This is a genomic window from Parapedobacter tibetensis (genome assembly GCF_024704835.1).
Taxonomy (GTDB): domain Bacteria; phylum Bacteroidota; class Bacteroidia; order Sphingobacteriales; family Sphingobacteriaceae; genus Parapedobacter; species Parapedobacter tibetensis.
On sequence record NZ_JAMXBE010000005.1, the window covers coordinates 229,923 to 345,265 of the forward strand.

Below are 115,343 nucleotides of genomic sequence, written 5' to 3' on the forward strand. Positions count from 1 at the left end.
ACATGGCTAGATGGTTGCTCACCCAGCTTGATTCGGGCCGGGTGGCGGGCGGTAAACGGTTGTTTTCACCGGCATCGGCTGAGAATCTTTGGCGTGGGGTTACCCCCATGCCGGTTTACAAAGTTCCGGAATGGATTGCTCCGGCGCAATCGGATTTCAATAGCTACGCCCTTGGTTTCCGGACGTACACCTACCGGAACAGGAAGGCTGTCGCCCATGGAGGTAAATTGGATGGCTTTGTCTCCCAATTGGTTTTCTTTCCCGATTTGGATTTCGGAATGGTCGTGCTGACCAATCAAGAATGCAGCAATGCCTGTTATGCGGTAATCAACCATATCGTAGACCATGTAATGGGAGTGGAACCGTTCGATTGGATAGCGGGATATCGGAAACAGGAGGATCGAAAATTTGCCAATATCAACAAACAGGAACAAGAGGCGGTGGTTGAGCGGAATGAAAAATCCGAACCATCCCTAGCCTTGGCAAACTATGCAGGCAAATACCGTGATGCATGGTATGGGGGCATCAGTATCGTACAGGAACAAGGAAAGCTGATTATGCGCTTCGAACATTCACCCCAGCTGGTGGGCGAAATGGAACATTGGCAGTATGATACATTTATCGTTAGGTGGTATAACAAAGAACTAAGAGCCGATGCTTATGTGATTTTTTCATTGGATCATGACGGAAGTATCGAGCGTGTTAAAATGAAAGCAGTATCGCCCATCACGGATGTAAGCTACGATTTCCATGATTTGAATATATTTCCGATACGGTCCCGGTGATAACCCAAGTCTGCTTCTCATAAAGTTTTCCCAGCTAGTATCAGGTAAATACAGCCTATGGTAAGCTTTTTAGCGATTGGCCCTGCTACAATAGATAAGATTTCTTTGGCAAAGGGAACTATTTCCTATCTTAGCCCTTTCAACAAAACGAATGTCGACACTTAAAAACCATAAACCCACCATCCGTGGTTGGGCCATGTTTGACTGGGCAAATTCAGCCTATAATTTAGTCATTACCTCCACGATTTTTCCAGCCTATTACACGGCAATTACGTTTACCGAAGAATTTGGCGACCGGATCAATTTTTTCGGTTTTAACGTCGTCAATACCGCGTTGTCTAATTTTGCCTTGTCATTTGCCTACCTGCTTATGGCCCTGGTATTGCCTATATTGTCATCAGTAGCCGATTTCAAAGGCAACAAAAAAGCGTTTATGATGGGCTTTACCTACTTGGGCGGCTTCGCCTGCATGGGGTTGTTCTTTTTCAAACTGGAAACACTTGAATGGGGCATCATTTGCTTTACCTTGGCGGCTATGGGCTATGTGGGGGGAGTGCTGTTCAACAACTCATATCTGCCCCAGATTGCTACCGTAGACCAACAAGACCGTGTGAGTGCACAGGGATTTGCGTATGGATATGTCGGTTGCGTGATGCTTCAGATCATTTGTTTCGTTTTCGTGCTCAAGCCGGAATGGTTCGGGATTACGGACCCGAGTCTACCGGCGCGGTTGTCTTTTTTATTGGTGGGCATCTGGTGGATAGCCTTTGCGCAGATTCCGTTTAGGAAACTGCCCGCGGACACTAAAAATGGGCAGCGCGTTACCAAACATGTGTTAAAAAAGGGATTTTCGGAACTGAGAGGTGTATGGAAAAGATTGAAGGACATACCAGAAATCAACCTTTTTTTACCAGCCTTTTTCTTTTATGCGATGGGCGTACAAACCGTCATGATTGTGGCGGCGGCCTTTGGCGAGAAGGTACTCCATCTGGGCGCGCCGAAGTTGATTGCCACCATTTTGATTATCCAGGTGGTCGCGATAGCGGGTGCTTACCTCATGTCATTATTGGCACGCTACATAGGCAACGTGAGGGTACTCATGCTGGTGGTTTGCATATGGATTGGTATCTGTGTTTCCGCGTTTTATATCAATCATGAAACCCAGTTTTATATCCTGGCCGCATTGGTTGGCCTCGTGATGGGAGGTATCCAATCACTCTCCCGGTCTACCTATTCCAAGCTACTGCCTGTTGACGAAGAAGATACCGCCTCTTTTTTCAGCTTTTATGATGTCACGGAAAAGGTTGCTATCGTGATTGGGTTGTTTTTATTTGCGCTTATTGAACAAATAACAAACAACATCCGCTATTCGGCATTGTGTTTAGGCCTGTTTTTTGTAGTGGGGTTGCTATTGCTGTTTAGGATGTCGAAGTTTAAAAAACATAGTGAATGACCGTAGAATTATTCATCCCCTGCTTTGTTGATCAATTGTTCCCAGAAACGGCATTCAATACCGTTCGTATCTTGGAAAAAGCGGGATGCAACGTAGTATATAACCCACAGCAGACCTGTTGCGGGCAACCTGCATACAATGCCGGCTTTTGGGATGAGGCCAAAAAAATCGGGCATAAATTCCTCCATGATTTCACGGAAGACCATTTGATTGTTTCCCCCTCCGCTTCCTGCACCGGAATGATTAAAAACGCATACAACGATCTATTTACCAATACGATGGTGCACAATCGATGCCGCACCATCCAAGGGCATGCCCACGAACTGTCTGATTTTCTCGTGAATATTCTCAAAAAGGACTATTTTGGAGCTGAATTGGAAGGGAGGGCCGTTTACCACGATGCTTGTTCAGCATTGCGCGAATGCCATATCAGGGATGAACCCAGGCAATTGCTAGGTAAAGTGGCTGGGTTGGAGCTGGTTGAAATGAGGCATACAGATACCTGCTGCGGTTTCGGGGGTACATTTGCCGTGAAGTTTGAGGCCATATCCAGTGCCATGGCCGAACAGAAAGTACACAATGCGTTGGAAATGGAAGCGGATTACATCATTTCTACTGACTCTTCGTGTCTATTACATCTTCAAAGTTATATCGATAAGCACCAACTACCCATTAAAACCATGCATTTGGCCGATGTGCTGGCCCATGGTTGGGCGAATATTTGAAGTGAGCGAACCAACTAATTTATATAATACACCATGACAAACAGAAGATCATTTTTAAAACATTTGGGAATAGGCGCTTTAGGCCTTTCCGTATTGCCAGTTATGGCCACACCAGCGTATTTCAATCGAAGAAAAGAACTGTTCTTTTCCATTTCATTGGCGCAATGGTCCTTGCATAAAACGATTTTCGGTGGTAAACTGGACAATCTAGATTTTCCCGAAACCGCTAGAAAAACGTTTGGCATTGATGCCGTGGAGTATGTCAACCAGTTTTTCAAGGATAAGGCAACGGACAAATCTTACCTGGGCAATCTGCTCCAACGTGCGAACGATAATGGGGTGAAGAATATCCTGATCATGATAGATGGCGAAGGGGATCTAGGGGCGACATCAGACAAGGCAAGGCTTAAAGCAGTTGAAAACCACTATAAATGGGTGGAAGCCGCCAAATTTCTGGGTTGTCATGCCATCCGGGTGAACGCTGCCGGAAAAGGTACGCCGGAAGCCGTGAAAACCGCCGCTATCGATGGACTGGGACGGCTGAGTGAGTTTGCCGCACAGCACAGCATCAACGTCATTGTAGAAAACCATGGCGGTATTTCGTCCCATGGCGACTGGTTAAGCGCGGTATTACAGGGCGTTGGCAAAGCCAATTGCGGCAGCCTGCCTGATTTCGGGAATTTCTATGAGTACGACCGTTACCAAGGTGTTAAAGATTTGATGCCGTTTGCCAAGGGGGTTAGTGCCAAAGCCAATGTATTTGACGAAAATGGAGATGAGGCCGACATCGATTACGTAAGGATGTTGCAGATTGTGAAGGATGCGGGGTATAATGGGTATATCGGTATTGAATACGAAGGCGATGAACTCAGCGAAGAAGAAGGCATCAAAGCAACCAAGCGCTTGTTGGAAAGGGTAGGAGCAGCATTGAGTTGAATCTACCCATTACTTTTTGTGATAAATTTTTTACGCCAATGTTAATTTTTCCTTAAATTTGCATAAACCAGCCAACCAGATGGCAGATTATGGTAAATATACGGACCAGGAGCTTTTCCCTTTATTAAAGGCAGGGGACGACCTTGCTTTCAAGGCCCTATATCTCCGTTATTGGAAGAAACTCCTCTATTTCGCGGCGCAGAAGACCGGCGATTTTGCCGATGCCGAAAACATCGTGCAGGATATTTTTGTGTCGCTGTGGGAAAAGCGGGAAACCTTGCGGCTCACGTCTACCTTGGATCATTACCTGTTTGTATCGGTCAAGTACCGGGTCATCAAGCTGTTGGATAGGAAACGGTCGCAGCGCCTCCATGCCGACCGCAATGCAGCAACACACGACATCCTCGATGACTCCACCCAACAGTACCTCGATTTCGAGGAGCTCCGCCACAGGCTGGAGGAACTCATCGGCACATTGCCTGAGAAGAGCGAGCTGATTTACCGCATGAACAAAGAAGAAGGCATGAGCCACAAGGAGATCGGCAGCGAGTTGGGCATGTCAGAAAAAGCGGTCAACGCCCGGCTGGTACGGATCAAGAAAACCTTGCGAACCGGATTAAATTCCTTCCTCGGCGGCTTCCTGCTTTAATTTTTTCCTACTCATTATCAAATCATTACATTTTTATTAATTTTTCTGCGTGTCATTTGCATCATTCAGGGTACTTGTAGATATAAGCCCTTAGAAAAGATGGCAAAGACAACGGACAACATCAGGTTACAGGAATTGGCTCACAAGTGGCTCACCGGCACGCTCGACAAGGATGAGCAGCGCGAGTTTGACGAGTGGTTCATGCGGGTCAGCGATACGCCCTTGGAGGTGCCGTCTTCCGGTTCCGCCAATGAGTATGACCATGAACTGTTCCGCAAGATTCAGCGGCAGATTAATGTCGGGCGGAAAAGGAAGTCCGTTTCCATCTGGCGCCGTGTCGCCGCCGCAGCCGTGCTGATCATGGCGTTAGCCGGTGCATGGATTTTTTTCGGCGATCAAATCGTCGATCAAAAATCTAACATCTCAAATCTCCAATCAGAAGATATCGCCCCCGGCACCAACCGCGCTACACTTACCTTGGCCGATGGCCGTACCGTCGACTTAAGTTCGGAGCAATCCGGCATTGTCGTCGGAGACGAAGATATTACTTATCAAGACGGAACCTCGTTAGCACTGTCCCCCGCTGGAGAGCCTGTCCCGCCCGGCACGGAGAAAGGAAGTCTAATTACTAACTACTATGTACTAACTACCCCTAAAGGCGGCACCTACCAACTCACCCTATCCGACGGCACGAAAGTATGGCTCAATGCCGGCAGTACCTTGAAATACCCGAGTCGCTTCAGCGGCGAGGAAAGGGTGGTGGAGCTGATCGGGGAAGCATTTTTCGAGGTTGAATCCATTAACATCCTCGGCGATAGGCAAGGAAACCATGCAGGAAAAAAAGATATGCGAGAATCAGTGAAATCAGCGTCATCTGTGTTCCATAAACTACCTTTCAAAGTCATCACTAACGGCCAAACCGTCGAAGTCCTCGGCACCCAATTTAATATTTCCGCCTACCCGGATGATCCCGAAACGAAAACGACCTTAGTCGAAGGAAAAGTTCAGGTAGCACTGTCCCCCGCTGGAGAGCCTGTCCCGAACTCGCTTCGGGAGGGTAGGGGGAGGTCTGTTGTCCTTCAGCCAGGTACCCAAAGTAGCACCGGCGGAGCGGATATCAACATAAGCAAAGTCGACGTCTCCCCCTACATCGCTTGGAAAGACGGCCTTTTCCACTTTGATGGCACCGTTCCCCAAGATGCATTTGGCCAATTGAGCCGTTGGTATGATTTGGAGGTGGCGTATGAGGGCAAGCGGCCTACCGTCCGTTTCTATGGGATGATCGGTCGGGATAAAAGCTTGGCATCGGTGTTGGGAATTTTGCAGGAGAGTGGGCTAGGGTTCCGAATCGAAAAAGCAAGCGATAAAAACAAGCTGATTGTTGTGACTGAATAAGGGGCGGCATCGTTCCACTTAAAGATAAACCAATTTTTACAAATGATAAACCAATTAAAAACGAAGGGAATTATGCGCATACAAACATAGACTACAAGCCCCATTGCATCCACCCAACAAAAATCCGAACGGTGCTGACACACCATCCGGATGGGTTGCTTGGATGAGCCATACCGGAGTCTGCTGACTTCGGCAAATAACTGATTATTTAAACTATCCAAACAGGACAAATATATGATTTTTAAATCATTTGTTAAAGGCATACGTTGGCCTTTAGCCTACCGAATATTATTCGTTATGAAATTGACGATTTTCTTGACTATGGTGTTTGCGTTGCAAGCATTTGCGGATACCCACGCACAAAACATCACGCTGAAAGCTGAAAACACCAGGTTGGGGGATGTGATGAAGGAAATCCAAAAGCAGCAAGGTTACTTGTTTTTCTTCCGGGGCACACAGATCGCCTCCATGCCCGTCACCGCAGAAATCAACGATGCAGATCTAAAGCAGGCAATGGCCGCTATTTTGGCAGGGCGTGGGTTGGAGTGGTCGCTCAAGGATGGTACGATTGTCATTAAGCGGGTTACTGATAGACCGGATCTTGCTGAAGCTAGACAACAACGAGTAGTCACTGGAAAAGTTACCGATGAACATGGAAATCCGCTGGAGGGGGTGACGGTACGGGTGAAGGAGACTAAAACGCTGGCCGTAACGGATGCAAATGGTGAATACGAAATCCATATTGAAAGTCGAGGAAAAATTCTGATTTACAATATGATGGGATTTGATTCGGTTGAGTCTCCGATTAACAACAAAAGTATTGTCAATATTTCACTTGTAACGGCGGTTAGTGCTTTGGACGAAGTTGTGGTAATAGGCTATGGAACTGTTAAGCGAGAAGATCTGACTGGATCTGTCGCACAGGTAAATATCGGAGATATGGCTAAAGCCCCCGTGTCTTCTATCGAACAAGCATTGGCTGGCCGTGTAGCTGGTTTAAGTGTCTCGTCTAGTCAAGGGCAACCTGGAGAAGAAGGAATGAACATACGTATCAGAGGAGTAGGATCTTTGACCCAAGACGCTTCTCCATTATTTGTTATAGATGGATTTGCGACAGAGAACTTTGATCTTTCTTTGCTGAACCCTGACGATATAGAATCCATAAACGTGCTCAAAGATGCTTCCGGAACCTCTATCTACGGATCCAGAGGTGCAAACGGTGTTATTGTTGTAGAAACAAAAAAGGGGAAAGTGGGCAAACCCAATTTGACTTATTCAGGCTCCTACGGTTTCCAGGATGTGACTAAAAGAGTTGAGGTGTTAAGTCCTTATGAATTTGTTAAATTAGAATATGAGCGTGATTCGGTAACTGCTAACACGCGGTATCTCTCAAACGGTGTAACCAATGATTCCTATAAAAATATAGAAGGGATCAACTGGCAAGATCAGTTCTTCAGGCAAGGCGTAACCAATATTCACAATTTATCATTGCGGGGTGGAAGTAAAGATACCAAATACGCCATTTCAGGATCCTTGTTTGAAACCGGCTCTGTGGTGGTGAATACGGGTTTGAAGAAGCAGCAGGGACGTGTAACTGTAGATCAGAACGTCAGCAACAAATTGAGAGCTGGCGTTAGTGCAAATTATACACATACGCAGACGTATGGCCAAATTGCTTCTTCTATACGAGATGGCTATGCATCGAGTGCGCTTCTTTATTCAGTATGGGGATACAGACCAGTTAACGCTAGATATTTAACAGGCGACATAGACCTGGAAGAAGAACTTTTTGATGAAGATGTAGACAGCCCTACAGATTATCGCTTCAACCCAGTGGAGTCTGCAAAGAATCTTTACAGAAATAGAGATAACAATAACTTGGTTGCTAATGGGTATTTTACTTATAATATCACTAAAGACCTGGTCTTCAAATCTACCGGCGCCATTAACCTTAATACCATTCAGTTGGGTACGTTCTATAATTCCGGTACGAGCCAAGGAAGCCCCCTAAGCCCTAGAAATAACAATGGACAGTGGGGTTCAATGAACTATAACAGTCGCACCACTTGGTCTAACGACAATACCATTACCTATAGTAAGGCGAACAAAAGCCATTCGCTTACAGTATTGGGTGGGTTTGGTTTCCAGCAGGAAAACAGAAAGGGAAATAACTATACAGCAATTAAAGTTCCCAATGAGACTCTAGGCATAGATGGATTAGGACAAGGTACTCCACTATCGGTAGGTTCTTTCGGTACATACAATACTTTGCAATCTTATTTCAGCAGAGTGAATTATGGATATAGATCCAAATACCTGTTCACAGCAACATTCAGGGCAGATGGGTCCTCTAAATTTCCGAATAGCAAATGGGGGTACTTTCCATCGGGGGCTTTAGCTTGGAAAATGAAGGAAGAATCCTTTCTTAAGGGAATTGAAACCATCACAGAAGCCAAATTACGTTTGAGTTACGGCTTAACTGGCAACAACAGAGTAGGGGATTTTTCTGCGCTTTCACCAATCAGCGTAGAAAACTCTACTGGCTATTCTTTCGGGAATGAGGCGCCAACACCGGCAGCCATCCCTACGATAGGCAATCCCAAATTAAGATGGGAAACTACTGCGATGCTCAATTTAGGATACGATTTATCTTTATTCAAGAATAGAATTGAGTTGGTGGTTGATGTGTACCAAAAGAAAACAGACAATTTGTTGCTCTTAGCCAATATGTCGCCCAGTACAGGTTATGCCCGTGCCTACAAAAACGTAGGTAAGTTAAAGAATGAGGGATTGGAATTTACCTTGAATACGGTGAATATCGATAAACGGGATTTTTCCTGGCGGAGTAATTTCAATATCAGCTTCAACCGAAATACCATTTTGCAGTTGGCTGATGGAGAGGAACGTTTGTTAAATGCTATCACACCCAGATGGCAGTCTGGATATGCTGACCCGGTATTGTATAGTGCCGCTATAGGCCATCCAGTAGGTAATTTCGTTGGGTACATATTTGATGGGATCTATCAGTATGAAGATTTTTATCAATTGCCAAATGGCGGTTATAGCCTCAAAAATTCTGTGCCGACAAACGGCATGGCCAGAGAGACCATCAAACCAGGATATATCCGCTATAAAGATCTGAACAATGACGGAATTGTCACAGCGGCAGATCAAACCATTATCGGCAGGGGTTTACCTATTCATACTGGTGGTTTTTCTAACAATTTTACATATAAAAACTTAAGTCTGAATGTGTTCTTGCAATGGTCTTATGGCAATGATGTGTACAACGCAAACAAACTCATTTTTGAAGCAAAAGCATACACCATGCTGAATCAATACGCAAGTTATGCGAATCGTTGGTCGCCTACAAATCCGAGTACGACCATACCCGTTGTTGGAGGGGTTCCGGAGGGGTATTATTCGACCAGGGAATTGGAAGATGCTTCCTATTTAAGGTTGAAAACAGTGGAATTAGCTTACAGCATACCAACGAATTACTTGAAAAAATTAGGACTTAAAGAGATCGTGTTGACAGCTTCCGCACAGAATATGGTTACATGGACCAACTATTCAGGTATGGATCCAGAAGTGTCCACGCGCAACTCCATCTTAACTCCAGGATTTGACTATTCCGCATTCCCTATTGCGAAAACATTAGTTTTTGGACTAAAGGCTTCATTATAAACCAAAATATATTATGAAAAAGAAATTATATATCTGTATTGTTGTAGCCCTGGTTTGTATGGTTACATCTTGCTCTAAATTTTTAGATACCGTACCTAAGGATACGATCACCAATTTAAATTATTACGAGACAGAACAACAGCTCAATTCAGCATTGGCTGGAGTGTTTCATACATTAACCAAAATTTATGCGCACAGCTTTCAGGGGGTGATGTCATTGGATGGAGATGAAGGTTTTTATAACCGTTCTAGACAGAGTACGGGCATCGCTGTCAACTTAGTTACCACTTCCGAAAATAACGTTACTAACGTATGGACCGCACTTTATAGTGGAGTAGAAAGGGCAAACTTATTGCTCGCTAACATCGATAAACCGGCAATGGATGAGTCAAAAAGAGCAGTCATTAAAGGAGAAACTTTGTTTTTAAGATCTTACTTTTACTTTTTACTGGTCAGTTACTGGGGAGATGTGCCTTTGCTGCTGGAGCCTATCTCTTCTGTTGCACAAACCAATAATCCCAGAACACCTTCAAAAGAAGTATACGAGCAGATCATCAAAGATATGACCGAAGCGGAAAGTTTGGTCCCTGACGTAAGGGAGGTCACCAACGCAGGTCACATCAATAAATCTGCAGTACGTGGTTTATTAGCCAGAGTATGTTTATATATGGCAGGACATCCTGTAAAGGATGTATCTAAATACGAAATGGCCAAAATTTGGGCGAAAAAGGTGATTGATGACGGATTTCATAGCCTTAACCCGGATTATAGGCAAGTATTCATCAATATGAGCCAGGATAAATATGACCTTAAAGAAAGTATTTGGGAGGTTGAGTTTTACGGTTATAAAACAGATGGTTTGAATGCTACCGGGAAAGTTGGCATTCATTATGGCATTTCTCACGGTGGTCAAGATCCAAATCATGGTTACAGCTACGGATATGTAGCGATCACACCAAAGTTGTATTTTTCCTATACAAAAGGTGATCTGAGAAGGGACTGGACCATCTCTACCTACACTTTGTCGTCGACCAATCCCGCCCGAAAAACGTATCTACCAATCTATCCTACAGCCGCGCAGGCAAGTTCACGACACGTAGCCAAATGGAAAAGGGAGTATGAAACCGTTTATCCAAAGGAGCAAGGAGGTAATTCGGTCAATTATCCGCTGCTGCGATATTCAGATGTGTTGCTGATGTATGCAGAAGCAGTAGCAAGCCAAAATGAAACCGTACCAGATCAAGATGTACTGGACCAGACTGTGAATCAAGTGAGAAGAAGAGCTTTTGGAAACCTATTGCCAAATAGAGAACTGATTGATACCATTACCATTTCGACTGCGGGTTCTGGGTATACATCAGCGCCGGCGGTTACAATTTCTGGTGGTGGCGGTGCAGGTGGCGCTGCTGTAGCAACAGTTGCAACGAGCGGAACCAGAGCACTAACCGCGATTTACTTGGAAAATAAGGGTGGTAATTATAATTCAACACCAACCATTACTATTGGCGAGTCCTGGATGCCAAATGTATTATACACCGTAGGCAACCAAGTTTATAATGATAATAAGCTGTATACAGTCACTACAGCAGGTACAACCACCACCACGCCACCTACACAATCCTCTGGTGCATCTTCAGCAGCGACTACCGGTGCTGTGTTTACCTATGCTGGTGTGCAGGCAAAAGCTACTATAACCCTGACCAATTTGTCTGAACTTAAGGGTGACGTAAAAACTATCGGCTTTGCTGACTATGCCAAATTTATGGAGTTCCTGAAAGCGGAGCGTTCAAGAGAATTGGCATTTGAGGCCATGAGAAAGAGAGATTTGGTGCGCTGGGGTGATTACTACAGTGTGATGAAACAAATCGCTCTGGATTTTGCTCCTCTGGGATCAAGGTCCTTCGGTGGAAAAGCAGGACAAAACACTACAGAGAGAGATGTTTTATGGCCTATCCCGGATGCCGAAACTACAGTCAATAAGGCAATCGGTCAGAATCCAGGTTGGTAATTGTTATTCATTTTTTACTATTAATTTGATAATCTAATGAACACATATTTCAAATATTATTTAATGCTGATATCGGTTGTTTTATTTTCTTGTGAGAAAAATCAGCTTGATGATCCAGCATTAGAAGTTACGGCTGACAAAACCACTATTACGGCTGGCGAGTCTGTTACATTCAAATTTGAAGGGAGCCCTCAAATGCTGTCCTTTTATTCAGGAGAATTCCTGAAGGACTATAACTATGGCACAAGTTCCAGAGAATTAAAAAATTGTTATTTGTCTTTCTCAAGTGCTACGGTAGCCTCTATAAAACAGGCCAATCAATTGGCTGTGCTGGTATCTTCTGATTTTGATGGTATATATGCGATTGCCAACATCAAGGCTGCTACCTGGGTGGACGTTACCGACCGATTTGCGCTTGCAACGAATGCCACAGTAAAGGCCTCGACGGAAGTTGATATCATGGATCTTGCCGTTGCAGGAAAACCACTATATCTGGCCTTTAGATATATTACCAAGCCTCAGACAGAATTTTTAGCCGCCAATGATTGGAATATCACTGATGTATTGGTGAAAAGTAAATTTGACGATGGAGAGGTCACGCTAATGGACTATGGTTCAGGTAGTAATTTTTCTGTATTTTCTTACGGAAACAAACAAGCAGGCAGATCACTTGTAAACTCGACCACGATTCAGTTCAAAGGAAATGCAACTCCGGAAACTATGGAAGAATATACAGAAGATTGGGGAATTAGCAGGGCTATCTATATCAACCCTAACGACCTGGGGAATGATAAAGCAACAGCGCTTAAATTGTTTAGAGAAGCAAAAAAGGAAAGTTACAGTTATACCTATAGTGAAGCCGGCACCTATACTGCTACTTTCATAGGGGAAACAAATAATGTCTATGGAAATAAAAAGGTAGCTAGGCAAATAGAAATTACTGTTACCGATTAGGATGCCATCACCCCCTGACAAAAAAAAACATGAAAGCTATTTTTTTAACTATCAACTGTTTACTGACCACACTAAGTCTACAGGCACAACCCAAAGTAGATGTTCAAAAAGAAATGGAATTTGCCAAAGCACAATACGAATTGATGCTCGAAGCGAATACGGACCTCAGCAGGTTCCCCCAATCTGTAAAGAAAGAGGGAACCTTAGATACCCGAACATCAGATTGGTGGTGCAGTGGTTTCTTCGGGGGATCCTTGTGGTATCTCTATGAGTATACCAAGGACGATAAATGGAAGGAAGCTGCGGATAAATGGACAATGGCAGTAGAAAAAGAAAAGTACAATACAACTACCCATGATTTAGGGTTTATGCTGTATTGCTCTTTCGGAAATGGTTATCGTTTAATCAAAAATGAGAAATATAAGGACATTATGCTTGTTGGGGCAGAATCGCTGGCTACGCGTTTCAATCCTAAAATTGGGTTGATTAAGTCCTGGGAGGAGTTTAAGAGGTTTGACTATCCTGTTATTATAGACAATATGATGAATCTCGAGTTCTTATTATGGGCAGCGAAAGCATCAGGAAACAGCAAATTTTACGATCTAAGTATTACACATGCTGACAATACACTGAAAAACCATTTTAGAAAAGATTATAGCAGTTATCATGTAGTTTGTTATGATCGTACGGGAAATGTACTTGCAAAGAAAACCAATCAAGGAGCTGCCGATGAGTCTGCATGGGCGAGAGGGCAGGCGTGGGCTCTTTACGGTTATACCATGATGTATCGAGCAACCGGGGATAAAAAATATCTTAACCAGGCTAAAAATATAGCTAAGTTTATTGCTAATCATCCGAATCTCCCATCAGATAAAATCCCGTATTGGGATTTTAATGCTCCTAATATACCGAATGAAGAAAGAGACGCGTCAGCGGCGGCTATTACTGCTTCTGCTTTATTGGAAATGTATAGCTATACGAATGACAACGCACACTATAGATTGGCAGAGGAAATGTTGGTAAGCCTTTCTAGCAAGGCATATACTGCAAATTTAGGTGAAAACAATTATTTCTTGCTAAAACATTCAGTGGGTTCAAAACCTTATAAATCAGAGGTAAATACGCCAATTATTTACGCAGATTATTATTACCTAGAGGCATTACTGAGGTATAGCAAAATAAGACTATAATAAATTTGCCTCTTGGCCAATACTTGATAGTCCATGTCAAAAGATGTTTTTGACCTATTAAAGGTTTTAGAGCGACCAGCAACTTCCGTAAAAATTTCAAACTGGATTATTCCGGTGTTTTAAAAACTAATAGAAATACAGATATATGAATCATATAAATCGCAAAGACTTCCTTAAACACTCACTTGTTTTTGCCGCTTACCTCGCTGCCATTCCGGCTTTAGCCAGTTGTAATAACAAGAGAAATAAAACTATCCTTTTACGTTCTTCATGGCAAGTTGAAAACATAGGTGATATTGCTCACACACCAGGAGTGCTGGCCTTAATCGAGAAATACCTGCCCCATGTAGATGTTCGCTTGTGGCCAATGGACGTAGGAGCTGGCGTAGAAGAAATGCTCATGGCAAGGTTTCCTAAATTAGAGATCTTAAAATCTGAAAAAGATCAACAAAAAGCCATAACCGAATGCGATTTTTTTCTTCATGGATCGGGCCCTTCTTTGGTAGGTAGACATGAAATGAAGCGATGGAAAGAGGAAACGGGAAAACCTTATGGAATATATGGGATTACTTTTCCAGGTAATTACGGATTTCAGGCACAGGATGGTAATTACAATCCTCTGGATATGGAGCTGTTCAATGATGCCGCTTTTACCTATTTCAGGGATTCGGTATCGCTTGAATTTGCCAAACAAAAAGGAATAAAATGTCCGATAGTGGGTTTTTGTCCCGATGGTGCCTTCGCAGTAGATATAAGAAATGATAAAGCCGCTGATTTATTTCTGAAGGAGCATAAGCTGGAAACCGGAAAATTTGTTTGCGTAATTCCACAGCTTCGTTTTTCACCCTGGTGGGAACTGCCTTCGAAAGACCCTACAGTGAATGAGGAAAAACATGTATGGAACGAGAAGATGAAAGAACATGATAACCTACCAATTCGAAATGCAATTATCGAAGTGGTCAGACAAACAGACCTTAACGTGTTAATTGTTCCTGAAAATGAAACACAGATTCGTATTGGCAAGGAAATGCTGTATGATCCCTTGCCGGATGACGTGAAACCCCGCGTTATCTGGCGTGACCGATACTGGCTTACGGATGAAGCGGTTAGCACCTACGATCGTTCTGCAGGGCTATTTGGACTCGAAATGCACTCACCAATTATGTGTATAGCCCTCGGTGTACCGGCTATCGTTTGTCGCTTTAAAGAGCAAACATCTAAAGGGTTTATGTGGCAGGACATTGGGTTAAAAGAGTGGCTGTTCGATATGGATACAAAAGAAGATGTAGAGAGAATTGTCCCTACTGTGCTTGACATGGTCAAAAATCCTACCGCCTCAAAAGAAAAAGTAAAGAAAGCCCAGAAACTGGTAGCGAAATATCAAAAGGATACAATGAATATTTTAGGAGAATATTTAAATGGTTAACCTAAAAAAAATGATAAACACATATTTTAAATCAGCTTATTACACGCACTTGTTGCTAACGGCTAAAAGTCTTATTATTACCGGTCTTTTTATTTCCAAGATTTCGGTTTCAATTGCGCAATCGGCTCCTTTTCCTCTCAAACCTATTGATGAACAACGCGTTCAGGAGATTGAAAAAATGCTGTCAGATAAACCATCAGGTTTCGGCGAGCCTTATAATAAACGTGAAGTTTGGGACAAGCTCTTAAAATCAGGTAATTACGACCGATTTTTAAGGGGGATGAGAAATTATAGCTTCCCCTCTTTTAGTAAAGATGATTATTTCTCTCTCTCAAACGGTAGTGCATCTTCCTCAAAACCAGGTTTGACGATGATGCGCAAAAGAGCGGAAGGATTGGCAAAAGCAACTTGGGCCGAATGTCTGCAAAACGAAGGTAGATATACCCGGATGGTGGAAGATGGCTTGCGTGATATTCTTAAACAGAAATCGTGGGTTTCACCCCGCAGTGATTATGATTTTAAGAATTATAATGGAGTAGCGTATTCAGTAGAACTGACTTCCTCATTATATGCTCATACCATTACCCAAACGCTTTATATGATGGGAGATAAGATAAGTCCCAAATTAAGAAAAGAGGCTTTGGATGCTTTATATACAAGGATATTCAATCCAATACATCACAAATTTAAAACACAGAATGATAATAAAGAAAACCATTTTCTAATCGCAGACAACAACTGGAACCATGTTTGTTTGGCCGGATTGGTGGGCGCAGCGCTAACGGTAATCGAAGATAAACATGAGCGAGCTGTATTTACCTACATTGGGGAATATTATTCCAAGAATGGATTAGTAGGATTTGAAGATGATGGATATTGCGTGGAAGGCGTAACTTATTACAACTACGGATTTGGACATTATATTTTATTGCGGGAAAGTATTTGGCAGGCTACGGGTGGAAAAATTGATCTTTTTGACGACCCAAAAGTTCAGAAGATTTCCCGTTATGCGCCGAATATTGAGATTATAAACGGAGTATATCCGGCTATTTCAGATGGTCGGGAAGGAGCAAAGCCTGATGAGGCGGTGATGATTTATCTCAATAGGACTTTAGGGCTAGGGATAGCCCGATATGACACGCTTACAAACAAAAGCGGAACTAGTGATAACCGCAAAAATGTGATGATGGCCTTTCCGAATTCATCATATAAGTCACAGCCTGAAAAAAATATCAAGAAAGATGAGGCAAACACCCGCTCATTTTTTGAGCAAACAGGGGTGTTGGTTAGCAGGCCGCTACCAACTTCTTCGGCTAAGATAGGTGTGGCACTTAAAGGTGGCAATAACGGCGAATCTCATAACCATAATGATATCGGATCTTATACAATTGTACAGGGAAAACAGATAATGGTTGGTGATCCTGGGGTAATACCTTATACGAACAATATTTTTGACGCTAAGTATCGTTATACTTATAAAACAATTGGATCGTACGGTCATCCTGTTCCCTTGGTTGCGGGTACTCAGCAGCAGGCAGGTGCTCAAGCCAGATCAAGAATTGTCCATACGGATTTTACGAAGGAAAAAGATAATATCACATTGGATATTGCTTCGGCATATGATGTGCCGGAACTAAAGAGGCTTGAGCGTATTATGGATTACGATAGATCACATGCCGGCAGTATAACATTTACGGATTCTTTTGCATACGCTAATCCTCAGGAGTTTGAAACTGCTATTTCTACTCGTTCCGAATGGAAACAGACTTCTGATAGCACCCTGTTGTTGACAAGAGAAAGTGAAAAAATGTTAGTTACCTTTTTTTCTCCGGGTAACAAACTATTGCTAAAATCAGAGGAAATAGCAGAAGGTGGTACGCCTTATACACGTATTGGTATTTCTATTGCTGAACCGGTAATCGCAGGTCAGATCATTATTACCTATAAACCGCAAAACTAACTTTATGAAACCGAGATGTAACTCATATTGACACACAGGGCAATAATTATTGACAAACATTTAAGAAATCTTAAGTGTCAATGAGCTCGCTGTCGCTTCGGTTATTTACATCGAGCTCTCATCAGCCATTGAAAACTTAGCGAAGCGATCTCATTGATACCGTTAAAGACAAACAATAGGTCAATAAAAATAAATAGATGAAACCTGCATAAATTGCCATAAATAAAAGTATATGAATAATTTATGCAAGCTTCATTGCCATTAAAAAACAAATTTATTCTAATGAAAAAACGATAGAAAAATTTTACCAAACTTTGCTATTGCCTACAGATTTTACGGGATTTTTCTGGCCAATAAAGTATTAAAGCTCAATGCCGCAAACGTAACCCCAGCAATAGAATTTTCAGATGGAAAAGATTATGTGGCCACCAACAGGAATGTACTGTTTGGCCATCATTTTGCAGCCATAGCAGCCGCCGGACCTTTGGTAGGCCCGGTGCTGGCAGCCCAGTTTGGTTACCTGCCGGGAACACTATGGATTTTGATAGGATGCGTATTGGGCGGCGGGGTGCATGATATGGTGCTGATGTTCATCGTGTTTGTGGACACTTTCAGGAGATGGTACTAATTGTCAAAAATGAAAGCAGATAAGGTGGATTATTATGGTGATACGGTTAAAGAGTTAGTGGAGAGATGAGATCAATTAATATCTGCTATGTCAAATAGAAACCCTAATATATAGAAAAGTGGTCTTAATATTCAATTAACAATAGATAATATCTAAGTAGACTATAAACCAAATTATAACCATTATGAGATTAACAATTACTAAGCAACTAAAATTGCCATTGTTGGCGATTATTTTTTTATTGATGGGCGTTTTACATGCTCAAGCGCAACTTGTACATCCGGGGATACTGTTCAACGCTGATGGCTTGGACAGGTTAAAGACATATGCAAATACGGAACGACAGCCATGGGCAGCGACATATGCTAAATTGCTTGCCTATAACGATATAAACTATGTTCAGGAACCTGTTTATGCCATTGTTAATAGAGAATTTGGAGGTGCAACCACTCCGGCGTCAAGGGCAATGTCTGCCCAAAGTCAGAGAGCTTATAGGTGTGCAATTTTGTGGGTAATTACAGGGAACATTACCTATGCAAATAAGGCTAAAACAATATTGAACTCTTGGTCGAGTACCTTGGATAGTATTACTGGAGGCGCTAAAAAGTTATGTGCGGCGTGGTATGGTTTTGGTTTTGTTAATGCTGCGGAAATTCTGCGATATACAAACTCAGGTTGGTCTCAGGCAGATATACTGCAAGCGGAATCTATGTTCAGGAATAAATTTTATCCGGTAATTGAACCTTTCCAGGGGGGATGGGCTGGGAATTGGGATACGGCCATTTGCAAAACTATGATGGGAATAGGAGTTTTTATAAATGACTCTGCCATTTACTCCAGAGGGCGCAATTATTTGTGGTCAACCACGGAAACTTCTCCTGGAACAATGAAAAATTACATTTACCCTACTACCGGCCAGTGTTTTGAAAGCGGCCGCGATCAGGAGCATACCCAAATGGGCATAGGGGGCTTAGCGGAAGCTTGCGAAATAGGGTATAACCAAAATACAGATCTTTATGGTTTGTTTTCAAACAGGTTATTGTTAGGAACCGAATATACCGCTAAATATAATTTAGGTTATAGCGTACCCTATACAACAAATCATTATGGATCTGTGATTTCTCCTTTAGATAGGGGAGAGTTTCTTCCATTTTATGAATTGGTTTACAATCATTATGTAAACAGACTGGGGATGTCCGGAGATCCGGTTAAATATACCAAAATGGTTGTTGAGAAAATAAGGCAAGACAATGGAGGAGAAAGTGGTACTGCGATATTATTAGGCTACGGATCATTGTTATTTAATGAATATGCATTTAAATATGTTCCTGCTGCGGGTGATTATCGGACAACACAATTGAGTAGCAGTATGGGAAGCCCATCACAATTTGAAGTTTTTACAAACGGAAATTGGGTAACAGCAACAACTGCCCTTGGATTAACCACTAATCTATTAGTAAGAGATGGACAAAGCGCATTGGTAGCAGGTAATAGAAATTTAAAGAACCTGATAGTTGGAGAAGGGAATGGGGCTGTTTTAAGGGCACAGATTAATGCCGGTACAGTAACAGCATTAACCATTGTAGAGCCAGGTAACTTAAGCAGTATTCCTGCTCTGTCTTTTGTTAACGGCGGACAAGCTGCAGGCTCTACCAGTGCTATTGCAACTATCACAAGAGTAAAAGTAACAGGTGCGGATATAAAAAATCGGGGTTCTGGCTATACTTCTGCCAGTGTTACTTTTAGCGGCGGTGGCGGAAGCGGAGCAGCGGCCACAGCAGTAGTGAGTGGTGGTAAAATTATGGATATTGTTATAACCAATTCAGGATCTAACTATACTTCCATACCAACTATGTCTGTTACAGGAAATGGTACAGGAGCAGCTGTTTCGGCCAAAGTTGGTATTACACAGGTGAGCATTAATAGCGGAGGGACCGGCTATACCATAGCACCAACAGTTATAGCAGGGACCTTTCTGAGAGTGAGTAACGGAGTTGCTTTAGGTGTAGCAAATGATGTGTTTTTTCAAAGAGGATCATCTGTGTATATCGGGGGAGTTTCTCCAGCCGTTACAGGTATATTGAATATCAGTGGCAACCTGCTAGCAGAAGATACCGTTAATTGTATCTCTGTAGCTCATGATAATACCATTTCATCACTTACAGTAAATTTTAACAAAGGTCCTGATAATATCGGTTTCATAGGCGGAAATGTTACTTTTAACGCACTGGGTGTTGCAGCTGGGAATACCCATAAACTGAAGCTAGGTGCCGTAATGAATATTGCGGGCGCTATTACTCTAAACAGTACCGGCATAATTGATGCAACTAATGGCACTATAGGTTTTGTAAATGCCTCTCCTTCTACATCGATAGCAAGAACCGTTGCAGCCAATACTTTTAAAAATGCAACTCTCAATAAAATGGTAGTCAATTCAACCGCTGGAGTTACACTGAACCAGGTGCTGACGATAGCAAAACTGGATATGCAGAAGGGATTGCTGAATATTCCGGAAACTTCAGAGCTTACTGTTTCAAGTGTTTCAGGCGGAAGCAACATTTCCTATATCAACACCAAGTCGTCAGCAAGTTCCGGTGCAATTGCGAAAGTTAAAGTAACAGGATTAACAACTGCTCAGGGAGATATTCCTTTAGGAAACGGCGGAAATTATCTGCCTATACGCATTATCCCACCCTCAGGAACTGCATTCAACTTTACAATGAGTGTACTTACGGGCCTTACAGGTAATGGTTTGCCAAATGGTGGTGTAGTTGCAGACAAGAGCCAGTTTGTAGATGCGTCATACCATGTTATCCGTACAAGCGGAACAGGAGATTATACGTTTCGTGTCGGCTTTCCTGCAAGTCTGAAAGGCAGTGGCTTTACCCCGTCATCTCCTTTCGGTATTTCAAAATATAATGGAAGCAGTTGGTTACCTGTAATAGGCAGTGGTGATTATGTGCTAAATACCGCTACCGCAATTTTTGATACCAATGGCTTACGCCACCGGGTACAGATCGGTGGGGCTCAGCCATTGAATTTTGCAAACGTAGAAATAACGGCAAAAGACAATTTCACAAAAGCAGAAGTGCCATGGGCAGTTTCCATCAGCAGTGATAAGGGAACAGAAATCAGTAAAGGGGAAACCGTGCTGCTTACCGCAACAGGTGGCAGCAGCTATGTATGGGCAGACGCAAATGGTATTGTAAGCGGAAAGACTACGGCCGCACTTGAGGTAAGGCCAAGTCAGACGACAACCTATTCCGTAACAGCTACCAATGCCAGCGGCTATACAGAAAGCAAGGCTATTAACATAATCGTGCTGGAAGATTTTGTGAAGATCAAGGCAACCAATATCATGTCGCCAAACGGTGATGGGGTGAATGACAAATGGGTGATCGATAATATTGACTTTTATCCAAACAATGAGGTGAGGGTATTTGACAAAACCGGCCGTTTCATTTATGGTAAAAAAGGTTATGACAACAGTTGGGAAGGTACCTTAAATGGAGCGCCACTGGCTGAAGGCACCTATTACTATATCATAGATTTTGGAACGAGCAGGCCACGTTTCAGAGGTTTCATTACCATTATCAGGCCAGAGTAAAACAGCATAAAACAGAGATGAAAACGATATATAAACCCTTAGTACTGATTACGATTAGCATAATCATTACCACCTCGGTAAAAGCACAGCTGAATCCTTTATCCTCCCAGTACTATACCAATCAATACCTGATCAACCCGGCCTTTGCCGGGGCAGGTGAGGGTTTAAAGCTGAATTGTGCTTACCGTAAGCTATGGAGCAATGTACTGGGGTCGCCTTTAACCCAAAACCTGACGGCCGATTATGGCTTTAACAAAGTTGGACTGGGTTTAACGGTAAACAACGAAAGTGCGGGTTTGCAAAGACAGACCAGAGTAGTGGGCAGTTATGCCTATCACCTGAAGCTGAATGACAACAACCATCAGTTGCACTTTGGGGTATCACTGAGTTTTATGAGCCAGCGCTTAGAAAATGCCGATATTTATGGCAATCCCAATGATCCGACAATAGGGCAGTACAACGACCGTGAAACTTACCTAGACGGAGATTTTGGAGTAGCTTATACTTTAGATAAGCTGAACATCCAGGCGGCCATCCCCAACCTGAAAAGTGTATTGAAAAAGGATGTGATCAAACTGGCCGATGTGGCTACCTTTTATACTGCAGTAAGTTATAAAATCGGGATCAGCGAAGGTGCCGAAGGCATGGATGTAGAGCCAAAGGTAGCCTATAGGGGTGTGAAAGGTTTTGACAACATCTGGGATGCGGGTGCGCAGTTTGGCATTGCCAACAAGCAGGTGTTTTTGCTAGCGATGTACCATAGTACCAGGAATGCGACTTTTGGTTTGGGTATAGACTTTAGAAAGAAATACCTGATCAGCGGAACCTATACCATACAGACCTCTGCTTTAAGCAGCTATACCAATGGCAGTTTTGAACTCAACCTGAGGCTGAATCTGAGTAAATAAATGGATAAATTGAATAGCGCATATCATGTTGTTTAATTACATTCACAGCGACACAGCAGATCTCGGAGAACATGTACATGCAGTACTTCCTGGGGTATTCGAGTTTCACGGCGGGGGTTCCGTTTGACGCTTCGTTGTTCGTCGATCTGCGCGAGCGCATCGGGCAAGACCTTCTTAACGCCATAAACGAGCGCATCGTCACACTTCACCGGCAGGCTGTGGAACGGCAGGCGGGCGAAGGGGATGATGACATATCCGATGACGGCGGGCTTGCACAGCCGGGGAACGGCCACGGTCCGGAGGTTGTGGAGCCAGTACCCCAACCAGCCGATCCGACGCCCCGTGGGCGGGTGCTGTTCGATGCGACGGTGTGCCCGCAGGACATCGCCTATCCCACGGATCTGGGATTGCTGAACGAGTCGCGGGAAAAGACCGAGGGGTTGATCGATGCTATACCTTAACCGGAGCTTAAGACTTGGGATACCCCAGTACGATACCCTTACAAATAAAAGCTCAACGAGACATAACCGCAAAAATGTGATGATGGCCTTTCCGAATTCATCATATAAGTCACAGCCTGAAAAAAATATCAAGAAAGATGAGGCAAACACCCGCTCATTTTTTGAGCAAACAGGTGTATTGGTTAGCAGGCCTCTACCAAGTTCTTCGGCTAAGATAGATGTGGCACTTAAAGGTGGCAATAACGGCGAATTTCATAACCATAATGATATCGGATCTTATACAATTGTGCAGGGAAAACAGATAGTGGCTGGCGATCCTGGGGTAATACCTTATACGAACAATATTTTTGACGCTAAGTATCGTTATACTTATAAAACAATTGGATCGTACGGTCATCCTGTTCCCTTGGTTGCGGGTACCCAGCAGCAGGCAGGTGCTCAAGCCAGATCAGATACTATTAGTACGGACTTTAACCCTGAAAAAGATAACATTACATTGGATATTGCTTCGGCATATTATGATGCGCCGGGGCTAAAGAAACTTGAACGTACCATGGATTACGACAGATCTCATGCAGGTAGTGTTACATTTATTGATGATTTTGAGTTTGCAGAGCCAAAAGTTTTCGAAACTGCAATTTCTACCCGCTCCCAATGGGAGCAGACTGCTGAAAATACGCTGTTGCTAACAAGGGAGGATGAAAAAATGCTGGTAACTTTTACTTCTCCTGGTAATAAGCTATTGCTAAAATCAGAGGAAATAGCAGAAGGTGGTACGCCTTATACACGTATTGGTATTTCTATTGCTGAACCGGTAATCGCAGGTCAGATCATTATTACCTATAAACCACTGAATTAATCTTATGTTAAAGAAAATTGAAACGTGATGTTTAGAGTTGTCGAGGGGATGACTTTGGAAAAAGAAGAAGGGCAGATTTCTTTTGTGGATACTCAAAAAAAACCCGAAATGATGTTTGTTATAGGCGCAAAAGAAGAATTCCAAAGAAATTCGGTTTGTTACAATAGTATTTTAGAATAGGTTCTTGACATTTCAGCTCATTTCAAAAAAATCTAAAATAGGGGGAGACATGCCCATTGGGGAGGCTCTTCAACTAATGGCAATGCGCAAGTATAAGTTCCCGGCCACAGTCGAATTGGAATACGCCATACCTGAGGGTTCGAATGCGGTGAAGGAAGTGGCAAAGTGCGTGGAGTTTGCGCGGAAAGCGCTGAGGGCATAAAAGAATACGTTAAACTATGGAATTTTTAAACGGCATCAACGCCCTCACCCTTGTATTTTCCTCCCTACTGATCTTCGCCATCGCCTACCGTTTTTATGGCATCTTCATCGTCCACCGGGTACTACGGCTAAACGGAGATAACGTCACACCCGCGGTGTCGATGGCCGACGGCCGCGACTATGTAGCGACCAACAAAAACGTGCTCTTCGGCCACCACTTCGCGGCCATCGCGGCGGCGCGATTACGGCAAGACCGAGAAGGAGACCGAAACGCGTTGGCAGGAAGGCAGCGTCGATGTGGTGCCTGATCCGGAAAAGGCGAAAACGTGGCTGGCCCTGTTGGAGCCTTATCGTAAGGGAAATGGTACGGCCGGAGGCCATCGTCAATCGGGCTGCCATCCGCGAGGTGGACGAGGATGGCCCCGATGCCATCATCGTGCTGGGCAAAGGGCGGCCGGGTGAGCGGATCAAGGTGAGTGATCGGCGGAAAGAGGAGTTTTTGGAGTGGTGGGGATGTAGTTTTGATGAGGTATGGAGAAAGGGATTAAAAAGTTGATTAAAGGGCTGCTGCCAAATCCCAGGCCCGGATATGCCTGATGCCCCGATTCGGAGGCAAGGCAATATCATCAAGCGAAACCACAAATTTTTCGTAGCTATCCCGTATGGTCTCGAGAGGAGCATATTCGCGTTGTGCTGTCTGCTCGTCCGATAAAAGATAAGCGCTTTGCACATAAATAAGACGGTCATTTTTGGTAGCCACAAAATCGACTTCCTTACTGCCTAAAGTGCCTACATATACTTGATATCCCGCCCTGCGCAGTTCCAGATAAACGATGTTTTCTAGCCTATAGCCTATTCCATAACCAAAGCCCGGATAAAGGAAATTCTTGAACGAAAGGTCGTTGATGTAATACTTTGCGTTACCGGAAATGGTTTCCTTCCCTTTAATGTTATAGCGATCAACCTTATGTACCAGAAAAGTATCCGTTATATAACCAATGTAGTTTGAAATGGTGTCGTAAGATGTATTCCGTTTGTTGCTTTTAAAGAAGTTGACAATATTGGTTATCGAAATCAGATTGGACGCATTATTGACCAAATAGACAAAGATATCCTCCAATAGCCTAGGATCTTTAATGCTGTGTCGCTGGATGATGTCGCGTAGCAGCACCGTATCCTTTATGGCCGCGGTGTAATTGCGTTTGGTTTCTTCATTGGGCAATACAAATAACTCGGGTAAAGCCCCGCCTTCCATATATTGGATGTAGCTTTCCTTTGAAATCTCAAGGGAAGTTACCTCGGTATATTCAACAAAACTAAACGGAAATATTTCAAAATTCACATAGCGACCGGATAGCAACGTGGCCAGCTCACCAGACAGCATCTTTGAATTGGAACCACTGATAAATATTTCATAAGGTTCCACAAAATCCTGTGAATGCGAATTCACAAAATGCTCCCATCCTGTAATGTTTTGTATCTCGTCTATGAAAAGATATTTTTTTCCGGTAGGTTTCAGTTTGCTGTTGTAAGTTTTCAGCAAAGCCCCCAGATCTTTGTAATCGACGATAAAGTCAAAATCGGTAAACTCCTTATTGATATAGAAAATGTTTTGAGGGTTTATCCCACTGTCAATCAGCCGTTGGGCTAGCTGTCGAAGGATATAGCTTTTCCCCGCGCGCCGTTGGCCCACAAGTACCTTGACTAACTTATTTCCGACGTAACTAAAAATACGGTCAGTATAATTTTTCCGCGCGAAGCCCAATGCCGGAACATTCCCATCCCAGAAATTATATTTGGCTAAGAAATTAAATTTTTCGTCCATGCTCGAAAATATTATACAAATGTATGTATTTTCGTCTACACTCGAAAATTTATAGCTATTTATTGAAGTACCATTGACAGGAAATACATCCAGCAAGCGGGCACATCAACCCGAAGCGATAGCTAAACAACCATCGCTACGGCCACCAAAGGATTCGTTGATTTAGCTTTATTAACCATGTAAATTTAATACTTTATGTTATATCTGCATGGTTATGATAAGGGCGCAATTAACTTCGTTGAGGGCTCCGCCGTTCAAAATGTCGCACTTATCACCTCACCCTACGGCTGCGTGTTTTCACCAACCACTCCTGTGTTCAAATGCGGTATGGTGACAACACCGACCACGTGTATCAGTATGTAGCGGCAATTTGAATTGCGCTCTCACCTAAATCACCTGTCATTCGCCGGTTTCATCTATCACTATGTTAGGTGGTAAGTGATTTTATACCAGTATTTTACATATATACTTTTGTTGCCGTTGGCGGGGCGAGGTGCCCGGCCGTATGGTTAACTATCAAAACAAAAGTAGTATGAAAAAGCAATTTCTGAAGTATCCGTTTACGACCGCAGGTGTGGTGCTGTGGCAAGCTTGGCTGGCCGGATTATCCCCGGTACAGCATAATGAGGAGGCCGTGTGTGTGGAGCGAGGGCTCTACGCCTATGTGCCGAGCCGTTTTGACCTCGCCCCCGAACAGGTGGCTTTTTTGGACAGTTTGCCACCGATGCTTTGCGCACTTTGGGCTACGCAGATTGCATACGCCATCCGCGAACAGATCCCCATCACGCTCACCAAACCCGAAAACAAGGGCGATGCGCAAGTGCTGGGCGTCAAGTTCATCGAGTCGGAGGCAAGCAGCGGCAGCAACCCCAGCCAGCCCTTTGCAGGAGAAGAGGAAGATGACGGGTATTTTCTTCACTTCACCATCGGATATTAAGGGGTATCCAAGCCGTCCCGCTGCATGCGGGACGTGCTTGTTGGTATAACATGAACAACAAAGGCGCAATGACTACCATAGGCAGACAAGCATTGCGCCTCAACGGAAAAACAGAAACAAATGAATATAGAACGAAATGAAATCGAATGGGGTGATAGCGGCAAGGTCCGCCGGATCCATTCGCGCCCTTGGTTGTGGCTACGCAGCCTGTGGAATAGCTGGTCGGTGCGGGGCATGTGGCAGGTTTACGCAAACGCGTTTTGGTTGTTGACCGCGCTGAGCCTTTTCCTATGGAGCGGCCCGCTGCTGTGCCTTTGGGACCCTACAGCGGGGGTATTGGATATCGGTATCCTGAGTGTATTGCCGCTGGCGCTGCTGCTGGTCGTTTTAGCGCGGCTGTCAGCTGCCGGAGTTTACAAACTGATGGTTGAATCGTTTAATGAATTGACGTTATGGCAACGGGCATTGTGTTATGGCTGCCTCTATCTGTCTTATTTCTGGGCAGTGGTATGGGTGGTGATGAAGTTGGTGTAGGTGGGGATGGAACACGGATTAAGCAGATCAAACGGATTGACATGGATTTTTTATCTTTTGAAAGCCTGCATGGGGCCACAGTATATAGTGGCAAATATAGTCAGCGATTATCGGTAAGATCAGCGTCATCAGCGTTCCATCCATTGCGGGAAATCTACACTGCCGAGGTCGGTGTGCGCGAAGCCACCGGCAATAACGATGGCCCCCGCATAGCGGAATACCTGCGCTATTGCGGATTGGGTGAAGGGTATGAATGGTGCGCCGCATTCGTGTCGTGGTGCCATGGACAGGCGGGCTATCCCGAGCCGCGGAACGCCTGGGCGGCGGCGCTGTTTCCGGCCGGCCATATGGTCTGGACCAGGGCATCGGAAGGCACGGGTGATGCTGCGCGTAACACGCGCGCCAGTTCCAATGCCATTCCGCGGCAAGGAGACGTTTTCAGCATCTACAGTACCTCCAAAGAACGCATCGCCCACTGCGGATTCGTAGACGGTTGGGACGGCAAATTCTGCCTCACGGTAGAGGGAAACGTCGACAACGCCGTGGTAGGCAAACGCCGGCCCATAAAGACCATTTATGCTGTCTCGCGGTGGCATTGAAGGGCAAATTCGCCATTCGCCTATACGCGGTGCGCCGATTCGCAAAAAGCAAATCAGCGAATCAGTAAAGAGCGAATCAACAAAGAGCGAATCAGCAAATTAACAAATCAGCAAAAAAAATAAAATAAAATAAAATGAAACCTCTAAAAGTAAGAACATATTATGCCGGCATGTCGGAGCACGAGCTGGTGACGCAGGCGGGGAAAGTCCTGCAATTCATGACGGCCAATGCCAATTTCCCGACGCCCGTGCCGGATCTGGCAGTCTTCGAAGCCGGGTATATCGATTACAAAACCAAGCTGGAGAAGGCTAACCGGGGTGGCAGCCGACTGGATTTCCGGGAGAAGAAGGAGGCGCGGATCGTGCTGCTCGACCTAATGCGCGAGCTGGCCACGCATGTGAACCTGACAGCCAAGGGCGTGGGCTCCATGCTGGAAAGTTCGGGCTTCCGCATGGGTAACCTCGACCGTAACATCGGGATACCGGGTATCCCGCAGCGCGGCCGATTGGCCGACGGCGACAAAAGCGGTACCTTCCGGTGGGCTGTGGATACGGTGGCCGACGCGACGGAGTACGACTACTGCGTGGGCACGCGTGCGGGTGAGGGCATGCCCATCGAGTGGGACGAGCCGAAAACCGTGACCCAGTCCTTCGGTACGGAACTCACGGGGCTCACACCGGGGGTGACCTACTATGTGCGGGTGCGCGCCCACAACGGCAAGGGCGACAGCGATTGGTGTGAACCTTTTTCAAGGATGGCACGATGAGGGGGTGGTTATTGATGCCGCTCGTGGTTATCGGTTTTGCCTGCGCTTCCCACCGGGAGCGCAGGCAATCGTTTTTACAGACGAGCGAAGCGGATGTGCGCATACACCGTGACAGCCTGTGGTCGCTGGCGCAGGAGGGGTCATGGCTGGTGGAGGTCGTGGAGTTGTCGGCATGGAATTGGTCTGCCGATCCGCCTATCGGGTCTACCGATTCGTCCATCACGAAGACTATCCCGACCGAAGGGAAGACCGCGCCGACCAACAGCAGTTACATCAGGTTGAGCCGGTTCACCATCCGTACCGACAGCAAGACCGTCTCGACCGGTCGGTTCACCGATTCGACCAACCGGTACACGGGATGGATTGAAAGTAAGACCGAATCGACCAAACGCGAGACCAATCGGTTTACCGGATACATCGTTTTGTTCGGCTTGGGGCTTTTGGTGTTGCTTTTGGTTTACCGTTTGGTCCGGAAGGTCGTGCGTTAGCAGCAGACGGTGAACCGTGTGATGCGGATGGTTTACCAGTTGGGCCTTGAAGGTTTACCATTTGCTGCAGAAGGTAAACCGGATGAGCCGATAGGTTCACCGGAAAGGCGAAGTAGGGAGAGGGGATACGGGTGAGCAATAGGAAGAAAGCCGCTATTTTGGCCGCATTATCTTTTGACGAAACCAAGAAATTTCAATAGGCGATGATTGAGAACAAATTACTGTAAACCGTGTCTGTATATTCGACTTTTTCGAATCGGTTTCCTTTGCGTATGGCTTCGCACCGGTGGTGGAAGACTTCGACGGATAGCAAGGGATAAGTCCGGTATTTGCTGATGCAGTACAATGCCTGCGATCGTACCACCGCATTGTACAGTGCGGTGTCGCGCGTGGCGATGGACTGGAGATGGCTTACCCGAGCCTGATTGCACGCTGTAACCATGGTTTTCAGTGATCCGTCACGGGTTAGTACTTTTTGATCGACATGGTCCTTTTCCACCTGGTAAAGCACCAGCTCATTTGACGTATAGCTGTATGATCCGGTTTTATCCGGATCCGTAAAAAAGTTATAGAGATGATTGACCTTGGTGATGGAACACAACACACTGGTTGCTATTTCCGCAAAATAAGACCTGAAATTGACTTGGCTCGGCACCGCTTTGAGCACCACTAAAAGCTGGAGGGCCAGAAAAAGGATCGTGAAGGTTTTATATACGACAGTCATGACTTGAATGTAAGGTTTATCGCGCGGCGTATGCCGCGGTAGTCTTGTAAAAGCAGCGGATACCAGATCACCACGTTGACCAAGATGAGCAACGTGCCGAACGGAACCAATCCCATAAATATGGCGATCACCGCATGCATACCAATAATACTGAGTAGCAAGAAGATCCGGACGTATGGGATGAAGATGAGCAACGGATACAGCAACTCGATGCACACCACTAGGCATCCGGACAGTACGTACCAGAGGTAATGCAAATCAGTGGGTAGTTTCACGAATTGGTATGTGGGGTCAGACAGGCTGAGGAACAGGAACTCGCCGTTCAGCCAAGATGGCATCTGCACCTTGCCGAAACCGGCAGAGAAATACGTGATCATCAGATAAATCTGTACCGTCCGAAGGGCAATCTGCTGATGACCCAGTAGGGCTGCGCTGTGCTGACGGCGCGGAAGCGCCAACGAATGCCCACTGGGGAAAATGCACAGAAAAAACAGGAAAACACTCTGATAGAGATCAACACCATATAGGTAAGGATTCAGATGAACGGAAAAGAGCAGAAAGCAGCCGAAGGCGAGCATGGCCATCAACCGGGTTCGGAAACCCAGCCCCAGCGAGATGAGTGATGCGATATAGCAAAAAATGGCGCCGTACAGCAGGATGTTCGCTGTCGCTCCGGTGCCCAGTTTGTACAAATGGGGCTCGAACCAGAATGCGTTTGCACGGGTTACTTCCCAATTGATCATTCCGTTTGCCGCCAGCAATACGTCAAAGTCCACTAAAAATAAGCAGAAATTGAAAATTGAAAATGCAGCAATGGCAATCCTAAAATATTCGAACTGGTGCTGGGCATAACCATAGTTGAGGTTTGCGAAAATATGTGCCCGCCAGGGGTATGGGATTTGAGCGCTCATGATAATAGACCGAATTATCGAAAGTTAAAAATGGGCCACCCACAGGAATGGATAGCAGGTAGCCCAACCCACTGATCTATGTTACTTAGAGACGATAGCTTCCAGTTGCTGGAATCGCTGTGCCCCAAGTTGGGATTTCATGGCTTCCAGCACATCCTTGGACGTGGCCAATACCCAACCTTTATGGATCAGGATATTGGAGGCAACACTGCCCGGGTTTTTGGAAAAGCCTCCACCTAGGGCTTTGACATGCCGCACGGATTGTTGCGTGGCGATGGACAGCTCACCTTTTTCATTGAAAACCGGAACGAAGTCCCTGCCAAGGATTTTCGCGATTTGCGCCTGCTCTGACCTGGAAAAGGTCGGCGCGTCTGTTTCAGCGGCTTTCAACAGGTCTGCGTTGACCACACTGCGGTCAACTTCTTTTTTAGCGCGGATTTGCGCCGTTGATGATAAAAAGCATGCCGTCAATAATACGGCGACTAATACAATTGATTTCATGATAAAATTGAATTAAAATCAACATCCTACTCTTTACAGGATTTTCGGAAACTCCTTTTTCTTTCAACAGAAAGACCAATGCGCTTGCAAGCATTTAATTGATCAAGTCAAAGTTCCAGAAAGGGCCATGGCCTCGCAATACCTAAAATGGGGTAAAATTTTTTGATGTAATTTCCGAACTCCGATCGGTTTCCTTAACTTTGGGTTAACAACTATCCCAATGGTATGAAACCTTCACCTTCCATCGAGGAAAAAGAACTGCTGATTCGGCTGCCGGAAGTAAAGTAATTTTTACATAGCTAATAGGTGCATATACGAATTAAGATTGCTAAATTTATAAAATCAAAATATGTGATTTCTATGGAAAACCTAAAAAAAGAAGACATAAGTCAGGAAGTTTTCGATCTATATGATGACTATGCACATAACCGTGTAACACGGCGTGACTTTATGCAACGCCTTTCAGCCTATGCGGTCGGCGGGTTTACCGTTACTTCATTGATGAGCTTTTTACTTCCGGATTATCAAGATGCGATTCAGGTAAAGGCCGATGACCCACGAGTCACTTCAAGCTATATCAGCTACCCTTCTCCAAAGGGAGGAGGTACCATCAAAGCGCTTTTATGTATGCCTAAGGGCAATCAGAAGAAACTGGGAGGCATTGTAGTGGTGCACGAGAATAGAGGGCTCAACCCACATATAGAAGATGTAGCTAGAAGAGCTGCTTTGGCGGGCTTTGTCAGTCTGGCTCCTGATGCCTTAAGTCCTTTGGGCGGTTATCCTGGCAATGACGACGACGGGCGAACCCTACAAAGTAAACGGGATAGGAATGAAATGCTCGAAGATTTTATAGCCGGGTTTGAATACCTGAGGAAAAATGAGTTCTGTAGTGGTAAGGTAGGTGTAGTGGGCTTTTGCTTCGGTGGATGGATTGCCAATATGATGGCTGTACGGATTCCTGACTTAGCAGCAGCAGTACCCTTTTATGGCGGTCAGCCTCCACTCGAAGACGTGCCTCGGATAAAAGCTCCGCTGTTATTGCAGTACGCGGAACTCGATACCCGCGTAAACGAAGGTTGGCCGGCTTATGAAAAAGCCCTAAAGGAAAATCGTAAAGAATATACTGTGTTTATGTATGCCAATGCAAACCATGGTTTTCATAATGATACGACGCCACGGTATGATAAGGAGGCGGCACAATTAGCTTGGCAACGGACCATAGATTTTTTTTCGCAAAATCTAAAGTAAAGTAAAAAGAGTGATTTATCTGGTGAATTATGGATGTATTCAAACATTTATCCAAATTGTTTGAAAATTCGCGAAAGCCCACAAAAAAAGCCGTCTCTCAAGAGAAGGCTTTTTGTACCCGGCCCGGAGCCGTCTACTCGATTAGGCACTGGCTTTAAGCGCTTTTCAATATCTTTTTAAATCCTATCAACTGGCGCATTGCAAAAACCTCTAGAAGCAAAACTTGTGGCACCAAAACCAAAGGAATAAGGGTCAAGGGAATTTGCCCCAATTCCTCTGGTATGTTTCCATTTAATATGCTTACGGCTGTTGAAGCAGGCGCAAGAATAAAATCTAAAATTCCAAAAGCAACAAATGCTATTGCAACGTTCAGATTCTTATTCAATTTTGATTGGTTTTCAAAAAATGACTTGGTATTATTTTTTTTAAAATCTGAAATTGACCAATGATTGGCTTTTATGCCTGCCACTTGTTTGAAGATATCGAGTTGGCTGACCGCATAAAATGTAATAAATCCAGCTATCCAATCGCCTGGCCCGGAAATCAAAGCAAAAACTCCAGGTAATCTGCCTGCGAAAAACCAAAACAGGAATATTATTCCAACAATCATTCGAGCTGGACCTGCAACACTTTGTATCGACCATTTTAAAGATATTTTGTCAACAAACCCTCGAAATTGTTTTGACGTTGCCAGCAATAGCATTGCTAAAACGGAGGGTAGATAAAGCCCGCATAATATATAGGGTATCGAATTTACGTAAGAATTTATATTAGTAACTGTTAAAACAAAAAAGAGGCCATAGCAAATCCAGAATAAACCTATTCCAATTGTCCTTGCCATTCGCCATTTACTTCCTTTCCAAAGTGTCCAACTTCCAATTATGAAGTGTATTAGTTGGAATATAACAAGACCCCCCAAAACAGTAATGGACAAATATTCCAATGTTAATTGTATGTTTTCTGGATTGTTCATTTTCTTCAGCTTGTACCTAACGGTCCGCAGCTAAGAAACGTGCGGAGTTTGGAACACACCTCTGTCAACTGAGAGCCAAGTTTTATTTTATGTAGTAAATTTCATTTTACAGTCTTAGTCCGCATGTTTTCTTAGGCGTTGTTATGTGCTGGCTTTTCCATATTCCAATAATTCTGCAAACTGTTTAACAAACTCAATCGTATATTTTCCATCTTCATCCAAATTTGGGTCAAGAATTGTAATTTCAATCCCGATTGCTTTTTTACTTGCCAATAATGGTTTTAATAATTCGGACAATTCATTGTAAAAAAGTCCATCAATTTCCCTGCTATCAACTGCGGGCATAATATTGTCGTTCAAAACATCAACATCCAAATGAACCAGGAATCCATCCAGATTCTGCTCTTCAACCAATTTCAGAAATTGATATGCTGTTTTTCTTAAACCATTTTTACGAAGGCTTTTCAAATCAAAATATTCAATCTCCGATTTTAAAATCGGCCTTACATAGTCTTCGTCATATTCCCTGTTGCCTACGCAAAACACATTTTTTTCTTGGAAATATGGTTTGAGATTAAAAATGTTCGTCAATTTGTTGTGGCCGTATCCGGTCACAATTGCCAAATCCATTCCTGCGGCACCAGCTGTCCCGGAAAGTTCAGGTGTTATAAAATCGGTGTGCCCATCAAGAAAAAATAACCCGTAATTGCCTTTTTGTTTTAGGGCAATGGAATTACCAATTAAAATGCTACAGTCTCCTCCTATAATTATTTGAAAAAAGTCATCTTTAAGTTTTTCTGATAGTAATTCGCTTTGCTTTTTAGCGTATTCAATGATCTTGTTCGTATTTCTAACTCCCGATTCTTCGTCAAAATCCATTGAATATGCAGGAGTTTCGAGTCGAAAAATCTGCTCAGGTTTGATTTTGCTATGCAATCCGTGTTTCTCGAACCATTCTGGTAGATTAATTACACCCGGTTCAGTCTCAGATGCAGTTTTTTTCAAACCCAGGTTTGATGGAAATTCTAATATGTTGATTTTCTTGCTGTTCATTTTTAGCTTGCATATAACGTTTTCGGGGCTTGGCGATGTGGCGGATTTTTAGCACTAAAGTTCATTAGAATTTCTAAAATTGAATTTAGCACAAATGTTTCATAGAAGCATTTCAGCCACCATATTGCCAAACCGATGTTAGCAGCTGGGCATTCTCCATTGTCTATATATGTGTCGCTGTCCACGCTAATAATTTTGCACTTGGTAAAAATAATAATTGAGCTAAAATAGTCCCTAAAAGTCGGGCAATGGTCATATACACAATGTATTTTCTAAAAGTTGTCTCTGAACATTTGCCCAATGTTACATCGTCTGTCATTGCCGATAAATGTGGGTCAATAAATGCAAACATTAATATTGTCGCAAAACCATTTATAAAAGCAGATAAATTACTGGCTGTTGTCCTATAGTCGGGATTTAGATATGAAGCGTAAACGGCAGATAAAACGCCAATTGTCAAGATAGCAACTGCAAAAATGTTCAGAATAAATATTCTCCAAGGAAATTCGCTGTCAAGTTTTATTTGAGAGATGTTGTCTTTATGCGGAATGGTCAAATTGTCTTTGAAGTAAAGAATACCTGCTTTAGAGAAACTATGGAGAATGAGTTTTCCCATTGATTTATGAATACTGAAATTGACAACAGCTTTTGACAAAACTCTTTGAAATGTTGGGATGAGAAATGCACCAATAATTGTCGCAATGGAACAAGAAAAGATGATAAGTCGAAACGTTCCAACATTGTCAAATACACCAACTTTTATGTCGTTCTCAACTGTCTTTGCTAATAATGGTGCTTGAAAACCGTTTGCTGTTCTTGAAACTAAAACAAGAATGTTAAACAAGGCAAATGAAATAGCAACTCGTCCTGTCCGAATACCAACAATTCTTACCGAATAAGAAAGTGTCGTAATTAGGTTAATTACAAATGTCAGGATTAAAACTATTATTATTTGTGTCGTCATTATTGTCGTCTGTTTGCCTTGCTGCTAACGGTTTGCGTGTATGCCCAGTGGCGGATTTTATGTTCTTGCTTTTCGGTTTAGCCATAAAGGTAGCTAAAATCTCAAAGCCTTCGGGCTGGCATTTTCCCCGCCATTGGGCATACACGCTGTTGTGCGTTCGTACCTTTATTCCATCACTTCTTTATGTTGTTCGCCCCAATCTTTCAATTGTTTTAAGATAGGCGTGAGCTTAAGTGCACTTGGCGTGAGTTCGTATTCCACACGGGGTGGCACTTCCGCATAAACAGTGCGTTTTACCAATCCGTTAGATTCTAACTTACGTAGTTGAAGGGTAAGCATACGTTCTGTTATTTCGGGAATGCGCTTTCTTAACTCTCCATAACGTAGCTTTCCTCCTACTAATCCGTAGAGGATGGACAAAATCCATTGACCGCTTATCATTTCTATGGCATATACTTCTGAGCAGCATTGTATTAACAACTGCTTGTTTTCAAAATTGGTCGATGTTTCTTTGGTTTTACTCATTACTTACATTTTTGTATGTACCATACATTTAGCTGTAAATATACAAAAAGAATCATAACACACTATCTTTGCGTTATCAAATTCACTTAACTTAAAACATTCGAATACTATGGAGTTAATAGAAAACTTAAAATGGCGTTATGCCACCAAGAAAATGAACGGACAAACCGTTCCACAAGAAAAACTCGATTATATTTTGGAAGCCGCAAGGTTGGCGCCTTCATCATCGGGATTGCAACCCTACAAAATATTTGTCATCAGCGACAAAGAATTGTTGGCCAAAATTAAAGATGTGGCATATAATCAAGACCAAATAACAGATTGTTCTCACTTACTGGTATTTGCTTCTTGGGATGGTTATTCATTTGACAGGATGGGGGAAGTGTTTCATAAAACTGCGAAAGAACGTGAGTTGCCTTATTCCATTCTTGAAGATTTCCATAAAACCATTTGGGGCATATTTGAACCATTGCCTGCCGCCTATCACCAAGCGCATACGGCAAGACAAGCCTATATTTCCTTTGGGATGGCTATTGCGGCGGCAGCGGAACAACGGGTAGATGCCTGCCCAATGGACGGTTTTTTGCCCGATAAAGTAGACGAACTGCTTGAATTGGATAAATACGGGTTAAAAAGTGTAGCTTTTCTGGCACTTGGTTACCGAGCAGCAGAAGGGGACTGGCTGGTAAACCTGAAAAAAGTGCGCACCCCGAAAGAGGAGTTTATCATTGAAAAAGTTTAAACTGAAATGAAAACATTGGTAATCATAACCCATCCAAATTTAGACAAATCCGTTGTAAACAAATATTGGATGGAAGAATTAAAGAACTATCCTGAAAGCTACAACGTACACGACCTATACGGTGTTTACCCCGATGAGAAAATTGACGTAGAGAAAGAAAAGCAATTGGTGGAAGCACACGACAAGATTGTTTTTCAGTTTCCTATCTACTGGTGGAACAGTCCACCACTTTTGAAAAAATGGTTAGACGAGGTAATGATTTACGGTTGGGCGTATGGTAGTACGAGTGGGTATAAAATGGGAAATAAAAAAATTGCACTTGCTATTTCTGCAGGTGGAAGTGGAAAAGAGTATAGTTCGGATGGCAGTTTTGGATATACGCTTGAGCAATATTTGCTCCCGTTTGAAATTTCCTTTAAATATGTAAAAGCCGATTACAAATCGTTTTTTCCGTACTATGGTGCAGAAGGAAAAGTTACACAACGCTTGGAAGAAAATACGAGGAAATATCTGTCGTTTATAGAGGCCTTGTAAAAGCATACTAAATTTTGTTGACGAGTTCGATTAGTATGACGCAAAACCGCTGTTAGTGGCAAGTGGCTTTTGTTGTCTGTCGCTGTCGCGTTGTGTGTCGCTGAAAAAATTATTTTATTCTTGTTATTTCCGTTGGTGCATAACCAAATTGCTTTTTAAAAGCGTAAGAAAAATGAGATAAACTTTCAAAGCCAAGTTCTAAATAGATTGAAGACGGCTTTTTATTGTTTTTTTCTATTTGATAGTGTGCTTCTGAAAGTCGTTTGTTCTGCAACCATTGTCGGGGTGGTATATCAAATGTTTTTTGAAAATCACGTTTGAACCCCGCAAGACTTCGTCCCGTCAATTTTGCAAAGTTTTCAATCGGGACGTTAAATTTGAAGTTTGTCTGCATAAACTTTTCCAAATCAATCTTATGTGGTTCAGAAAAGTCAAAAAGAAAATTTTTAAGTTCAGGTTTTGCAAGCAACAAAAGTTCAATCGCTTCTTTTACCTTTAATTCACTTAGCGGATGGTTAATATGTTTCGGATTTAGTGTATAAGGAATCAACGAGTTGAAAAAACCTTTCAAATAGGCACTTTCGGGCAGAAGGATATTTGATTTACCGTGATATTTCGCTGTTGTTTCCAACTGTTTTTCCATGGCATATCTCCGCAGAATATCTTCTTTCAGAATAAACATTAAAGCCTTATAATATTCGTTATTTTTTGGAGTTTTGGTAGTCTTCACGAATTGGTGCTTTCTTACCAGATATACTTCGCCAGACCTCGCGGTAATTCTATCGCTCGAGGTCTCAAAAGTCATTTCACCCGAAAGTTGCAATAATAAAACACTTTCGACAAGCAGGTTATCATATTCTGTTTCCTTTTCAGTATCCAAAGAATAGACTATGGCGTTCGAAAATACGTTCGCTGTATACTTTTTCATCCTTTATTAGTTATTTCTACTCAGGCAGCCCTACCATTTTAGCACTCTCTTTCCATAATAAATCCCTTGTGTTGTTGTCTTGTGCAAGTTGGGAAGGATTGGGAAATGTAAGTTTTCCCCTTACAAGTGATGCATAAATTTTGTCCGTTGGTAGAGTAACTTTACCCAATGCAAGTTCTGCCAACGCTTCGCCCGAACGTTTTGCTGTACCCATAAAGAAAGCAGGTTTAAACATACTGATTACATAGAATAATGGTAGAATGATGACAGGTAGCAATATCTTTATAAATACTGATTGTTTGCCCATTAAAGATGTATCTCCTGTTAGCCCGGGATTGTACGCAATCACACCGACACTTCTATTTTCTTCCACATTTATAGATGCAAGGGAACGTGCGGTAAGAAGATTACAGAGTTTTGTGGCAGCATAAAACCGCATACCTTTGGGACTATCTTCATTGGGATACGCTAATTCCTTTGTGGCTAATGTCTTCGGTCCGAAAAAAATGATTGCGGGGTCGTGCGAATCACTTGTCGTGATAACGATTTTACCGCCTTTTGCCAAATTCGGCAAGAATAGTCTTGCTAATAAATAATGAGCAAGGTGATTAGTGGCAAACGTCAGTTCAAAGCCGTCTTCACTTCGTTTTTTGTTGTCGGTTGCTTGAACACCTGCATTTAACACCAAAATGTCAATTTTAGTATTTCCCAAACGTTGTTTTATGTTGTCGGCAAAAGAATGAACACTTTTTAAAGAAGAAAGGTCAAGCGGAAGAACTTCTGTTCCTTTTGGCACAATACGTCCGCTTCCACGTACACCAACATATACTTTTGTGTCGGGCAATTTTGCAAAATGCTTTAAGGCTTCTGCACCAATGCCTGAGGTCGCTCCTGTCATTACAATTATCATCTCAATCTAATTTTTGTTCAGATGCAAAAGTGCGAGTAAAAAACTTAATATACTTTCCTGTATGGCTCAGTTTTCTTTCTTGTATGGCTCATTTAGAAAATTGGGTGGTGGGCGGGATTGGTAAATTTTTCCTTGTTCGGTCGGCTTTTATATTTTTTCTGTGTCGTCTGGTCGGGTGTCCGCCTGTCGCTTCGGGTCGTCCTGCCATTACCGCCAACGTTCCGCGGCTATGCGCCGGGCGGGGTTTTTACTGGTATCGTTCTTTTGGAAACGAACATTTCCCGTATCCGTCAATTGTCAACCGAAGAAGTATGCCCGCCTGGCGCATAGCCGCTGTTAGGCACAGTTTTCATTATTTTTCTATTATATTTTTTAATTTTTCAAGTTGATAATCTTCCTTAAAAAATACTTGGTCTAAATTCCTTTCAATGGTAATGTCAGGTTCCGTACCGATGCCATCCAATATTTTTCCGTCTTTTTGAAAGGAAACCATTGTACTTATTTTTCCTTTTAATTCCGAATTTGGCAATTCAAACCTTTCACTATTTCCACTTGAACCATCCGTATTTACCCCAACAATTTTAATGTTCGGCAATCCTTTGAATACGGAAACAAATACTGATGCCGCACTAAAAGTCCTTTCATTGGCTAATATATAGATAGGTTTGTTGTAATGGTATTTGTTCTTAGTAATCTTCTGACCATTGAGAATATAAAAATAATATTCGCTAAATTTTTTGTTGTCCAAATCATACATCGGTTTAAAGGTTTTGAAAAAGTTCTTTACACTTTTTTGCGCTCTGTTGTCCAATTCTGAAAAAGAAAATAAATACCTACCGTGCAATCTTTCTATGTATTCTTCCGGTAAAGGAATCGGCGCCCTTTGTTTCGTAGCATTTACGACATAAACAGAATCAGGATGAACAAAATAACCAGCCAATTCTTGAATTAAATCACGGGTTCCGCCACCATTATCCCGAACATCAATAACTAGGGCATCACTTTGCTTTGCCTTTTTCATAAAATCATTGAGCAGTTCAAAAAAAACAGGACTGTCCTCTTTTTCTACCATTGAAGGAATTTGAATGTATCCAATGTTGTTTTCTATAGTGAAAAACTGTTCGATAATCGTTTTATCATTCCGTTGCTCTTCATAATAATCAAAGAAAAAATCATTTTTATGAAACCGCTCATCCCATAATTTTGGTCTTTCTGCTCTTGAAACCAATTTAACACGTACATCTTTCTCAATTCCTTTATCATTTGTGAGTGTGATGGAAAGAGGATTGGAAAAGTCAAGATTTAGGCTGCTAAAAATGGTCTCAATATCTCTTAACTCCCTAACGGCACGGGTAAAGTATGAACTTTGCGGGGCAAGAATTTCTCCGGGAAGGATTTGTGGCATTATTTCTTCGGCAGGGATGCTGTTTATTGATTTTAGATAAGGGAATTCCGAATTCCAATAGCTATATTTCTTTTGAACTGTATTATAATCGAGCACCAAAATTTTGTTTTGAAATGGCGCGAACGCAACAGGGAAATAAAGCGATTCCGGCAAATCATAATCTGTTATATTGGAATGTCTATCTCCGATTTTTCCAATAGTTTTGGATAGGAACAATCCAAAATCTGATTTGGTTATTGGTCCTTCTTCTATGGTCTCTAAAAACGTATTAAAATCTTCTTTGTAATCATACCCATTTAATCCTTGGTAGGAAGATTTGCTTTGAAGGATTTCGTCAAGAAATGCCAAATCATTTTCGATGTCGCTTTTCGTTAAATATTCAGTTTCATTTTGTGCAAAAGAAGAAAATGAGAAGATTGTCAATAGAATTAATATGTGATTTTTCATTCGGGGTTTGTTGTTTTTAAATTGTGCCTAACGGTTTGCAGCTTTGCGTTGTGGCGGTTTTGGAACACTAAACTATCTTTACCCACCAAAGTTTATTAGTTGCACAACTGTTTATATTAGCACTTCCCCCGCCGTAACGCAAAGCTGCTGTTAGGCGTATGTGCTTTTTTCGGTTTGTCAGTTTATTTTAAGTGTATATTTATTGGGATTCACTCAATTCTTTTACTTTTAAAAGCCACCTGTCCCAAACCACAAGCTGCTCTTCATAGTCGTTTGGATAGGGGCCTGAATTAATTGTCAAAATTATTTTGCCGTTATTTTCAGTCAAAGTGTAGCTGTCCGAATAATTTATTTCCTTGTAATCAACAAAGATGTGCGAATGGAGTTTGTATTCTGTAACTATTCCTGTGGCTACAATTTTGTCTGGTTCGTATTTAAAGTAAACAGAAGATCCGAGTTTCCAATCGGATTGTAAGTAAGCATTTTTGTCTAATACATTTCCTAATGTCTTGGCAAATTTAGGATTAGTCAGTACGTCCCAAGCCTTTGTCAAGCTGGTGTTAAGTTCAATACTCTTCTCAATTTTATTTATTTGCTCCATTTATTTTATCTGCTCGTTGATGGTTATTGTGTCGCATAGCATTACGCCTAACTCGTTTATATATGTGATAAAAGTACACAAAACATTCCAAAATGGCTGGCTTGGTGTAGTTTTTGGCTACAAACCATCAAATGGACTTTTGATATTTTGCAGACTTTTGGTGCTTACATGGGTATAAATTTCGGTTGTTTTGCTGCTGTTATGTCCCAAAAGTTCTTGTATGTAACGCAAGTCCGTTCCGTTTTCCAAAAGATTCGTGGCATAGCTGTGTCGCAGCCAATGCAAAGTCACAGGTTTTTGAATATTGGCTTTTTGTAACGCCTGTTTCAGTACGCTTTGTAATATTGTCGCAACAATTCTACCATTTTTTCCGAAATCGGGGCTATGCGGTCTTTCTTTCCTTTGGCTTGTTTTATCAATAAGACACCTCGTTTGCTGTCAATGTCGGCAGGTTTCAGGTTCAGGAGTTCACTTCTTCGCAATCCGCAGGCATAAATCAGGCTTAACATTGCCCTGTGTTTTTATGTTGCCGTGCACCTCCAAAATGGCCTTTATTTCCTCTTTGCTTAATACATTGGGCAATATTTTGGGCTTTTTAGGCCGGTGTATTTGCTCAATGTTCAATTTTCTGCTTTGCACAGTTTGAAAAAACAGTTTTACCGCATTGACCATTTGGTTTTGATAGGATGCCGAGAGTCTGTTCTTTAAAATATATTCATTATTGAAATGAATAATGTCGTTGTTTCCGATTTCGCTCAATGCCTTTGACCTCTCCCTGACCTCTCCCCTAAAAACTGGAGTATTTAAAATTAGCGAAATGGGGATTAAATTACTAATTTTAAATAGGAGGAAAAGCGATGAAAAGATCCAAGTTCACCGAGGCGCAGATCGTCTTTGCAATCAAACAATCCGAGACGGGTACTCGCATAGAAGAAATCTGTCGCAAGATGGGTATCAGCGATGAACAAGTAGACAGGATCATTCAAAAGATGGAGAAAAATATAAAGGAAACCGTCGGGAATGCGAATTTGCTGTTGACTTCAAAAAAGCGTGCATTGGCTGAAATTCAGTTAAAAATCAATAGACTTGAAGAGCGGCTGATGAATGAGGTGATCGAGGAAGACACTTTCAAAAAGTGGATGCTGAAGTACAAGCAGGATAGATCGCTGCTGGAAGAGGATATTAAGTATGCCAATGTGACATCGGAAAATCATCCGTTAAACACGCTAAAAGAGGTGCTACCGATGCTAAAAAACCTGCGTGGTATTTTCCAAATCGCTACACTCCCCGAAAAGCACGCTTTAATAAAAGAGGTGTTCAAAGGTAAATTGGCATATGAGAACGGCACATTTAGAACCGCTTTTATCAATCCGGTCTTTGAAAGTAACATCATGAAAATCAACGAAAAAGGGCTTCTCGTAATTGAGAAGCCCCCACAAATTTTCGGCGGAGTCCCGCCATGTACTCGGGGCGGGAATCGAACCCGCACTCGCTTTAAGGCGAACAAGATTTTAAGTCTTGCGTGTCTACCAATTTCACCACCCGAGCAGACAAAAGTGTTATTTAACAATAAATCCCTTCTTTCTAGTGCAAGAAGAAGGGATTTGGAGCGAAAGACGAGGTTCGAACTCGCGACCTCAACCTTGGCAAGGTTGCGCTCTACCAACTGAGCTACTTTCGCTTGTTTGTGGATGCAAATATAGATAGATTTACATGCATGTCAAATATTTTTTTCAAAAAAGTCATGGTTATTTATAATTCATTGGCATTCAATAATTCCATGATGAGTTCGCTTTCATAACCTTTGCCAATTGCATACCGAGCCAGCTTGCTTTTGCGCTTATAGGGGTGTTTTTCACGCTCAGAAGCCGCCTTTTTTTGCAAGAGGTGCAGCAGTTTTTCTTCATAGGCTGCTTGGGTAATGTGGTTGAGCGCAATGGTGATTAGCGGGGCCGACACCGATTTGCTCATCAGCCCTTGCCTGATCTTGTATTTCCCCCAGTCTTTCATCCTGAATTTGCCCAGTGCATATGCGATGGCAAAACGTTCTTCATTGAGGAAATTATCAGCGATGAGATCGGAAATCACCGTCTCCACATCGGTTTTGTGCAGCCCCCAAGCGTAAAGTTTATCACGAACTTCTTGTTGCGAGCGTTCCTGGTAAGCGCAATAACTTTTGGCCTTTGCTCGGGCCTGCTGGGGAGTATAATGCACTTTTTTACGTTCCCTGAAATCATCCATGCCTCCAAAATGGTAAAAAATTCTTGCAGTATGTAAAAAATGTTGAAATTCGTGGCATTACTATGCACAAGCACTTATACACCATCCTTGAGGTAGCTGGGGTAATGCCCGCATTAAGGGTTTCCATGGCTGATGAAACAGCGTTGATCGGTACATTGCTGTACGATAGCCGAAAACTGGCCGATAATGCCAATGGATTGTTCTTTGCCCTTGAAGGAAGACGCGATGGACACCGCTACATCAGTGACGTGTATGCCAACGGTGTGCGGAATTTTGTGGTGACTGAGGGCAAAATCGATATCGCTCAGTTCACCGGTGCCAATTTTATCGTGGTGGAAAACACGCTGGATGCCATGCAGGAACTCGCGGCTTACCACCGAAGCCGGTTTACCTATCCCATTATCGGTATCACAGGCAGTAATGGCAAGACCATCGTAAAGGAGTGGCTCTGGCAGTTGCTTTCACCGGAATACAGGGTTATGCGCAGCCCTAAAAGCTATAACTCGCAAATAGGCGTAGCCCTATCGCTCTGGCAGTTGGATAATATGCATGATCTGGCCATCATTGAAGCGGGTATCAGCCAATCGGGTGAAATGGAGGCGTTACACCGTATGATTAGACCGGATATCGCGGTGTTGACCACCATAGGTCCTGCACATGACGAAGGATTTGCCTCACGTGAGGAGAAAATCCAGGAAAAGCTAAAACTGTTTGATGGAGCGGAGCAGGCCGTTTATTCCCCAGACCATACACAAGGTGCTGATGTGTCCGCTACTGGTGAGCATGTTACATGGGGCAAAGAAGGGGCGACTTTGCAGGTGATGCACCATGAGCTGCTTGACGATGGCCGTTGCAGCGTATATGTGCGGTACAAGGGCGAGGAAGTATACATCACCATCCCGTTTACCGATGGTGCCGCAATGGAAAATGCCACCTGTTGTTGGGCGGTATTATTAGCCATGGGATATGATCAGGCCGTCATTGCAGAAAGAATGACCCAGTTGCAAGCCGTTGAAATGCGGCTGGAAATGAAGAAAGGAATCAACAATTGCACAATCATTGATGATTCGTACAGCAATGACCTTTCATCCCTTGCCATCGCATTGGATTTCCTTAAGCAACAGCACCAGCACCCCACCCATACCTTGGTGTTATCGGATATGCCGGGCGGCGCTAGTCATGAAGAACAAGTTTATAATGATGTTTCTAAATTATTGAATAATAAAGGTATATATAAGCTCATTTCAATAGGTCCCGATTTCATTAAACATCGTGCGAAGTTTGATTTCTTGGAGCACCGCGTTTTCCCGGATATGGCATCATTCCTAACGGCATTGCCAACTTTGGATTTCCATGATGAACTAATTTTACTGAAAGGGGCAAGGAAATATGCGTTCGAGCACATCAGCCGGTTGCTCACTGCCAAATCACATGATACGGTACTCCAAATCAACCTGAATGCACTGGAGCACAACCTCAATCAATATAAATCATTGGTGATGCCACAGGTGAAGCTGATGGCCATGGTCAAGGCTTTTTCATATGGGAGTGGCAGTTTTGAGGTGGCCAATTTACTACAATTTAATAAGGTGGATTACCTAGCCGTAGCGTATGTGGATGAAGGGGTGGAATTGCGGAAAGCAGGAATCCGGTTGCCCATCATGGTAATGAGCCCAAACCCTACCTCCCTGGAAGCTTTACTGGCACATGAATTGGAACCGGAAATCTATAGCTTCTCCGTGCTCGACAATTTTGTACGCTTGCTTACGGAGAAAGGGATAGAGGATTACCCCATCCACATCAAAGTGGATACGGGAATGCACCGCTTAGGATTTTCAGTTGATGATATAGGTCTATTGATAAACTATTTACGGCAGATATATGCAGTAAAAGTACGATCGGTGTTTTCCCACTTAGCGGCAGCGGGGGATGCTAAGCACGACAAGTTTACCGAAGAACAACTTGCTCGATTCAATCGGTTTACCGATGAGTTGGGTGAAGCATTGGGGTATCCATTTGTCCGACACATCGCCAATACCGCGGGTATCCAGCGATGGCCGCAAGCACATTGGGATATGGTACGTTTAGGGATTGGGCTATATGGCATTGGGAATGGAAAAAACAGCAAGCTACAATTGCAACAGGTCAGCACCTTGAAAACCACCGTCACACAAATCAGACAGGTGCCTGCGGGCGAAACTGTAGGATATGGCCGGAAAGGGGTATTGGCAAAGGACAGCACAATAGCCACCGTGAATATCGGCTATGCAGATGGTTATGATCGACGCTTTGGAAACGGGGTGGGATTCATGGCCGTAAATGGAAGGGCTATACCTACGGTAGGCGATATTTGTATGGACATGACCATGTTGGATGCCAGTGGAGTGGATGTGCATGAGGGGGATGAGGTTGTGGTGTTCGGTGATATTGAACTGCTTGCTCAGGCTATCGGAACCATTCCTTATGAATTGTTGGCGGGCATATCCCAGCGGGTCAAGCGGGTATATTATTATGGTTGATGGCTAATAGCTAGTATATTGATGCCGGTTATCTGAATATAATATGTATATAGAAAGTTATGAAGAATAAAACGATACGCTTATTTTTTAATTATTTAGTAAAAGGCACCTTGGTTGTTTTGCCACTTGCAGGGGCCTTGTTTCTGATTGTTTGGATTGTTGCGAGCGTCGATGCCGCGCTTAACTTAAGCAGTTGGTTCTGGGAAGACGATGCTGGCAGACCCCTTTATGTTCCCGGTTTGGGAATACTTACGGTCATCATTGTATTGGTTATCGTGGGGATGGTATTCACGAATGTGGTCATGGAGCCGATACACAATTGGTTCAACAGCCTGATCAACCGCATTCCATTGTTCAATACGTTATATTCCTCCATCAAGGATTTTACGGAGGCATTTGTGGGTGATGCCAAGAAGTTCAATGAGCCGGTATTAGTCGAAGTAAATGAAACCGGGCTAAAGAAAATTGGATTTCTTACCCAACGTGACCTGAGTAAAATCGGCCTAGAAGGGGAGGTGGTGGTTTACTTCCCGTATTCCTATTCCTTTGCAGGCCAGGTGGTCATCGTTAGAACCGAGCGGGTGAAACCGCTCAATATGAGTGCCACGGATGCGATGAAACTGGTTGTATCCGGTGGAGTGAGTGGATTGGAGTAAAGACGTGAGGTTTTTTGTCTACCTTTGTTTCTTCATAAACTCAAGTACATGGATATGAAGAAAATCAAAACCTCCAATATTATTGCCATCATTGTAGCCTCATTTCTCATATTACTCCTCGTTAGCCCGGATACCAAGGCATGGGTAAGCCGTGGATTGATGAAAATAGGATTATTCAAGCCGGATTTGGAGAGCAACCCCACTTCGCCGGAGGAAGTTGCGCTAGATACAGGGGTAAGCCCATCTGTGTTTTTTACAGATGGCGACGGGAACCGTATCGATGCGGCCAATCAGGCTGGGAAAGTGGTGTTTATCAACTTCTGGGCAACATGGTGTCCACCATGCATTGCGGAAATGCCTTCCATTGACAAGTTATACCAGCAATTCAAAGACAATGAAAACGTAGTTTTTGTTATAGCCGACGTAGATAAGCAATACGAAAAGTCGAAGAAATTCATGGAAAGCAAGAAGCTTAATCTCCCGGTACATATCCCATCAGGCGATATTCCGGGACATTGGTTGGGCGGTGCCATTCCTACCACCATTATCCTCGATAAGCAAGGCCAGATTGCCACACGACATGAAGGAATGGCAGATTATAGCCGCCCAGAGATAGCCGAGTTTATCCAGAAGTTGATAGCGGATTGAGTTCGTTTGTCCACACGGCACTCGTATGGCCCATTACCGTTCGTAAACCGTTGGGTTAACACAGTGTGGTAATCGATTTCCATGGAGCCCTGCAATCAAATTTTGCACAGTCAGTTGCATCATTTTCATCCGGGTTTCAATGGTTGCTGAGCCGATATGCGGCAAGATGGCTACGTTAGGCATATAAAGTAGCGGGTTGTCTGCCTCCATGGGTTCGGGATCCGTCACATCAAGGCCAGCTCCCCATATCACATTGTTTTCAAGGGCATTCGTGAGATCCACTTCATGGTGCATTGACCCTCTCGCGGTATTGATGAAGATGGCAGATTTTTTCATCTTCGAAAATGTATCGCGGTTGAATATCCCCTGTGTTTCCTTGCTGAGGTTAGCATGCACGCTTAGAACATCACTTTGCCGCAGCAAATCATCGAACGAAACCCATCGGGCGCCTAATTCGTTTTCTGCGGTTTCATTTTTACTTCTATTATGGTAGATAATAGGCATGTCAAAAGCATGCCGGCAGCTTTTGGCCAGCTCTAGACCAATCCGCCCCAAACCATATATTCCCAAGATTTTGCCGTGGAGCTCCACGCCAAGGTCGGCCATGGGATCAAAAAAGCCCCAATTGCCCCGGAGGATTTCCTTGTGTTTGTGGATGGCTTTTCGAGCTACGGTTTGCATCAGGAGAAAAGCGGTATCTGCTGTGGTTTTGCTAAGCACACCCGGTGTATTGCCTATGGGGATGCCCAATTTGGTAGCTGCCGCTATATCTACACGATCGTAGCCCACGCTGCACAGCGCAATGACTTTGAGGTGGCTGCATGTTTTCAGGAAATGCCTGTCGAGCTGGTTGCCACCCACACTGAATAAGGCATCGCTTGATTTGGTATGGTGGATAAGCTCATGCGCAGTTAGGTCGCGCTTTTCCGTCCACTCGACCAGTTGGAAGCCGTTATCGACCAATGATTGCTTGATTGTTGCAGGGACTTCGCGTGTTATGAAGATCTTCATCGTTACTGGTGCGTAAATATAAGGTTTTTATTTTTTACCACCGATTTTTCCCTTAGGTTTGCGGGAACAAAATGACCAACAGAAGTAGCCCAAAGATGACTCGATTCGAACTTATACGGCAAATTAAAACCAAACATTCATTTCTTTGTGTGGGCCTTGATACCGATATCAACAAAATCCCCCAACATTTGTTGGAACATGAAGATCCGATTTTTGAGTTTAACCGACAAATCATAGAAGCGACAACTGATTTATGTGTTGCTTATAAACCCAACATCGCTTTTTATGAGAGCAGGGGTGTGGATGGGTGGAAAAGCCTACGAAAAACCTGGGCGGTGTTGCCCAAAGACTGTCTTAGTATTGCAGACGCCAAGCGGGGCGATATCGGCAATACTTCCAAGATGTATGCGACCGCTTTTTTTGACGAAGGCATATCGGGACTTGGCTTTGATGCCATCACCATCGCACCCTACATGGGAAAGGACTCGGTGCAACCTTTCCTTGAATTTGAAGGCAAATGGGCCATTGTATTGGCGCTTACCTCCAATGTAGGGGGCTTGGATTTCCAGACCATCCGTGATGGCGACAACGTGCAGTTTTTTGAGCGCGTCATCCAGAAAACCAATACATGGGGAGATACGGGTAACCTGATGTATGTAGTAGGCGCTACGCGCGGTGAGGCCTTTACTACCATCCGTAAACATGCGCCCGATCATTTTCTCTTGGTGCCTGGAGTGGGGGCACAGGGAGGAAGTCTCAACGATGTATGCAAGTATGGCATGAACAAGGATTGCGGATTGCTGGTAAACGCCACCCGGTCTATCATCTATGCATCCCAAGGTAAGGATTTTGCCGAACAGGCACGGAAAGAGGCATTGGCGTTGCAACAGGAGATGGAAAAAGAACTGCTGGTCGCCGGCATTGTCTAATTGCCGATATGGATATCAACTTGGTATCGCTGATCAAAATAGGAGAAATCAACATGGATATATCCATAATTATTCCGGTTTTCAATAGGCCTACAGAAGTTTCAGCATTGCTGGAAAGTCTTTACCTGCAGAGTGACCAAGCTTTTGAAGTTGTGATTGTAGAGGACGGATCTACAATCAGGTGTGAGACCGAAGTAAATGCATATGGCGGAAAATTGAATCTGAACTATATCTATAAGGAAAACTCGGGTCCGGGCCATAGCCGAAATGTGGGTTGTGAAAATGCCAGTGGTGATTATTTCCTGTTTTTGGATTCAGATTGTGTGTTGCCAACGCAATATGTGGCAGTGGTTAAAAAAAAGCTGGCTGAAGAATATACCGATGCCTTTGGGGGGCCTGACCAAGCAAGGGAAGATTTCTCACCTATTCAACGAGCGATCAATTATTCCATGACTTCATTTCTTACTACCGGGGGAATAAGAGGCGGGAGCGAAAAACTGGATAAATTCCATCCAAGGAGTTTTAATATGGGATATTCGAGCGAAGTATTTGAAAAGACAGGCGGTTTTTCGCTAATGCGGTTTGGCGAAGATATCGATATGAGCATACGAATTATCAACTCCGGTTTTCGCACCCAGTTGATAAAGGAGGCTTACGTTTATCATAAACGGCGCACAAACCTTCGCCGCTTTTTCAAGCAAGTATATAATTCTGGTGTAGCACGGATAAATCTTTATATAAGACATCCCCATTCATTGAAATTGGTGCATCTGGCCCCAGCAGTCTTTACCATAGGCGTATTCCTCCTGTTGGTTTTGTTTTTTATTGCATCCCCATACTTTTTCCTGCCTCTTCTATTCCATATGTCGTTTATCCTTATTGATGCAACAATGAAGAGCAAGAGCTTATTTGTTGGGATATTGTCAGTCATAACAAGTTATGTCCAATTACTTGGGTATGGCATCGGTTTTCTTTATGCCTTTATATGGAGGATTGTGCTTAGGAAGGCAGAATTTGCCGCATTTCAGAAATCTTTTTATAAATAGCGTTTCATGGTGCATAAAAGATAGTGACACATGAATAGTTTGCTGGTGTTGATAAAACACTTTTGCGATTTCGATGGATGAATTGTATTTTGGCACATCAAAAAAATAGAACCCCGTGCTTCCAAATACGCAACATAGCCTTGATAAACTGGAGTCCTTGCTGAAAGACTTAGGGTATAAAGTGCGGTATGAGAAAGGGAATTTCAAGACCGGTGCTTGTATGCTGCAAAGCAGCAAGGTGGTCGTGGTTAATCGATTTTCCAATTTGGAGATGAAAATCAGCGCTTTAGTAATCTTACTACGTGATATGCAAACCGATAGTGGGATGCTTGATGAAAAACAGAAACAATTTTTACGAAATATCAAACAAACGAAACTAACGATTTGACCATAAGATTTTTAGGAACAGGCACTTCCCAAGGTGTCCCAGTAATCGCATGTAATTGCGCGGTATGTACTTCCCCAAATGCGAAAGACAAACGCTTGCGGTCAGCCATATTAGTGCAGTTGGGCGATAAGAACATCGTGATAGATACCGGGCCTGATTTCCGGTACCAAATGCTCCGCGAACATATCACCCACATGGACGCTATCCTGTTTACACATTCGCATAAAGACCACCTGGCCGGATTGGATGATGTGCGTGCATTCAATAGGCAAAAGGGTGGAGCCATTGATGTCTATGGCACGGTGGATGTACATGAGGCGTTGAAACGTGAATTTTATTATGCCTTCGCGGTAAAGAAATACCCTGGGGTTCCCCAGCTGGAACTTCATGAAATCACGTCGACTCCCTTTTCATTATTCGGTATAGCGGTGACCCCCATTGAGGTGATGCATTACATGATGCCTGTTTTGGGCTTCCGAATTGGCGAATTTACTTATATAACGGATGCCAAGACGGTGGTGGAAGCGGAAGTCGGAAAAATCATGGGTACTAAGGTTTTAGTGGTCAATGCCTTGCAACGGGATCCGCATATTTCACACTTCACCTTGGATGAGGCTGTGGCCTTTGCGCAGCGCATAGGTGCCGAACGAACTTATTTTACGCACATCAGCCATAAACTGGGATTGCATGATGAGGTGCAACGGGAATTGCCGGATGGAATCTTCCTGGCCTACGATGGTCTAGTGTTGGATGGTTTGAATCCTGAGTCTTAAAAACATTTTTACCCTGACGGTTGTTGTCATTGGAAACTATTAATCATTAACCTTATATTATTATGGGAAATTTATTGTATCTTATTGCTGTAATTTTAGTTATTGTCTGGGCAATCAGTTATTTTGGTGGCTATTACACTGGAGGGATTATCCATGTTTTATTGGTAATAGCGGTTATTGCGATTCTATTGCGAATTATCCGAAGTGCCACCTGAATGTCTTGCTTCCAAGAGCAACTCGGCAATCGCTAGGTCATCCCTAAAGGTGATTTTGATATTACGGGTATCCCCATCCACCAATGTGATGGGATACCCCTTTTTTTCTACTACCGCGGCGTCATCCGTACACATTTTATCTTCGGGCTGTTCATAAGCCTCAAACAGGATGGAACCTTTAAATATTTGGGGTGTTTGCATAAGGTAGACATTCTCCCGTGGATAGGCATTGTTACTCGAACCATCCCCGCTTATAAGTCGGATCGAATTAGTGCTTTGTATGGCCAAGGCAGCAGCGCCTGTGAGGGCAGCTTGTTCATAGGTAAGATCTATTTGATGTGGATTTACCAAAGGCCTTACGGCATCATGGATGGCGATAAGGGACTGCGATTGATTCTTGTCTAGCAGTCGTATTACTTCCAATCCATTTTTTACGCTTCCAAACCTACTATCAGCCCCATCGGCTATGGTGTGTTGTACATGGAAATGGTATGTCTCACAAAGCTCCAACCAATAAGCTTGCATATCTGGATGAATAACCGCAATGATATGGGGAGCATGCTTACTCTCATAGAAAGCATTGATTGCATGCATCATCACCGGTATGCCGTTCAGCAATAAGAACTGCTTGGGAGTAGTTGATCCCATGCGGCTACCTGTTCCTCCGGCGACAATGATAGCGTAATTCATTTGAGGAATCTAAAATCTAAAATCGTAAATCTAAAACCTTAAATTATAAGCATCGCATCGCCATAACTGTAGAATCGGTATTTTTCCTTGACGGCTTCTTCATATGCACGCATAACGTTTTCATATCCCCCAAACGCGGCAATCATCACCAAAAGAGTCGATTCAGGTGTATGGAAATTGGTGATCATACTGTTGGCGATACTGAAGTCATAGGGTGGGTAGATAAATTTGCTGGTCCACTCATTTGCGGGTTTCAGGTGCTTATCAGCGGATACGGCAGATTCAATGGCGCGCATGGAGGTGGTTCCTACAGCACATACCCGTTTTTTTGTGTCGATGGCTTTATTAACCAATTTGGCAGCATGATCAGGGATGATATACTGTTCTGAATCCATTTTATGCTTAGTGAGGTCTTCCACCTCCACCTGCCTGAATGTGCCTAGACCAACATGTAGGGTAACTTCCGCGAATTCCACCCCTTTCAGTTCTAGGCGTTTCATCAGCTCACGGCTGAAATGCAAACCCGCAGTAGGTGCGGCCACGGCACCTTCATGCTTGGCAAATATGGTTTGATAGCGGAATTTGTCTTCCGGGGTTGCCCTGCGCTTGATGTACTTGGGAAGTGGTGTTTCGCCAAGTATTTCGATGTTACGGCGGAACTCTTCGTCCGTGCCGTCAAACAAAAAACGGATGGTGCGGCCACGCGAAGTCGTATTGTCCACAACTTCGGCCACGAGTAGGTCGTCTTCACCGAAATACAATTTGTTGCCCACGCGGATTTTCCGTGCGGGGTCTACCAACACATCCCATAACCGAAGATCTTTATTCAATTCGCGCAAAAGAAACACTTCGATGGTGGCTCCGGTTTTCTCTTTGTTGCCATATAAACGGGCCGGGAACACCTTGGTGTTGTTGAGGATCATCACATCCTTGTCATCGAAATAATTCAGGATGTCCTTAAATATCTTGTGTTCGATTTTGCCAGTTTTACGGTCGAGCACCATCAACCGAGATTCGTCGCGGTTTTCGGTTGGGTCATATGCAATCAAGGATTCTGGTAAATTGAACTTAAATTGTGATAGCTTCATTGTTGATGCGGAATTTAATGCGTGGAAACACGGCTTTATCGTGACCACTAATGGATAAAATTAGCGCGCAAAGTTACGAAATTATTTAATATTATAACTAGCATTTTCCTTGCTTTATATCTAGAAATTAGTTTATTTTAGCCTGTAACTTATAAGACGTTTTATCGTCTTACTTGACGTATGATGTTATTCCTGAGATTAATTGGCGAGAGTTTTGGCTTTGCGTTTTCGGCTTTGCGTGAAAACCGAACAAGAACATTGTTGTCTTTACTTGGTGTTACCATTGGTATCTTGATTATTATTGGTGTGTTTTCGGCAGTAGACACGTTGCGGGCGAATCTGGAAAGCAGCGTTGAGAAACTCGGTAGCAAAACAATCTATGTGATGAAATGGCCGTGGGATGGGGGGCCTGATTTCCCTTGGTGGCAATACGTAAACCGTCCGGAACCAGATATTCGCGATTATGAAGCGCTCAAAACCAGGATGACTACGGCTAATGGAATATCGTTTTCAATTGATATAGGTAATAGGACGGCACAACACCTCAACAATAATGTTTCGGGTATAACGGTTACAGCCACCTCGCATGAACTGTATGACATCAGGAATCTTGAGATACAGCACGGACGATATTTTACAGAAGCAGAATCCAATAGGGGAACTACCGTGGCGGTGATTGGCGCAACCGTGGCAGAGGGACTGTTTCCCAATACAGATCCCGTAGGTCAAGCAATTTCCGTATTAGGGCGAAAGATTACCGTAATAGGTGTTTTCAAAGAAGAAGGGGAGGGGATGATTTTTGATGTGTCTATGGATAATGTGGTGATGATTCCGCTAAATCTAGGACGCAACCTAGTGAATATCCGGCGTTATAGCCCTGCAATCATGGTTAGTGCCGCCCCAAACATTTCGTTGGATGAAGCTGAAAGTGAATTACGCGGTGTAATGCGATCCATCCACCGGTTGAGTCCGCAACAGGAGGATGATTTCTCACTCAATAAAACCACCATCATTACGGCCCAATTAGATGCCATGTTTAAAGTAATCAATACGGCAGGTGGTTTTATCGGTATATTCTCCATATTGGTGGGCGGTTTCGGCATTGCCAATATCATGTTTGTATCAGTCAAAGAACGCACGCACATCATTGGTATCCAAAAATCCTTGGGTGCCAAGAATTATTTCATCCTCTCGCAGTTCCTTATAGAGGCCATTGCCTTGTGCATTATCGGTGGGCTGATGGGATTGGGCATCGTTTTCCTCCTTACTTTTCTGGTAAAACTGATTTTCGGACTTGGCATTGTTGTCAATATGGGGATGGTGATGCTTACAATTGGACTTTCTACCTTTATTGGACTTCTTTCAGGGATAATTCCCGCCATTATGGCCGCACGATTAGATCCAGTGGAAGCCATTAGAAGCAAATGATTAATCCCTGATTGCCATCAGGCGGATGCGTCATCCGCCAGTAGTCAGACACCATACGCGTTCCATCAAGCCAGCTTACCCAGTGATTCCTTTATCCGTCGGAGCGCTTCTTTGAGGCTTTCATCGGATGCGGCATATGACAGGCGGATATAATTGTTGTTGCCAAACGAATCGCCACCTACAGTAGCCACATGTGCTTCATTCAGCAAATACAACGCGAGGTCGGCCGAATCCTTGATCATGTTGCCTTGAGTATCTTTTTTACCGAAGAAAGCACTGATATCCGGAAAGAAATAAAATGCACCTTCGGGCAGATTTGTTTTTACACCCGGTATATCTTTCAAAAGATTATATACCAGTTCCCTCCTTCGGGCGAATGCTTCTTTCATTTCCATGACGGTTTCCAGCCCTTGCTCATAAGCAATTATGCCAGCACGCTGGGCGATGGAACAAGTGCCTGAGGTAGTCTGTCCTTGTAGCTTGTCATTGGCTGCAGCAATTTCTTTGTTTGCGGCTAAATAGCCCAAACGCCACCCGGTCATGGCAAATGCCTTGGAAAAGCCATTGATGAGGATAACGCGGTCCTTGATACTATCGAATTGGGCGATAGACTCATGTTTGCCAATAAAATTGATATGTTCGTAGATTTCGTCTGAAATGATATAGATATTGGGATGCTTTTCGAACACCTTTGCCAAGGCCTCAAGCTCCGCTTTGCTGTATACGGTGCCGGTAGGGTTGCATGGTGAGGAAAACATAAACAGCCTGCTTTTTGGGGTAATTGCAGCTTCCAGTTCCGCAGGTGTGATTTTGAAATCACTCTCAATCGTTGCATTGATGAATACGGATTTGCCTTCGGCCAGCGTAACCATTTCCGAATAAGACACCCAGTAAGGCGTGGGAATAATCACCTCATCGCCAGGATTAATCAAGGTGAGTATGGTATTAGAAAGTGATTGTTTGGCGCCAGTGGAAACCACGATTTGCGAAACATCATAATCCAATCCATTTTCCGCTTTCAATTTATTCACGATAGCCTTTCGTAATTCTGGATAGCCCGGTACGGGCGAATAGCGGGTGTAATTCTCATCCAACGCCTGTTTTGCAGATTCTTTTACGTGCGATGGTGTGTCAAAATCCGGTTCGCCCACGCTTAAGCTTATCACATTGATGCCTTTTGCGGCTAATTCACGGCCAAGTTTGGTCATTTTCAAGGTGGCCGATTCGGACAGGTTATTTATCCTGTCGGAAAGAATAGATGCTGTACTCATGGTGGGCAAACTTAGATAAAATTGTCGATAGAATCAACTGATAATGGATCTGACATGTATTCTGTATCTTTACCCGCTCATTTCGATGGTTAGGTTTTGAATAAGCAGAAAAACATCATTTTATTGGCATTGGCAACAGGCATCGTGTTGATGCTGGTTAAGTTTACAGCTTATCTGTTGACTAATTCCAATGCGATACTGACCGATGCAATGGAAAGTATCGTGAATGTAGTGGCTTCAGGATTTGCTTTTTACAGCATACACCTTGCGGCACGCCCCAAAGACCAAAACCATCCTTATGGACATGGAAAGGTGGAGTTCTTCTCCGTATTTTTGGAAGGGGGGCTGATTTTCATTGCGGGACTGCTTATTTTGGGGAAGGCATGTTATAATATTTTTTTTCCTGAGCAAGTCGGCAACCTTGTTGAAGGTATGGGGCTACTCGCGTTTACAGGTGTAGTCAATTTTGTATTGGGCACCTATATGGTTGCGCAAAGCAAACAGTTGAATTCGCTTACCTTGCTGGCTGATGGAAAACACCTCCAAACAGATGCATACAGTACGGTGGGTTTGCTGGTCGGACTCTTACTGATGCACCTGACTGGACTTTGGTGGATCGATATTGTGTTATCCATCGGACTTGGGACCTATATTTTATTCAATGGATATAAGCTGCTCCGTAAGTCTATTGCGGGTTTAATGGATGAATCAGATACAAAATTGGTTGGGCAAGTAGCAGGTATTTTGCAAACGTATCGGAAAGATGACTGGATTGATGTACACAACTTACGGGTGCAACGATATGGGCACGAATTGCACATCGATTGCCATGTTACGCTACCCAACTATTACGACCTCAACAGGGTGCATGATGAGGTGTCGGCTGTGGATGCCTTAATCAACAAGCATTTGCATGCCGACACGGAGTTGTTCATCCATGCCGATCCCTGTGTGCCGGCGTGTTGCCAATATTGCAGGGTAAAAGGCTGCCCAATCCGTAGTGAGGCGCAGCATAAGGACATCATGTGGGATAAAAAAATCATCAGTAAAAACGAAAAACACTTTTGAAGAAAAATGTCTGTATGACGAATTCACTCGCGCTCGAGTTTCTCCCTATATTCCCCCAACTTGGCGCGCTGGCTTTCGGGGAGTATTGGAAACTCCGGTTCTATTTTTGCCAATGAGTCGGTTATGATTTTCCCCACAGCAAACCGCGCAAACCATTTTTTATCAGCGGGTATGATAAACCAAGGAGATGCCGCAGTGGCAGTGGCTGCGATCGCTTCTTCATAGATGCTCATGTAAGTGTCCCAATGGGCGCGCTCTTCGATATCTGTAGAGGAAAACTTCCAATTTTTGTATTTATCTCCTATGCGGTCAAGGAAACGTTCCTTCTGCTCGTCTTTGGATACATGAAGGAAAAATTTCAATATTTTCGTGCCGTTTCGGCTGAGGTGTGCCTCAAATTGCCGGATACTTTCATAGCGGTCGTTCCAAAACTTCTTGTCAAAATCTTCTACCTTTCGATAACCCGGTATCCGTTCGGATAAATTGTATTCGGGATGTACTTTGCATACGAGCACATACTCGTAGTGCGAGCGGTTATGTATGCCAATACGGCCCCGCTCTGGCAACGCTTTATAATGCCGCCAAAGGAAATCATGTTCATAGTCGTTGCTTGTAGGTTGCTTGAAACTGAACACTTGACAACCTTGTGGATTGACGCCGCTCATCACATGCTCGATAGCACCATCTTTGCCTGCGGCATCCATGGCTTGGAAAATGATAAGTAAACTATGGGAATCCTCGGCATATAATCGTTCTTGGTATTCTTGCATTTGGATCTTGAAGTCAGATAGATCCTTCAAAGCCTCTTTTTTCTCATAACCATCTGAATCATCCGTTTGGTAGTCTTTCAGTTTGAAGGTTTTACCGGAAAGTACACAGTATTTTTCAATGATGCTTGTCATAGTGCTTTTGTTTTTCCAAAAAAATATAAGTGCGTTGAGAACCTAAGTGGTTATCGAGAGGCAAAATAGTGTTTTATGGTCAAAAAACAACAAAATTGTAGCGTTAATTGTTTTCCTAACGTATATAGAGGGAATGTTTTCCACAATGGCATGCGGTGTTAATTTAACAGTTTTGATTTTAATATTACGAAAACAATTCATCATCTTTACCCGATGTTTAACGAGATAAAAAACAGAATTCTGCGATATATCCTTATAATCGTTTACTGGGTTATTATCTCTATTTGTGCGGTTGAGGTGAATTTTCTATGGCTATTTGGCTATTCCCCTACGTCCAAAGACATCAATATGCCTATTCAGAGCGTGGCATCGGAAGTATATACAGCAGACAGTGTGCTTATTGCCCGTTACTTCAAGGAAGACCGTTCTCCAGTACCCTACGATAGCATTTCGTCAAATGTGGTCAATGCGCTTGTTGCCACCGAAGACGTCCGTTTTTTCCAGCACCATGGTGTTGATTTCTGGGCTATTTTTTCAAGCATTGTATCCACAGCCCAAGGCGACAGAAGGGGGGGCAGCACCATTACCCAACAACTTGCCAAGAACCTGTATAGAACCCGGTATAACCAATCAACTGGGCTGTTGGGCAGGATACCGGGCATACGGCTCGCTGTCATTAAATTTAAGGAATGGATGACAGCGTATAAGCTCGAAAGCAAATACGACAAGGAAGACATCATAACCATGTACCTAAACACGGTGTCGTTCAGCAACAATGCGTATGGAATCAAAACAGTGGCCAAACGCTACTTCAATAAGGAAACACCGGATATAACGGCGGCCGAGGCCGCTGTATTGATAGGAATGCTGAAAGGCACCACATTATACAACCCCTTACGGAACCCTGAACGATCGTTGGAACGGCGGAATGTGGTATTGGGACAAATGTATAAAACGGGTTTTTTGTCCGATATGGAATTTGGATCGGCTAAGGCGTCCGAATTGGTGCTGAGTCTGGGGGAAACCGAGGAGGGGGGAAGGGGCGACTCGTATTTGCGTGCGGCAGTGGAAAGATGGCTAGCCTCGTGGTGTGAAGAAAATGGATACGATATTTATATTGATGGGTTGACGATATATACCACCATCGACTCCCGCGTGCAACGCCATGCGGAAGAGGCGGTAGCCGAACAGATGAAACCGCTCCAACAGCGATTGGAAAATGCGTGGAGTGGAGAAATCCCTTGGCGCGATTCCGAAGGGAAAGTCATCGATGGGTTTCTGGAAAATTTAGCTGCACGGACAGCATATTATCAGCAATTGGATGAGCAATATCAAGGCAATATGGATAGTATCTTCCATTACCTTAATCTCCCCAAGACCATGGAGGTGTTTACTTGGGATGGTCCTAAGGAAGTGGAATATTCTAGTATGGATTCCTTGGCGCACTATGCCATGATGCTCAATGTTGGGCTGATGTCCATGGATCCATATAACGGCAAGATAAAGGCTTGGGTTGGAGGAATTGACCACGACTATTACAAGTATGACCATGTATTTCAAGCAAAGCGACAGGCAGGTTCCACATTTAAGCCTTTTGCCTACCTTGCCGCGCTGGAAGCAGGTATGTCGCCCTGTGACAAGTACACCGATAAATTTGTCCGCATCACATATACTGAAAAGGGAGAAGAAAAAGTGTGGGAACCCAAGAATGCCGATTGGGTGTTCAGCGGTCGGGAAATGTCCTTAAGGTGGGCCATGGGAAGATCCGTCAATTCCATTACCGCTCAAATCACGGAAGAAGTGGGATGGGACAAGGTGGTGGATGTCGCCCATCGCTGTGGCATTACAAGCCCTTTGGCCGCTGTACCTTCGGTAAGCCTTGGCTCAAATGATGTCAGTGTACTTGAGATGGTCAATGCCTATGGCACGTTCATGAACAAGGGTAAACGAGTGCAACCAGTTCTGGTCTCAAGAATTATGGATTACAACGGGAAAACCATCGCTGAATTCAAATCATCGGCTACCCATGCCATTAGTGAAGAGGTGGCCTGGTTGATGGGTTATATGTTAAGAGGTAGCATGGAAGAACCTGAAGGCACCTCACAAGGTCTTTGGGAATGGGATTTATGGAAGGGGAAAAATCAGATTGGTGGGAAGACCGGCACCTCGTCTGACTATGTAGACGGATGGTATATGGGAGTAACCAAAGATTTGGTGACAGGAGTATGGGTAGGCTGTGATGAACGTAGTATCCATTTCAAGAATTCGCAAACAGGTGAAGGATCTCGGACGGCATTACCCGTTTTTGGAAGGTTCATGGAAAAAATTTACCGAGATGATTCCCTTGCTTATGACTATGGCCCCTTCTCCGATCCGGGTGTAGAGATAAACCGCAAATATAATTGCCCAAGTCCACGCATAATTATACAGGATAGTATACTTACAGATAGTATTTCGCCACTCAGGTTTCCAGATGTACCGCTACTGGGCGATTCGATAAACGTGGAGGAGCTAAGAAGGCAATTGGAGGCCCCAACCCAATCAAATAGTGAAGAAGATATAGAAAATGAGAGTCATAATGCGCAGCGTGAAAAGCAGCCGAACAATAGGATTCGGATTAGGTATCCACAAAACAAATAATATTGTAGATAATTAAACTTTTTCACCGATATTCGTTCTAAATTATAGTACTATACCTTAAAATCTTAAATATCTTATGATACATCCAATACGTATAAAGCGATTTACTTTTTTAACCCTCTTTTTTGCTTGTATATTGTGCCTTTTCGTAGTTGATGTGCAGGCTCAGTATTTCGGGCGAAACAAGATGCGGTATAAGAAACTGGATTTCAAGGTATATGAAACCCCGCATTTCAATCTGCACTATTACCTAGGAAACGACACGCTTGTCAGATGGCTTGCCAAAGAAAGTGAGATATGGTATGAGTTGCATCAACAAGTATTCCGCGACACATTCCTGCGAAAAAACCCAATTATCCTATACAGCAATCACCCAGAGTTCCAGCAAACCACTACCATACAAGGCGAGATAGGGGTTGGGACTGGAGGTGTCACCGAAGCATTCAAGACCCGTGTGATCATGCCCGTTATGCAAATCAATCACCAAACACGGCACGTACTTGGCCACGAGTTGGTGCATGCGTTCCAGTACAGGATATTGATGGAAGGAGGTGATTCCACACGGCTGGAAAATATTGGCAATATCCCCTTATGGATGGTTGAAGGTATGGCAGAATATTTTTCCATAGGAAAAAAGGATGCATTTACGGCTATGTGGATGCGTGATGCCTACCTGAATAACGATATCCCGTCATTGCGGGCCATGACAGAAAACCAGGGAAAATATTTCCCATACAGGTTTGGGCAAGCATTCTGGTCGTATATCGGTTCTACGTATGGTGATACGGTTATCATGCCGCTCTTCAAGGCCACAGCAATGTATGGATATGAAATGGGCATCAGGAGGGTATTCGGTTATGATGCACAGACTTTATCCAACCTGTGGAAGAATAGCATGGAAAACGCATACCGCAGTCTCCCAATAGACACTTCAAAGGCTCCCATAGGCCGCTCCATTATAAACAGCAAAAATTCGGGCCGACTGAATGTCTCACCGGCGATATCGCCCGATGGCCAATACGTGGCATTTATGTCTGAGAAAGATTTGTTTAGCATTGACCTGTTCTTGGCCAATGCGAAAACCGGTGACATTATCCGTAAGCTGACCAGCCGATTGACCAATCCCGATTTGGACGAGTTTAGTTTCTTGGAGTCAGCAGGTGCTTTCTCTCCTGACAGTAAGAAATTTGCATTCAGTGTTTTCAGCAAAGGGAAAAGTAAACTGATGATAATTGACGTCTCAAATGGGAAAACCCTATCTGTTGAAGCAATGGGGGATATTTCCGAATTTGCCAACATTGCATGGTCGCCCGATGGCGAAACCGTGGCATTTTCGGGATTGAAAAACGGGCATAGCGATATCTATATATACAACCTATCCACCAAAGTGCTGACCCAGCTCACGGATGATTGGTATTCGGATTTCCAGCCGAGTTTTTCACGGGATGGAAAGAAAATTGTATTCAGTACAGACCGAGTGGCGTTGCAAAGCGGTTCCAGGAGTGTGGATATCCCAATGAATATAGCGGTGATTGACGTAGCGACCCGTGGAATCACCAACCTGGATGTATTTCAAGGTGCCAACAACCTCAACCCTCAATTTTCTTCAGACGACAGCCAAGTTTACTTCCTTTCTAATAGCGACGGTTTCCGTAATATGTACCGTTATACGCTGGCAAGTAACAAAGTGGAGCGCATGACAGAATATTTTACAGGTATCAGCGGCATTACCGAGTATTCCCCAGCACTGAGCCTTTCGGCTAATGACGATGTGGTATATTCATATTATAGGCGGAATGAATACAGCGTATATAACGCAAAAATAGATGAATTCGAGCCGCTAGAAGTCAATCCACATGTGGTCAATTTTGATGCAGCGATGCTTCCACCTCCTGAAAACCTTGGCGTGGATGTGGTCAATGCAAACCTGAGCAATTTCAACCTGTTCCAACGAATCGGCGATGATAAGGTCAATACCGTGGCTTACCGGCCCAATTTCAAATTGGATTATTTGGCCAATAGTGGAATGGGACTGGCAGTGGGTAGCCGTTATGGGGCCGGAATTGCCGGGGGCATTCAGGGTATGTTTTCGGATATACTCGGGCACAACCAGATTTTTGCGGCGTTATCCATCAATGGCGAAATCTATGATTTCGGTGGACAAGTGGCGTATATCAATCAAAAAAGCCGTATCAATTGGGGCGGAGCCATTTCACATATTCCATACATGTCAGGTTTTTCTGCGTACGGAAATAGGGAAGCTACAGATAACCAAGGAAATCCAATTTCAATTCCAACATTTGATACGTATATTATTCGGACGTTCCAAACACAAGCCGAAGGGTTTGGTGCCTATCCGTTCTCAAGACATCATCGATTTGAATTGGGTGGAGCGATTGCACGTTATAGTTATCGGGTAGACCGGTGGTGGCAAGACTATTATGGTTATGGCGGTCGCGATAAACTGTCAAACAAGGAGGCGGGTCAGTTAATCGGCGGAAATTTTGATGCATTCACGATCCAACAGGTTAATACCTCATTTGTTGGAGACAATGCGGTGTTCGGTATTGCAGCCCCTTTACAAGGGTACCGTTATCGAATAGGTGCTGAACAATACTTCGGTGATTTCAATTTTAGAGCCTATACATTAGATCTGCGGAAATACAACCGTTATCAACCGTTTACATTGGCCGTAAGGGCTTATACTTACATGCGTGCAGGGAACGATGAAAACGCATTGTATCCGTTGTTCTTGGGCTATCCACATTTAATAAGAGGCTATGAGAGTGCTTCATTTAGGAATAATTCGAGCGCTTTCAACTTTAATAGCATGATGGGAACACGTATTGCGGTGTTCAATTTTGAAATAAGACTTCCGTTTACCGGGCCCGAGAGGTTGGCCGTGTTGAGGTCGGGGATGTTGTTTTCGGATTTAAATGTATTCTTCGACGCCGGACTGGCATGGAACAGTGACTCAAAGGTCGCCTTCCGTAGTACCCCGCGCTTTGTCGGTACAGTGCCTAACCCATCTGATCCAAGCCAACCCATTGATGTGTATGAACGCATACCCGCATTGAGCGCAGGGATATCCCTGCGTGTCAACCTTTTTGGAGCTATGATTCTCGAACCCTATTATGCGTTTCCATTCCAGCGTAATGACGTGAGCTTTGGCACTTTTGGGTTAAATTTTGCCCCAGGTTGGTAATAACTTGAGCTCGATTTAATAGCGCAGAAAACTACCTAGGGGCTTTTTGGGTCTGAGGATATTTAGTGGCCTTACAGGCCCAAGGTCTATCCAATTGGGGTTGTGCCTGCGTATTAGCCGTTCCTTTTGCATACGGGTGTACCCGCTCAATTCCTTGAAGCGCCTAAAGGCGGCTTCTTCTGAAGGATAAGCCTCATGGTACACCAATCGGGAAACTTTTGAACAGGCATCAAAGAATAGCCCAGTCAATTCGCTATACGTATTTATGGCTTTATTAAGGTCGTTTGCCATACCTACATGTAAGCAGGTACGGTTGCTGTCTGTTAGGATATAAATGTAATTGCTCATGTTGTTGAAAACTATTTGACACTTATTTTTTGTTCATTCAAAATTAATTACTAATTTTATTGGCACAATATTACTAATTAATTTAGTTTAATCAAATTTATTTTTATTTTTTATGCCAAATATTGCTAATAATCTTAAATACCTTCGCAAGAAAAAGGGCCTTACCCAACAGCAGTTTGCAGATGAAATTGGGATTAAGCGAGCTTCTGTGGGGGCGTATGAAGAAGATCGTGCGGAGCCCAAATATGAATTGCTAAAGAAAATTGCGATGTTCTATGGGCTCACGATGGATGAATTGGCCAACGATACGATCAATGACAAATGGAAACCCACACCACGTGGAAATGCAGCCAATGTACGGGTGCTGAGTATTACGGTAGACGAGGACGATCGTGAAAATATCGAACTGGTACCTGTAAAGGCCAGCGCGGGTTATCTCAATGGTTATGCCGACCCTGAATACATCGCCGAATTACCGAAGTTTAGCCTACCGATGTTCAGGCAGGGAACATACCGAGCTTTCGAGATCAAGGGAGACTCCATGCTGCCTTTACAACCCGGGAGCATTGTCATTGCAGAATATGTAGAAAATTGGAACGACGTGAAATCTGGGCAAACCTACGTGGTAATCTCCCAGTCTGATGGGGTTGTTTATAAACGTGTGGCTTTCAAGTATAAGGAAGACAAGGGGCTGAAATTGCTTTCAGATAATAAAAGCTATGAGCCTTATTGGGTAGCGGCAACGGATATACTTGAACTATGGAAGGCAAAGGCGTATATCAGTACAGCTTTGCCTGAGCCAAATCCTGAACCCACCATGGAAACACTGACTGCCATGATGGCGCAGATGCAGAAGACAATCAGTACCGTGGTGGATAAAAAATAAGATAGTCCAGTTGTTGGTTTTGGCATAGGCATAACAACCAACCCTTTTTATGTAAAAAGTGGCCGGAGCATATTTGTTAATTATCAAAGATTTTACTTATCTTTGCATAATCTTGAGAGAGAGGGGACAGAAATAGTCCCCTTTTTTAATTGATTGAGGTTTTCTGTGGCCGATAGCGTTGATAAATCGTTATTAATTCGATATGCCAATAGTGGATAGAGTTATAGCATTAGTGGAAGAAAAGATCGCCGATAGGGAAGACCTATTTTTGGTAGGTGTAAAGATGCATTCCAGTGGCAAGTTGGAAGTACTCATCGATGGAGACAATGGAGTAAGCATCCAAGACTGTGCGGGAATCAGTCGCTATGTTGGCTTTCGTCTGGAAGAAGAAGAAGCGATTGACCATGCTTATCGGTTGGAGGTTTCATCGCCCGGAATTGATACGCCAATTACCTCCATCAGGCAATACCGCAAAAACATTGGAAGGAATGTACAGGTAACGCTTCAGGATGGGCTGGTCAAGGAAGGTAAGTTACTTGAAGCGGCAGAAGAACACATTACAATTGAAGAAACAGTAAAAGAAAAAGGGAAAAAAGCTATGAAACAGCAAAACAATATCCCGTTTGAACACATCATAACAACAAAGGTGTTAATTTCATTTAGGTAAAATGAGCAATAGTATTAATTTGATTGACTCTTTTCAAGAATTCAAAGAGTTCAAGAACATCGACCGCCCTACGGTCATTAGTGTATTGGAAGAAGTTTTCCGTAGTATGATCCGTAGGAAGTACGGTACGGATGAAAACTGTGACGTCATTGTCAATCCAGACAATGGTGACTTGGAGATTTGGCGTACAAGGGTAGTGGTGGAAGATGAGTTTTCTGAAGATGACGATTTAGAAATCGAATTGTCCGATGCTCGAAAATACGACCCAGATTTAGAAGTAGGCGATGATTATATCGAAGAGATTACCTTGGAGAGTTTTGGCCGTCGCGCTATTTTGGCTGCACGTCAAACACTTGTTTCCAAGATTTTGGAACTGGAGAAGGATGAGGTATTTAAAAAATACAAAGACCGTGAAGGCGAGTTGATTACAGGCGAAGTCTACCAGATATGGAAGAAGGAAACCTTGGTGCTCGACGACGATGGGAATGAATTGATACTGCCCAAAACAGAGCAAATCCCCGCAGATTATTTCAAAAAGGGCGATACCATCCGGGCAGTAGTGCATAAAGTGGAGATGGTAAATAGTAACCCCAGAATTATTATTTCGCGCACAGCCCCCGAATTTTTGCAGCGTCTATTTGAATTGGAGGTACCTGAGATATTCGATGGGTTGATTACCATAAGGAAGATCGTACGTGAACCAGGTGAGCGCGCCAAGGTGGCTGTAGAGTCATACGATGACCGTATCGATCCGGTAGGGGCATGTGTGGGCATGAAAGGATCGCGTATCCATGGCATCGTCCGGGAATTACGAAACGAAAACATCGACGTAATTAATTATACAAACAATAACTCGCTATATATACAGCGGGCGCTAAGTCCAGCGCGCATCGGCTCGATAAAGCTGGATGATGAAGACAAAACTGCGGCGGTGTACCTCAAATCCGATCAGGTCTCTTTGGCAATTGGACGTGGTGGACACAACATTAAGTTGGCCGGTAAGCTTACGGGATATGAGATCGATGTATATCGCGAAGCAGAGGAAGTAGAGGAAGATGTGGATATTGAAGAATTTTCAGATGAGATCGATGGCTGGATCATTGATGAGTTGAAACGTGTCGGTTTGGATACTGCGAAGTCGGTATTGGCACTTACAGTAGATGAATTGGTGAGACGTACAGATTTGGAAGAAAATACCATCCATGAAATCATCCAAGTGTTGCAAGCTGAATTTGAATAAAGTCATTGATTAGGCGTTTGTCAGCAAAGTCACTCACGCTTTTTTATTTCTTTACCAATAAACACTTAAAAAAGTATATTTTTGTATCAGCACAAAAAGGAAGATAAATAAATTAAATGTCAGAAGGTAAAAGTATAACATTGCTGAAAGCAGCAAAGGAATTGAACATTGGTATAAGCACCGCTGTTGATTTTCTGGTTAAACAGGGCTACGAAGTTGAGCCAAAACCAGGAACCAAATTGGACAGTGATACATACGATGTTCTTTTACGGGAATTCCAAGGGGATAAGATTGTGAAGGAGGAAGCCAACCAGATTATTATTGGCAAGATCCGTCGTGAAGAATCTCCTTCGGAAACTGTTATGCAAAAACCACAAAAAGATGGTGATGCTGAAGAGATTCTGATCAAGAACACGAATGTATTTATGCCGGAGGTACGTGAAGTGCCTTCTCCTGATACGAATCATCAAGAAAAGGAGAAGGAACCAAGTAAAGCTAGCGAAAAACCGCAAGCATCTGGTGGTATGAAGATCGTTGGCAAGATCGATTTGGATAGCCTTAAAAGCGGGAAACCCCAAAAGGAAAACCAGAAGGAAGAAAAAGAAGAAAAGGAAGTTGCCCCAGCGGTAGAAGAGGACAAGAAAAAGGATCAAGATAAGGCGGATGAAGAGGTGCTTGTGCAAGAAGAGGTGCCTGTACAAGAAGAGGTGCCCGAGCAAAAAGCTGAGGAAGAACCGGCTCCTGAGACAAAGCCTACCACATCTGAAACAGAGCAACCCCCTACACCTACAGTTATACCAGAGGTAGTGGAGCCAAATAAACCTGAATCCAAAGAAAGTGCACCTGAACCACAAGGAGTGATAAGGGCACGGGCACAGCGATTGACAGGCCCAAATGTGGTAGGTCGTATCGATTTGACTCCCCACAAACCAAAGGAAAAACCCGTAGCCTCCTCGTCCAGTGCATCAGGTGTGCAACCACATGACCACAAACGTAAACGCAAGCGGAAAGATAAACCTGTAACTCCGCGTCCGGGAACCAGTGCACCAGCAACCCCGCAAACAGGTGCAAAGGGACGCCCTGATTTCAAAGGGAAACCAAGGCATGGTGCCGTAAGTAAGGAGGAACCGTCTGAAAAGGAGATTCAGGATCAGATTAAGGCTACGCTTGCACGCCTCAGTGGCGCGGGTAAGTCAGGGAAATTCGCGCAACGGGCCAAGCTCCGTCGCCAAAAACGGGACGATATAGCCCATTCCGCTGAGGAAGCAGCTTTGGAGCAGGAGATGATGTCCAAGGTGCTGAAAGTTACAGAATTTGTAACCGCAAACGACCTAGCTAATATGATGGGTGTGCCGGTGACGCAAATTATTGCTACTTGCATGAGCTTAGGGCTCTTCGTCTCTATAAACCAACGCTTAGACGCTGAAACCATTGCCATTGTGGCTGATGAATTTGGTTATGAAATCGAATTCGTGAAGGCTGATGATGAAGAAAATACAGAACTTGAAGAACCGGATACCGCTGGAAACCTTGTTCCTAGGGCTCCTATCGTGACCGTTATGGGACACGTAGACCACGGGAAAACTTCCCTGCTTGACTATGTACGAAAATCCAATGTGATAGCCGGTGAAGCCGGGGGAATAACGCAGCATATCGGCGCCTATGAGGTAACCCTTGATAATGAACGGAAAATAACATTTTTGGATACACCTGGTCACGAAGCATTTACCGCTATGCGTGCTCGTGGTGCAAAAGTAACCGATATCGCCATCGTGGTGATTGCTGCCGATGATAGCGTGATGCCACAAACAAAGGAGGCCATAAACCATGCCCAAGCAGCAGGGGTACCCATTGTATTTGCATTCACAAAAATTGACAAACCGGGAGCCAATTCGGACAAAATCCGAGAGCAGTTGGCGGCCATGAATATCTTGGTGGAAGACTGGGGCGGGAAGTACCAATGTCAGGAAATATCAGGAAAGACAGGTGAAAACGTGGATTTACTGTTAGACAAGGTACTCCTTGAAGCTGAACTGCTTGAACTCCAGGCTGACCCGAAAAAGCGGGCGGTAGGCTCCGTGATTGAGGCAAGCTTAGATAAAGGAAGGGGAATTGTCACTACCGTACTGATCCAATCCGGAACTTTGCGAGTGGGAGCACCCATCTTGGCTGGCTCGTACAGTGGAAAAGTAAAAGCGTTACACAACGAACGAGGTCAGAAAGTGTCGGAAGCAGGCCCCGCCACTCCGGTGCAGATATTGGGCATGTCTGGTGCGCCTACTGCAGGTGATAAGTTTTATGAAATGGAGAGCGAAACCGAAGCTCGGCAGGTGGCCAATAAGAGGCTGCAATTGCAACGTGAGCAAGGGCTGCGGACACAAAAGCATATCACGCTCGACGAAATCGGCAGACGCTTGGCCATTGGTAACTTCAAAGAACTCAATATCATTGTTAAAGGTGATGTGGATGGCTCTATAGAGGCATTGTCAGATTCCTTGCTTAAATTGTCGACCGAGGAAATCCAAGTCAACATTATCCATAAATCCGTAGGTCAGATATCTGAATCAGATGTCCTCCTTGCTTCGGCATCCGATGCCATTATTATTGGATTCCAGGTAAGGCCATCTACAGGTGCTCGCAAATTGGCCGAACAAGAACAGATTGATATCAGGTTATATTCAATCATTTACGATGCCATCGAGGAAGTAGAAGCAGCCATGGAAGGCATGCTGGCACCTAAGCTCGAAGAGAAAATCGTAGCCAATGTGGAAATCCGAGAAACCTTTAAGATAACCAAAGTAGGTACTATCGCCGGTTGTATGGTGCTGGATGGCAAAATTAACCGTAACCACGATATACGAGTCATTCGCGATGGGGTGGTGGTCCATACAGGGAAACTAGCCTCCCTCAAAAGGTTTAAGGATGATGTGAAAGAAGTCGCTGCTGGCTATGAATGTGGATTAAACATCCAGAATTTCAATGACATCCAGGAAAGCGATATCATAGAAGCCTACGAACAAGTAGAGGTAAAAAGGAAGCTGTAAACACATCGCATATGTGGAAAAATATCATCAAACGACCATCTTAGTCGGGGATTGATTAACCGGAAGTTTGCTTGTCAAAAGTAAACTTTCCGGATGTTGATAATCAATTCTGAATAGTTGATGATATGTTGACCATGAACACAATAATAGAACCTTTTAGGATTAAATCGGTTGAACCGATTTATTTCACTACACGCGAAGAGCGCGTACATATCTTAAAAAAAGCCCATTACAATCCATTCCTAATCAATGCACGCGATGTCATCATTGATTTGCTGACCGATAGCGGTACTAGTGCCATGAGCAGCGAACAATGGGCAGGGGTGATGCGGGGTGATGAAAGTTATGCGGGAAGCGACAGTTTTTTTCGATTTGAAGAAACGGTACGCGAGATTACCAATATGCCTTATATCATCCCCACGCATCAAGGTAGGGCGTCGGAGAAGATTTTATTCACCATAATGGGTGGAAAAGGCAAATACGTCCTTAGTAACACCCTGTTTGATACTACCCGGGCCAATGTGGAGTTTTCCGGTGCCGAAGGGATCGATTTTCGTTGCCCAGAAAGCAAGGATCCGGATTTGGAAGCCCCATTCAAAGGCAACATGGATGCGGATGCCCTACAGTCGTTCATTGCTGAGAAGGGGCCTGCTGATATTTCACTGGTCATGCTCACGATAACGAACAATTCCGGTGGTGGGCAGCCTGTGAGTATGGCTAATATCAAGGAAGTGAGTAGGATATGTCGTTCGTATGGTGTACCCATATTTATCGACGCATGCAGATTTGCCGAAAATGCTTATTTCATAAAGCAACGGGAAAAGGGCTATGGCAGCAAAAGCATCCCAGAAATCGCCCAAGAAATGTTTTCATATGCAGATGGCTGTACAATGAGCGCAAAAAAAGACGCTTTTGCGAATATTGGAGGATTCATTGCAATTGTTGATGAACTGCTTGCGGAAAAATGCAGGAACCTATTGATTATCACAGAGGGGTTTCCCACCTATGGGGGGCTTGCCGGCCGCGATTTAGAAGCCATCGCCATCGGATTGCGGGAAGTGATGGACGAAGACTACCTGAAGTATCGGATACGGAGTATCGAGTATATTGGTGAAAAGCTTGATAAAGTAGGCATACCTTATATTAAACCTACTGGAGGGCACGCCGTGTATTTAGATGCGGAGCGATTCATGAATCACATCCCTGTGCATGAATACCCCGGACAAGCCCTGTGCAGCGCGCTGTATTTAGAAGGAGGGATAAGGGGAGTAGAAATCGGTTCGGTGATGTTCGGAAAGTACGCCGCTGATGGTAGCTTGGTTTCACCTCCAATGGAATTGGTAAGGCTTGCAATTCCCAGAAGGGTTTACACCCAAAGCCACATCGATTATGTGGCTGAGGTCATCGTGGATGTTTACCGAAAGAAACAACGTTATCAGGGATATAGAATCACCCATGAGTCTCCATTGCTCAGGCATTTCACTGCTAAATTTGAACCTGTTGAGTAATTGATATTTCTTTTCGTAAAGAAAACTTTACATATTGAGGCGTTGCCCGTATAGTGTACCATATACACTGTATGGGCAATTTTATTTGCCATGCCACCATGTTTTGATGAGGACACATTTTTTATAAATGAGTTAAAATAACGAACTGCATTTTGTATTTAAACAAAAAGACACTAAATTCAGCCACCAATTTTGATTGATTATAACTGAAATCTGCACGAAACGAGCTTAAAATAAAAGAGCGCTAACGTGGTTTGTAGGTTCCATGAGACCAAAAGGAAATAAATTACTTCACAGATAAAATGACGGTAAGATCTTTATTTTTTATTAGTTTACTATTGATAAATGTTGCCTTAGCTCAAGGAAATTTTGAACCATATACGCAAGAAATTGTGGGCACCAATCTTAGTTTTAAGATGCAACCCATCCAGGGTGGTGAATACCAGATGGGGAGCACGAAAGGGAATGCGGATGAGCGTCCAGTACACCAAGTAAAAGTCGATGCTTTTTGGATGGGTATGCATGAAGTGACCTGGGATTTATATGAGCCATTTGTATATAAGGATTTTGAGTTGTCGAAGAGCGGTGGCAGTATACCTCCTGAGGTGGATGCGATAACCCGGCCTACAAAGCCATACCTTGATATGACGTTCGGTATGGGCAAGGAAAATCATCCAGCGCTGGCCATGACACATTACAATGCCATACAGTTTTGCAAATGGCTTTATGTTCGGACGGGCGTATTTTATCGTCTGCCCACAGAAGCCGAGTGGGAGTATGCCTGCCGTGCGGGCAGCGATACAGAGTACAATTACGGAGATGATGCTTCGGAGCTAGACGGGTATGCATGGTACCGGAGCAATCGCGGCAATAAAACCCATGAGGTGGGTCAGAAAAAGCCTAATGCTTGGGGGGTGCATGATATGCATGGCAATGTGGCCGAATGGACATATGACCAGTATATTGCGGATTATTACCAGCAATTCGCAGAAGCTATTGCCGATAATCCTGTGGCAACCCCCAATAAGCTTTATCCGCACACCATCCGGGGAGGCTCATTCGAAGATGACGCTAACGCGTTGCGGTCAGCGTCACGCGTGCCTTCTGACCCGGTTTGGAAGCAACTGGATCCCCAGATTCCCAAAAGTAACTGGTGGTTTCCTGAGGCACCCTTCATCGGTATCCGGTTGGTTAGGCCGTTGCATCCACCAACCGAAGCGGAGATCATGGCATATTACGATAAAGCGCCGATACAAGATTATTGAGATGGATAAGGCGAACTTCGACCCCCTATCAATAACTAGCAAGAAAATAATAAATCAATAACCAATAAGATAGACTAAAACAAATGAACAGTAAACATGCAGGCGAACAACGCCGGGAATTCTTGAAGACATCAGCCTTATTGGCAGGTGGAGCAATGTTAAGCGGTGTACCTTTTGTGGGTGCATATGCAGGTGGTGATGATGTTATCAAGGTGGCGGTCATTGGATGCGGTGGCAGGGGAACTGGGGCCGCATTCAATGCGTTGGCGACGGATGCCAATATCAAGATTGTTGCATTGGCCGACGCTTTCCGTGATCGGTTGGATGAAGCCTACACAAAATTGGCGGAACGCCATGCAGACAAATTAGACGTATCCGAGGAACGTAAATTCGTAGGGTTTGATGCTTATCAAAAGGCCATCCCTTTGGCCGACGTGGTTATCTTGGCGACATCGCCCGGTTTCAGACCCACCCATTTTGAGGAAGCTGTGCGTCAGGGAAAACATGTTTTCATGGAGAAACCAGTTGCCGTGGATGTGCCGGGTGTGCGTAAGGTGCTGGCTGCTGCTAAAGAGGCTAAGCGAAAGAAACTCAATGTGGTGGTAGGACTACAACGCCATTATCAAGCCAGCTACCGTGAAGGTATTAAGCGCATCCAAGATGGTGCCGTCGGCGACATTGTATCTGGTCAGGTTTATTGGAACAGTGGCGGTGTGTGGGTCCGCCCACGTAAGCCCGAGCAGACTGAAATGGAATATCAGATGCGTAACTGGTTTTATTTCAATTGGCTTTGTGGCGACCACATCGTAGAACAGCATGTGCACAACATCGATATTGCCAATTGGGTGAAGGGAAGCTACCCGGTATCCATACAGGGCACAGGAAGTAGGGCATGGCGCAACGGTAAGGACTATGGAGAGATTTATGACAACCATGCGGTTGAGTTAACCTACGCTGATGGTTCGGTCATATACAGCCAATGCCGGCATTTCGAAGGAACAGCAAACCGTGTGGATGAGACATTCCAAGGTACCAAGGGGCGCGTTTACCTTTCTGCCGGCAATGATGCCATCCTATGGGATACCAAAGGTAATGAACTTTACAGTCACCCCAAACGGGGCAATGCTAATCCCTATCAGCATGAGCATGTGGAACTATTTGATGCCATCAGCAAGGGTGAATACAAATTTGCCGATGCTGATAACGGCGCTTACAGTACATTGACAGGGATTATCGGTAGGTTGGCTACCTATTCTGGGCAGGTTATCAAATGGGACGATGCATTGAAATCCAACATTGATCTAATGCCCGAACGATTGGCTTGGGATGCGTTGCCAAAAGTGTTGCCAAATGAAGATGGACTATATCCGTATGCTATCCCTGGTAAAACTGTGGTGCTATAGCAAATCAGCAGCATGGCATTCTTCAAGGATGAAAGAAAGGGGTTTCATGCATAAACCAAATTGATGATTGGATGATTAGGCTATATTTGGCGGTGCTGGGTGTGTGTTTTTTGCTATGGGCAGGAATAGCAGATACGGATATAAGAAAATATTCCATCAATGGATATGCGCAAGGCACGGACTATGCGATTACATATTATGCAGCAGATAGTTTGCTCTCGAAAGCGTCGATTGATAGCATATTAAGTGTGATCGACAGTTCCATGTCATTATATAGTCCTTATTCACTGATTAACAAAATCAACAATGGTGGGCACGGTCCGTTTGTGATTGATGAGCATTTCCATAAGGTAGTTAAGAGGTCGCTTGAAATATACAAGGACAGTAAAGGAGTTTTTGACATTACGGTAGCTCCATTGGTACAGCTTTGGGGCTTTGGCGTGACTGCGATAGACCAGTTTCCGGATAGTGCAGAAGTGCATGCTACGCTTGCCTGTATAGGGATGGATAAGATACGGCTGAAAGGCCGCCGATTGAGAAAAAAAGCTCCGTGCTTGCAATTGGATATGAACGGCGTAGCCCAAGGATATAGCGTAGATGTGTTGGCAGATTATTTAGAAAGCAAGAAAATAACCCGTTATGTGGTGGAGCTGGGTGGAGAATTACGGGTAAAGGGACCAAAACCCGATGGGACACCTATACGTATCGGGATAGAACGGCCAGCTGATTCTGGAAACCAATCAGTAGTGATAAATGATGTAATGGAAGTACAAGAAGGAGCAATAACGACGGCGGGAAATTATCGCAAATTCTTGCAAGATGGGGAACGGAAGATATCCCATCACATTAACCCCAAAACAGGATATCCTTTAGATACCGAAATTATCAGCGCCACTATTTATGCAAAGGATGCAATAACAGCAGATGGATATGACAATGTGTTTATGGCTTTGAAAGCAGATGAGGCAATTCGGTTTGCAAATCAACGTAAGGACATCGACGTGTTCCTGATTTATAAGGATGCATCTGGTGTGGTAAGAGATACCATGAGTACGGGGTTTAAACAGTTGGTAACTAAATATTAGAACATTATAATCTAAGTGAAAAATGAAAAGAAGTCAATTTATTCGGAATTCCCTTATGGCAACCGGAGCGGTGGTTGGTAGTGGATCATTACAAGCCATTGCGGATGAAACCGGGGAAAAACAGGAAAACAAACCGTTCAATCTTAACTATGGTCCTCACCAAGGGCATTTTGAAAGCCATGTAGGGAAAGACATCACGGACCAGATTCAATTTGCATACGACCATGGGTTCCGTAGCATCGAAGACAACGGTTATTCGGGACGTTCAGTTGACGAGCAAGAACGTATTGGTAAACTACTGGCCAAGTTGGGTATGACCATGGGTGTTTTTGTATTAGACAAAGGTGGAAATGGGGCCAATACATTGGCGGCTGGAAAACAGGAGCATGTGGATGTCCTTTTGAAAGGTTGCAGGCAAGCAGTTGAGCTGGCGAAGCGGTGTGGCGGCAAGTTTACTACGGTAGTCCCGGGTGACTTCGCGAGGAGACTACCCATGGATATCCAAACTGCAAATGTCATCGAGGCATTACGCCGAGGCGCCGAGATATTAGAGCCACATGGTATCATAATGGTGCTGGAGCCGTTGAGTGATACCCCCGATCTATTCCTGAGGACATCCAGCCAAACATACCTCATCTGCAAGGGTGTGAACAGCCCATCCTGTAAGATCCTGTATGATGTATACCATATGCAGCGCAATGAGGGTGATCTGATAGCCAACATTGACCGGTGCTGGGATGAAATTGCCTATTTCCAAACAGGAGATAACCCCGGGAGGAAGGAGCCCACAACGGGAGAAATCAATTATAAGAACCTGTTTAAGCATATTTATGATAAAGGATACCGCAGCGTAGTAGGAATGGAACATGGAAAATCTGTCGGAGGAAAGGAAGGCGAGGAGAAACTAATAGCCGCCTATCGGGAAGTCGATAACTTTTTAGATTAATGGCCTTTCTGTCATAATATAGAAATAAGACACTAAAATGATTTATTAACACCTATTTGATGATTATTTATGCGGACTTGCTCGTAAAAATCTTTGTTAAATGTTTTGTACTATTCGTAAATATATCCCATATTCGTTGCCGGAATTATGAATTTTCCACCGTATCATTCTTAATCAATTATGAGCGCAAGCACAAGAATTAAATTGTCTTTCATGATGTTCCTTGAGTTTTTTATTTGGGGAGCATGGTTCGTTACGTTGGGTACGTTTTTGAGCCAAAACCTTAACGCCACTGGCTTAGAAACGGCCAATGTCTTTTCCACCCAATCATGGGGCGCAATCATTGCACCATTTATCATCGGATTGATTGCAGACAAGTACTTCAATGCAGAACGCATATTAGGTGTCCTGCATTTGGTCGGAGCAGTTTTGATGTACCAGATGTACAGTGCACCAAATGTCGGGGTGTTCTATCCGTATGTATTGGCCTATATGATATTATACATGCCTACGTTAGCATTAGTCAATTCGGTTTCGTTTAGGCAAATGGTCAATCCCGAAAAGGAATTTTCCACAATAAGGGTTTGGGGTACCATTGGCTGGATTGTGGCTGGGTTGACGATCAGCTATGTCTTTAAATGGGATGCGGGCGAGCTTGTGTTGCAAAATACATTCTTAATGGCAGCCATCGCTTCCTTGGTACTTGGTTTGTTTAGCTTTACCCTGCCCAAAACCCCGCCCATAAAAAAAGTGAGTGTTGAAAAAAGCAGCCTTTCTGAAATTCTTGGGTTGGATGCCATTAAATTGCTTAACAATAGAAATTTTTTGGTGTTTTTCATTTCTTCCATTCTCATCTGTATCCCATTGGCTTTCTATTATCAAAATGCCAATTTGTTCCTTACGGAAGTCGGTATGGCAAATCCTACCGGAAAAATGACCATTGGGCAAATCTCGGAAGTGTTTTTCTTATTGCTATTACCCGTTTTTTTTTCCCGGTTTGGAATTAAAAAAACCATCATGGTAGGTATGCTCGCATGGGCGGTACGCTATCTGCTTTTTGCTTATGGAAATGCTGGCGAACTCGCCTATATGCTCATTATTGGCATTGCCCTGCATGGAATATGTTATGATTTCTTCTTTGTTTCCGGGCAGATCTATACGGATGCAAGAGCAGGTGAGAAATACAAAAGTTCAGCCCAAGGACTGATTACGTTGGCAACTTATGGGGTAGGGCAATTGATTGGTTTTTGGGTGGCAGGATTCGTAAGTGAATATTACAAAGCAAACCCTACGAATGATCCTTTTTGGCAGAATATATGGCTTGTCCCTGCAGGTATCGCCGCCGTCGTGCTGGTCTTGTTCATGTTGTTCTTCAAGAATGAGAAAATGGAAAAGGTGGCCGTAGAATGAGATCATATCACCGGGAAAGACAGCATTCGTATTTGCGACAAGCAATAAAGGACTTCATAATACGTAATTATAGTAACTTGAAATTTCAAGGGAATAAACTAACACGGTAACTAAAACAACAACTTAATAAAATAAACTATGGCAGATAACGTATATGATGCGATTGTAATCGGATCGGGGATTAGTGGTGGCTGGGCTGCAAAAGAATTAACACAAAAGGGATTGAAAACCATTATGCTGGAGCGTGGGCGCAATGTCAAACATGTGGAAGACTACCATGCGGCAACCAAACACCCCTGGGATTTTCCGCACCGCGGGGGGCGTACCCAGCAGATGATTGAAGACTATCCCGTATTAAAGAGGGATTACCCACTGAATGAAAAGAATCTTGATTTCTGGGTAAACGAGAAGGAGAGCCCGTATGTGGAGATTAAGCGGTTTGATTGGTACCGTGGCTACCATGTGGGGGGGCGTTCTTTGATGTGGGGTAGGCAAAGCTACAGATTGGGTGACCTCGATTTCGAGGCAAACCTTAAAGATGGATATGGTGTGGATTGGCCCATCCGATATAAAGATATTGATCCTTGGTACAGCTATGCAGAGAAATGGGCAGGCATCAGTGGCAATCGCGATGGACTTGATGTATTGCCCGACGGTGATTTCCTTCCCCCAATGGCCATGAACGTCGTAGAGAAAGATATGGTTGAGCGTGTCAAAAAGCACTATAATGACCGGCGGCATTTTATCATAGGGCGTGTAGCCAACCTTTCGGTACCGCATGAGGGGCGTGTAAACTGTCAATTCCAAAACCAATGCTGGTTGGGCTGTAATTTCGGTGCATATTTCAGTACACAGTCGTCCACCTTGCCTGCTGCTGTAGCTACCGGCAACCTAACCCTTCGTCCATTTTCAATCGTTACCCGTATACTGTATGACAAAGACACGAAAAAGGCGACGGGAGTGGAAATTATCGATGCGGAGACAAACCAAACATACGAATATTTCGCAAAGGTAATCTTTGTCTGTGCTTCGGCATTCAACTCCACCTGGGTGTTGATGAACTCGGCCACGGATGTATGGGAAGGTGGGTTAGGCAGCAGCAGCGGTGAACTTGGCCACAACGCGATGGACCATCATTTCCGTTGCGGTGCAAGTGGACGGATCGAAGGCTATGAAGATAAATATTTCTATGGCCGTCGGCCTACAGGACTCTATATCCCGCGTTTCCGTAACGTAGGCGATGATAAGCGCGATTATATTCGTGGATTTGGGTATCAAGGCGCCGCGAGCAGAGGCCGGTGGAGTGGCGAAATCGCCGAAATGAGTATCGGTGGTGAATGGAAGGACGCCCTCTGCGAACCGGGCAACTGGTCGGCCGGGTTTACGGCTTTCGGGGAAACACTGCCCTATCATGAAAACCGGATTTCCCTAGATAAAGAAGTGAAGGACAAATGGGGGTTGCCCGTATTGGCCATGGATATGGAAATCAAAGAGAACGAACTCAAGATGCGTAAGGATATGATGGAAGATGGGAAAGAGATGCTAGAAGCCGCTGGCGTGAAGGATGTATACACGTACGATAATGGCTACGGATTTGGCCAAGGTATCCATGAAATGGGTACGGCCCGAATGGGACGTGATCCCAAAACTTCGGTGCTGAATGGCAATAACCAGGTATGGGATGCAATGAACGTATTTGTGACAGATGGTGCATGCATGACATCCGCAGGATGTGTGAATCCTTCCCTTACTTACATGGCGCTTACCGCCCGTGCAGCAGACTTCGCGGTAAATGAGTTGAAGAAAGGCAACCTATAAAAGGTAATGGTTGGCATCCTCCAGCCATTGATAACATTTCAACATACTAAAACAAAAACTAATTAGGTAATGAACAAAAAAGAAAATTATGCCTCACGCCGAAATTTCCTAAAAACAGGAGCGGCCGCTGCGGCAGGTTTCATGATCGTGCCCCGCCATGTATTGGGCGGAGAGGGTTTCACTGCCCCAAGTGATAAATTGGTAGTAGCCGGTATCGGCGTTGGTGGCAAGGGTGAGTCAGACATCAAATCGTTTTACGACAGCGGCAAGGCAGAAATTGCTTACCTCTGCGATGTGGATGATCGTCGAGCCGCAAATTCAATTAAACGGTTCCCAAAGGCCAAGTACTATAACGACTTCCGTGAAATGCTTGACAAAGAGCATAAGCACATTGACGCGGTTTCCGTATCAGGCCCGGATCATAACCATGCCATCCATGCGTTACCAGCGATGCAATTGGGTAAGCATGTGTATGTACAGAAACCACTTACCCATGATGTATATGAAGCCCGTGTGCTCACACATGCCGCAAAAAAATATAAAGTGGTAACCCAAATGGGCAACCAGGGAGCCTCTGGAGATGGTGTCCGCAAAATGCGGGAGTGGGTGGATGCAGGCCTTATCGGCGATGTGCATACCATCCATTGTTGGACGGATCGCCCAGTATGGCCGCAAGGAATCCAGTGGCCTGCCCAGAAAGGGACAGTGCCTTCTGAGTTGGATTGGGACCTATGGCTTGGGTCGGCACCCTATGTAGATTACATTGAAAAGTTGGTGCCCTTCAATTGGAGAGGTTGGTGGGATTACGGTACTGGGGCTTTGGGTGATATGGGCTGCCACATTATGGAGGCGCCATTCAGCATCCTTGGATTACAATATGTAAAAGATGTACAAGCCAGTGTGGGTACAGTTTATGTAGACGAGTTTAAGCGTGGTTATTTTCCAGAAAGCTGTCCGCCTTCAAGCTACGCTGTAATGACGTTCCCGAAAACAGACAAAACCGCTGGTGATGTGAAAATCCACTGGTCAGACGGTGGGATACAGCCCGGGCGCCCAGAAGAATTGGGAGCCAATGAAATCTTCGGCGACGGAGGGAATGGCATCTTATTCACGGGCACTAAAGGCAAGATCTTAGCAGATTGCTATGCGGATAATCCGAGGTTGTTGCCCACGTCGAGGACAGAGGGAGCAAACGTGCCACAAAAACATGAAAGGGTACCAGGAAGCGCCAGTGGACATTATGCGCAATGGGTGGAAGCTTGTATCGCGGGCTATGGCAATAAGCAAGTGAGTGCTCCATTTGAAATATCAGGACCACTGACGGAAGCGCTGCTCATGGCTAACTTGGCCATACGAGGTTCGGACATGCGTATCAACAATAAATATCCGGGACGCAACCTTAAATTACTTTGGGATAATGAAAGCATGAAGGTATCCAACTTTGATGAGGTAAACCAGTTCGTGAAACGGGAATATAGAAAAGGTTGGGAACTGGATTACAAACTTTAACCAGTAAAAAAAATAGACATGAATAGAAGAGAAGCTTTGGCAAGGGTAGCATGGATTATGGGTGGAACCGTAGTTGGTGCCAACCTGTTTTTGGAAGGATGTACCCGAAAGGCCACAAAGGATATCGAAAGCCTGTTTGAGCCGAGCACCGTAGATTTTCTTGGTGATGTGGCAGATACCATACTACCTCCTACAAGTAGCCCAGGTGCAAAAGAAGCCGGGGTAGGGGAATTCATTCCAGTTATGGTGAAGGACTGCTATACCGCTGAAGATCAAAAGATTTTTTTAGATGGACTTGGAAAACTTGAAGATGCCGCGAAAGAGAAATTTGGGCGTCAATTCCTGGAATTGAATGCAGATGAACGTACGGAACTGATAGCGGCAATAGATAAAGAAGCCAAGGACTACCAGAAAAGCAAAACTGACGAAGATCCCAATCACTATTTCCACTTGTTCAAACAGTTGACCCTGCTCGGATTTTTCACCTCTGAATTGGGTGCTACCAAAGCCTTACGGTATGTGCAAGTTCCTGGTAGATACGATGGAGACTTCCCTTATAAAAAAGGTGACAAAGCCTGGGCTACCTAGGATATAGTCTGTCTCATAAACCTCATAGGTTTACCGCCTAAGGCGGTACAGTTATGCAATGCAAAGAGCAACGCATACGGAAAACCTATGAGGTTTTCAATTTTAATGTCTCACCATAGCTTGGCAATCATTGCTAAACCGTTTTCATGGGCAGCAAAAAAAAAATGAAAAAAAATTCGTCCTTATAAAACAAAATAAAAATACCTACGTTATAGGTTTAGGTTTAGGTTGATAAAAAAACATTTTGTTTTTACCGCGCTTCCCAAAGGCGCGGTTTTTTTATGCTTTTCTCTTTGGTGTAGGCAGCTATAATAGGGAGTAACTAAAACCATTACTGCTTTTTTCCTCCCTGATGTTTTATTTTTTCCCCTAGTTGTCGTTCATACACATTTTTATGCTGTTCACATGCAATTGTTTTCCAATGCCTATTTAACCGTCTAACTTTGTCTTCTTTGACAAGGGAATCACTCATTATATAGTCATGGAAAGTAGCTTAACAAATGTAAGACACAATATATTTCTAACCTATTGTCATGAGATAGTGGGGATTGCTATGAAATTCTTATTAAAGAAATACTTTCCATTTTCGGTCATTAGTGAGGCGCAAAATTTCCAGAAAACCATCAGAGATTTGCCAAAGAAAGAATACGATTTGATTGTATTAGATGCTGAGATTGGCAATGGTGCAAACGTACTGGGTACCGTGGAGCAAATCAAATCCATATGCCCCAAAACCCGGATACTTATTTTTTCGGAATTGGACGAAGCCATATATGCCCCTAAGTATACCGCTTTTGGAACAAATGGATATTTAACCAAAACAGCCGATATCGATAGCATTTTATCCGCAATAGGGATTGCATTGGATGGTGGAGTTTTCCATGGTGAGATCCAACTAACAGATTCGACGCATGCAACAACCATGCAAAACCCGTTTAAGCAGTTATCCAAACGTGAGGCCAAAATTGCCGATTTGCTGATAAAAGGAATTCCATTGACAGCGATTGCAAAGGTAGTGAGTCTGAAGGAAACGACAATCAGCACATACAAAAGGCGAATATTTAAAAAAATCAATGTCAATACCTTGTCAGACTTAATCAAGCTGAGGAAATTATTCCAGTAATAAATGGAAGTTTGACATCCTGACTTCCCCCCTAATTTTTATGCATAACCCCATAGTTGTAGTTCATCCTCGACAAATGTTGTCGTTTGTTTACGTTTTTCTGTCGTTCGTTTACAACTTATTGTTGGCAACATGATAAATGACTCTATTTGCGCGTCCTCAATCGAGCAACAACATTTTCAAATAACAAAGCCGATAGAAAACTAGGACAAACCTATATAAAAAGGCGTTGTAAAAATTATTAGGATAAGCTTATACATTTAATAAATTCAACTATATGGAAAATTTCGACCCAAAACCCATATTCAAATCATTTCTGTTAGCGTGCTTGCTATTGATAGCAGGGATTTCCAATATGGTGGAGGCACAAGTTAGGATTGATTTTACCCCACGATATCCAACACAACCCATACGAGGTGACTTCTCCCTGTTGGGCAATTCCAATGTAATGTTAGCCAACGCTAATCCAGGCACACATAATGGAGATGGCGTAGTGTTTGTTGATACCGATGACGATAACCAAACGCTTAATTCATCTTCAGCAACATTGACATTCTCCAATGAAAACGGAGCTGACCATTCATGTACCCGAGTGGTTTTTGCTGGATTGTATTGGTCTGGCCGGGCGGAAGTGGAAGGAAATGATGTAGGGGGGCTGTTGCCCGATGACACATGGAGTGATAGCCGTTTCCAAAAAAACATAATCAAATTTAAGAAAGACGGGGATTCGTATCAACAATTTGTAGCCGAAGACATCTACTTTCCTGAAGGTGATCCATTGCTCCCTGAGAATAGCCGAGGGATGTATGTGGCATTTGCCGATGTGACATCTTATGTTCAAGACAATAAAGATGGGCCATATTTTGCGGCCGATATAGCCGCTACAACGGGCCCCGATTCCAGATGGCCACATGTCGGCTATTATGGCGGATGGGGGCTTGTTGTCGTGTATGAAAATTCAATCATGAATACGCGTAACATCATGGTGTTCGATGGTTATGCGTTTGTGCAAGGAGAATATTCCCCCGAAAACCAGTTCAATATTGACATCGATGGGTTTATCGCTAACCAAAACGGTCCAGTCAATGTGAAACTCGGAGTGATGTCAGGGGAGGGTGATAAGGTCGATTTTGGCGACTATCTGAGCATGTTGAACCGAAATACGAATTTATATGAGCCATTAAGCCATGCATCAAACGAATCGAATAATTTTTTCAATTCGTCCATTGTATCAGACGGTATACGCAATCCGGAACTTGATGACAATGCCGGGATAGACATCGCCACATTCCAAGTGCCAAACGATGATAAACGGTTTATCGACAACGGCCAGAATGCTACCAGCCTTAGGTATGGAACAACCTCAGATAACTACATCATTTTCAACCTAACATTTGCTGTAGATGCCAATGAACCCGAGGTCCATCCGCTGAACCAGATTGTTTCCAGCCTACCTCCATCGGGTGATGTCGCAGCGGGGGATGAAGTGGAATTAAGGTTGGAAATTAGAAATAAAGGGTCGGAAGAAATCGAGGATGGTAAGGTTGCAATCCCAATACCCGACCATGTAACCATTGAAGTACTTGACGTATCCCAAGGTGAAATGCCAGAGATTGTAGATAATATGCTGGTATGGGATATAGGAGAGATAGCATTATTGGAAGACCATGATGAGGTGGTGGCCTGGATGTCCTATAAATTGATAGTCAACGATTGTGCCGCTATACTATCAACTGATGGAGATTGTAACCCAACCATTTCCCTGGATGGCACATTGTCGGGAAAAGGCAAATTGTCCGAAAAGGAGGTCACTTCCACATTCATTGAAGCGTATGGTGATGACGAATCGGACTGTACGCCAGAAGGTTTACCCATATACGGGGATATTTCGCTCGGTATAGACATAAGTGGATGCTTTGAATTTAACGGAGCGGTAGATTTGGTCGCATGCGCCGGTGAGCAGGTTGACATTATATTCGATAACGATAATGGGGTTGTTACATCATACGAATGGAGCAGCGATAATACGGATATCGGAATTGCAGCTGACGGCAATGGTGCTATTTCTTTCACGGCAACCAATACAACGGATGAGGCGATTACAGCAATGATCACTGTTGTGCCCAATACCGAATTAGGTTGTGCCGGTGAAGCTGTCACATTCATGATTACGGTGAATCCCATACCGGATGCTAGCATTTCTGGTGAAGACATAGTATGCGTCGGTTCAACGATTAGTTTGGAAGCCATAAACGAGGGTGGTGTTTGGTCAAGCAGTGACGAGGCGATAGCTACGGTTGATGATATGGGGATGGTTACAGGTGTGGCTGGGGGAACGGTAGCTATTAGCTATACCGTTACCAATGAGAGCGATTGTAGCGCCGAATCAACGATGCAAGTTACGGTTGACGCTATTTTGGCGGGACAGATAGGAGACGATCAAGAAGTTTGCGTGGGTACAGTGCCGGAACTGCTGACTTCAGTTGAAGCTGGCACCGGTGAAATCAGTTATCGCTGGGAGCAAAGTGTGGACGGAACAACATGGATAGTGATTGATGGGGCGACAGGAGAATCATACCAGCCTGAAGCGTTGTCTGAAACCACTAGTTACCGCCGTGTTGCAATTTCTATAGTCGAAGGATCGAATTGTGAGGATTATTCTAATGAGATAACGGTTACAGTGTTAAACGATTGCTCGTTGATCAGTGTGAAATTGGTTTCCGATGAAAATAATGATGGGTTGGCACAGGCCGGTGAAATATTGACCTATGCCATCCGTGTAGAAAATTTGTTTGATAGGGACGTAACGGTGATGATCACTGATGTAATCCCAGATCATACGTCTTTGGTTGATGGCAGTATTTCTAGTGGTGGTAGCTTTAATGCAGCCACCAACACCATCACTTGGGTAGGTATTAATGTGCCGGCAGGTTTATCGGAGGAAGTTACATTTCAAGTTAAGGTTGTGGACAACCTGACGGACATTGCCAGTATCCATAACATGGCGGTGGTCACGGGCGATGACCCGGAAAACCCCGAGGAGCCGGAGGTTGAGATCCCGACGGATCCGGTGAAATCGTTCGGGGCGGCCAAGACGGCCAGTGCCGAATCGGTTTCCGCCGGCGACGAGCTGGAATACACGATCACGGTGACGAACACGGGCGACGTTGACTACAACGGCATCACGGTCGTTGACAACATCCCCGTGAACACGGCATACATCGAGGGCAGCGCCAGTCCCGGCGCCACGGTGAACGGCGACGTGCTGGGCTGGACGCTTGACGTCCCCTACGGCGAAAGCCGCGAGGTGGGCTTCCGTGTCAGGGTTGCGGACAACCTGACGGATGTGGAAAGCATCCATAACGTGGCGGTGGTCACGGGTGATGACCCGGAGAACCCCGAGGAGCCTGAGGTTGAGGTCCCGACGGATCCGATGAAATCGTTCGGGGCAACCAAGACGGTGTCCGATGCTAGCGGTGATGGCAAAGCCGGAGTGGGTGAGGAGCTTACCTATACCATAACGGTCACGAATACAGGCAATGTAACTTATGAAGGAATCACGATAGCCGACGAAATCCCTGCTCATACCACCTACGTGGAAGGCAGTGCAACCCATAATGGCGTATTTGACAACAATAAATTGGCTTGGACGGTGGATGTACCTGCGGNGGCTAAGACGGCCAGTGCCGAATCGGTTTCCGCCGGCGACGAGCTGGAATACACGATCACGGTGACGAACACGGGCGACGTTGACTACAACGGCATCACGGTCGTTGACAACATCCCCGTGAACACGGCATACATCGAGGGCAGCGCCAGTCCCGGCGCCACGGTGAACGGCGACGTGCTGGGCTGGACGCTTGACGTCCCCTACGGCGAAAGCCGCGAGGTGGGCTTCCGTGTCAGGGTTGCGGACAACCTGACGGATGTGGAAAGCATCCATAACGTGGCGGTGGTCACGGGTGATGACCCGGAGAACCCCGAGGAGCCTGAGGTTGAGGTCCCGACGGATCCGATGAAATCGTTCGGGGCGGCTAAGACGGCCAGTGCCGAATCGGTTTCCGCCGGCGACGAGCTGGAATACACGATCACGGTGACGAACACGGGCGACGTTGACTACAACGGTATCACGGTGGCCGACAACATCCCCGCGAACACAACATACATCGAGGGCAGCGCCAGTCCCGGCGCCACGGTGAACGGCGACGTGCTGGGCTGGACACTTGATATCCCCTACGGCGAAAGCCGCGAGGTGGGCTTCCGGGTCAGGGTTGCGGACAACCTGACGGACATCTCCAGCATCCATAACGTGGCGGTGGTCACGGGCGATGACCCGGAGAACCCCGAGGAGCCTGAGGTTGAGGTCCCGACGGATCCGATGAAATCGTTCGGGGCAACCAAGACGGTGTCCGATGCTAGCGGTGATGGCAAAGCCGGAGTGGGTGAGGAGCTTACCTATACCATAACGGTCACGAATACAGGCAATGTAACTTATGAAGGAATCACGATAGCCGACGAAATCCCTGCTCATACCACCTACGTGGAAGGCAGTGCAACCCATAATGGCGTATTTGACAACAATAAATTGGCTTGGACGGTGGATGTACCTGCGGATGAGAGCCTCAGTGTTAGTTTTAAAGTGAAGGTTAATGAAAATATCGTAGATATTTCCTCCATCAAGAATATCGCCACAGTGACAGGTGACGAACCCACCGATCCAGAGGAACCAGAGGTGGAGATCCCGGTAATCATTGGTCCCACAGCAACAGACGACGAAGGAACAACGGATCAAGGCGTAGACATTACACTTGATGTATTAGCAAACGATGAAGAAGGCAATAGTCAAATTGTTCCAGGAACTGTACGCTTGATAGACCCCGTTACGGACAATAAAGTAACCGAAATAACTATACCCAACGAAGGAAGCTACACAGTCAATGAAGATGGAACGGTGACATTCATCCCTAACGAATCCTTTGTAGGAGTCTCCACCATCGAATACACGGTGGAGGATGAGAATGAGTTGGAGTCCAACCGGGCGACAATCACGATCACTGTGGAAGCTGTAGCAGCAGAAATTCCCCCTACTACGGTAGATGATGAAGCAACAACACCGTATGGCGAAGCCGTGAGTATTCCGGTGCTGACCAATGATGCAGAAGGCAGTAGCCCGATTGTGCCCGGCACCGTCAACTTGGTAGATGATAATGGTAATCGAGTGAAGAGTTTGAGCATACCCGGAGAAGGCCATTATCAAGTAGCCAACAATGGCGTGGTTACATTTACGCCAGCGAACGGTTTCGTAGGCGTGAGTACGGTTCGCTATGAGATAAGTGATGAAAACGGACTGGTATCCAATATGGCTACCATTACAGTTACGGTGGCCGCACGTCCATTCAAGATTCCCAATGTGTTTACACCTAATGGAGATAGCCGCAACGACGTGTTTGAGATTGTCGGCTTTGAAGGGTTTGATCGTGTAGAAATCACGGTGGTCAACCGTTGGGGAAATGAAGTGTACCGGAACACCAATTACCAAAATGATTGGGATGGACAAGGTCTCAATGAGGGTACATACTATTACGTCATCTTTACCCATGATGCTGGACGAAGAGATCGTTATGCTGGGTGGGTATTAATCAAACGTCAATAAGAATTAAACGAAGTAAAGCAATAAAGTAAAGGAAATGTATCCCAGCTCAGTAATACGACGATTAGCTGCGGTGCGAATCCCCCAACAAATAATAGCTATGAAGCACATTATAAAAACAGTAGGGTTGGTTTTCGGGCTGCTTACAGCCTTGAGCGTGCGCGCCCAGCAAAACATCCAATTCACACAGTATATTTTCAATTCGATGAGCGTGAATCCAGCCTATACGGGCTATAAGGAGGAATGGTTTGGACAATTGGGATTACGTAGCCAATGGGTAGGATTAGAAGGAGCTCCGCGCACAGGGTCACTTTCCATAGATGGGGTGGTAGACCCGTTAGCCAAACGGCATGGTTTAGGCCTTCAGATAACGGCCGACAAGCTTGGGCCACAATCGGCTACATCCGCCTATGCAAACTACGCTTTCCGTCTTAGACTGAACGAAGAAGATACGCAGCGGCTTAGTTTCGGTATCGGTGCCGGAGTGACGCAGTATAGCCTTGATGGGACAATGTTGGATCCCATAGAAGGCAGCGACCAATTGCTCCCTCCTGGTAAGATTAGCAATTATGTGCCGGATATCCGCTTTGGTATCTACTATTACAATCCGCGCTGGTATGCAGGAGTGTCTGCGATGGACCTGCTGTCGGGCGATCAAAGCAATAATATTTTCCGTTGGGACAACACAACGACGGACAATATCCGCCGTAAACGTCATTTGTATTTCATCGGCGGGGCGCTGTTCGACCTTTCGCAAGGTTTGAAGCTGCGTCCGAGTCTGTTGGTGAAGGAAGATTTCAAAGGGCCAACAAGCCTTGACCTGAATGCGATGTTCATCTTTGGCGACCGGTTCTGGTTGGGGGCCGGCTGGCGCACCGGAGTGACAGTGTTCGAACGGGAATACAATCGTGTGAGCGGCAATAGCTTAAGTGGACGTAATTCATTCGCCGCGGTGACCCAAATCTATGTGACGGAAACGCTGCGGATTGGTTATTCGTATGACCATATCGTGAGCCGGTTGTCGAGTGTGCAAAATGGTTCACATGAAGTAACATTGGGCATTACGTTCGGCCGCCGAGAACAGCGGCTGTTGAGTCCACGTTTTTTTTAGGATATACCTCACTGGATGACAATTTAAATCAAATAGCTACTTAAGATTATGGAGAAGATATACATATATGGAATTATCGCTGTCATGGCCCTACTACCTGGCATCACGTTATCGCAAGAACAACCCAGCTTGCGCGACCGTGCCGAAGAGTCATATCGTCGATATGAATATGCGCATGCGGCAGCAATGTATACCAAATTGGTGGACAGACGCGATCCACGATTGGAAGATCTTGAACGATTGGCAACATGCTATATCCAAGTGCGGGATTTCGAGTCGGCAGAAAACTGGTATGCACGGGTGGTGCAACACGAGAGTAATAAACCCGAACACTTATTGGCCTACGGGAACGTGTTAAAAGCCAATGGGAAATATGCAGAAGCGAAGCAGCAATTGGAAAATTATGCGGAGCGGACAGGCAACCGGGAGCATGTAGCTCTGCAGTTGGCTGGGTGTGATTCAGCAGTCGTTTGGTTGGCTTCCCCCACAGCGCATAAGGTGGCAAACGAATCGGAGGTCAACACACCACTTTCGGAATTTTCGGCATATCCGGTGGGCGACAAGGTGTACTATGCCGGGGAACCCGCGACCACATCCGGCAAAACCCATGGTTGGACAGGGCATGCATTTTTGCGCATTTACTCCGCACAACTTTCCGCTTCCGGAAACTTAAGCACACCTTCGATGGTCCAAGATGGTATCAGCGATTTGCCCTACCATATCGGCCCGGTCGTTGCGGAAAAAGAAGGAAACACCCTATTTGCAACCCGCACTCATGTGGGGAAAGAAGGGGAACTTGTGCGTGAGCAGCGGCGTAGATACCACACGAACACGTTAGAATTGTATACCTACAAAAAGGAGGGAGCGGGGTGGCTAGCGGAGCCTTTTGCCCATAACAACGCAAAGGAATATTCGGTGGGGCATGCTGCGTTATCCGTTGATGAAAACATATTGTATTTCGTGTCCGATATGCCAGGAGGCCTGGGCGGTACAGACATCTGGTATTGTGAGCGCCAATCCGACGGAAGTTGGGGAACACCGGCGAATGCTGGCAACGAAGTGAATAGTTCTGGGGACGAAATGTTCCCAAATATTGGCCCGGATGGAACACTGTATTTTTCGAGTGATGGATTCGCGGGAATGGGTGGACTTGATGTATTCAGCGCAACGGGGCAAAAAGGAATGTGGTCAACACCGGAGAACCTAAGGTATCCGCTGAACAGCGCGGGGGATGACTTCGCTTACATCACAGTTGATGAAAACGATATGGGTTACCATGGCTTCCTTTCGTCAAACAGGCGCGGAGGCAAGGGCGGTGATGACATTTATTCATTCTCCTTTGAAAGACCGAAAATTATCATCATTCTGCGGGGAACCACGTCAGACAAAAATACGGGAGAACGTCTGCCGGCTGCATCGGTAACCCTTTATGATGGTAAGCGGGAAATCGTGGCGAAGAAAAGCAGCAGCAACGAAGGGACATTTGAGTTTACGCTGGATCGCGACATGGATTATACGGTATTGGGCCAAAAGCAAGGCTACCACGCAGATTCGGCCAAGGTAAGTACACAGGGTATTAGTAAATCCGATACATTGGAAGTTGCACTCCTGTTAGAACCGGTTTTCAAGGTTGGCGATACGTTTGAATTGGAAAATATTTATTACGATTTCGACAAGCACAACATCCGCGCTGATGCAGCCGCAATCCTGGATGAGCTGGTACGGACAATGCGCGATAACCCGACGTTGAAAATCGAACTATCAAGCCATACAGATAGCCGAGGTAGTCACGCATACAACGAGGCATTATCACAGCGTCGAGCGCAATCGGCGGTTGACTACCTAGTAAGCCGTGGCATCGCACGTGATCGGATGATAGCCAAAGGTTACGGGGAAACCAAGTTGGTAAACCGTTGCTCGGATGGTGTTCCGTGTTCACGTGAAGAGCATCAGGCCAATCGGAGGACTGAAGTGACTGTGTTAGCATTTTAACACCAATCTTACTTTAAGATTCGTTGGATTTTATTGGATTTCTTGATTAATTTATAAAATGCATCGTAATCCTCATTGGTCAATACTTCGTGCACATTTTGTAACTGCTTGATGTGCTCTTGAAGCACTTCAAGCACATTTTCTCGGTTTTGTTTGAAAATGGGAGTCCACATGTCAGGTGAACTTTTGGCGAGACGTACGGTTGATTCGAATCCGGATCCTGCAAGTTCGAATATCCTGCCCTGCGATTTTTCTTTTTCCAGTACGGTAAGCGCCAATGCAAAGGAAGTGATGTGTGAGATGTGCGATACATAGGCCGTATGCACGTCATGTTCATACGCATTCATGAACGTGGTGTGCATCTCCAACTGTTCGGTAATAGAATCCATTATTTCAAAGGCATCCTCATCGCTGTTCGTCGCGTCTACGTATACCATCATCTTACCTTTGAACAAATCGGTGGTAGCTGCTTCCGGTCCGGAATATTCCGTACCGGCCATGGGGTGGGCCGCCACTACACGACCTCGCTTAGGATGATCTGCAATCGCCTTCATGATGCGTTCTTTAGTAGATCCCATATCGATAATCACTTGATTGGCTATCCGATCCAGGAGAGCAGGCAAAAGACTTAGGATGGAGTCCACAGGTATGGTCAGAAAGATGACTTCACAGCGGTCTACCGCTTCTTCCAATGATGCACCTTCATCTATAAGCCCCATTTGGAGTGCTTTTTTTAGGTTGCTCTCATTTTTATCAACACCTATGATTTTGGTAGCAGCAAGCTTTTGTTTTAGGGTAATCGCAACCGACCCTCCAATGAGCCCTACACCAACTATGGCTATGTTCATTTCTACTTACGTTGTTTTTTAATAAATGATTACTGGTTAATCACCGTATTTGCGATGCGGTCATAAGCTTCGTCCAATAGTTCTTCCCTGGCGCATAAGCTCACGCGGATGTAGGCATCACCACCATTCCCAAAAATCCCTCCCGGAGTGATGAAGACCCGAGATTTTTGGAGGATTTCATCGCTCAGCGCATAACCATCCGGATACGAGGCTGGCGCCTTGGCCCACACGAACATGCCTACTTGGTTTTTGTCGTATGAACACCCGATCCCATCCAGTAAATGGTATACATGCGCTCTTCGCTTCCGATAAGTCTTGTTTAATCCGTCGTACCATTCCGAACCCAGTGTCAATGCCTTCGTGGCGGCCATCTGTACGGGCAAGAACATCCCCGAATCCATGTTGCTTTTAAACCGCAGGATTTCACTGACACGCGCTTCCGCGCCAATCAGCATGCCTACGCGCCAACCAGCCATGTTGGCTGATTTGCTCAATGAATTAAGTTCGATGGCCACATCCATTGCTCCTTCGATAGCCAGAAGACTTTGTGGATGGTCATTGAGGATGAAACTATAAGGATTGTCATGGCACAGCAGGATATGATGTTGCTTGGCAAAAGCCACTACCTCCCTGAAAAATGATTCCGGAGCAGCTGTTCCAGTCGGCATATGGGGATAATTCATCCACATCATCTTGACGCGACTCAGGTCATTTTTAGCCAACGCATCCAAGTCGGGCAGCCAGTTGTTCTGGGGAGTTAGCGCATAAGGAATGCCTATTGCCCCACTCAACTGTACGGCCGAAGAATAGGTGGGATATCCCGGATTGGGTATCAGCGCCTCGTCACCATCCTGCAGGTAGGTCATGCAGGTATGCACAATACCCTCCTTAGAACCGATGAGCGGCAATACATTCACGTCTGGATCCAACAATACCCCATAGTAATGCTCATACCACGCTGCCATTGCCTGCCGTAATGCCGGTATGCCTTTATAGCTTTGATAGGCATGCGTATGAGGCAAAGAGGCAAATTCACTAAGCGTTTGGATGACCGCTGGATGAGGAGGTAAATCTGGACTCCCAATCCCTAAATTGATGACTTTCTCGCCTGTTTGGTTTAGTCTGTCGATTTCCCGTAGCTTTTTCGAAAAATAGTATTCTTCGGTGTGTTGCAACCGCTTTGCAACTTGTATCTGCATCGCTTTATTTTTGAGCGACTAAAATAAGTAAATCTATTCAATTTCCCACACTACCCTACTTTTTTAGTAGCTTTGCGACTTGTTCAATAATTGATGAAGACATATTTTCGATTACTATCATACGCCAAACCCATAGAAAAATATGCGATTCCGTATGTGTTTTGCACCATATTAACAGTCATATTCAGTACACTAAACCTTGCATTACTGATTCCACTTTTACATACGCTGTTCAATACCGGCGAGGGTAGTGAAGTGATCGAGAAGCCGGAACACTGGTATAGTATTATAGACTTTTTTAATTATTATGCGCAGCAAGCCAATATTTTGTATGGTCCATATGAAGCGTTACAGCGTGTATGCTATATTATTGTATTGTCTGTACTCCTTAGTAATGTTTTCCGCTATTTCTCGCAGCGGATTATGGAGAACCTGCGAATACATACCTTGCTCAATTTGAGGAAGGCGGTATTTGATAATGTGATGAGTATGCACATTGGGTATTTCAACAACCAGCGTAAAGGAGATGTCATTTCAAAAATAGCTTCAGATGTGCAGGTTGTGCAGTATTCCGTAACAGCAACTTTGCAAGTTGTTTTCAAAGAGCCCCTTCAACTGATCGCCTATATCGTCTTTTTGTTTGCTATTTCAGTGAAACTAACCTTATTTGCCATTTTGGTTATCCCATTATCGGCATTTATTATTTCGCGTATCGTTAAGCGTTTAAAGGCGCAAGCGACGTTGGCACAGCAAACATATGGCAACATGATTAGTTATTTGGATGAAGCATTGTCTGGTATTAAGATCATCAAAGCATTCAATGGTGTCGAATTCATCAAGGATCGGTTTAATAATGAGAACGTGAAGTTTTCGAAAATCAGCCGGCGGATGGTAAGGCGGCAGCAACTGGGGTCGCCTGTCTCTGAATTGTTGGGTGTGGTCATGGTAGCGGTCATATTGCTATACGGGGGGAACCTTGTGTTGAGTGAAAGTGGAGATCTCGATGCAGCGGCCTTTATCGGTTATATTGCCTTATTTTCGCAAGTGATGCGGCCTGCAAAGGCATTGACGGATTCCTTCAGTAATATCCATTCCGGCATTGCGGCTGGGGAGCGCGTATTGGAGCTTATCGATATGCGAAATGAAATCAAGGATTTGCCGGATGCAACAGGTCCAGATTCGTTCAATCAGCATATCAAACTGGTTGATGTCAGTTTCTCTTATGGCGACCGACAAGTGTTACGGCACGTCAATCTGGAGGTGCCTAAGGGCCAAACCGTAGCGTTGGTTGGTCCATCAGGGGGAGGGAAATCGACGTTGATTGATCTCATACCGCGCTTCATTGATGTGGACGAAGGGGCAGTGCTGTTCGATGATAAGAATATCAAAGCATTGAAAATTACCAGTTTGCGTGAAATGATGGGGTTGGTTAATCAGGATTCCTTTTTATTCAATGATACCATCTTCAACAATATAGCTTTTGCCGCTGAAGATGCCAGCATGGAGGAGGTGGAGCGTGCCGCGAAAATAGCTAACGCACATGATTTTATTTTGGAAACCCCAAACGGTTACCAAACCAATATCGGCGACAGGGGGACTAAGTTATCCGGCGGGCAACGTCAACGAATCTGCATTGCGAGGGCCGTCCTCAAAAACCCGCCCATCCTGTTGTTGGATGAAGCCACCTCCGCATTGGATACCGAATCTGAAAAACTGGTTCAGGATGCGTTGTCCAAATTGATGCAAAACCGTACCACATTGGTCATTGCCCACCGTTTAAGCACCATACAAAATGCTGGTAAAATCGTTGTGCTCGATGCAGGCCGTATTGCGGAAGAAGGCACACACATGGAGCTCATAGCCAACAATGGGCTGTATAAAAAATTGATTGATATGCAACAGTTTGGCGAGTAGTTTAATTGCACCCAACTTGCGTTTTTAAGCAAGTTTAGCTAAGTTTGCTACATAAAATTTCAGGATATGGATGCCGAAAAAAAACTCACTTTCCTCCTTGAGAACAAACGGCTCGGTAATGAGCTGCAAACCATTGCTTCGAAGGTTTACCATGGGGAACGGATTAGTGAAGAAGACGGCGTGTTGCTGTATGAGCGGGGCGACTTAGGCTATTTGGGCGTGTTGGCAAACTTTATCAGGGAAAAGCGGCACGGAGACATTACCTATTTCAATCGTAATTTCCATATCGAACCTACTAACTTATGTGTCTACGATTGCAAATTTTGTTCCTATTCCCGTTTAATTAAGCAGCGTGAAGATGGCTGGGAAGCCACGATGGACGAGATGTTGGATCAGATAAAGTCGTATGACAACGAGCCGGTTACTGAAGTCCATATCGTTGGAGGAGTGCTACCCCAGTACGACATGCCCTTTTATATGGAGTTATTCACGGCTATAAAGCGGCACCGTCCAAACCTCCATGTGAAGGCACTTACACCAGTGGAATACCATTACATCTTCAAGAAGGCGAAAGTGGATTATGCCACCGGCATGGCCATGATGAAAGATGCAGGCTTGGATTCAATGCCGGGAGGTGGGGCCGAGATTTTCCATCCTGAAGTGCGGGAACAAATCGCAAAAGACAAGTGCAATGCCGAACAATGGCTACAAATCCACGAAGCGTGGCACAAGCTGGGGATGCACTCTAACGCGACCATGCTGTATGGCCATATCGAGGGCTATTGGCACCGCATTGATCACATGGAACGGCTTCGTGAATTACAGGACAAAACTGGGGGGTTCCAGGCATTTATACCGCTTAAATTCAGGAATATGGACAATCAAATGTCGCATATTTCGGAGTCCACCGTGATAGAAGACTTGCGTAATTATGCCATAAGCCGTATTTATCTAGATAATTTCCCACATATTAAGGCTTATTGGGCCATGATAAGTAGAGAAACAGCGCAATTGGCATTGGGATTTGGTGTAGACGATATTGACGGTACGCTTGATGATACCACGAAGATTTACTCCATGGCTGGAGCTGAAGAACAGCATCCGGCGATGAGTACACAGGAATTGGTTGAGCTGATCAAGCATGTTGGAAGGCACCCCATAGAGCGCGATACCCTGTACAACATCATTACCGATTACAATGAGATTGTTTTTCAAGAGGAATCCACAAAGCAATCAACGTATTATCAATTGCCAGTAGTGAATAAATAACGATAATTTTCTTGGAAAAATCACTTTATATCATCCGTCATGGCCAAACTGATCTCAACCTAAAAGGGATTGTACAAGGCAAGGGTATTGATTCCCCGTTAAACGAGATGGGCCGGAAGCAAGCCGAGGCGTTCTACGAATATTACAAGGATGTACCTTTCGACAAAATCTACACATCCACCTTATTGCGCACACATCAAACGGTAGCCCCATTCTTACAAGATGGCCTCCCTTTCGAGCAATTGGAGGGGCTCGACGAGATCGGTTGGGGCATCTACGAAGGCGAAGAGCAGACCCCCGAAGTCATGCAAGGTTTTTTGGGGTTGATCGCAAGATGGTCCAATGGCGAATTAGATGCTCGTGTTGCCGGAGGCGAAACACCTAATCAAGTGCTCGCAAGGCAACGCCAAGCACTTAGCCATATTCTTTCCAAGCAAAATGAGGAAAATGTGCTCGTATGCATGCATGGCCGAGCAATGCGGATGTTCTTATGTTTGCTCATCAACCGCGATGTTACCCAAATGGATGATTTTCCGCATACCAATACATCATTGTATAAAGTATTGTATAATGGTAGTGAATTTACTATTGAAGATGCCTATAACATTCAACATTTGGAGGACCTGTTCACTGAATGATGGAAAAGGTAAGAGTCTCCGCGGTATCTTATACCAATACACTGCCGTTTATTTACGGTCTGCAGCACTCAGAAATTATCAGCCAAATTGAGCTGAGTTTAGATATTCCGAGTGTATGCGCTCATAAATTGATTAACAACCAAGCAGATTTGGGCATTGTACCCGTGGCAGCCCTGCTCGATATACCCAGTCCAACGATTGTTTCCGAATACTGCTTGGGAGCCTCGGGTGCTGTTAACTCGGTATTTGTTTTTAGCGAAAAACCCATTGATAAGATAAATACACTTCGTTTGGATAGCCAATCAAGAACTTCCAATGGGCTGGCGCAAATCCTATTTCGTCATTACTGGAAGCGGGAAGTAACGGTGGTGATTGAAGGAGAAGCCGATGCTTATGTGGAGATTGGCGACCGTACGTTTGGAAAACAACAAGCCCATCCCTATGCTTACGACCTAGCGTGGCATTGGAAAGCGTTCACAGGCCTTCCCTTTACGTTTGCCGCATGGGTTGCCAATAAACCGCTTCCCCTATCGTTTATCCGGGCATTTAATGAAGCATTGGCTTACGGATTGGATCAACGTGAAGCACTTCTTGAAAAACTACCGCCGAGGCTCGATTTCGATTACCGTAAATATTTGATGGAAGATATTGATTACCAGTATAGTGATGCAAAAAAAAGTGCGGTGGCAGAGTTTTTGCGGTTAATGGAGACATTAAACAATGTATCGATTAGTCGATGAAGGTTACTACGGATAAACACATATTATATTCAAATGAAGATCGAAGACGAAATCCGAACAAAAAAATTCGGCAATGAGCGGCATAAGGCCACGATAAACATTGTGTTTACCAGTAATTGGATTACCAATATCCTAGAGAAAAGAGCAAATATACATCAAATCACCCTACAACAATTCAATGTCTTGCGGATATTGAGGGGGCAGCATCCTAAGTCTACTACAAATAATTTGCTGAAGGAACGCATGCTGGACAAAATGCCTGATGTATCACGGATCATTGACCGATTGGTAATCAAGGAATTGGTTTCCAAGGGGAAATGTAATAGTGACCGTCGTGCTGTCGACGTTAAAATCACCGAAAAAGGCTTAGCTATTTTAGCCGAGCTGGAAGAGCCCATGATGATGATGGATATTCTTCAAGAAAACATTAACGAAGACGAATGCCGGCAACTCAATGAATTGCTTGATAAGCTGCGCGGCAATAGCCTGGGATAGCATAAACTAGAAATGGATCAGCGATCATCTGTTTAATCGGTGTCATCCGTGTTCCACCCAACAACCATCAATGCTCATGGGAGCCAAACAGGAAATTCAGTAAAGAAACCGCAATTCCCAACGCAACGACTACCATTTTCTTCCGATTGAATTTATGATGGTCAGCAGAACCCGATTCAAACAAAATCGTTGTAGAGATGTGCAGGAATATACCAATAACCACGGCCATGATCCGGTCAAAATAACGCTCGATATTCCCGATGCCACCCGAACTGATTCCTTTGCTAATCAAGAATCCAAGTGGTGTCATCACGGCAAATACCGCCAGCAATAAAATGATATACCGCTTTGAAAGCGAGGTGTACAGTAAAAGACTGCCCAGGGCGAAGGCTGCAGGTATATGGTGCAATGCAATACCAAATACCAATTCACTTTGGTGATGGGAAGCTAGCGGCATTCCTTCCAGCAACGCATGGAGACAAAGGCTCAACATAATGCCCAATGGGAATACACTCCCTGTGCTGTGAGGATGGTGAATATGTCCATGCTCGATACCATGTGAAAATTGTTCCATGACGAGTTGGAAAATAAAACCGATCAAAACAAATAAACCGATGGTCTCACTAGCGGTACTATGCGTATGATATACTTCTGGAATCAAGTGCAATACCGTGATGGAAAACAAGTAAGCACCACTGAAGGAAAGAATGAGTTTAAGTGCGTTGGCGTTGTCGCGTTTCACAAAAAAAACGGCAATTCCACTCGCAAATGCGGTAACGAATAAAATAGTAATGATTAAGAACGGGTTCATACAGAGCTTTTTGCCGGTGTAAGATCAGGTTGGATAAAGCGATAAATTAAACCGGTAGCGCAACCTATTATACTCCCTAATAGCGCCCCAGCGATAATGTCCAACGGGTAATGTACGCCCACATATACTTGGGCAATGCTAATGATTGCTGCCCAAAAAAGGCCAAGCCAGAGAATATGTTTCCACCGTTTATAGAAGACCATGATGAGGAACACAGCCATGGCAAAATGATTCGTGGCATGTGATGAAGTAAAGCTATAGCCGCTACCACATCTTACAAGTGTATTGATTTCCGCTTTGAATTCAATGTCATTGCAGGGCCTGACCCGCTGGACGGACTTCTTGATAATCGAAGACGATAGCGAATCGGATATGCCGAACGAAATCAAAATAAAGAGTATAATGAGTATTCCCTTTTTTTTATAGTTCCTAATGCAAAAGATGATGATGAAAAGGTATAAGGGGGCCCAGGTATACGGATTACGCAATATAGGCATCAACCAATCAAAGAAAGCATTGCTTAGTCCCTGGTTGATAGCCAAAAAGGCCTCTTGGTCGAGTGAGATGAGTTGGTCAATCATTTAAATTAAACAAAGTTGCAACAAAAGTAAAAATAAATTCTGATTTCTCATCAAATGTAATGTATTTAATAATCCAGAACAATATTCCTATTTTTACAGCCGCGAAACTTAATTGTGTAAACTATATGACATTAATAAAATCCATATCAGGCATTCGAGGTACCATAGGGGGAAGATCCGGTGAGGCACTTACCCCAATAGACATTGTAAAGTTCTCCACGGCTTTTGGCCGTTTTATCTATGATAAGACCGGGATCAATAAAATTGTTATCGGTCGCGATGCACGTATTTCAGGTGAAATGGTACGTAATCTGGTTGTAGGGACGCTTCAAAGCATTGGAATGGATGTGGTAGATCTGGGTTTATCTACAACACCAACAGTGGAGGTGGCCGTGCCATCAGAAGGTGCTGGTGGTGGTATCATCCTTACCGCCAGTCATAACCCGGCACAATGGAATGCCCTCAAGCTGCTCAATGCCAAGGGCGAGTTTATCAACGATGCCGAAGGCAAGCAAGTGTTGGAAATGGCCGAAGACCTTGATTTTGATTTCGCGGATGTAGCTAATCTGGGCAAGGTTACTTACGATGATCGCTACATGCAAAAGCATATCGACCAGGTATTAGCGCTCGAATTGGTCGACGTTAAAGCCATACGGAATGCAGGTTTCAAGATTGCTGTAGATGCTGTCAATTCTACGGGAGGGATTTTTGTACCTGCCTTACTGGAAGCGCTTGGCGTGCAAACCATATACAAGCTTTACTGTGAGCCAAATGGGCAGTTTCCACATAATCCCGAGCCGCTTGCCGAAAATTTGGTCGACTTATCCAACTTGGTTAAAGCAAAAGGCGCCGATTTGGGTATTGCTGTAGACCCCGATGTGGATAGGCTTTGTTTCGTGATGGAAAACGGAAATATGTTTGGCGAGGAATATACACTTGTTGCTGTGGGCGACTATGTGCTTCAGCATACTCCAGGCAATACCGTGTCTAATCTATCATCTACGAGAGCACTGCGTGATGTGACGGTTAACAACAAGGATTCGCAATATCATGCCGCCGCCGTGGGAGAGGTAAATGTGGTGGACAAAATGAAGGAAGTGGCTGCTGTCATTGGTGGTGAAGGGAATGGAGGGGTCATCTATCCAGCCCTACATTACGGCAGGGATGCCCTGGCTGGGATCGCACTGTTCCTGACACATCTGGCCAAAAGCGGCAAGCGCATTTCGGAATTGCGTGCCGGCTATCCGCAATATTACATGTCTAAGAATAAAATTATACTCACACCAGGACTAGATATTGATGGGTTATTAGTGGCGATGCAACAACGGTATAAAGATGTACCCCATAGTATCATCGATGGATTGAAGATTGATTTCGAAAACGAGTGGGTACACCTCCGTAAATCCAACACCGAGCCCATCATCCGGATTTATTCCGAGGGCCCTACGCCGGAAAAGGCAGATGCCATCGCACAGCAAATCATTAGGGAAATCGAAGAGATCATAAGTTAGTGTATTAACACAAAGGCCACCAAGAGTTGCTTTGCGTGCTTTGCGTGAAATCTGCTAGCTGTCGTGCGCCCAAGAAAACCACTCCACAGCTTTGTGGGAAAAGTGGGAAATTTCGTATTTTGCAGTTTTTCTACGATAAGTCGATATGAGTTTAATTAACAAAGCAATTTACGTGTCTTCAGAAACAAGCAGATTACGCAAGGTGCTGATACATAGTCCAGACAGCGGGCTTGGTAAGGTTGTGCCATCCAAAGCCCAAGACTGGTTATTTGAAGACATTGTGCATCTCGATACCATTCGGCGGAACGAATATGACTATTACGTCAAGTTGCTGCTGTATTTTCTTGACCAAGACAAGATAAAGGGCCGATTGGCTGAAATTGACACGCCAAAAAGCCATCGAACGTTCTACAAGCCAGACCATCCCGAGTTCTATTGCTCGCAACAGGTGGTGGAATTGCAGGTGCTGCTCATGGAAATACTGGAAGATGATGCCATAAAGAGCCAATTGGTCGCCTCGGTATGCGCCATTGAAGCATGCAGCCATGAAGTCCAGCGCGAATTGATGGGGTATTCACCTGCTGAATTGGCGAGGGTGTTTTTCAGTGGAAGTTACAACGAGCGTGCACTGATTTTTCCACCTATCCCCAATTTCATTTTCACGCGCGATATCGGCATTGTCATCAATGACCACATACTCCTCAACAAACCCATGAAAGAGGCGCGTAAACGGGAGGCTTTGATAGCTAAGTACATTTTCTTCTATCACCCAATTTTTGCCGCATACCGGAATAATATCATCGAACTAACCGATACCCAGCACCACTTCCTGTTGCCCAATGATACAGAAATAGAGAAGGTAACCCTGGAAGGAGGGGATGTCATGGTGGTGAGTAAAGATCATGTGTTGATCGGGGTGAGTGAACGTACAAGCCGCGAAGCGGCGGCCCAAGCTGTAAAACACCTGTTTGCAAGGGATGTGGTAAATAAGGTTACCATCGTGAAAATTCCCAATAAGCGCGATTACATGCATATCGATACCGTATTTACACAGGTAAAGAAAAATGTATGGGTGATGTTGGGTGATTTTTCCAATGAAAGCATTAAAGGCCTCCAAACAGATGAAGTGCACCGTGCGCTCCATATCGGGCCACATAAGGCTGATGAGCTGGAAATCATCCAATTCAACAAAAAGGACATAACCAAATCCCATTATTTCGATAGCCTTGAGGATTTGCTCATTGATATCAGTGTAACGGATTTGGGATGCAGTGCGGGGAGTGTACGGATTATATGGTCGGGCAACAATGAGTTTCCATTTGATGCGCGCGAACAATGGACGGATAGTTGCAATCTATTGGCCATCAACGAGGGGGTGGTGCTGGGCTACGACCGGAATGATAAGACAACCGAGGCATTCAGGGAGGCGGGGTTTGACGTGGTTAACGTAGCCGACCTCATTGTGGAACTGGAATCGGGACGCGTACATGCAGATGAATTGACAGACACATTGATTCTGATGCCATCTGCTGAATTATCGCGTGCACGTGGTGGTTTCCATTGCATGAGTATGCCATTATTAAGGGATTAAAAATGACTGTTTTGATGATTCGCCCGGTGCGTTTTGGCTATAACGCCCAAACGGCGGTAAACAATGCTTTCCAGCTGAATGCGGCGAAAGGTAATGTTCAGGAAAAGGCGCTGATTGAGTTTGATCGGTTTGTGGAGATGCTGCGTGACCATGACATTGACGTATTAGTGGTTCAAGATACCGAAGAACCGCATACACCAGACAGCATATTCCCGAACAACTGGATTTCGTTCCATGATGATGGTACGGTTGTGCTGTATCCGATGTTTGCAGCGAATAGGCGATTGGAGCGTAAAGAGTCGGTATTCAAAGCTATCAACGACCAATTTATCGTCCGGGAGCAAATAGATTACACTGAGAACGAAATGAAGGGAAAATTCCTCGAGGGGACAGGCAGCTTCGTTTTGGATCGACAAAATAAAATCGCCTATGCGTGCAGCTCTCCGCGCACGGATGAGGCATTATTTATGGCATTTTGCGAGCAAATGGGTTACAAACCGGTTGTTTTCGAAGCGATTGATTCAAGGGGTATCCCCATATACCATACCAACGTGATGATGTGTATAGCCGATGAATATGTGGTGATATGCCTGGACAGTATCCAACGCGATGATTTGCCTAAGGTGATGGGTACATTGGAACGTAGTGGTAAAGCCATCGTGCCCATTACCGTCGATCAGGTGGCGCATTTTACAGGCAATATGCTTCAAGTGGTCAACAGGCTGGGCGAACGCTTTTTAATCATGTCGTCATCGGCATACCGCGCACTTGATGCGGAACAGTTAACATTACTGGAATCTTATAATCGCACCATCCATTCGCCACTGGATACCATTGAGCAAAATGGCGGCGGAAGCGCACGATGCATGATGGCCGAGGTATTCCTGCCTGTCAACTCGAATGGTCTGCAATAATCAGCCATTCACCGTCTACTTGCTTAAATACTAAGGTGAAATGTCCAGAGGCATCGCCAATGGTACGTGAAAGGTGCCATTCCCCCAGCACAAAATAATGGTCGGATGATAGGGGTTTTACCTGAAGGATATCAAAATGGAGCTTGCCCATCGTGACCGTATCTGGGTAAGATTTGAGGTAACGGTCTAAGGTGTTTTGCCAACCGTAAACCGGGCCGGCGCTTCCCACAAACAATAAGCTGTCGTCATGCCAATAAGTTTCCATAAACGTATGGACATCCCCTGCGTTCCACGCCTCTTCTTGCTTCTGCATAGCAGCCAAAATAGCCGATTCAGCCGATTGTTCTTCGGTCGACGAGCAGGATGCGAGCAATATCAGGGGTAGTAAGAGGTAAAGCAAGAGCTTCATACCGACCGCTAATTTAAGCATGTATCCACTTGAAACTATACGGTTTTTCAGGAATACGCATCCGATCGGCCAATCGCAGCAGACGATCGGGTAACCGCATGAGGTAATCCCTGGCACGTTCACCGGCTTCGTTCAATTCTTTAATGGATTCCAATTTCCATTCGACTAATAATTCCCTGAGAATATCCACATAGTCGATCGCGGTATACACCCCAAGTCGTTGCGCGGCATCTGAAAAATGGGCGAACGCCTCACCTTGTGGTTGCCCGGATTCCCGCAACAAATGGGCAGGCATGACGATTTTCTTACGCATCATGTCTTCAAAGGCTACTAATACTTCACTTGCGTCCACTTCTATGGCTTTAGAAATAAAAGACATATAAGCCTTGGCATGCCGGGCTTCATCCGATGCGATGACGCCACACATTTTGGCAAGTAGTTTATCCCCATCCCTTTTTGCGAATCCAGCCACGCGTCTATGCGATACATTGGTGGCCAGTTCCTGGAATGAAGTATAGATGAAATTGCGATAAGGGTCGTTTCCCGTGCCAATCTCAAAACCTTCCTGAAGCAGGTATTGTGTAGAGATCTCCATCTCTCGCATATCCACACGGCCTGAAAGATACAGGTATTTGTTGAGCAAGTCGCCATGCCGGTTTTCCTCGGCAGTCCACGCACGTACCCATTTCATCCAACCCCCTTGCTCATTTTTTTCAACGTCTGTGACCATGGTAAGCCATGATTCGTAAGTAGGCAATGCCTCCTCGGTAATGGTATCGCCGATCAATACGGCTACTAGGTCATACGGAAGTTCTTTGGCACTTTCCTGCAATTCCTTTACCTCTTGGAAAAACGAATCACGTGAGGCATCTGGAAGGAAATCAGCGGGTTGCCACATTTCCTCTACAGGTTTCAAGTATTCACTCATTTCATTTAGCATGTATGGCTCTAGGTAAGCCATCACTTCTTTCCGTGATCCTTCAGGTATCTGTTGTGTTAGCTCTTGCATATTCCCACAAAGGTAGGCAAATGTGTGCATAATATTTTTTTAACAATCCGATTATATTCAAAAAATGACAAGAATCATGTTTTTACCTTTTTAACGGTTACTTTTGCTGAAAGCCGGAAATTGGTAGTAATCGCAATACAACAATGAACAAATTCAATATACGAGTATATGGTTTTCTCATCAATGAGCGCAGCCAGGTATTGATCAGCGATGAACGAGAACAAGGCATGGAATTCACCAAATTTCCAGGTGGCGGACTGGAGTATGGGGAGGGGCTGCTGGAAGGGCTTGGGCGTGAGTTCAAGGAGGAATGCGGCATGGAAATTGAAATCTTGCGCCACATCCATACCACGGATGTGTTTTTCAAATCGGCGTTCAATGATAGTCAGGTCATCGGCATTTATTATTTGGTGAGGGGTGGAGAACTGCGCAATTGCCGATTAAGCGCAAAACCCTTCGATTTTGAAGATAATAAAGCGCTTGACCAAGTATTCCGTTGGGTGGCAATGGATAAACTGGATGAAAAGGACTTGACATTTGAGATGGATAGGCGTGCCTGGCGGGCATTCATGTCGGAAAAACGCCACGGCCACAATTTTTTGCGATGACGATGCTCCGCAGTCAGGGGTAAGTGAAGAGAAATTTCCTACTTTCGTGTCGATTTGACTCGATTTCATGGAACTTCTTTTTTGGATCAGCCTATTTATTGTTTTTTACACATTCATTGGGTATGGATTACTGCTGTACCTATTGATTAGTATGAAGCGCTTATTGATGCCTATCACCAAAGCTCCCCACGTGATAGGCGACCTTCCTTCTTGCACGATAATTATAGCGGCCTATAATGAGGAATCAGTTATTGAACAGAAGATAGCAAACACACTTGCGCTGGAATATCCAGGAGCGGAGCTTAACTATTGCGTTGTAACGGATGGCTCCACCGACAAAACCGTGGAACTTGCAGGAAGATATCCGCAGATTACCTTACTGCATGCTCCCGAACGCAAAGGTAAGATCGTCGCCGTGCACCGGGCCATGCAGCAAGTGACCACCGAAGTAGTCGTTTTCACCGATGCAAATACCTTGTTGAATGCCAATGCACTCATGGAACTATGCAAACATTATGTTGATAAAAGAATAGGTGCAGTAGCAGGGGAGAAGCGGGTATACGCGGGCGACGGGGCAGACGCCAGTGCAGCGGGTGAGGGGTTTTACTGGAAGTATGAATCTGCCCTCAAAAAATGGGATGCTGAGCTGTACTCCGTGGTGGGGAGTGCGGGCGAGTTGTTTAGCATCCGTACCGAGTTGTACGACGCGGTGCCGCCCGATACGGTACTGGATGATTTCATGATTTCGATGCAAATTGCCGAGAAGGGGTATAGGGTACTGTATGAGCCCGGGGCTTATGCCACGGAAATGGCTTCTGAAAATGTGAAGGAGGAATTAAAGCGGAAAGTAAGGATAGCGGCCGGTGGGATACAATCCATTGTACGGTTGAAGGGCCTGTTCAACCCATTTACTAATCCGGTACTAACATTCCAATATATAAGCCATCGGGTATTGCGGTGGACCATTACTCCAATACTGCTGGTATTTGCCTTTATATCGAATGCCGTCTTGCACCATACTGGAGTTGGGTGGATTTATACCGCTTTATACTACGGGCAGGTACTGTTTTATGTGTTGGCTTTCCTCGGATTTTTGCTTGAGCGGAAGGAACTGAAGGTAAAGGTCACGTTTATCCCTTACTATTTCTGTATGATGAATTATGCGGTGCTGGCCGGAATCATCCGGTACCTTAAAGGTAAACAAAGTGCGGTTTGGGAAAAAGTCGGTCGTAAAACATAAACATCGCCTTTACAGGTTATTCAAGGGCACATCAAACTTATGGAATGCGATTGTCGCATGCCGGTGTTCCGTTGCCAGGCTTCCGATGTAGCCTTGGGGCATCTCAAATGAACGGACATGGATATCCTGTTGAGGCCGACCACCTATCGTTGATGCTTCAGTTGATTGGCTTCCATCCAAGACCTCAAACCAAGGCAGGTGGTCGCCGATTCCTAGGCCTGTTAATTTAAGTATTGCCTCCTTCCGCGTCCATAAAGCAAAAAAGCGATGATGTTGACCATTGTCGGAAACGCCTGATATAAATTCGATTTCATTTGCTGAAAAACAACCTGTTAACATCGGTTCGATTTCAAAGCCCGTGTTTAGTTGTTCGATGTCCAAACCTACAGGTGCATCCCGGTCTATAGCAATCAAAATATAGTCCCCCGCATAAGACAGATTGAAATGCAAGGTTTTTCCATGCTGGGCCCCAATGAAAAGCTTTCGGCGTTCGTTGTTTACCAGGTTAATGGATTTCGGGTGGGTATCAAGCAGACCAGCCAGAATGAAACGGAGTGCAATTCGTCCTGCGGTAAAACGATCCGCATGCCTTTGCTGAAAAAAGCGGTTACTTCGTAATTGTTCATCCTCGTTGAGAATAGCGGTATGATCCTGTCCGTGTGTTTTCATGAACTCAGGAGCATGGATCACCCACACCTGTATTTGAGCAGGCAAACCCCAGACGATTTCATCCATCCACCCAGTATGTATATTGATTGAGGCCATGCATAAATTGGTGTTACATCCGATGGTTCAAATTTAACATTTTGTATGGAAGTAATATGTAGCGGGTGCTATTAACTTCGTTGAGGGCTTCTCCGTTCAAATGTCGCTCCTCGTCATTGCGAACCCGAGCGAAGGGTAGGTGCGATGGAGTGACCGCGGAGCAGCTCCGAAGGAAACCAATCCAATCTAACCTTGACGAAGATTGCATTATATTTCGTTTTAAAAACTTGTTTATAAAAGCAACTATCGCTAAGTTTGAAAACACAATTTCATAACCAGTGTGTAAACCTGCATATTCATTGCGTGATTAGATTGCGTATTGTTTTAATAATTACTTAATATTATAATGATATAGATAGGCTACTTTTACACCTTGATAATAACCATACGTTTGATTTTTTAAAGTGATTGCAATGATAAGCAATTCAGAGGAGCATGATTGTTGGTGTGATTTTATCGCGGGAAGTGATGCTGCTTTTCGGATGTTGTATGATATTTACGTTGATAAGCTCTTTTCCTTTGGATGCGGTTTTTGTAGGGATGAAGAAACGGTTAAAGACACCATCCATGATTTGTTTATCGATTTATACCGATATCGGGCCAACGTAGCGCGAACTGTCAACTTATCTGCCTACCTATATAGTGCCATGCGCCGGAAATTGGTTGTCGCGCTGAAAAATATCCGGAAGCAGCAGTCGGTTCAGCTTACGGATATGGATTTCCAAGTGGATTGGAATATCGAAACCCATATCATGCGGGACGAACAGGAAAAGGAATTGGTTTATATCCTTTCGCAGGAAATCCAGAAACTTTCCAATAGGCAACGGGAGGTGCTATACCTTCGCTTTACCCTGGATATGACTTACGAGGAGGTGGCCGAAGTAATGGATGTGTCGGTGGCTACAAGCCGGACCTTGGTGTACCGGGCTGTCAAACAAATGCGGGTTAATATGGAACGGACCAACATCCCGATGGTCAACCTATTGATGCTGGTTTTATCAGCTGGGAGCTGAGCTATAATTACCCCCCCACACCAATACCCCTCAAAAAAAAATCAATTATTTTGTCTATAAAAAATAGGCTTTTCACTCTATGTAATTAAAAGACTTAAACATGGGCGACAATGCGGAGGATATCCTGAGTGATGAGCAGGGCAAGGAGCGGATGAATACGGGACAGACCTCGCCAAAACAAAATCAATTGGCTGCCAACATTGTGCGTGCCATGAAGGAAGTCAATACCAAGAACCTGAATAAGGAAGACAAGGAATACCTTTGGAACCGTATTCGTAAAGGGACGATGATGAACGGCGGTTCAACGAGAACGATTTCGCAGGCATGGAGGTACGGTGCTGCCGCGGCCGTAGTCCTTTGCTGTTCAGTTGCCTTGTGGTGGTTCGCCTCAACACGATTTCAGGATGACAACGAACTCGTACGCACTGCCAGAGACTTCCAAGAACGTTTGCATGGGCTGGATTCCCTGGGCTTAGCCTTGGACAATGATGCTGTAATGCAGTTGGAAGACGAAACAGCCTTTCATTTCAAGGATTCTTCGCTGACCGTTGTAGGTCGCAATGGAACGCAACAAGACATTGCCATAAGTGGGGAGGGAGATTATAACACACTGGCGGTTCCTTATGGAAAGCGGACGGAAGTGATACTCCCCGATGGCACCAAAGTATGGTTGAACGCCGGATCGTATTTCACCTTCCCCAAGCGGTTTATGGGCGAGAAGCGAGAGGTGTTTTTGCAAGGGGAAGCCTATTTCGAAGTGAGCCATAATCGGGAAAAACCATTCTTTGTCTATGCAGATGACATGCAAATCAAGGTATTGGGCACTTCCTTCAATGTCAGCTCCTATAAAGACGATAATGTAAGTTCGGCCGTATTATTGGATGGAGCGATTGAATTAACCCCACAAGGTAAGGCCAAATTTGAAAAGCAAATATTAAGTAAGGGCATTACGGCCACATTCAATAAAATCAATGGCCAATTAGGATTAGAAACTACTGATGCACAAGATCGTATCACATGGACACACAAGCAGCTGATATTGAAAAGTACGCCGCTGCCAGAGCTCATCAAGAAACTTGAACGCGTTTATAACGCCGAAATCAGGTATAAAATAGAGAGCGACGGCGCAGAAGATGATCGATTTTCAGGAATCATCGATTTGAAACAAGCATTGGATAGTGTGTTGCAAGTTATTTATGACCCCTCGTTATATCGCATTCAACAAGAAGGAAGGAGGTTCGTTATTAGCGAAAAATAGACCAATCAGATAAACCAAGAGATAAAAAATACGGGCAGATGTTGCAGCATCCACCCGCATACGATTAATTAACCAGAAACAATTAATTAAAACTTACGCAATGATATGAAATATCTATGTGATTATCAATTTATATACCACCATAAGAAAGCAATATCAAAAGTTTTGAGAATGATTCGATTAGTAGCCTTTTTCCTTTTCATAGGCTTGCTTACGGTAAATGCAGAAACGTACTCGCAGCATGTCAGTGTTGACATCAAGAATGGCAACCTAACGGACCTGTTTCAGGAAATCCAAGAGCAGAGCGATTTTGTTTTTTTCTATAATGATAAGCTGGTCAAAGAAAAAGTGGTCAGCGTATCCTTACAAAATGTAAACATCAGGCAGTTACTGAAAAAAGTGCTACCCGAACAACATTTGGATTACACCATCTCGGGAAACCAAATCACCATCAAGCCCAATACCCGGAACCAGCAACGCACAATCCAAGGTACGGTGAGAGATGCCAAGGGTGTGCCGTTGGCATCGGTCAATGTGCTGGTAAAGGGCTCCAATATGGGAGCTATTACGGATGATGAAGGCCATTACCGACTATCCATCACCGGGGATGTGACGCTGATATTCAGCATGGTGGGGTACCGTGATACGGAGATTAGCACCCAAGACCGGACTCGTGTCGATGCCGTATTGCAGGAAGAGACCAAAGATTTGGAGGAAGTGGTGGTCATGGGATACAGTACGATCGACAAACAGCACGTGGCATCGTCCGTAGCAAGTATGGATATGGATCGTGCCACCAACCGCCCGATTTTTAAACTGCAGGAGGCTTTCAGCGGTACGCTTCCGGGTGTTACCCTTACACAGACAACCAATATGCCGGGTGTTACGCCCGGCACGATATCCATCAGAGGTAGAAGTACCCTGCAGAATGCAGCACCATTAGTGATTGTGGACGGCATGGAGCAGACCCTAACCGATATCGATCCAAACCAAGTGAAGAGCATATCGGTACTGAAGGACGCCGCCTCGGCATCGCTGTATGGGTCGCGTGGTGCCAATGGCGTAATCATTATCGAGACTAAGCGCGGCGTAACGGGCCGGTTCAAGGTGGATTTGCATCACTGGAGTGCATTTAGTGATCCCATAGATTTACCTGATTTGGTCAACGCGGCGGATTACATGCGGCTCAATAATGAAGCCCGCGGTACGCAGGGACAGACCTTGCTCTTCGATGAGGAGGACATTGCGGCAGCAGACCGCGGTGATTTCGTTCAAACTGACTGGTTGGATGCCATTATGCGGCGCCGGGCACAAGCGTACAATACCACCGCTAATATTTCTGGGGGTGGTGGGGTAGGAACTTTCAACCTGATGCTGGGCTACGTCAATCAAGGTGGTCTGAATGCCCATGAGGGAACCGAAAAGTTCAGTGCCCGGTTCAATACGAATATCAACATCGATGATAAATTCGTGCTATTGGCCGATTTCTATGCGCACAGGTTACAGGTCAACCAATTGCAAATCGTTAATTTGGCTGATAATGCCAGAGATGACCCTGATACGCATTGGTTGTATCTTGATGCGCGAAAAATGAATCCAACACAATCCGTATACTATGACTCGGATATGCCGAATCACTACATCTTGCATAACAACATCAATCCCATAGCTTCAGTAGACCGTGGTGGTCAGCGCAGTAACATGTATGACCGGAGTACCATCAATCTTCGCCCACGTTACTTCATTACGAGCGACCTTTCCGTGGAAGGCAACGTGTCGTACATGATCAATCGGTCGGCTTCCAAAATAAAACGTGAAACAACGATGTTTTACGATGGTGATGGCAGACCCGCAGCCACATGGGCCAACCACACCCACGCACGACAAGGTGTCAGTGTGAGCCAATTGACCGCCCGTGCCAACGTCAATTATGAAAAATCGCTTCGGCAGGATAAAGATAAACTGTATTTCATTGCCGGATCGGAAATCATGAGTTACAATTACACCGATTACAGGGAGGTGAGTAAGGCATCATTTTTTGGCAAACTCAACTATTCGTTCGATAACCGTTACATTCTGGAAGCGACTGCCCGCTCGGACGGCAGCAGCAAGTTTGCCCCGGGTCATCGCTGGGGCTTTTTCCCTTCGGCAGCCTTGGCTTGGAACGTACACAACGAATCATTTATGCTTGGAGCATTGGAAAGCGGCACAATCAATAATTTGAAGATCCGTGCCTCATACGGCCTTATCGGTAATGAAAACGTGGATCCCTATCTATGGCAGGAAATTGTCAACACTTGGGGCTGGGTGATCCGCGTACCTAATCCCGAATTTTCATGGGAAAAACAAAAGCAATGGAACGTCGGGATGGATCTGACTACCTTGGACAATCGCTTGAACGTCACTGCGGAAGTTTATAAAAAACATTCTTACGATTTGATATTTGACGAATTTCCCATCCCACCACTGATCGGGGCAAGTGTCCTCGAATCCGCCGTTAACATCGGCGAAGTGGAGAACAAAGGCTGGGAGCTTTCTGCCAGTTGGAGCGACCGCGTAGGTAAGTTTTCATACCGGATAGGTGGTATGCTCTTCAATAATGAAAATCGGGTACTGAAGGCCGGATATTCAACTTCCGACACCTTGATATTCAAGGGGAATGCAGACCGAATATGGTATCGGGGAATCGCGCTAAATAACTATTATGGTTACGAAAATAATGGCTATTTCCAGACGCAGGAAGAAATCGACGGTACATCAGCCAAGTTGCCCAATACCATGCCCGGTGACATCCGCTATGTAGACCAAAACGGCGATGGCATCATCAATGAAGATGACCGCGTGGATTTGGGTAATCCGTTCCCCCGGATGAACTATTCCGTTACGTTAGACCTTCGGTATGGCCGTTGGGACTTCAACATGCTAGGGCAGGGGGTAGGTCGCAGTACCGGTAGGCTCAGTGGTCTTGAAGGATATCCGGTGTTAATGGATGGCACGAATAACAGTTTGGGTACCCCTCGGCAGGAATATATGGACAACCGTTGGACACCTGAGACGCCCGATAGCCGCTTTCCAAGGGTATGGACGGGCCAAAGCTCCAATGCCGTGTTGAGCAACGTATGGCTGAGCAATGCGGCTTTCTTCCGGGTGAAAACGCTGCAATTGGGCTATACCATCCCTAATATTGGCAAGGGCATCCAAAACCTCCGCATTTACCTCAATGCGCAGGATGCGCTGACCTTTACCAAGTGGGAAGGCTTGGATCCTGAGCGGAATGGTGGAGAGGGTAGTTATCCGCATGGTGGAGATGGCAGTTATCCGCGAATGGCTACTTACAGCATTGGGATCCGGGCATCTATTTTATAATCTTAAATACGAAAGAATCATGAAGAAGCAAGTTATATTTTTGATTTTTCTGTCGGTAGTTTTCGGTGGATGCGAGAAGTTTCTGGACAAACGGGATCCTACGGCCACTACGTTTCAGGAGTTTTTCATTGATGAAGACGACCTGCGCCGGGTGACATATAGTAGTTTTTACGATGCATTTACGCATCATAGCAACCGCAGGCTGTTGTTTTATATGCATGATGGAAGGTCTGATAATGCGTTTGCACGATCCAATGACGACCACCATCCATTGATTGCCAATGGCAACATCAACAGCAATACGCGTGCATTCGAATACTATTATGCACTGTACATGAAACATGTGGGCCGGTTGAATACCTATATCGCCAACATCAACGTGCCTTATGTAGAAAACGAGGCCGTACGAGCCCGTTATAAAAGCATTCTCGAAGGGCTGCGGGTCTGGCATTACTTTCGGATGGTTTCGCGTTGGGGTGATATCCCGTTCTTATTGGAGCCCGCAACGCTGGAAGAAGCAAAGCAACCCCCGATGCCAAAAGCGGAAATTCTGGATCGGTTGTTCCAGATGTCGGAAGAGATTGCCGAGCACCTTCCACCGGATGAGTATACCACAAACAAGTTTATGTTCAACAAATACTCGTTTAAAGCACTGGTGATGCGGTATGCATTGTATTACGAGCGTTACGAACTGGCTGCGCAATTGGCCAAGGAAATCATGGATAGTGGCAAATACGAACTCTACCACAGTTATGGGGACCTATTCCAATACGAGGGGGCTACCGTCAATAAGGAATTTATCCAGCACATGGACATCGAAAGCTTCAGTGGGAGCACCACGTATTCCTTCCGAGACTTGGGGCCACATTTCCGCACAGGAAACGGCGAGTCGTATTGTGTGCCGGTGAAAGCACTGGTTGATGCGTACTGGACCAAGCAAGGCCGTCCGATTGCAGATTGTCCGTTGCATACCCAAGCAGAATACGAGTTGGATCCAAACTTAAACCGGGATCCACGCTATGAAGCCAGCATCATGGGGCATGGGGATGAGTTTTATGGAGAAATGATCGATATCTACAATACCAATAATCCGATGTTTTATGAGAATCAACGGGCCAGTAAATCCGGCTATTGGTGGCGTAAATTCGTTTCAGAAGCTGATGCTTTCCGGAATGGGAACCTTACGTTTGGCTTGCTGAGGTACGCCGAAGTACTGCTGGCATAT

General features: G+C 44.6%; 98 protein-coding genes, 2 tRNA genes and 2 pseudogenes (2 of these 102 cut by a window edge). 72 read left to right on the forward strand and 30 right to left on the reverse strand.

Translation table 11 applies throughout. From position 1 onward, the window contains the following. The 20 genes from NF543_RS10680 to NF543_RS10775 form a co-directional block, all read left to right on the forward strand. Window positions 1–785, forward strand: partial view of a serine hydrolase gene (locus tag NF543_RS10680; RefSeq protein WP_257668119.1) — the 3' end only. The gene continues 802 nt to the left of window position 1, outside the view; the window shows 785 of its 1,587 coding nt (coding positions 803–1,587); its start codon lies off the left edge, out of view; its stop codon occupies window positions 783–785. A 151-nt stretch (window positions 786–936) separates the two neighbouring features. Next, on the forward strand, window positions 937–2,238 hold the full coding sequence (locus tag NF543_RS10685) for an MFS transporter (protein ID WP_257668120.1): 1,302 nt from the start codon (window positions 937–939) through the stop codon (window positions 2,236–2,238). Then, window positions 2,235–2,963, forward strand: coding sequence for a (Fe-S)-binding protein (locus tag NF543_RS10690; protein WP_257668121.1), 729 nt, complete (start codon window positions 2,235–2,237; stop codon window positions 2,961–2,963). The genes NF543_RS10685 and NF543_RS10690 overlap by 4 nt, the downstream gene beginning before the upstream one ends. A gap of 33 nt (window positions 2,964–2,996) precedes the next feature. Beyond that, complete coding sequence (locus NF543_RS10695; protein ID WP_257668122.1) at window positions 2,997–3,899, forward strand: sugar phosphate isomerase/epimerase family protein; 903 nt, start codon at window positions 2,997–2,999, stop codon at window positions 3,897–3,899. A 79-nt stretch (window positions 3,900–3,978) separates the two neighbouring features. Next, the gene (locus NF543_RS10700) at window positions 3,979–4,548 is read left to right on the forward strand and encodes an RNA polymerase sigma-70 factor (RefSeq protein ID WP_257668123.1); all 570 of its coding nucleotides are present in this window, start codon (window positions 3,979–3,981) and stop codon (window positions 4,546–4,548) included. A 99-nt stretch (window positions 4,549–4,647) separates the two neighbouring features. Then, window positions 4,648–5,943, forward strand: a complete 1,296-nt coding sequence (locus NF543_RS10705; protein ID WP_257668124.1) for a FecR family protein — start codon at window positions 4,648–4,650, stop codon at window positions 5,941–5,943. A gap of 297 nt (window positions 5,944–6,240) precedes the next feature. Next, a complete protein-coding gene (locus NF543_RS10710) occupies window positions 6,241–9,630 on the forward strand; it encodes a SusC/RagA family TonB-linked outer membrane protein (RefSeq protein ID WP_257668125.1) in 3,390 nt (1,129 codons plus the stop codon). Window positions 9,631–9,643: 13 nt separating this feature from the next. After that, a complete protein-coding gene (locus NF543_RS10715; protein ID WP_257668126.1) occupies window positions 9,644–11,638 on the forward strand; it encodes a RagB/SusD family nutrient uptake outer membrane protein in 1,995 nt (664 codons plus the stop codon). 36 nt (window positions 11,639–11,674) lie between these two features. Further along, window positions 11,675–12,592, forward strand: a complete 918-nt coding sequence (locus tag NF543_RS10720) for a DUF5017 domain-containing protein (RefSeq protein WP_257668127.1) — start codon at window positions 11,675–11,677, stop codon at window positions 12,590–12,592. A gap of 29 nt (window positions 12,593–12,621) precedes the next feature. After that, window positions 12,622–13,782, forward strand: a complete 1,161-nt coding sequence (locus NF543_RS10725) for a glycoside hydrolase family 88 protein (RefSeq protein WP_257668128.1) — start codon at window positions 12,622–12,624, stop codon at window positions 13,780–13,782. A 145-nt stretch (window positions 13,783–13,927) separates the two neighbouring features. Next, window positions 13,928–15,208, forward strand: a complete 1,281-nt coding sequence (locus NF543_RS10730) for a polysaccharide pyruvyl transferase family protein (RefSeq protein WP_257668129.1) — start codon at window positions 13,928–13,930, stop codon at window positions 15,206–15,208. Next, the gene (locus tag NF543_RS10735; RefSeq protein WP_257957470.1) at window positions 15,201–17,168 is read left to right on the forward strand and encodes a heparinase II/III family protein; all 1,968 of its coding nucleotides are present in this window, start codon (window positions 15,201–15,203) and stop codon (window positions 17,166–17,168) included. The genes NF543_RS10730 and NF543_RS10735 overlap by 8 nt, the downstream gene beginning before the upstream one ends. A 319-nt stretch (window positions 17,169–17,487) precedes the next feature. Next, the gene (locus NF543_RS10740) at window positions 17,488–17,796 is read left to right on the forward strand and encodes a carbon starvation CstA family protein (protein ID WP_308378768.1); all 309 of its coding nucleotides are present in this window, start codon (window positions 17,488–17,490) and stop codon (window positions 17,794–17,796) included. Window positions 17,797–17,980: 184 nt separating this feature from the next. Then, window positions 17,981–21,403, forward strand: coding sequence for a T9SS type B sorting domain-containing protein (locus NF543_RS10745; protein WP_257668131.1), 3,423 nt, complete (start codon window positions 17,981–17,983; stop codon window positions 21,401–21,403). 17 nt (window positions 21,404–21,420) lie between these two features. After that, complete coding sequence (locus NF543_RS10750; protein ID WP_257668132.1) at window positions 21,421–22,311, forward strand: PorP/SprF family type IX secretion system membrane protein; 891 nt, start codon at window positions 21,421–21,423, stop codon at window positions 22,309–22,311. 77 nt (window positions 22,312–22,388) lie between these two features. Continuing rightward, complete coding sequence (locus NF543_RS25655; protein ID WP_505560199.1) at window positions 22,389–22,772, forward strand: hypothetical protein; 384 nt, start codon at window positions 22,389–22,391, stop codon at window positions 22,770–22,772. 79 nt (window positions 22,773–22,851) lie between these two features. Next, window positions 22,852–23,631, forward strand: a complete 780-nt coding sequence (locus tag NF543_RS10760) for a heparinase II/III family protein (RefSeq protein WP_257668133.1) — start codon at window positions 22,852–22,854, stop codon at window positions 23,629–23,631. A 27-nt stretch (window positions 23,632–23,658) separates the two neighbouring features. Next, window positions 23,659–23,811: a hypothetical protein gene (locus NF543_RS10765; RefSeq protein WP_257668134.1), complete on the forward strand. Its 153-nt coding sequence runs from the start codon at window positions 23,659–23,661 to the stop codon at window positions 23,809–23,811. A gap of 218 nt (window positions 23,812–24,029) precedes the next feature. After that, window positions 24,030–24,320 carry a carbon starvation CstA family protein gene (locus tag NF543_RS10770; protein ID WP_308378746.1) on the forward strand — a complete coding sequence of 97 codons (291 nt, stop codon included), beginning with the start codon at window positions 24,030–24,032 and terminating at the stop codon, window positions 24,318–24,320. After that, a complete protein-coding gene (locus NF543_RS10775) occupies window positions 24,308–24,568 on the forward strand; it encodes a LytTR family transcriptional regulator DNA-binding domain-containing protein (RefSeq protein ID WP_257668135.1) in 261 nt (86 codons plus the stop codon). Before NF543_RS10770 ends, NF543_RS10775 begins: the two co-directional genes overlap by 13 nt. On the opposite strand, the gene NF543_RS10780 is transcribed toward NF543_RS10775, so the two are convergent. Continuing rightward, complete coding sequence (locus NF543_RS10780) at window positions 24,569–25,837, reverse strand: ATP-binding protein (RefSeq protein WP_257668136.1); 1,269 nt, start codon at window positions 25,835–25,837, stop codon at window positions 24,569–24,571. Window positions 25,838–26,369: 532 nt separating this feature from the next. Between NF543_RS10780 and NF543_RS10785 the strand changes: the two genes are divergently transcribed. From NF543_RS10785 to NF543_RS10805, 5 genes are all read left to right on the forward strand, one after another. Next, window positions 26,370–26,774, forward strand: coding sequence for a hypothetical protein (locus NF543_RS10785; protein ID WP_257668137.1), 405 nt, complete (start codon window positions 26,370–26,372; stop codon window positions 26,772–26,774). Between the two features lie 120 nt (window positions 26,775–26,894). Beyond that, entirely contained in the window at window positions 26,895–27,308 is a 414-nt protein-coding gene (locus tag NF543_RS10790) for a hypothetical protein (RefSeq protein WP_257668138.1), read from the forward strand. Beyond that, the gene (locus NF543_RS10795; protein WP_257668139.1) at window positions 27,227–27,907 is read left to right on the forward strand and encodes a CHAP domain-containing protein; all 681 of its coding nucleotides are present in this window, start codon (window positions 27,227–27,229) and stop codon (window positions 27,905–27,907) included. Before NF543_RS10790 ends, NF543_RS10795 begins: the two co-directional genes overlap by 82 nt. A gap of 134 nt (window positions 27,908–28,041) precedes the next feature. Beyond that, window positions 28,042–28,674 carry a fibronectin type III domain-containing protein gene (locus NF543_RS10800; RefSeq protein ID WP_257668140.1) on the forward strand — a complete coding sequence of 211 codons (633 nt, stop codon included), beginning with the start codon at window positions 28,042–28,044 and terminating at the stop codon, window positions 28,672–28,674. After that, window positions 28,671–29,162 (forward strand): hypothetical protein, encoded by a 492-nt coding sequence (locus NF543_RS10805; protein WP_257668141.1) that lies wholly within the window; start codon window positions 28,671–28,673, stop codon window positions 29,160–29,162. The genes NF543_RS10800 and NF543_RS10805 overlap by 4 nt, the downstream gene beginning before the upstream one ends. Before the next feature lie 193 nt (window positions 29,163–29,355). Here the strand turns inward: NF543_RS10805 and NF543_RS10810 are convergent, their stop codons facing one another. The 3 genes from NF543_RS10810 to NF543_RS10820 form a co-directional block, all read right to left on the reverse strand. Then, the gene (locus NF543_RS10810; RefSeq protein WP_257668142.1) at window positions 29,356–29,886 is read right to left on the reverse strand and encodes a hypothetical protein; all 531 of its coding nucleotides are present in this window, start codon (window positions 29,884–29,886) and stop codon (window positions 29,356–29,358) included. Continuing rightward, window positions 29,883–30,797: an HTTM domain-containing protein gene (locus NF543_RS10815; protein ID WP_257668143.1), complete on the reverse strand. Its 915-nt coding sequence runs from the start codon at window positions 30,795–30,797 to the stop codon at window positions 29,883–29,885. The genes NF543_RS10810 and NF543_RS10815 overlap by 4 nt, the downstream gene beginning before the upstream one ends. 81 nt (window positions 30,798–30,878) lie before the next feature. Continuing rightward, entirely contained in the window at window positions 30,879–31,298 is a 420-nt protein-coding gene (locus NF543_RS10820) for a hypothetical protein (RefSeq protein WP_257668144.1), read from the reverse strand. Between the two features lie 360 nt (window positions 31,299–31,658). Between NF543_RS10820 and NF543_RS10825 the strand changes: the two genes are divergently transcribed. Further along, window positions 31,659–32,546 carry a dienelactone hydrolase family protein gene (locus NF543_RS10825; protein ID WP_257668145.1) on the forward strand — a complete coding sequence of 296 codons (888 nt, stop codon included), beginning with the start codon at window positions 31,659–31,661 and terminating at the stop codon, window positions 32,544–32,546. 154 nt (window positions 32,547–32,700) lie between these two features. On the opposite strand, the gene NF543_RS10830 is transcribed toward NF543_RS10825, so the two are convergent. The 4 genes from NF543_RS10830 to NF543_RS10845 form a co-directional block, all read right to left on the reverse strand. After that, entirely contained in the window at window positions 32,701–33,519 is an 819-nt protein-coding gene (locus tag NF543_RS10830; RefSeq protein ID WP_257668146.1) for a hypothetical protein, read from the reverse strand. 141 nt (window positions 33,520–33,660) lie between these two features. Further along, on the reverse strand, window positions 33,661–34,572 hold the full coding sequence (locus NF543_RS10835) for an arginase family protein (protein ID WP_257668147.1): 912 nt from the start codon (window positions 34,570–34,572) through the stop codon (window positions 33,661–33,663). Window positions 34,573–34,735: 163 nt separating this feature from the next. After that, window positions 34,736–35,536 (reverse strand): lipid II flippase Amj family protein, encoded by an 801-nt coding sequence (locus NF543_RS10840; protein ID WP_257668148.1) that lies wholly within the window; start codon window positions 35,534–35,536, stop codon window positions 34,736–34,738. Window positions 35,537–35,701: 165 nt separating this feature from the next. Beyond that, entirely contained in the window at window positions 35,702–36,061 is a 360-nt protein-coding gene (locus NF543_RS10845; RefSeq protein WP_257668149.1) for a winged helix-turn-helix transcriptional regulator, read from the reverse strand. 109 nt (window positions 36,062–36,170) lie between these two features. Between NF543_RS10845 and NF543_RS10850 the strand changes: the two genes are divergently transcribed. Both NF543_RS10850 and NF543_RS10855 read left to right on the forward strand, forming a co-directional pair. Continuing rightward, complete coding sequence (locus NF543_RS10850; protein WP_257668150.1) at window positions 36,171–36,803, forward strand: NAD(P)H-dependent oxidoreductase; 633 nt, start codon at window positions 36,171–36,173, stop codon at window positions 36,801–36,803. A gap of 6 nt (window positions 36,804–36,809) precedes the next feature. Beyond that, window positions 36,810–37,337, forward strand: coding sequence for an NAD(P)H-dependent oxidoreductase (locus NF543_RS10855; RefSeq protein WP_257668151.1), 528 nt, complete (start codon window positions 36,810–36,812; stop codon window positions 37,335–37,337). Window positions 37,338–37,446: 109 nt separating this feature from the next. On the opposite strand, the gene NF543_RS10860 is transcribed toward NF543_RS10855, so the two are convergent. The 6 genes and pseudogenes from NF543_RS10860 to NF543_RS25530 form a co-directional block, all read right to left on the reverse strand. After that, a complete protein-coding gene (locus tag NF543_RS10860) occupies window positions 37,447–38,265 on the reverse strand; it encodes a helix-turn-helix domain-containing protein (protein WP_257668152.1) in 819 nt (272 codons plus the stop codon). A 16-nt stretch (window positions 38,266–38,281) separates the two neighbouring features. Continuing rightward, a complete protein-coding gene (locus NF543_RS10865; RefSeq protein ID WP_257668153.1) occupies window positions 38,282–39,175 on the reverse strand; it encodes an SDR family NAD(P)-dependent oxidoreductase in 894 nt (297 codons plus the stop codon). A 352-nt stretch (window positions 39,176–39,527) separates the two neighbouring features. Beyond that, window positions 39,528–41,027 (reverse strand): S41 family peptidase, encoded by a 1,500-nt coding sequence (locus NF543_RS10870; protein WP_257668154.1) that lies wholly within the window; start codon window positions 41,025–41,027, stop codon window positions 39,528–39,530. Between the two features lie 199 nt (window positions 41,028–41,226). Next, window positions 41,227–41,628, reverse strand: coding sequence for an SRPBCC family protein (locus NF543_RS10875; RefSeq protein ID WP_257668155.1), 402 nt, complete (start codon window positions 41,626–41,628; stop codon window positions 41,227–41,229). A gap of 117 nt (window positions 41,629–41,745) precedes the next feature. Continuing rightward, window positions 41,746–42,137: pseudogene (locus tag NF543_RS25525) on the reverse strand (tyrosine-type recombinase/integrase). Further along, the gene (locus NF543_RS25530; RefSeq protein ID WP_373275003.1) at window positions 42,097–42,387 is read right to left on the reverse strand and encodes a site-specific integrase; all 291 of its coding nucleotides are present in this window, start codon (window positions 42,385–42,387) and stop codon (window positions 42,097–42,099) included. The pseudogene NF543_RS25525 and the gene NF543_RS25530 overlap by 41 nt, the downstream one beginning before the upstream one ends. A 98-nt stretch (window positions 42,388–42,485) precedes the next feature. Here NF543_RS25530 and NF543_RS10885 point away from each other — a divergent pair. Next, window positions 42,486–42,668: pseudogene (locus NF543_RS10885) on the forward strand (transposase); the annotation flags it as partial. Window positions 42,669–43,090: 422 nt separating this feature from the next. On the opposite strand, the gene NF543_RS10890 reads toward NF543_RS10885, so the two are convergent. The 3 genes from NF543_RS10890 to NF543_RS10900 all read right to left on the reverse strand — a co-directional run bounded on the left by NF543_RS10890 (window position 43,091) and on the right by NF543_RS10900 (window position 43,869). After that, window positions 43,091–43,176, reverse strand: a tRNA-Leu gene (locus NF543_RS10890). A gap of 57 nt (window positions 43,177–43,233) precedes the next feature. Further along, window positions 43,234–43,309: transfer RNA gene (locus NF543_RS10895), tRNA-Gly, on the reverse strand. A 71-nt stretch (window positions 43,310–43,380) separates the two neighbouring features. Further along, complete coding sequence (locus tag NF543_RS10900) at window positions 43,381–43,869, reverse strand: regulatory protein RecX (RefSeq protein WP_257668157.1); 489 nt, start codon at window positions 43,867–43,869, stop codon at window positions 43,381–43,383. 62 nt (window positions 43,870–43,931) lie between these two features. Between NF543_RS10900 and NF543_RS10905 the strand changes: the two genes are divergently transcribed. The 3 genes from NF543_RS10905 to NF543_RS10915 are packed head-to-tail and all read left to right on the forward strand — an operon-like array spanning window position 43,932 to window position 47,692. Beyond that, window positions 43,932–46,388 carry a bifunctional UDP-N-acetylmuramoyl-tripeptide:D-alanyl-D-alanine ligase/alanine racemase gene (locus tag NF543_RS10905; protein ID WP_257668158.1) on the forward strand — a complete coding sequence of 819 codons (2,457 nt, stop codon included), beginning with the start codon at window positions 43,932–43,934 and terminating at the stop codon, window positions 46,386–46,388. Between the two features lie 59 nt (window positions 46,389–46,447). Continuing rightward, entirely contained in the window at window positions 46,448–47,044 is a 597-nt protein-coding gene (locus tag NF543_RS10910; RefSeq protein ID WP_257668159.1) for a DUF502 domain-containing protein, read from the forward strand. A gap of 54 nt (window positions 47,045–47,098) precedes the next feature. Beyond that, window positions 47,099–47,692, forward strand: a complete 594-nt coding sequence (locus NF543_RS10915) for a TlpA family protein disulfide reductase (RefSeq protein WP_257668160.1) — start codon at window positions 47,099–47,101, stop codon at window positions 47,690–47,692. A gap of 33 nt (window positions 47,693–47,725) precedes the next feature. Here NF543_RS10915 and NF543_RS10920 read toward each other — a convergent pair whose 3' ends face one another. Then, entirely contained in the window at window positions 47,726–48,703 is a 978-nt protein-coding gene (locus NF543_RS10920; RefSeq protein ID WP_257668161.1) for a 2-hydroxyacid dehydrogenase, read from the reverse strand. Window positions 48,704–48,798: 95 nt separating this feature from the next. Between NF543_RS10920 and pyrF the strand changes: the two genes are divergently transcribed. The 5 genes from pyrF to NF543_RS10945 all read left to right on the forward strand — a co-directional run bounded on the left by pyrF (window position 48,799) and on the right by NF543_RS10945 (window position 52,054). Continuing rightward, window positions 48,799–49,632, forward strand: a complete 834-nt coding sequence (gene pyrF, locus NF543_RS10925; protein WP_257668162.1) for an orotidine-5'-phosphate decarboxylase — start codon at window positions 48,799–48,801, stop codon at window positions 49,630–49,632. A gap of 8 nt (window positions 49,633–49,640) precedes the next feature. Beyond that, window positions 49,641–50,678: a glycosyltransferase gene (locus NF543_RS10930; protein ID WP_257668163.1), complete on the forward strand. Its 1,038-nt coding sequence runs from the start codon at window positions 49,641–49,643 to the stop codon at window positions 50,676–50,678. 115 nt (window positions 50,679–50,793) lie between these two features. Beyond that, entirely contained in the window at window positions 50,794–51,066 is a 273-nt protein-coding gene (locus NF543_RS10935) for a hypothetical protein (RefSeq protein ID WP_257668164.1), read from the forward strand. Continuing rightward, window positions 51,063–51,839, forward strand: a complete 777-nt coding sequence (locus NF543_RS10940; protein ID WP_257668165.1) for an MBL fold metallo-hydrolase — start codon at window positions 51,063–51,065, stop codon at window positions 51,837–51,839. The genes NF543_RS10935 and NF543_RS10940 overlap by 4 nt, the downstream gene beginning before the upstream one ends. A 62-nt stretch (window positions 51,840–51,901) precedes the next feature. Further along, complete coding sequence (locus NF543_RS10945; protein ID WP_257668166.1) at window positions 51,902–52,054, forward strand: lmo0937 family membrane protein; 153 nt, start codon at window positions 51,902–51,904, stop codon at window positions 52,052–52,054. On the opposite strand, the gene NF543_RS10950 is transcribed toward NF543_RS10945, so the two are convergent. Together NF543_RS10950 and queA are read right to left on the reverse strand one after the other, a co-directional pair. Then, window positions 52,025–52,744: a 2-C-methyl-D-erythritol 4-phosphate cytidylyltransferase gene (locus NF543_RS10950; protein ID WP_257668167.1), complete on the reverse strand. Its 720-nt coding sequence runs from the start codon at window positions 52,742–52,744 to the stop codon at window positions 52,025–52,027. The two genes, NF543_RS10945 and NF543_RS10950, sit on opposite strands and share 30 nt — an antisense overlap. Before the next feature lie 38 nt (window positions 52,745–52,782). Further along, entirely contained in the window at window positions 52,783–53,832 is a 1,050-nt protein-coding gene (queA, locus tag NF543_RS10955) for a tRNA preQ1(34) S-adenosylmethionine ribosyltransferase-isomerase QueA (RefSeq protein ID WP_257668168.1), read from the reverse strand. 183 nt (window positions 53,833–54,015) lie between these two features. Here queA and NF543_RS10960 point away from each other — a divergent pair, with 183 nt between their 5' ends. Further along, entirely contained in the window at window positions 54,016–55,260 is a 1,245-nt protein-coding gene (locus tag NF543_RS10960; RefSeq protein WP_257668285.1) for an ABC transporter permease, read from the forward strand. Window positions 55,261–55,325: 65 nt separating this feature from the next. Here the strand turns inward: NF543_RS10960 and NF543_RS10965 are convergent, their stop codons facing one another. After that, on the reverse strand, window positions 55,326–56,531 hold the full coding sequence (locus NF543_RS10965; protein WP_257668169.1) for a pyridoxal phosphate-dependent aminotransferase: 1,206 nt from the start codon (window positions 56,529–56,531) through the stop codon (window positions 55,326–55,328). A 96-nt stretch (window positions 56,532–56,627) separates the two neighbouring features. Between NF543_RS10965 and NF543_RS10970 the strand changes: the two genes are divergently transcribed. Continuing rightward, entirely contained in the window at window positions 56,628–57,599 is a 972-nt protein-coding gene (locus NF543_RS10970; RefSeq protein ID WP_257668170.1) for a cation diffusion facilitator family transporter, read from the forward strand. Between the two features lie 23 nt (window positions 57,600–57,622). Here NF543_RS10970 and NF543_RS10975 read toward each other — a convergent pair whose 3' ends face one another. Further along, the gene (locus tag NF543_RS10975) at window positions 57,623–58,501 is read right to left on the reverse strand and encodes a PPK2 family polyphosphate kinase (protein ID WP_257668171.1); all 879 of its coding nucleotides are present in this window, start codon (window positions 58,499–58,501) and stop codon (window positions 57,623–57,625) included. A gap of 213 nt (window positions 58,502–58,714) precedes the next feature. Here NF543_RS10975 and NF543_RS10980 point away from each other — a divergent pair, with 213 nt between their 5' ends. Both NF543_RS10980 and NF543_RS10985 read left to right on the forward strand, forming a co-directional pair. After that, window positions 58,715–61,141 (forward strand): transglycosylase domain-containing protein, encoded by a 2,427-nt coding sequence (locus NF543_RS10980; protein WP_257668172.1) that lies wholly within the window; start codon window positions 58,715–58,717, stop codon window positions 61,139–61,141. Between the two features lie 187 nt (window positions 61,142–61,328). Next, entirely contained in the window at window positions 61,329–64,346 is a 3,018-nt protein-coding gene (locus NF543_RS10985) for a tolB protein precursor (RefSeq protein WP_257668173.1), read from the forward strand. A 15-nt stretch (window positions 64,347–64,361) separates the two neighbouring features. Here the strand turns inward: NF543_RS10985 and NF543_RS10990 are convergent, their stop codons facing one another. Continuing rightward, window positions 64,362–64,694 (reverse strand): GIY-YIG nuclease family protein, encoded by a 333-nt coding sequence (locus NF543_RS10990; protein WP_257668174.1) that lies wholly within the window; start codon window positions 64,692–64,694, stop codon window positions 64,362–64,364. 112 nt (window positions 64,695–64,806) lie between these two features. Here NF543_RS10990 and NF543_RS10995 point away from each other — a divergent pair, with 112 nt between their 5' ends. The 17 genes from NF543_RS10995 to NF543_RS11075 all read left to right on the forward strand — a co-directional run bounded on the left by NF543_RS10995 (window position 64,807) and on the right by NF543_RS11075 (window position 91,939). Then, complete coding sequence (locus tag NF543_RS10995; protein ID WP_257668175.1) at window positions 64,807–65,580, forward strand: LexA family transcriptional regulator; 774 nt, start codon at window positions 64,807–64,809, stop codon at window positions 65,578–65,580. A gap of 202 nt (window positions 65,581–65,782) precedes the next feature. Further along, the gene (rimP, locus tag NF543_RS11000) at window positions 65,783–66,247 is read left to right on the forward strand and encodes a ribosome assembly cofactor RimP (RefSeq protein ID WP_257668176.1); all 465 of its coding nucleotides are present in this window, start codon (window positions 65,783–65,785) and stop codon (window positions 66,245–66,247) included. A gap of 1 nt (window position 66,248) precedes the next feature. Then, window positions 66,249–67,487, forward strand: a complete 1,239-nt coding sequence (gene nusA, locus NF543_RS11005) for a transcription termination factor NusA (protein WP_257668177.1) — start codon at window positions 66,249–66,251, stop codon at window positions 67,485–67,487. A 116-nt stretch (window positions 67,488–67,603) separates the two neighbouring features. Next, window positions 67,604–70,531 (forward strand): translation initiation factor IF-2, encoded by a 2,928-nt coding sequence (infB, locus tag NF543_RS11010; protein WP_257668178.1) that lies wholly within the window; start codon window positions 67,604–67,606, stop codon window positions 70,529–70,531. Window positions 70,532–70,665: 134 nt separating this feature from the next. Then, window positions 70,666–72,039, forward strand: coding sequence for a tryptophanase (locus NF543_RS11015; protein WP_257668179.1), 1,374 nt, complete (start codon window positions 70,666–70,668; stop codon window positions 72,037–72,039). 416 nt (window positions 72,040–72,455) lie between these two features. Then, window positions 72,456–73,304 (forward strand): formylglycine-generating enzyme family protein, encoded by an 849-nt coding sequence (locus NF543_RS11020; RefSeq protein WP_257668180.1) that lies wholly within the window; start codon window positions 72,456–72,458, stop codon window positions 73,302–73,304. Between the two features lie 83 nt (window positions 73,305–73,387). Beyond that, entirely contained in the window at window positions 73,388–74,707 is a 1,320-nt protein-coding gene (locus NF543_RS11025; protein ID WP_257668181.1) for a Gfo/Idh/MocA family protein, read from the forward strand. A 71-nt stretch (window positions 74,708–74,778) separates the two neighbouring features. After that, complete coding sequence (locus NF543_RS11030; RefSeq protein ID WP_257668182.1) at window positions 74,779–75,792, forward strand: FAD:protein FMN transferase; 1,014 nt, start codon at window positions 74,779–74,781, stop codon at window positions 75,790–75,792. A 22-nt stretch (window positions 75,793–75,814) separates the two neighbouring features. Continuing rightward, window positions 75,815–76,738, forward strand: coding sequence for a hydroxypyruvate isomerase family protein (locus NF543_RS11035; RefSeq protein ID WP_257668183.1), 924 nt, complete (start codon window positions 75,815–75,817; stop codon window positions 76,736–76,738). 180 nt (window positions 76,739–76,918) lie between these two features. Further along, a complete protein-coding gene (locus NF543_RS11040) occupies window positions 76,919–78,148 on the forward strand; it encodes a nucleoside permease (RefSeq protein WP_257668184.1) in 1,230 nt (409 codons plus the stop codon). Between the two features lie 138 nt (window positions 78,149–78,286). Next, window positions 78,287–79,966 carry a GMC oxidoreductase gene (locus NF543_RS11045; protein ID WP_257668185.1) on the forward strand — a complete coding sequence of 560 codons (1,680 nt, stop codon included), beginning with the start codon at window positions 78,287–78,289 and terminating at the stop codon, window positions 79,964–79,966. Between the two features lie 69 nt (window positions 79,967–80,035). Next, window positions 80,036–81,475: a Gfo/Idh/MocA family oxidoreductase gene (locus NF543_RS11050; RefSeq protein WP_257668186.1), complete on the forward strand. Its 1,440-nt coding sequence runs from the start codon at window positions 80,036–80,038 to the stop codon at window positions 81,473–81,475. 18 nt (window positions 81,476–81,493) lie between these two features. Further along, complete coding sequence (locus tag NF543_RS11055) at window positions 81,494–82,063, forward strand: gluconate 2-dehydrogenase subunit 3 family protein (RefSeq protein ID WP_257668187.1); 570 nt, start codon at window positions 81,494–81,496, stop codon at window positions 82,061–82,063. A gap of 553 nt (window positions 82,064–82,616) precedes the next feature. Further along, window positions 82,617–83,186 carry a response regulator transcription factor gene (locus NF543_RS11060; RefSeq protein ID WP_257668188.1) on the forward strand — a complete coding sequence of 190 codons (570 nt, stop codon included), beginning with the start codon at window positions 82,617–82,619 and terminating at the stop codon, window positions 83,184–83,186. Between the two features lie 2,164 nt (window positions 83,187–85,350). Continuing rightward, entirely contained in the window at window positions 85,351–88,839 is a 3,489-nt protein-coding gene (locus NF543_RS25625; RefSeq protein WP_444511710.1) for a CLIPPER-2 domain-containing protein, read from the forward strand. Window positions 88,840–88,936: 97 nt separating this feature from the next. Continuing rightward, a complete protein-coding gene (locus NF543_RS11070) occupies window positions 88,937–89,947 on the forward strand; it encodes a PorP/SprF family type IX secretion system membrane protein (RefSeq protein ID WP_257668190.1) in 1,011 nt (336 codons plus the stop codon). Window positions 89,948–89,995: 48 nt separating this feature from the next. After that, complete coding sequence (locus NF543_RS11075) at window positions 89,996–91,939, forward strand: OmpA family protein (protein WP_257668191.1); 1,944 nt, start codon at window positions 89,996–89,998, stop codon at window positions 91,937–91,939. A gap of 8 nt (window positions 91,940–91,947) precedes the next feature. Here the strand turns inward: NF543_RS11075 and NF543_RS11080 are convergent, their stop codons facing one another. Together NF543_RS11080 and NF543_RS11085 are read right to left on the reverse strand one after the other, a co-directional pair. Continuing rightward, window positions 91,948–92,787, reverse strand: coding sequence for a prephenate dehydrogenase (locus NF543_RS11080; protein ID WP_257668192.1), 840 nt, complete (start codon window positions 92,785–92,787; stop codon window positions 91,948–91,950). A gap of 29 nt (window positions 92,788–92,816) precedes the next feature. Beyond that, window positions 92,817–93,986 carry a pyridoxal phosphate-dependent aminotransferase gene (locus tag NF543_RS11085; RefSeq protein WP_257668193.1) on the reverse strand — a complete coding sequence of 390 codons (1,170 nt, stop codon included), beginning with the start codon at window positions 93,984–93,986 and terminating at the stop codon, window positions 92,817–92,819. Between the two features lie 93 nt (window positions 93,987–94,079). On the opposite strand from NF543_RS11085, the gene NF543_RS11090 reads away from it, so the two are divergent. From NF543_RS11090 to NF543_RS11110, 5 genes are all read left to right on the forward strand, one after another. Then, entirely contained in the window at window positions 94,080–95,900 is a 1,821-nt protein-coding gene (locus NF543_RS11090) for an ABC transporter ATP-binding protein (RefSeq protein WP_257668194.1), read from the forward strand. A 66-nt stretch (window positions 95,901–95,966) separates the two neighbouring features. Beyond that, complete coding sequence (mqnE, locus tag NF543_RS11095) at window positions 95,967–97,169, forward strand: aminofutalosine synthase MqnE (protein ID WP_257668195.1); 1,203 nt, start codon at window positions 95,967–95,969, stop codon at window positions 97,167–97,169. Window positions 97,170–97,180: 11 nt separating this feature from the next. Continuing rightward, window positions 97,181–97,807, forward strand: coding sequence for a histidine phosphatase family protein (locus tag NF543_RS11100; RefSeq protein ID WP_257668196.1), 627 nt, complete (start codon window positions 97,181–97,183; stop codon window positions 97,805–97,807). Beyond that, window positions 97,807–98,547: a menaquinone biosynthetic enzyme MqnA/MqnD family protein gene (locus NF543_RS11105; protein ID WP_257668197.1), complete on the forward strand. Its 741-nt coding sequence runs from the start codon at window positions 97,807–97,809 to the stop codon at window positions 98,545–98,547. Before NF543_RS11100 ends, NF543_RS11105 begins: the two co-directional genes overlap by 1 nt. 33 nt (window positions 98,548–98,580) lie before the next feature. Then, complete coding sequence (locus NF543_RS11110; protein ID WP_257668198.1) at window positions 98,581–99,042, forward strand: MarR family winged helix-turn-helix transcriptional regulator; 462 nt, start codon at window positions 98,581–98,583, stop codon at window positions 99,040–99,042. Window positions 99,043–99,109: 67 nt separating this feature from the next. Here the strand turns inward: NF543_RS11110 and NF543_RS11115 are convergent, their stop codons facing one another. Further along, window positions 99,110–99,853: a ZIP family metal transporter gene (locus NF543_RS11115; RefSeq protein WP_257668199.1), complete on the reverse strand. Its 744-nt coding sequence runs from the start codon at window positions 99,851–99,853 to the stop codon at window positions 99,110–99,112. Beyond that, a complete protein-coding gene (locus NF543_RS11120) occupies window positions 99,850–100,434 on the reverse strand; it encodes a phosphatase PAP2 family protein (RefSeq protein ID WP_257668200.1) in 585 nt (194 codons plus the stop codon). Before NF543_RS11120 ends, NF543_RS11115 begins: the two co-directional genes overlap by 4 nt. 125 nt (window positions 100,435–100,559) lie before the next feature. On the opposite strand from NF543_RS11120, the gene glmM reads away from it, so the two are divergent. The 3 genes from glmM to ctlX all read left to right on the forward strand — a co-directional run bounded on the left by glmM (window position 100,560) and on the right by ctlX (window position 104,450). Next, window positions 100,560–101,945 (forward strand): phosphoglucosamine mutase, encoded by a 1,386-nt coding sequence (gene glmM / locus NF543_RS11125; protein WP_257668201.1) that lies wholly within the window; start codon window positions 100,560–100,562, stop codon window positions 101,943–101,945. Between the two features lie 145 nt (window positions 101,946–102,090). Then, a complete protein-coding gene (locus NF543_RS11130) occupies window positions 102,091–103,536 on the forward strand; it encodes an arginine deiminase family protein (RefSeq protein ID WP_257668202.1) in 1,446 nt (481 codons plus the stop codon). 2 nt (window positions 103,537–103,538) lie between these two features. Continuing rightward, a complete protein-coding gene (gene ctlX / locus NF543_RS11135; RefSeq protein WP_257668203.1) occupies window positions 103,539–104,450 on the forward strand; it encodes a citrulline utilization hydrolase CtlX in 912 nt (303 codons plus the stop codon). Here the strand turns inward: ctlX and NF543_RS11140 are convergent. Next, the gene (locus tag NF543_RS11140) at window positions 104,428–104,880 is read right to left on the reverse strand and encodes a YybH family protein (RefSeq protein ID WP_257668204.1); all 453 of its coding nucleotides are present in this window, start codon (window positions 104,878–104,880) and stop codon (window positions 104,428–104,430) included. The genes ctlX and NF543_RS11140 overlap by 23 nt on opposite strands. Next, window positions 104,873–105,868, reverse strand: a complete 996-nt coding sequence (locus NF543_RS11145) for an acyl-ACP desaturase (protein WP_257668205.1) — start codon at window positions 105,866–105,868, stop codon at window positions 104,873–104,875. Before NF543_RS11145 ends, NF543_RS11140 begins: the two co-directional genes overlap by 8 nt. A 143-nt stretch (window positions 105,869–106,011) precedes the next feature. On the opposite strand from NF543_RS11145, the gene NF543_RS11150 reads away from it, so the two are divergent. Together NF543_RS11150 and NF543_RS11155 are read left to right on the forward strand one after the other, a co-directional pair. Continuing rightward, the gene (locus NF543_RS11150; protein WP_257668206.1) at window positions 106,012–106,476 is read left to right on the forward strand and encodes an NUDIX domain-containing protein; all 465 of its coding nucleotides are present in this window, start codon (window positions 106,012–106,014) and stop codon (window positions 106,474–106,476) included. Window positions 106,477–106,627: 151 nt separating this feature from the next. Next, window positions 106,628–107,716, forward strand: coding sequence for a glycosyltransferase family 2 protein (locus NF543_RS11155; RefSeq protein WP_308378761.1), 1,089 nt, complete (start codon window positions 106,628–106,630; stop codon window positions 107,714–107,716). A gap of 9 nt (window positions 107,717–107,725) precedes the next feature. On the opposite strand, the gene NF543_RS11160 is transcribed toward NF543_RS11155, so the two are convergent. Continuing rightward, a complete protein-coding gene (locus tag NF543_RS11160) occupies window positions 107,726–108,451 on the reverse strand; it encodes a 4'-phosphopantetheinyl transferase family protein (RefSeq protein WP_257668208.1) in 726 nt (241 codons plus the stop codon). A gap of 443 nt (window positions 108,452–108,894) precedes the next feature. Between NF543_RS11160 and NF543_RS11165 the strand changes: the two genes are divergently transcribed. The 4 genes from NF543_RS11165 to NF543_RS11180 form a co-directional block, all read left to right on the forward strand. After that, complete coding sequence (locus tag NF543_RS11165) at window positions 108,895–109,494, forward strand: RNA polymerase sigma factor (RefSeq protein WP_257668209.1); 600 nt, start codon at window positions 108,895–108,897, stop codon at window positions 109,492–109,494. 100 nt (window positions 109,495–109,594) lie between these two features. After that, window positions 109,595–110,752: a FecR family protein gene (locus NF543_RS11170; protein ID WP_257668210.1), complete on the forward strand. Its 1,158-nt coding sequence runs from the start codon at window positions 109,595–109,597 to the stop codon at window positions 110,750–110,752. A 171-nt stretch (window positions 110,753–110,923) separates the two neighbouring features. Beyond that, window positions 110,924–114,118, forward strand: a complete 3,195-nt coding sequence (locus NF543_RS11175) for a SusC/RagA family TonB-linked outer membrane protein (protein WP_257668211.1) — start codon at window positions 110,924–110,926, stop codon at window positions 114,116–114,118. A 19-nt stretch (window positions 114,119–114,137) separates the two neighbouring features. Beyond that, window positions 114,138–115,343, forward strand: the 5' portion of a protein-coding gene (locus NF543_RS11180) for a RagB/SusD family nutrient uptake outer membrane protein (RefSeq protein WP_257668212.1). Its footprint extends 393 nt past the window's final position; 1,206 of the gene's 1,599 nt are visible here — the first part of the coding sequence; its start codon is at window positions 114,138–114,140; its stop codon lies off the right edge, out of view.

What these genes read in the sequence shown, in the direction of transcription:
- NF543_RS10685 (WP_257668120.1), top strand. Translation starts at nt 937, where the DNA reads ATGTCGACACTTAAAAACCATAAACCCACCATCCGTGGTTGGGCCATG.
- NF543_RS10690 (WP_257668121.1), top strand. Translation starts at nt 2,235, where the DNA reads ATGACCGTAGAATTATTCATCCCCTGCTTTGTTGATCAATTGTTCCCA.
- NF543_RS10695 (WP_257668122.1), top strand. Translation starts at nt 2,997, where the DNA reads ATGACAAACAGAAGATCATTTTTAAAACATTTGGGAATAGGCGCTTTA.
- NF543_RS10700 (WP_257668123.1), top strand. Translation starts at nt 3,979, where the DNA reads ATGGCAGATTATGGTAAATATACGGACCAGGAGCTTTTCCCTTTATTA.
- NF543_RS10705 (WP_257668124.1), top strand. Translation starts at nt 4,648, where the DNA reads ATGGCAAAGACAACGGACAACATCAGGTTACAGGAATTGGCTCACAAG.
- NF543_RS10710 (WP_257668125.1), top strand. Translation starts at nt 6,241, where the DNA reads ATGAAATTGACGATTTTCTTGACTATGGTGTTTGCGTTGCAAGCATTT.
- NF543_RS10715 (WP_257668126.1), top strand. Translation starts at nt 9,644, where the DNA reads ATGAAAAAGAAATTATATATCTGTATTGTTGTAGCCCTGGTTTGTATG.
- NF543_RS10720 (WP_257668127.1), top strand. Translation starts at nt 11,675, where the DNA reads ATGAACACATATTTCAAATATTATTTAATGCTGATATCGGTTGTTTTA.
- NF543_RS10725 (WP_257668128.1), top strand. Translation starts at nt 12,622, where the DNA reads ATGAAAGCTATTTTTTTAACTATCAACTGTTTACTGACCACACTAAGT.
- NF543_RS10730 (WP_257668129.1), top strand. Translation starts at nt 13,928, where the DNA reads ATGAATCATATAAATCGCAAAGACTTCCTTAAACACTCACTTGTTTTT.
- NF543_RS10735 (WP_257957470.1), top strand. Translation starts at nt 15,201, where the DNA reads ATGGTTAACCTAAAAAAAATGATAAACACATATTTTAAATCAGCTTAT.
- NF543_RS10745 (WP_257668131.1), top strand. Translation starts at nt 17,981, where the DNA reads ATGAGATTAACAATTACTAAGCAACTAAAATTGCCATTGTTGGCGATT.
- NF543_RS10750 (WP_257668132.1), top strand. Translation starts at nt 21,421, where the DNA reads ATGAAAACGATATATAAACCCTTAGTACTGATTACGATTAGCATAATC.
- NF543_RS25655 (WP_505560199.1), top strand. Translation starts at nt 22,389, where the DNA reads ATGCAGTACTTCCTGGGGTATTCGAGTTTCACGGCGGGGGTTCCGTTT.
- NF543_RS10760 (WP_257668133.1), top strand. Translation starts at nt 22,852, where the DNA reads ATGATGGCCTTTCCGAATTCATCATATAAGTCACAGCCTGAAAAAAAT.
- NF543_RS10765 (WP_257668134.1), top strand. Translation starts at nt 23,659, where the DNA reads ATGTTTAGAGTTGTCGAGGGGATGACTTTGGAAAAAGAAGAAGGGCAG.
- NF543_RS10770 (WP_308378746.1), top strand. Translation starts at nt 24,030, where the DNA reads ATGGAATTTTTAAACGGCATCAACGCCCTCACCCTTGTATTTTCCTCC.
- NF543_RS10775 (WP_257668135.1), top strand. Translation starts at nt 24,308, where the DNA reads ATGTGGTGCCTGATCCGGAAAAGGCGAAAACGTGGCTGGCCCTGTTGG.
- NF543_RS10780 (WP_257668136.1), bottom strand. Translation starts at nt 25,837, where the DNA reads ATGGACGAAAAATTTAATTTCTTAGCCAAATATAATTTCTGGGATGGG.
- NF543_RS10785 (WP_257668137.1), top strand. Translation starts at nt 26,370, where the DNA reads ATGAAAAAGCAATTTCTGAAGTATCCGTTTACGACCGCAGGTGTGGTG.
- NF543_RS10790 (WP_257668138.1), top strand. Translation starts at nt 26,895, where the DNA reads ATGAATATAGAACGAAATGAAATCGAATGGGGTGATAGCGGCAAGGTC.
- NF543_RS10795 (WP_257668139.1), top strand. Translation starts at nt 27,227, where the DNA reads ATGGCAACGGGCATTGTGTTATGGCTGCCTCTATCTGTCTTATTTCTG.
- NF543_RS10800 (WP_257668140.1), top strand. Translation starts at nt 28,042, where the DNA reads ATGAAACCTCTAAAAGTAAGAACATATTATGCCGGCATGTCGGAGCAC.
- NF543_RS10805 (WP_257668141.1), top strand. Translation starts at nt 28,671, where the DNA reads ATGAGGGGGTGGTTATTGATGCCGCTCGTGGTTATCGGTTTTGCCTGC.
- NF543_RS10810 (WP_257668142.1), bottom strand. Translation starts at nt 29,886, where the DNA reads ATGACTGTCGTATATAAAACCTTCACGATCCTTTTTCTGGCCCTCCAG.
- NF543_RS10815 (WP_257668143.1), bottom strand. Translation starts at nt 30,797, where the DNA reads ATGAGCGCTCAAATCCCATACCCCTGGCGGGCACATATTTTCGCAAAC.
- NF543_RS10820 (WP_257668144.1), bottom strand. Translation starts at nt 31,298, where the DNA reads ATGAAATCAATTGTATTAGTCGCCGTATTATTGACGGCATGCTTTTTA.
- NF543_RS10825 (WP_257668145.1), top strand. Translation starts at nt 31,659, where the DNA reads ATGGAAAACCTAAAAAAAGAAGACATAAGTCAGGAAGTTTTCGATCTA.
- NF543_RS10830 (WP_257668146.1), bottom strand. Translation starts at nt 33,519, where the DNA reads ATGAACAATCCAGAAAACATACAATTAACATTGGAATATTTGTCCATT.
- NF543_RS10835 (WP_257668147.1), bottom strand. Translation starts at nt 34,572, where the DNA reads ATGAACAGCAAGAAAATCAACATATTAGAATTTCCATCAAACCTGGGT.
- NF543_RS10840 (WP_257668148.1), bottom strand. Translation starts at nt 35,536, where the DNA reads ATGACGACACAAATAATAATAGTTTTAATCCTGACATTTGTAATTAAC.
- NF543_RS10845 (WP_257668149.1), bottom strand. Translation starts at nt 36,061, where the DNA reads ATGAGTAAAACCAAAGAAACATCGACCAATTTTGAAAACAAGCAGTTG.
- NF543_RS10850 (WP_257668150.1), top strand. Translation starts at nt 36,171, where the DNA reads ATGGAGTTAATAGAAAACTTAAAATGGCGTTATGCCACCAAGAAAATG.
- NF543_RS10855 (WP_257668151.1), top strand. Translation starts at nt 36,810, where the DNA reads ATGAAAACATTGGTAATCATAACCCATCCAAATTTAGACAAATCCGTT.
- NF543_RS10860 (WP_257668152.1), bottom strand. Translation starts at nt 38,265, where the DNA reads ATGAAAAAGTATACAGCGAACGTATTTTCGAACGCCATAGTCTATTCT.
- NF543_RS10865 (WP_257668153.1), bottom strand. Translation starts at nt 39,175, where the DNA reads ATGATAATTGTAATGACAGGAGCGACCTCAGGCATTGGTGCAGAAGCC.
- NF543_RS10870 (WP_257668154.1), bottom strand. Translation starts at nt 41,027, where the DNA reads ATGAAAAATCACATATTAATTCTATTGACAATCTTCTCATTTTCTTCT.
- NF543_RS10875 (WP_257668155.1), bottom strand. Translation starts at nt 41,628, where the DNA reads ATGGAGCAAATAAATAAAATTGAGAAGAGTATTGAACTTAACACCAGC.
- NF543_RS10900 (WP_257668157.1), bottom strand. Translation starts at nt 43,869, where the DNA reads ATGGATGATTTCAGGGAACGTAAAAAAGTGCATTATACTCCCCAGCAG.
- NF543_RS10905 (WP_257668158.1), top strand. Translation starts at nt 43,932, where the DNA reads ATGCACAAGCACTTATACACCATCCTTGAGGTAGCTGGGGTAATGCCC.
- NF543_RS10910 (WP_257668159.1), top strand. Translation starts at nt 46,448, where the DNA reads ATGAAGAATAAAACGATACGCTTATTTTTTAATTATTTAGTAAAAGGC.
- NF543_RS10915 (WP_257668160.1), top strand. Translation starts at nt 47,099, where the DNA reads ATGAAGAAAATCAAAACCTCCAATATTATTGCCATCATTGTAGCCTCA.
- NF543_RS10920 (WP_257668161.1), bottom strand. Translation starts at nt 48,703, where the DNA reads ATGAAGATCTTCATAACACGCGAAGTCCCTGCAACAATCAAGCAATCA.
- pyrF (WP_257668162.1), top strand. Translation starts at nt 48,799, where the DNA reads ATGACTCGATTCGAACTTATACGGCAAATTAAAACCAAACATTCATTT.
- NF543_RS10930 (WP_257668163.1), top strand. Translation starts at nt 49,641, where the DNA reads ATGGATATCAACTTGGTATCGCTGATCAAAATAGGAGAAATCAACATG.
- NF543_RS10945 (WP_257668166.1), top strand. Translation starts at nt 51,902, where the DNA reads ATGGGAAATTTATTGTATCTTATTGCTGTAATTTTAGTTATTGTCTGG.
- NF543_RS10950 (WP_257668167.1), bottom strand. Translation starts at nt 52,744, where the DNA reads ATGAATTACGCTATCATTGTCGCCGGAGGAACAGGTAGCCGCATGGGA.
- queA (WP_257668168.1), bottom strand. Translation starts at nt 53,832, where the DNA reads ATGAAGCTATCACAATTTAAGTTCAATTTACCAGAATCCTTGATTGCA.
- NF543_RS10960 (WP_257668285.1), top strand. Translation starts at nt 54,016, where the DNA reads ATGTTATTCCTGAGATTAATTGGCGAGAGTTTTGGCTTTGCGTTTTCG.
- NF543_RS10965 (WP_257668169.1), bottom strand. Translation starts at nt 56,531, where the DNA reads ATGAGTACAGCATCTATTCTTTCCGACAGGATAAATAACCTGTCCGAA.
- NF543_RS10975 (WP_257668171.1), bottom strand. Translation starts at nt 58,501, where the DNA reads ATGACAAGCATCATTGAAAAATACTGTGTACTTTCCGGTAAAACCTTC.
- NF543_RS10980 (WP_257668172.1), top strand. Translation starts at nt 58,715, where the DNA reads ATGTTTAACGAGATAAAAAACAGAATTCTGCGATATATCCTTATAATC.
- NF543_RS10985 (WP_257668173.1), top strand. Translation starts at nt 61,329, where the DNA reads ATGCGGTATAAGAAACTGGATTTCAAGGTATATGAAACCCCGCATTTC.
- NF543_RS10990 (WP_257668174.1), bottom strand. Translation starts at nt 64,694, where the DNA reads ATGAGCAATTACATTTATATCCTAACAGACAGCAACCGTACCTGCTTA.
- NF543_RS10995 (WP_257668175.1), top strand. Translation starts at nt 64,807, where the DNA reads ATGCCAAATATTGCTAATAATCTTAAATACCTTCGCAAGAAAAAGGGC.
- rimP (WP_257668176.1), top strand. Translation starts at nt 65,783, where the DNA reads ATGCCAATAGTGGATAGAGTTATAGCATTAGTGGAAGAAAAGATCGCC.
- nusA (WP_257668177.1), top strand. Translation starts at nt 66,249, where the DNA reads ATGAGCAATAGTATTAATTTGATTGACTCTTTTCAAGAATTCAAAGAG.
- infB (WP_257668178.1), top strand. Translation starts at nt 67,604, where the DNA reads ATGTCAGAAGGTAAAAGTATAACATTGCTGAAAGCAGCAAAGGAATTG.
- NF543_RS11015 (WP_257668179.1), top strand. Translation starts at nt 70,666, where the DNA reads ATGAACACAATAATAGAACCTTTTAGGATTAAATCGGTTGAACCGATT.
- NF543_RS11020 (WP_257668180.1), top strand. Translation starts at nt 72,456, where the DNA reads ATGCAACCCATCCAGGGTGGTGAATACCAGATGGGGAGCACGAAAGGG.
- NF543_RS11025 (WP_257668181.1), top strand. Translation starts at nt 73,388, where the DNA reads ATGAACAGTAAACATGCAGGCGAACAACGCCGGGAATTCTTGAAGACA.
- NF543_RS11030 (WP_257668182.1), top strand. Translation starts at nt 74,779, where the DNA reads ATGATTAGGCTATATTTGGCGGTGCTGGGTGTGTGTTTTTTGCTATGG.
- NF543_RS11035 (WP_257668183.1), top strand. Translation starts at nt 75,815, where the DNA reads ATGAAAAGAAGTCAATTTATTCGGAATTCCCTTATGGCAACCGGAGCG.
- NF543_RS11040 (WP_257668184.1), top strand. Translation starts at nt 76,919, where the DNA reads ATGAGCGCAAGCACAAGAATTAAATTGTCTTTCATGATGTTCCTTGAG.
- NF543_RS11045 (WP_257668185.1), top strand. Translation starts at nt 78,287, where the DNA reads ATGGCAGATAACGTATATGATGCGATTGTAATCGGATCGGGGATTAGT.
- NF543_RS11050 (WP_257668186.1), top strand. Translation starts at nt 80,036, where the DNA reads ATGAACAAAAAAGAAAATTATGCCTCACGCCGAAATTTCCTAAAAACA.
- NF543_RS11055 (WP_257668187.1), top strand. Translation starts at nt 81,494, where the DNA reads ATGAATAGAAGAGAAGCTTTGGCAAGGGTAGCATGGATTATGGGTGGA.
- NF543_RS11060 (WP_257668188.1), top strand. Translation starts at nt 82,617, where the DNA reads ATGAAATTCTTATTAAAGAAATACTTTCCATTTTCGGTCATTAGTGAG.
- NF543_RS11070 (WP_257668190.1), top strand. Translation starts at nt 88,937, where the DNA reads ATGAAGCACATTATAAAAACAGTAGGGTTGGTTTTCGGGCTGCTTACA.
- NF543_RS11075 (WP_257668191.1), top strand. Translation starts at nt 89,996, where the DNA reads ATGGAGAAGATATACATATATGGAATTATCGCTGTCATGGCCCTACTA.
- NF543_RS11080 (WP_257668192.1), bottom strand. Translation starts at nt 92,787, where the DNA reads ATGAACATAGCCATAGTTGGTGTAGGGCTCATTGGAGGGTCGGTTGCG.
- NF543_RS11085 (WP_257668193.1), bottom strand. Translation starts at nt 93,986, where the DNA reads ATGCAGATACAAGTTGCAAAGCGGTTGCAACACACCGAAGAATACTAT.
- NF543_RS11090 (WP_257668194.1), top strand. Translation starts at nt 94,080, where the DNA reads ATGAAGACATATTTTCGATTACTATCATACGCCAAACCCATAGAAAAA.
- mqnE (WP_257668195.1), top strand. Translation starts at nt 95,967, where the DNA reads ATGGATGCCGAAAAAAAACTCACTTTCCTCCTTGAGAACAAACGGCTC.
- NF543_RS11105 (WP_257668197.1), top strand. Translation starts at nt 97,807, where the DNA reads ATGGAAAAGGTAAGAGTCTCCGCGGTATCTTATACCAATACACTGCCG.
- NF543_RS11110 (WP_257668198.1), top strand. Translation starts at nt 98,581, where the DNA reads ATGAAGATCGAAGACGAAATCCGAACAAAAAAATTCGGCAATGAGCGG.
- NF543_RS11115 (WP_257668199.1), bottom strand. Translation starts at nt 99,853, where the DNA reads ATGAACCCGTTCTTAATCATTACTATTTTATTCGTTACCGCATTTGCG.
- NF543_RS11120 (WP_257668200.1), bottom strand. Translation starts at nt 100,434, where the DNA reads ATGATTGACCAACTCATCTCACTCGACCAAGAGGCCTTTTTGGCTATC.
- glmM (WP_257668201.1), top strand. Translation starts at nt 100,560, where the DNA reads ATGACATTAATAAAATCCATATCAGGCATTCGAGGTACCATAGGGGGA.
- NF543_RS11130 (WP_257668202.1), top strand. Translation starts at nt 102,091, where the DNA reads ATGAGTTTAATTAACAAAGCAATTTACGTGTCTTCAGAAACAAGCAGA.
- ctlX (WP_257668203.1), top strand. Translation starts at nt 103,539, where the DNA reads ATGACTGTTTTGATGATTCGCCCGGTGCGTTTTGGCTATAACGCCCAA.
- NF543_RS11140 (WP_257668204.1), bottom strand. Translation starts at nt 104,880, where the DNA reads ATGCTTAAATTAGCGGTCGGTATGAAGCTCTTGCTTTACCTCTTACTA.
- NF543_RS11145 (WP_257668205.1), bottom strand. Translation starts at nt 105,868, where the DNA reads ATGCAAGAGCTAACACAACAGATACCTGAAGGATCACGGAAAGAAGTG.
- NF543_RS11150 (WP_257668206.1), top strand. Translation starts at nt 106,012, where the DNA reads ATGAACAAATTCAATATACGAGTATATGGTTTTCTCATCAATGAGCGC.
- NF543_RS11155 (WP_308378761.1), top strand. Translation starts at nt 106,628, where the DNA reads ATGAAGCGCTTATTGATGCCTATCACCAAAGCTCCCCACGTGATAGGC.
- NF543_RS11160 (WP_257668208.1), bottom strand. Translation starts at nt 108,451, where the DNA reads ATGGATGAAATCGTCTGGGGTTTGCCTGCTCAAATACAGGTGTGGGTG.
- NF543_RS11165 (WP_257668209.1), top strand. Translation starts at nt 108,895, where the DNA reads ATGATAAGCAATTCAGAGGAGCATGATTGTTGGTGTGATTTTATCGCG.
- NF543_RS11170 (WP_257668210.1), top strand. Translation starts at nt 109,595, where the DNA reads ATGGGCGACAATGCGGAGGATATCCTGAGTGATGAGCAGGGCAAGGAG.
- NF543_RS11175 (WP_257668211.1), top strand. Translation starts at nt 110,924, where the DNA reads ATGATTCGATTAGTAGCCTTTTTCCTTTTCATAGGCTTGCTTACGGTA.